At 61.4% G+C, this 114,395-nt stretch carries 101 protein-coding genes, 1 tRNA gene, 1 pseudogene and 1 riboswitch (2 of these 104 running past the window's edge); of the genes and pseudogenes, 39 read left to right on the forward strand and 64 right to left on the reverse strand.

The genetic code is table 11. The features are described 5' to 3' along the window. Window positions 1-424, forward strand: partial view of an NAD(P)/FAD-dependent oxidoreductase gene (locus GGD53_RS06290; protein WP_184454587.1) — the 3' end only. It extends 773 nt beyond the left edge of the window; only the last 424 of its 1,197 coding nucleotides appear in the window; its start codon lies off the left edge, out of view; the stop codon is at window positions 422-424. Between the two features lie 48 nt (window positions 425-472). Here GGD53_RS06290 and GGD53_RS06295 read toward each other — a convergent pair whose 3' ends face one another. The 6 genes from GGD53_RS06295 to metA all read right to left on the reverse strand — a co-directional run bounded on the left by GGD53_RS06295 (window position 473) and on the right by metA (window position 6,471). Next, window positions 473-1,201 carry a sugar isomerase domain-containing protein gene (locus tag GGD53_RS06295; RefSeq protein ID WP_184454589.1) on the reverse strand — a complete coding sequence of 243 codons (729 nt, stop codon included), beginning with the start codon at window positions 1,199-1,201 and terminating at the stop codon, window positions 473-475. A gap of 17 nt (window positions 1,202-1,218) precedes the next feature. Further along, window positions 1,219-2,370 (reverse strand): N-acetylglucosamine-6-phosphate deacetylase, encoded by a 1,152-nt coding sequence (gene nagA, locus GGD53_RS06300; protein WP_184454591.1) that lies wholly within the window; start codon window positions 2,368-2,370, stop codon window positions 1,219-1,221. Next, complete coding sequence (locus GGD53_RS06305) at window positions 2,370-3,401, reverse strand: SIS domain-containing protein (protein ID WP_184454593.1); 1,032 nt, start codon at window positions 3,399-3,401, stop codon at window positions 2,370-2,372. The genes nagA and GGD53_RS06305 overlap by 1 nt, the downstream gene beginning before the upstream one ends. Continuing rightward, window positions 3,394-4,170, reverse strand: a complete 777-nt coding sequence (locus tag GGD53_RS06310) for a GntR family transcriptional regulator (RefSeq protein ID WP_184454846.1) — start codon at window positions 4,168-4,170, stop codon at window positions 3,394-3,396. Before GGD53_RS06310 ends, GGD53_RS06305 begins: the two co-directional genes overlap by 8 nt. Window positions 4,171-4,405: 235 nt before the next feature. Further along, window positions 4,406-5,428 carry an aldose epimerase family protein gene (locus GGD53_RS06315; RefSeq protein WP_184454595.1) on the reverse strand — a complete coding sequence of 341 codons (1,023 nt, stop codon included), beginning with the start codon at window positions 5,426-5,428 and terminating at the stop codon, window positions 4,406-4,408. Between the two features lie 119 nt (window positions 5,429-5,547). Continuing rightward, window positions 5,548-6,471, reverse strand: a complete 924-nt coding sequence (gene metA, locus GGD53_RS06320; protein WP_020922563.1) for a homoserine O-acetyltransferase MetA — start codon at window positions 6,469-6,471, stop codon at window positions 5,548-5,550. A 49-nt stretch (window positions 6,472-6,520) separates the two neighbouring features. Next, a riboswitch (SAM riboswitch) is annotated at window positions 6,521-6,598 on the reverse strand. Between the two features lie 153 nt (window positions 6,599-6,751). Here metA and GGD53_RS06325 point away from each other — a divergent pair. Next, window positions 6,752-8,611 (forward strand): ABC transporter ATP-binding protein/permease, encoded by a 1,860-nt coding sequence (locus GGD53_RS06325; protein ID WP_184454597.1) that lies wholly within the window; start codon window positions 6,752-6,754, stop codon window positions 8,609-8,611. 55 nt (window positions 8,612-8,666) lie between these two features. Here GGD53_RS06325 and GGD53_RS06330 read toward each other — a convergent pair whose 3' ends face one another. From GGD53_RS06330 to GGD53_RS06340, 3 genes are read right to left on the reverse strand one after another with little or no spacing between them, the layout of a single operon-like run. Then, window positions 8,667-10,487 carry an ABC-F family ATP-binding cassette domain-containing protein gene (locus GGD53_RS06330; protein WP_184454599.1) on the reverse strand — a complete coding sequence of 607 codons (1,821 nt, stop codon included), beginning with the start codon at window positions 10,485-10,487 and terminating at the stop codon, window positions 8,667-8,669. Window positions 10,488-10,490: 3 nt separating this feature from the next. Next, window positions 10,491-11,147: a thiamine diphosphokinase gene (locus GGD53_RS06335; protein ID WP_184454601.1), complete on the reverse strand. Its 657-nt coding sequence runs from the start codon at window positions 11,145-11,147 to the stop codon at window positions 10,491-10,493. Between the two features lie 58 nt (window positions 11,148-11,205). Beyond that, entirely contained in the window at window positions 11,206-11,733 is a 528-nt protein-coding gene (locus GGD53_RS06340; RefSeq protein WP_184454603.1) for a MarR family winged helix-turn-helix transcriptional regulator, read from the reverse strand. A gap of 114 nt (window positions 11,734-11,847) precedes the next feature. Between GGD53_RS06340 and GGD53_RS06345 the strand changes: the two genes are divergently transcribed. Together GGD53_RS06345 and GGD53_RS06350 are read left to right on the forward strand one after the other, a co-directional pair. Then, a complete protein-coding gene (locus tag GGD53_RS06345; protein ID WP_184454605.1) occupies window positions 11,848-13,386 on the forward strand; it encodes an MDR family MFS transporter in 1,539 nt (512 codons plus the stop codon). Between the two features lie 386 nt (window positions 13,387-13,772). Further along, window positions 13,773-15,317: a M48 family metalloprotease gene (locus GGD53_RS06350; protein WP_184454607.1), complete on the forward strand. Its 1,545-nt coding sequence runs from the start codon at window positions 13,773-13,775 to the stop codon at window positions 15,315-15,317. A 52-nt stretch (window positions 15,318-15,369) separates the two neighbouring features. On the opposite strand, the gene GGD53_RS06355 is transcribed toward GGD53_RS06350, so the two are convergent. The 5 genes from GGD53_RS06355 to GGD53_RS06375 all read right to left on the reverse strand — a co-directional run bounded on the left by GGD53_RS06355 (window position 15,370) and on the right by GGD53_RS06375 (window position 21,696). After that, the gene (locus tag GGD53_RS06355; protein WP_011427212.1) at window positions 15,370-16,233 is read right to left on the reverse strand and encodes an RNA polymerase factor sigma-32; all 864 of its coding nucleotides are present in this window, start codon (window positions 16,231-16,233) and stop codon (window positions 15,370-15,372) included. A gap of 375 nt (window positions 16,234-16,608) precedes the next feature. Beyond that, the gene (locus tag GGD53_RS06360) at window positions 16,609-17,181 is read right to left on the reverse strand and encodes a CarD family transcriptional regulator (protein ID WP_184454609.1); all 573 of its coding nucleotides are present in this window, start codon (window positions 17,179-17,181) and stop codon (window positions 16,609-16,611) included. Window positions 17,182-17,574: 393 nt separating this feature from the next. Beyond that, window positions 17,575-17,913 (reverse strand): ferredoxin FdxA, encoded by a 339-nt coding sequence (fdxA, locus tag GGD53_RS06365; RefSeq protein ID WP_011427210.1) that lies wholly within the window; start codon window positions 17,911-17,913, stop codon window positions 17,575-17,577. Between the two features lie 193 nt (window positions 17,914-18,106). Then, window positions 18,107-18,511, reverse strand: a complete 405-nt coding sequence (locus tag GGD53_RS06370) for an RNA-binding S4 domain-containing protein (RefSeq protein WP_184454611.1) — start codon at window positions 18,509-18,511, stop codon at window positions 18,107-18,109. 2 nt (window positions 18,512-18,513) lie between these two features. After that, window positions 18,514-21,696 carry a helicase-related protein gene (locus GGD53_RS06375; protein ID WP_184454613.1) on the reverse strand — a complete coding sequence of 1,061 codons (3,183 nt, stop codon included), beginning with the start codon at window positions 21,694-21,696 and terminating at the stop codon, window positions 18,514-18,516. 798 nt (window positions 21,697-22,494) lie between these two features. Between GGD53_RS06375 and GGD53_RS06380 the strand changes: the two genes are divergently transcribed. Beyond that, window positions 22,495-22,650, forward strand: coding sequence for a DUF3309 family protein (locus tag GGD53_RS06380; RefSeq protein WP_003543790.1), 156 nt, complete (start codon window positions 22,495-22,497; stop codon window positions 22,648-22,650). 26 nt (window positions 22,651-22,676) lie between these two features. Next, window positions 22,677-22,937: a YMGG-like glycine zipper-containing protein gene (locus tag GGD53_RS06385; RefSeq protein WP_003543792.1), complete on the forward strand. Its 261-nt coding sequence runs from the start codon at window positions 22,677-22,679 to the stop codon at window positions 22,935-22,937. 416 nt (window positions 22,938-23,353) lie between these two features. Here the strand turns inward: GGD53_RS06385 and GGD53_RS06390 are convergent, their stop codons facing one another. Continuing rightward, window positions 23,354-24,079 carry a beta-ketoacyl-ACP reductase gene (locus GGD53_RS06390; protein ID WP_184454615.1) on the reverse strand — a complete coding sequence of 242 codons (726 nt, stop codon included), beginning with the start codon at window positions 24,077-24,079 and terminating at the stop codon, window positions 23,354-23,356. Window positions 24,080-24,148: 69 nt separating this feature from the next. Further along, the gene (locus GGD53_RS06395; protein ID WP_184454617.1) at window positions 24,149-25,330 is read right to left on the reverse strand and encodes an acetyl-CoA C-acetyltransferase; all 1,182 of its coding nucleotides are present in this window, start codon (window positions 25,328-25,330) and stop codon (window positions 24,149-24,151) included. Between the two features lie 238 nt (window positions 25,331-25,568). Here GGD53_RS06395 and phaR point away from each other — a divergent pair, with 238 nt between their 5' ends. Next, window positions 25,569-26,144 (forward strand): polyhydroxyalkanoate synthesis repressor PhaR, encoded by a 576-nt coding sequence (phaR, locus tag GGD53_RS06400; protein ID WP_064805627.1) that lies wholly within the window; start codon window positions 25,569-25,571, stop codon window positions 26,142-26,144. Here the strand turns inward: phaR and GGD53_RS06405 are convergent. From GGD53_RS06405 to mtgA, 5 genes are all read right to left on the reverse strand, one after another. Beyond that, window positions 26,139-26,546 carry a hypothetical protein gene (locus GGD53_RS06405; protein ID WP_184454619.1) on the reverse strand — a complete coding sequence of 136 codons (408 nt, stop codon included), beginning with the start codon at window positions 26,544-26,546 and terminating at the stop codon, window positions 26,139-26,141. The genes phaR and GGD53_RS06405 overlap by 6 nt on opposite strands. Window positions 26,547-26,688: 142 nt before the next feature. Further along, window positions 26,689-26,874, reverse strand: a complete 186-nt coding sequence (gene rpmF / locus GGD53_RS06410; protein WP_003543812.1) for a 50S ribosomal protein L32 — start codon at window positions 26,872-26,874, stop codon at window positions 26,689-26,691. Window positions 26,875-27,030: 156 nt separating this feature from the next. Further along, a complete protein-coding gene (locus GGD53_RS06415; RefSeq protein ID WP_184454621.1) occupies window positions 27,031-27,678 on the reverse strand; it encodes a glutathione S-transferase family protein in 648 nt (215 codons plus the stop codon). Between the two features lie 13 nt (window positions 27,679-27,691). Continuing rightward, window positions 27,692-28,414 (reverse strand): DUF1868 domain-containing protein, encoded by a 723-nt coding sequence (locus GGD53_RS06420; RefSeq protein ID WP_184454623.1) that lies wholly within the window; start codon window positions 28,412-28,414, stop codon window positions 27,692-27,694. A 95-nt stretch (window positions 28,415-28,509) separates the two neighbouring features. Next, window positions 28,510-29,247: a monofunctional biosynthetic peptidoglycan transglycosylase gene (gene mtgA, locus GGD53_RS06425; protein ID WP_184454625.1), complete on the reverse strand. Its 738-nt coding sequence runs from the start codon at window positions 29,245-29,247 to the stop codon at window positions 28,510-28,512. A 134-nt stretch (window positions 29,248-29,381) separates the two neighbouring features. On the opposite strand from mtgA, the gene GGD53_RS06430 reads away from it, so the two are divergent. Then, window positions 29,382-30,296, forward strand: a complete 915-nt coding sequence (locus tag GGD53_RS06430; protein WP_184454627.1) for a polyprenyl synthetase family protein — start codon at window positions 29,382-29,384, stop codon at window positions 30,294-30,296. 9 nt (window positions 30,297-30,305) lie between these two features. On the opposite strand, the gene hisC is transcribed toward GGD53_RS06430, so the two are convergent. The 4 genes from hisC to GGD53_RS06450 form a co-directional block, all read right to left on the reverse strand. Beyond that, entirely contained in the window at window positions 30,306-31,367 is a 1,062-nt protein-coding gene (gene hisC, locus GGD53_RS06435) for a histidinol-phosphate transaminase (RefSeq protein ID WP_184454630.1), read from the reverse strand. A 16-nt stretch (window positions 31,368-31,383) separates the two neighbouring features. Further along, window positions 31,384-32,634, reverse strand: a complete 1,251-nt coding sequence (gene ispG / locus GGD53_RS06440; protein ID WP_184454632.1) for a flavodoxin-dependent (E)-4-hydroxy-3-methylbut-2-enyl-diphosphate synthase — start codon at window positions 32,632-32,634, stop codon at window positions 31,384-31,386. A 96-nt stretch (window positions 32,635-32,730) separates the two neighbouring features. After that, window positions 32,731-33,924 (reverse strand): MFS transporter, encoded by a 1,194-nt coding sequence (locus GGD53_RS06445; RefSeq protein ID WP_184454634.1) that lies wholly within the window; start codon window positions 33,922-33,924, stop codon window positions 32,731-32,733. Window positions 33,925-34,004: 80 nt separating this feature from the next. After that, on the reverse strand, window positions 34,005-34,781 hold the full coding sequence (locus GGD53_RS06450) for a DeoR/GlpR family DNA-binding transcription regulator (protein ID WP_184454636.1): 777 nt from the start codon (window positions 34,779-34,781) through the stop codon (window positions 34,005-34,007). A gap of 325 nt (window positions 34,782-35,106) precedes the next feature. Here GGD53_RS06450 and GGD53_RS06455 point away from each other — a divergent pair, with 325 nt between their 5' ends. The 3 genes from GGD53_RS06455 to GGD53_RS06465 all read left to right on the forward strand — a co-directional run bounded on the left by GGD53_RS06455 (window position 35,107) and on the right by GGD53_RS06465 (window position 37,535). Continuing rightward, window positions 35,107-35,880, forward strand: coding sequence for an amino acid ABC transporter substrate-binding protein (locus GGD53_RS06455; protein WP_184454638.1), 774 nt, complete (start codon window positions 35,107-35,109; stop codon window positions 35,878-35,880). A gap of 216 nt (window positions 35,881-36,096) precedes the next feature. Continuing rightward, entirely contained in the window at window positions 36,097-36,777 is a 681-nt protein-coding gene (locus GGD53_RS06460) for an amino acid ABC transporter permease (protein ID WP_064805609.1), read from the forward strand. Beyond that, window positions 36,774-37,535 (forward strand): amino acid ABC transporter ATP-binding protein, encoded by a 762-nt coding sequence (locus GGD53_RS06465; protein WP_184454640.1) that lies wholly within the window; start codon window positions 36,774-36,776, stop codon window positions 37,533-37,535. Before GGD53_RS06460 ends, GGD53_RS06465 begins: the two co-directional genes overlap by 4 nt. A 57-nt stretch (window positions 37,536-37,592) precedes the next feature. Here GGD53_RS06465 and GGD53_RS06470 read toward each other — a convergent pair whose 3' ends face one another. From GGD53_RS06470 to GGD53_RS06480, 3 genes are all read right to left on the reverse strand, one after another. Next, window positions 37,593-38,165, reverse strand: coding sequence for an NADPH-dependent FMN reductase (locus GGD53_RS06470; RefSeq protein WP_184454642.1), 573 nt, complete (start codon window positions 38,163-38,165; stop codon window positions 37,593-37,595). 189 nt (window positions 38,166-38,354) lie between these two features. Continuing rightward, window positions 38,355-41,819: a pyruvate carboxylase gene (gene pyc, locus GGD53_RS06475; protein ID WP_184454644.1), complete on the reverse strand. Its 3,465-nt coding sequence runs from the start codon at window positions 41,817-41,819 to the stop codon at window positions 38,355-38,357. A 173-nt stretch (window positions 41,820-41,992) separates the two neighbouring features. Further along, the gene (locus tag GGD53_RS06480) at window positions 41,993-42,748 is read right to left on the reverse strand and encodes a helix-turn-helix transcriptional regulator (RefSeq protein ID WP_184454646.1); all 756 of its coding nucleotides are present in this window, start codon (window positions 42,746-42,748) and stop codon (window positions 41,993-41,995) included. 384 nt (window positions 42,749-43,132) lie between these two features. Here GGD53_RS06480 and GGD53_RS06485 point away from each other — a divergent pair, with 384 nt between their 5' ends. Both GGD53_RS06485 and GGD53_RS06490 read left to right on the forward strand, forming a co-directional pair. Beyond that, window positions 43,133-44,896: a glucan ABC transporter ATP-binding protein/ permease gene (locus GGD53_RS06485; protein ID WP_184454648.1), complete on the forward strand. Its 1,764-nt coding sequence runs from the start codon at window positions 43,133-43,135 to the stop codon at window positions 44,894-44,896. Window positions 44,897-45,339: 443 nt separating this feature from the next. Beyond that, the gene (locus GGD53_RS06490; protein ID WP_184454650.1) at window positions 45,340-45,693 is read left to right on the forward strand and encodes a VOC family protein; all 354 of its coding nucleotides are present in this window, start codon (window positions 45,340-45,342) and stop codon (window positions 45,691-45,693) included. Window positions 45,694-45,814: 121 nt separating this feature from the next. Here GGD53_RS06490 and GGD53_RS06495 read toward each other — a convergent pair whose 3' ends face one another. The 13 genes from GGD53_RS06495 to GGD53_RS06555 form a co-directional block, all read right to left on the reverse strand. Then, a complete protein-coding gene (locus GGD53_RS06495; RefSeq protein WP_184454652.1) occupies window positions 45,815-47,053 on the reverse strand; it encodes an OpgC family protein in 1,239 nt (412 codons plus the stop codon). Window positions 47,054-47,154: 101 nt separating this feature from the next. Further along, window positions 47,155-55,674, reverse strand: coding sequence for a GH36-type glycosyl hydrolase domain-containing protein (locus GGD53_RS06500; protein ID WP_184454654.1), 8,520 nt, complete (start codon window positions 55,672-55,674; stop codon window positions 47,155-47,157). Between the two features lie 451 nt (window positions 55,675-56,125). Beyond that, on the reverse strand, window positions 56,126-56,290 hold the full coding sequence (locus tag GGD53_RS06505) for a hypothetical protein (protein WP_020922541.1): 165 nt from the start codon (window positions 56,288-56,290) through the stop codon (window positions 56,126-56,128). 124 nt (window positions 56,291-56,414) lie between these two features. Continuing rightward, on the reverse strand, window positions 56,415-56,606 hold the full coding sequence (locus tag GGD53_RS06510; protein WP_184454656.1) for a hypothetical protein: 192 nt from the start codon (window positions 56,604-56,606) through the stop codon (window positions 56,415-56,417). Window positions 56,607-56,768: 162 nt separating this feature from the next. After that, window positions 56,769-57,518, reverse strand: coding sequence for an ABC transporter ATP-binding protein (locus GGD53_RS06515; protein ID WP_184454658.1), 750 nt, complete (start codon window positions 57,516-57,518; stop codon window positions 56,769-56,771). Then, window positions 57,515-58,348, reverse strand: a complete 834-nt coding sequence (locus tag GGD53_RS06520; protein ID WP_184454660.1) for an ABC transporter ATP-binding protein — start codon at window positions 58,346-58,348, stop codon at window positions 57,515-57,517. Before GGD53_RS06520 ends, GGD53_RS06515 begins: the two co-directional genes overlap by 4 nt. Next, window positions 58,345-59,280, reverse strand: coding sequence for an ABC transporter permease (locus GGD53_RS06525; protein WP_184454662.1), 936 nt, complete (start codon window positions 59,278-59,280; stop codon window positions 58,345-58,347). The genes GGD53_RS06520 and GGD53_RS06525 overlap by 4 nt, the downstream gene beginning before the upstream one ends. Then, window positions 59,277-60,344: an ABC transporter permease subunit gene (locus tag GGD53_RS06530; protein ID WP_184454664.1), complete on the reverse strand. Its 1,068-nt coding sequence runs from the start codon at window positions 60,342-60,344 to the stop codon at window positions 59,277-59,279. Before GGD53_RS06530 ends, GGD53_RS06525 begins: the two co-directional genes overlap by 4 nt. A gap of 18 nt (window positions 60,345-60,362) precedes the next feature. Next, entirely contained in the window at window positions 60,363-62,006 is a 1,644-nt protein-coding gene (locus GGD53_RS06535; protein WP_184454666.1) for an ABC transporter substrate-binding protein, read from the reverse strand. 100 nt (window positions 62,007-62,106) lie between these two features. Beyond that, window positions 62,107-63,165, reverse strand: a complete 1,059-nt coding sequence (locus tag GGD53_RS06540) for a dipeptidase (protein ID WP_184454668.1) — start codon at window positions 63,163-63,165, stop codon at window positions 62,107-62,109. 166 nt (window positions 63,166-63,331) lie between these two features. Further along, window positions 63,332-64,357 carry an ABC transporter permease gene (locus GGD53_RS06545; RefSeq protein ID WP_184454670.1) on the reverse strand — a complete coding sequence of 342 codons (1,026 nt, stop codon included), beginning with the start codon at window positions 64,355-64,357 and terminating at the stop codon, window positions 63,332-63,334. Between the two features lie 34 nt (window positions 64,358-64,391). Then, on the reverse strand, window positions 64,392-65,933 hold the full coding sequence (locus tag GGD53_RS06550; protein WP_184454672.1) for a sugar ABC transporter ATP-binding protein: 1,542 nt from the start codon (window positions 65,931-65,933) through the stop codon (window positions 64,392-64,394). Window positions 65,934-66,001: 68 nt separating this feature from the next. Then, window positions 66,002-66,931, reverse strand: a complete 930-nt coding sequence (locus GGD53_RS06555) for a sugar ABC transporter substrate-binding protein (RefSeq protein ID WP_184454674.1) — start codon at window positions 66,929-66,931, stop codon at window positions 66,002-66,004. Between the two features lie 367 nt (window positions 66,932-67,298). On the opposite strand from GGD53_RS06555, the gene GGD53_RS06560 reads away from it, so the two are divergent. Beyond that, on the forward strand, window positions 67,299-67,796 hold the full coding sequence (locus GGD53_RS06560) for a DUF1993 domain-containing protein (protein ID WP_184454676.1): 498 nt from the start codon (window positions 67,299-67,301) through the stop codon (window positions 67,794-67,796). A 61-nt stretch (window positions 67,797-67,857) separates the two neighbouring features. On the opposite strand, the gene GGD53_RS06565 is transcribed toward GGD53_RS06560, so the two are convergent. Both GGD53_RS06565 and galE read right to left on the reverse strand, forming a co-directional pair. After that, window positions 67,858-69,420, reverse strand: coding sequence for an alkaline phosphatase family protein (locus tag GGD53_RS06565; RefSeq protein WP_184454679.1), 1,563 nt, complete (start codon window positions 69,418-69,420; stop codon window positions 67,858-67,860). Next, window positions 69,398-70,381: a UDP-glucose 4-epimerase GalE gene (galE, locus tag GGD53_RS06570; RefSeq protein ID WP_184454681.1), complete on the reverse strand. Its 984-nt coding sequence runs from the start codon at window positions 70,379-70,381 to the stop codon at window positions 69,398-69,400. Before galE ends, GGD53_RS06565 begins: the two co-directional genes overlap by 23 nt. 244 nt (window positions 70,382-70,625) lie before the next feature. On the opposite strand from galE, the gene GGD53_RS06575 reads away from it, so the two are divergent. Next, window positions 70,626-71,270, forward strand: a complete 645-nt coding sequence (locus GGD53_RS06575) for a ThuA domain-containing protein (protein ID WP_184454684.1) — start codon at window positions 70,626-70,628, stop codon at window positions 71,268-71,270. Window positions 71,271-71,332: 62 nt separating this feature from the next. Here GGD53_RS06575 and GGD53_RS06580 read toward each other — a convergent pair whose 3' ends face one another. The 3 genes from GGD53_RS06580 to GGD53_RS06590 form a co-directional block, all read right to left on the reverse strand. Further along, window positions 71,333-71,587, reverse strand: coding sequence for a DUF2934 domain-containing protein (locus GGD53_RS06580; protein WP_184454686.1), 255 nt, complete (start codon window positions 71,585-71,587; stop codon window positions 71,333-71,335). A 222-nt stretch (window positions 71,588-71,809) separates the two neighbouring features. Continuing rightward, window positions 71,810-73,222 carry an RtcB family protein gene (locus tag GGD53_RS06585; RefSeq protein ID WP_184454847.1) on the reverse strand — a complete coding sequence of 471 codons (1,413 nt, stop codon included), beginning with the start codon at window positions 73,220-73,222 and terminating at the stop codon, window positions 71,810-71,812. A 769-nt stretch (window positions 73,223-73,991) separates the two neighbouring features. Further along, the gene (locus tag GGD53_RS06590; protein WP_184454688.1) at window positions 73,992-75,545 is read right to left on the reverse strand and encodes a TROVE domain-containing protein; all 1,554 of its coding nucleotides are present in this window, start codon (window positions 75,543-75,545) and stop codon (window positions 73,992-73,994) included. 211 nt (window positions 75,546-75,756) lie between these two features. Here GGD53_RS06590 and rtcR point away from each other — a divergent pair, with 211 nt between their 5' ends. The 3 genes and pseudogenes from rtcR (at window position 75,757) to GGD53_RS06605 (ending at window position 79,465) form a co-directional block, all read left to right on the forward strand. After that, the gene (rtcR, locus tag GGD53_RS06595; protein WP_184454848.1) at window positions 75,757-77,364 is read left to right on the forward strand and encodes an RNA repair transcriptional activator RtcR; all 1,608 of its coding nucleotides are present in this window, start codon (window positions 75,757-75,759) and stop codon (window positions 77,362-77,364) included. 85 nt (window positions 77,365-77,449) lie between these two features. Then, window positions 77,450-78,886, forward strand: coding sequence for a DUF6880 family protein (locus tag GGD53_RS06600; RefSeq protein ID WP_184454690.1), 1,437 nt, complete (start codon window positions 77,450-77,452; stop codon window positions 78,884-78,886). 37 nt (window positions 78,887-78,923) lie between these two features. Continuing rightward, window positions 78,924-79,465 (forward strand): annotated as a pseudogene (locus tag GGD53_RS06605) (thioredoxin). 52 nt (window positions 79,466-79,517) lie between these two features. Here GGD53_RS06605 and GGD53_RS06610 read toward each other — a convergent pair. Further along, a tRNA-Gly gene (locus GGD53_RS06610) sits at window positions 79,518-79,592 on the reverse strand. Between the two features lie 260 nt (window positions 79,593-79,852). On the opposite strand from GGD53_RS06610, the gene GGD53_RS06615 reads away from it, so the two are divergent. The 4 genes from GGD53_RS06615 to GGD53_RS06630 all read left to right on the forward strand — a co-directional run bounded on the left by GGD53_RS06615 (window position 79,853) and on the right by GGD53_RS06630 (window position 82,352). Beyond that, window positions 79,853-80,362 (forward strand): prolyl-tRNA synthetase associated domain-containing protein, encoded by a 510-nt coding sequence (locus tag GGD53_RS06615; RefSeq protein WP_184454692.1) that lies wholly within the window; start codon window positions 79,853-79,855, stop codon window positions 80,360-80,362. Window positions 80,363-80,418: 56 nt separating this feature from the next. After that, window positions 80,419-81,393, forward strand: coding sequence for a thioredoxin (trxA, locus tag GGD53_RS06620; protein ID WP_184454694.1), 975 nt, complete (start codon window positions 80,419-80,421; stop codon window positions 81,391-81,393). A 74-nt stretch (window positions 81,394-81,467) separates the two neighbouring features. Then, a complete protein-coding gene (locus tag GGD53_RS06625) occupies window positions 81,468-82,154 on the forward strand; it encodes an LON peptidase substrate-binding domain-containing protein (RefSeq protein ID WP_176536246.1) in 687 nt (228 codons plus the stop codon). A gap of 9 nt (window positions 82,155-82,163) precedes the next feature. Beyond that, complete coding sequence (locus GGD53_RS06630; protein WP_003567459.1) at window positions 82,164-82,352, forward strand: Trm112 family protein; 189 nt, start codon at window positions 82,164-82,166, stop codon at window positions 82,350-82,352. Window positions 82,353-82,367: 15 nt separating this feature from the next. Here the strand turns inward: GGD53_RS06630 and GGD53_RS06635 are convergent, their stop codons facing one another. Then, complete coding sequence (locus tag GGD53_RS06635; RefSeq protein WP_184454696.1) at window positions 82,368-83,582, reverse strand: ubiquinone biosynthesis hydroxylase; 1,215 nt, start codon at window positions 83,580-83,582, stop codon at window positions 82,368-82,370. An 84-nt stretch (window positions 83,583-83,666) separates the two neighbouring features. Here GGD53_RS06635 and tesB point away from each other — a divergent pair, with 84 nt between their 5' ends. The 7 genes from tesB (at window position 83,667) to GGD53_RS06670 (ending at window position 92,023) form a co-directional block, all read left to right on the forward strand. Continuing rightward, window positions 83,667-84,551 (forward strand): acyl-CoA thioesterase II, encoded by an 885-nt coding sequence (tesB, locus tag GGD53_RS06640; protein WP_184454698.1) that lies wholly within the window; start codon window positions 83,667-83,669, stop codon window positions 84,549-84,551. A 210-nt stretch (window positions 84,552-84,761) separates the two neighbouring features. Further along, entirely contained in the window at window positions 84,762-85,112 is a 351-nt protein-coding gene (locus GGD53_RS06645) for a P-II family nitrogen regulator (protein ID WP_003543684.1), read from the forward strand. A gap of 25 nt (window positions 85,113-85,137) precedes the next feature. After that, window positions 85,138-86,571 (forward strand): ammonium transporter, encoded by a 1,434-nt coding sequence (locus GGD53_RS06650; RefSeq protein ID WP_184454700.1) that lies wholly within the window; start codon window positions 85,138-85,140, stop codon window positions 86,569-86,571. Window positions 86,572-86,854: 283 nt separating this feature from the next. Then, window positions 86,855-89,527: a DNA translocase FtsK gene (locus GGD53_RS06655; protein ID WP_184454702.1), complete on the forward strand. Its 2,673-nt coding sequence runs from the start codon at window positions 86,855-86,857 to the stop codon at window positions 89,525-89,527. A gap of 139 nt (window positions 89,528-89,666) precedes the next feature. Continuing rightward, window positions 89,667-90,335 (forward strand): outer membrane lipoprotein carrier protein LolA, encoded by a 669-nt coding sequence (locus GGD53_RS06660; RefSeq protein WP_064805551.1) that lies wholly within the window; start codon window positions 89,667-89,669, stop codon window positions 90,333-90,335. Window positions 90,336-90,434: 99 nt separating this feature from the next. After that, window positions 90,435-91,238, forward strand: coding sequence for an exodeoxyribonuclease III (locus tag GGD53_RS06665; protein WP_184454704.1), 804 nt, complete (start codon window positions 90,435-90,437; stop codon window positions 91,236-91,238). Beyond that, complete coding sequence (locus tag GGD53_RS06670; protein WP_184454706.1) at window positions 91,238-92,023, forward strand: ATP-grasp domain-containing protein; 786 nt, start codon at window positions 91,238-91,240, stop codon at window positions 92,021-92,023. Before GGD53_RS06665 ends, GGD53_RS06670 begins: the two co-directional genes overlap by 1 nt. A 50-nt stretch (window positions 92,024-92,073) precedes the next feature. Here GGD53_RS06670 and GGD53_RS06675 read toward each other — a convergent pair whose 3' ends face one another. Together GGD53_RS06675 and GGD53_RS06680 are read right to left on the reverse strand one after the other, a co-directional pair. Continuing rightward, window positions 92,074-92,529 (reverse strand): cyclic nucleotide-binding domain-containing protein, encoded by a 456-nt coding sequence (locus tag GGD53_RS06675; protein WP_184454708.1) that lies wholly within the window; start codon window positions 92,527-92,529, stop codon window positions 92,074-92,076. Window positions 92,530-92,660: 131 nt separating this feature from the next. Beyond that, window positions 92,661-93,344 carry a response regulator transcription factor gene (locus GGD53_RS06680; protein ID WP_011427159.1) on the reverse strand — a complete coding sequence of 228 codons (684 nt, stop codon included), beginning with the start codon at window positions 93,342-93,344 and terminating at the stop codon, window positions 92,661-92,663. A 168-nt stretch (window positions 93,345-93,512) separates the two neighbouring features. On the opposite strand from GGD53_RS06680, the gene GGD53_RS06685 reads away from it, so the two are divergent. Then, window positions 93,513-94,034 carry a L,D-transpeptidase family protein gene (locus GGD53_RS06685; protein ID WP_184454709.1) on the forward strand — a complete coding sequence of 174 codons (522 nt, stop codon included), beginning with the start codon at window positions 93,513-93,515 and terminating at the stop codon, window positions 94,032-94,034. A 131-nt stretch (window positions 94,035-94,165) separates the two neighbouring features. After that, complete coding sequence (locus GGD53_RS06690; RefSeq protein WP_184454710.1) at window positions 94,166-94,996, forward strand: aldo/keto reductase; 831 nt, start codon at window positions 94,166-94,168, stop codon at window positions 94,994-94,996. A 108-nt stretch (window positions 94,997-95,104) separates the two neighbouring features. Here the strand turns inward: GGD53_RS06690 and leuC are convergent, their stop codons facing one another. Continuing rightward, window positions 95,105-96,514, reverse strand: coding sequence for a 3-isopropylmalate dehydratase large subunit (leuC, locus tag GGD53_RS06695; RefSeq protein ID WP_184454711.1), 1,410 nt, complete (start codon window positions 96,512-96,514; stop codon window positions 95,105-95,107). Here leuC and GGD53_RS06700 point away from each other — a divergent pair. After that, window positions 96,513-96,728, forward strand: coding sequence for a hypothetical protein (locus tag GGD53_RS06700; protein WP_184454712.1), 216 nt, complete (start codon window positions 96,513-96,515; stop codon window positions 96,726-96,728). The two genes, leuC and GGD53_RS06700, sit on opposite strands and share 2 nt — an antisense overlap. Window positions 96,729-96,788: 60 nt before the next feature. On the opposite strand, the gene GGD53_RS06705 is transcribed toward GGD53_RS06700, so the two are convergent. The 8 genes from GGD53_RS06705 to ffh form a co-directional block, all read right to left on the reverse strand. Next, window positions 96,789-97,607 carry an amino acid ABC transporter permease gene (locus GGD53_RS06705; protein WP_184454713.1) on the reverse strand — a complete coding sequence of 273 codons (819 nt, stop codon included), beginning with the start codon at window positions 97,605-97,607 and terminating at the stop codon, window positions 96,789-96,791. A gap of 18 nt (window positions 97,608-97,625) precedes the next feature. After that, a complete protein-coding gene (locus GGD53_RS06710; RefSeq protein WP_184454714.1) occupies window positions 97,626-98,423 on the reverse strand; it encodes a basic amino acid ABC transporter substrate-binding protein in 798 nt (265 codons plus the stop codon). Window positions 98,424-98,561: 138 nt separating this feature from the next. Then, the gene (gene rplS / locus GGD53_RS06715) at window positions 98,562-99,104 is read right to left on the reverse strand and encodes a 50S ribosomal protein L19 (protein ID WP_064805537.1); all 543 of its coding nucleotides are present in this window, start codon (window positions 99,102-99,104) and stop codon (window positions 98,562-98,564) included. A 211-nt stretch (window positions 99,105-99,315) separates the two neighbouring features. Beyond that, window positions 99,316-100,017 carry a tRNA (guanosine(37)-N1)-methyltransferase TrmD gene (gene trmD, locus GGD53_RS06720; RefSeq protein ID WP_184454716.1) on the reverse strand — a complete coding sequence of 234 codons (702 nt, stop codon included), beginning with the start codon at window positions 100,015-100,017 and terminating at the stop codon, window positions 99,316-99,318. Next, window positions 100,017-100,583, reverse strand: coding sequence for a ribosome maturation factor RimM (gene rimM / locus GGD53_RS06725; RefSeq protein WP_184454719.1), 567 nt, complete (start codon window positions 100,581-100,583; stop codon window positions 100,017-100,019). Before rimM ends, trmD begins: the two co-directional genes overlap by 1 nt. A 115-nt stretch (window positions 100,584-100,698) precedes the next feature. Continuing rightward, window positions 100,699-101,070, reverse strand: coding sequence for a 30S ribosomal protein S16 (gene rpsP, locus GGD53_RS06730; protein ID WP_064696593.1), 372 nt, complete (start codon window positions 101,068-101,070; stop codon window positions 100,699-100,701). Window positions 101,071-101,118: 48 nt separating this feature from the next. Next, window positions 101,119-101,439, reverse strand: coding sequence for a chorismate mutase (locus GGD53_RS06735; protein ID WP_184454721.1), 321 nt, complete (start codon window positions 101,437-101,439; stop codon window positions 101,119-101,121). Window positions 101,440-101,455: 16 nt separating this feature from the next. Next, window positions 101,456-103,033: a signal recognition particle protein gene (ffh, locus tag GGD53_RS06740; RefSeq protein WP_184454723.1), complete on the reverse strand. Its 1,578-nt coding sequence runs from the start codon at window positions 103,031-103,033 to the stop codon at window positions 101,456-101,458. Window positions 103,034-103,457: 424 nt separating this feature from the next. Between ffh and GGD53_RS06745 the strand changes: the two genes are divergently transcribed. The 6 genes from GGD53_RS06745 to GGD53_RS06770 all read left to right on the forward strand — a co-directional run bounded on the left by GGD53_RS06745 (window position 103,458) and on the right by GGD53_RS06770 (window position 108,846). Further along, window positions 103,458-103,682 carry a hypothetical protein gene (locus tag GGD53_RS06745; protein WP_184454725.1) on the forward strand — a complete coding sequence of 75 codons (225 nt, stop codon included), beginning with the start codon at window positions 103,458-103,460 and terminating at the stop codon, window positions 103,680-103,682. A 110-nt stretch (window positions 103,683-103,792) separates the two neighbouring features. Beyond that, on the forward strand, window positions 103,793-104,698 hold the full coding sequence (gene dapF / locus GGD53_RS06750) for a diaminopimelate epimerase (RefSeq protein ID WP_184454727.1): 906 nt from the start codon (window positions 103,793-103,795) through the stop codon (window positions 104,696-104,698). Continuing rightward, a complete protein-coding gene (gene mtaB / locus GGD53_RS06755) occupies window positions 104,695-105,966 on the forward strand; it encodes a tRNA (N(6)-L-threonylcarbamoyladenosine(37)-C(2))-methylthiotransferase MtaB (protein ID WP_184454729.1) in 1,272 nt (423 codons plus the stop codon). The genes dapF and mtaB overlap by 4 nt, the downstream gene beginning before the upstream one ends. A gap of 16 nt (window positions 105,967-105,982) precedes the next feature. After that, a complete protein-coding gene (gene ftsY / locus GGD53_RS06760; protein WP_184454731.1) occupies window positions 105,983-107,539 on the forward strand; it encodes a signal recognition particle-docking protein FtsY in 1,557 nt (518 codons plus the stop codon). 78 nt (window positions 107,540-107,617) lie between these two features. Then, window positions 107,618-108,262 carry a septation protein A gene (locus GGD53_RS06765; protein WP_184454733.1) on the forward strand — a complete coding sequence of 215 codons (645 nt, stop codon included), beginning with the start codon at window positions 107,618-107,620 and terminating at the stop codon, window positions 108,260-108,262. Next, entirely contained in the window at window positions 108,259-108,846 is a 588-nt protein-coding gene (locus tag GGD53_RS06770; RefSeq protein ID WP_184454735.1) for a DUF2585 domain-containing protein, read from the forward strand. Before GGD53_RS06765 ends, GGD53_RS06770 begins: the two co-directional genes overlap by 4 nt. 176 nt (window positions 108,847-109,022) lie before the next feature. On the opposite strand, the gene GGD53_RS06775 is transcribed toward GGD53_RS06770, so the two are convergent. From GGD53_RS06775 to ccmA, 5 genes are all read right to left on the reverse strand, one after another. Further along, on the reverse strand, window positions 109,023-109,631 hold the full coding sequence (locus tag GGD53_RS06775) for a DsbE family thiol:disulfide interchange protein (RefSeq protein ID WP_184454737.1): 609 nt from the start codon (window positions 109,629-109,631) through the stop codon (window positions 109,023-109,025). After that, window positions 109,628-109,795, reverse strand: a complete 168-nt coding sequence (gene ccmD, locus GGD53_RS06780) for a heme exporter protein CcmD (RefSeq protein ID WP_168302256.1) — start codon at window positions 109,793-109,795, stop codon at window positions 109,628-109,630. Before ccmD ends, GGD53_RS06775 begins: the two co-directional genes overlap by 4 nt. 3 nt (window positions 109,796-109,798) lie before the next feature. Next, window positions 109,799-110,560, reverse strand: coding sequence for a heme ABC transporter permease (locus GGD53_RS06785; protein ID WP_184454739.1), 762 nt, complete (start codon window positions 110,558-110,560; stop codon window positions 109,799-109,801). A gap of 47 nt (window positions 110,561-110,607) precedes the next feature. After that, window positions 110,608-111,267, reverse strand: coding sequence for a heme exporter protein CcmB (ccmB, locus tag GGD53_RS06790; RefSeq protein ID WP_184454741.1), 660 nt, complete (start codon window positions 111,265-111,267; stop codon window positions 110,608-110,610). Window positions 111,268-111,508: 241 nt separating this feature from the next. Next, entirely contained in the window at window positions 111,509-112,153 is a 645-nt protein-coding gene (gene ccmA / locus GGD53_RS06795) for a heme ABC exporter ATP-binding protein CcmA (RefSeq protein WP_184454743.1), read from the reverse strand. 261 nt (window positions 112,154-112,414) lie between these two features. Between ccmA and acnA the strand changes: the two genes are divergently transcribed. Beyond that, window positions 112,415-114,395, forward strand: the 5' portion of a protein-coding gene (gene acnA / locus GGD53_RS06800; protein WP_184454744.1) for an aconitate hydratase AcnA. Its footprint extends 710 nt past the window's final position; only the first 1,981 of its 2,691 coding nucleotides appear in the window; its start codon is at window positions 112,415-112,417; its stop codon lies off the right edge, out of view.

Below are 114,395 nucleotides of genomic sequence, written 5' to 3' on the forward strand. Positions count from 1 at the left end.
CGGCCTGGCTCTGCAGCTCGGAGAGCGGGTCCCTCTGGATACCGAGCGCGGTTATCACCTCGAGTTCGATATGGAAGCACAGCCGGTGGAGCGACCGGTGTGCCCGACGCATCATGGATTTTACTTTTGTCCGATGCGTGGCCGCCTGCGCGTGGCCGGCACCGTTGAACTCGGAGGCCTCGCCGCGCCTTCGAACCCACGGCGCCTCGAAGTGCTATTGGCAAACGCCCGCAGGATTTTCCCGACGCTTGGTGAACCAAGCCGGAGCTGGATGGGCTTTCGCCCTTCTATGCCCGATTCCGTTCCCGTCATCCGGCCTTCAAGAGGAGGAAGGGACGTCGTGTTTGCTTTTGGACACGGGCATATCGGCTTGACGCTGGCACCGCGGACGGCCCGCATGGTCAGCTTAATTCTCGCAGCTTGATCTCCTCACGAATTGTGCCTGCGACATCAGCAGGCTTTATCCGCTATCTCACAGATGCGGGTTGCGCGGCCGGTATTTCTTGACGAGCTTCTGGTTGATCTCGGCTGCACCCGGCATGTTGGCGCTGAGATAAACCGACGCATTGCCGGATTTCGAAAGCTCCGAGGCGACTTCGGCAAAGATCGCGTTGATGATGGTCACCCCGACCGCCGTCGAGACCGGCCCGACCCGAAGCCCTGTGCCCTCGAGATCGACAACGGCGTCACCCGGCGGCAGTCCGTTGTCGAGCACCACGTCGGCGACGTCGGCGAGCCGGCGGCGGCCATTGGCGATAGCCGAGGAATAGGCGATCGAGGTGATGGCGATCACCTTTGCGCCGATGTCGCGGGCATAGTCGGCGGCTTCGATCGGCGCGGCGTTCACCCCCGAATTGGAGGCGATGATGATGACGTCGCCCGGCTGCATGCCGTAACGCTCCAGCATCGGCCGCACCAGGCCTTGCGTGCGTTCATAGACCGAACTGATGACCGCACCCTCATGCAGCATGGCCGAGCCGACGAGTACGGGCACGGTGAAGGCAAGCCCGCCGGCACGATAGTGCACCTCTTCCGCCAGCATATGCGAATGGCCGGTGCCGAAGACATAGACACGTTTGTCGCCGCGGGCCGCATCGAGGATGACCGCCGCAGCCTGCGCCATCGGCCCGGCAAGCGTCTGCTTCAGCTCTTCCAGCCGGCTGATAAGGTTGGTAAAATAGGCATCGGTAATGTCGGTCACCCTACTTCTCCTTGAATTCAGGCCGCTTCGCCGGCAAGCCAGGTGGCGGAGACGGTGAGCGTATCGGTGAGGTGCACGAGATCGGCACGCGCGCCCGGTGAAAGATGGCCGCGATCGGCAAGTCTCAGGAAACGGGCGGGATAGAGGGTTGCCATGCGCAGCGCCTCGGCGAGCGTCAGGTCGAGATAGGCGACGCCGTAGCGGATCGTCGAGATCATGTCGACATCGGAGCCGGCGAGCGTTCCGTCGGAAAGCACCAGCTTCGAGCAGAAGCCGCCCCTTTCGCGCCGGACGGTGCGGCCGTTCAGCGTGAACGAGTCCTGCTGCGAGCCGACAAGCGACATCGCGTCGGTGACGAAGAACAACTTGCCTTCGCCGCGCTTGGCGCGCAGCGCCGTGCGCAGCGCCTTCGGATCGACGTGATGGCCGTCGGCAATGATGCCGCACCAGGTTGCGGGATGATCGATGGCTGCGCCGACGAGGCCGGGAGCACGGTGTCCCATCTGGCTCATGGCGTTGAAGAGATGCGTGACCCCACGCGCTCCGGCATCGAAACGTTCCTCCGCCGCCTCGCTCGAACAATCGGAATGGCCGATGCTGACGGTAACGCCGGCTTCCGCAAGCTCGCGCACCTGGGCGACCGTCACCTGCTCGGCCGCGATGGTGACGAGCAGCGTGCCGATCGACTCACGTGCCCGGATGAAGGCCTTGACGTCACGGTCCTCCACTGGCCGCATCAGTTCGGCCAGATGCGCGCCCTTGCGGGCCGGCGCCAGATGCGGGCCTTCGAGATGCAGGCCGGCGACGCCGCGGTTCTCTTTTACAGCCTCCTTCGCCGCCTCGATGGCGGCATCGGTCGCCTCCGATGTATCGGTGATCAAGGTCGGCAGCAGCGATGTCGTGCCGTAGGGCCGATGCCCGTCGGCGATGATATCCATCGACGCTGGGGAGGGCTCGTCGTTCAGCATCCGGCCGCCGCCGCCATTGACCTGCGCATCGATGAAGCCGGCCGACAGCACGCCGCCTTCAAGGGTTACCGTCTCGCCATCGGGCAGGTCGTTTCCCGCGACGATCGTTTCGACGCGGCCTTCGGCAAGGACGAGTGCCTTGTCGTCATGGAAGCGCTCGCCGTCGAAAATGCGGGCGCCGACGAAGATCTTGCGTCCCATCAGACCGTCTCCGTCACCTTGAGCAGGTTGGCCGGCCGGTCGGGGTCGAAGCCCTTGCGGCGCGTCACCGATTCGATCAGCCGGTAATAGACGAGCAGCGATACAAGCGGATCGACAAGACCGTTGCCCGTCGTCGGCACGCGCAGATTGATGCCGGAGAGCGGCTGCGTGGAGAAACCGACAGTGGTGGCGCCGAGCTTCTGCAGCCGCTCCAGCGCCTGACCGTTATTGGCGAAGGCCGCATCGTCAGGCGCAAAGGCGACGATCGGAAAGCCCGGCTGCACCAGGCGCATCGGGCCATGCATCAGTTCCGCCAGTGAAAAGGCCTCGGCGTGCAGGCCGGAGGTTTCCTTGGCCTTCAGCGCCGCTTCGAGCGCGATCGCGAAGGCCGGGCCGCGGCCGGCCGTATAGAGCGAGGTCGCATGGAACAGCACCTCCTCGGCCGCCGCCGTGTCGATCCCGGCGGTCGCCGAAAGCGCCTCCGGCAGTTTTTCCAGTGCTGCATGCAGGTCGGACGCGCCGCCGATCGCAGCCGTCACGCCGGAAAGCGCGGCGACGGAGGCGATGAAGGATTTCGTTGCCGCCACACTCTTTTCCGCGCCGGCGTTGAGGCCGAGGACGATATCGGCCTGTTTGGCAAGCGGGCTATCGGTGACATTGACGACGGCGATCGTCGTCGCGCCGCCCTTCTTCGCCGCTTCCTGCAAGGCGACGATATCCGGGCTCGCGCCCGACTGCGAGACGGTGAAATGCACGCCGCCCTTCAGGTGCAGGGCCGCACCATAGACGGAAGCGATCGATGGGCCGACCGAGGCGACCGGGACGCCGCAGGTGATCTCGAACAGATATTTGAAGAAGGTGGCAGCATGGTCCGAGGAGCCGCGCGCGGCCGTCGTCACCACGCTCGGGCGAGCGGATGAAAACAGCCGGGCAATCTCGCCAAAGACCGGCTTTTCGTTGTCGAGAAGCGTGGCCACCACTTCGGGTGATTGGCCGGCTTCCTGCAGCATCAGCGACTGGTTCTCACTCATGGTCATCTCCAATTCTCAATTCGGCAACGAAATCGTAGGCATCGCCGCGATAATGCGAGCGGGTGTATTCGACGACGCGCTGGTCTTCCAGGCGCGAGACACGTTCGATCAGAAGCGCCGGCGCGCCTGCCTTGACGTTCAGCATCGCGGCATAGGACGCATCGAGCGTGACGGCGGTCAGCCGCTGCAGCGCACGCACCGGCCGATGGCCATTCGCCGCCAGCGCATCGTAGAGCGATCCCTCGCCGCCGGCGTTCTCCCCCAAAAACTTGACCGGCACGACGGCGCGCTCGATCGCCAGCGGCAGGCCATCGGCGAGGCGCAGCCGGTCGAGCCTCAGCACCGGTTCGTCGCCGCCGAGGCCGAGCAGGAAGGATTCCTCCGGCGACGGCGTGTTGACCTCCCGCGACAAGATGCGTGCGGCCGGCAGACGTCCGCGCGAGCGCATGTCGGCGGAGAAGGAGGAAAGCCGCCACAGCGATTGCTCCATGCGCTCCACCTTGCCCGATACAAAAGTACCGCTTCCGTGGCGCGATTCCAGTGCACCCGTCGCCATGAGGTCGCGATAGGCAGTGCGCACGGTGACGCGGCCGAGCTTGAGAGCCTCGGCAAGATCGCGCTCGCCCGGCAGCGCCGTGCCGGCCTTCAGCAAGCCCTCCTGAATGAGGCTGGTCAGCGCCTGCGCCAGCCGCTTGTAGAGCGGTCCGGCCAGCGCTTCGTCGCGCAGGCCGCGCCTATTGAGTTCAGCTACTAGACTGGTTCTATCCATGGACACACAATAGAACCTATATAGAACCAATCAGCAAGCATGAATCGCAAGGCGCAGAAGAAAAAACCCTCTCCGGCAATCCGAAGAGGGTTCATAGCGATCAAATTTGACAGCCGTGCGTCTCAGAGCATGTCGCGCAAAAGTGTGCGGCGGTTTTGCGATAACGACATGCGTAAAAGCAAAAACCTAAAACGCGAGGAGCGAATCTGAAAGATCGCGACGCGCTTTAGAACGCTCAGCTCTTGGTGAAGATATAATCCGTTTCCTGGCGCAGCACCTCGCCCGGACGCAGGACTGCATTCGGGAAGCCCTCGTGATTGATGGCATCCGGCCAGACCTGCGTTTCCAGGCAGAAGCCGGCGAACGGGCCGTATTTGCGCCCGCCGAGGCCGGGAGCGCCTGTATTGAGCTTGAAGCCGGCATAGAACTGCACGCCCGGCTCGGTGCTGCGTACTTCGAGCGACACGCCGGAATAGAGGCTGCGGGCGAGCGCCACGGTCCGTTTGGCGGTGCGCTCGCGAGACAGGCAGAAATTGTGGTCGTACAATACCTGTTCACTGCCGACGAAACGCTTCATCGGAGCCATTTCGCGGAAATCGAATTCGGTGCCGGCAACGGGGCGGATTTCGCCGGTCGGCACCTGCTTCTCGTCGGTCGGCAAATAGTGATCGGCGGCGATCATGATGTCGTGGCCCAGCGCATCTTCGCGGCCGTCGAGATTGAAATAGGCGTGCTGGCAGACATTGGCGAGCGTCGGCTGATCGCTTGTTGATTCGTAGGTGATCGACAGTTCACCATTGCCGTGCACCCGGAACGTCGCCTGGATGGTGCAATTGCCCGGATAGCCGGCGCGGCCGTCGGGATCGACGATCTTCATCACCAGGCGGTCGACCTCATGCTCGACGATCGTCCAGTTGCGCTTGGCGATGTTGTCGCTGCCGCCATGTAGATGTGTGACGCCGTTTTCGTTCGGCTCGAGCTGATAGTCCTTGCCATCGAGCGTGAACCTGCCGCCGCCGACGCGGTTGGCGCAGCGGCCAGGCGTCGCGCCGAAATAGGCCGAATAGAGGGGATAGCTGTTGAAATCCTCGAAGCCGAGCTGCAGCGGCGCCTCATGGCCTGCAAGGCGCAGATCCTGTATGACGGCGCCCCAGGTGATGATCCTGGCCGTCAGCCCGCCACCCTTGATGACGACGCGATAGACGGTCTCGCCCGCCTTCGTCTGACCGAAAACTTCCCGCTCCAACTTATCCGACATTATCGACCGTCCATTCCTTTGCGCGTCCGATAAAGACACGCGGCGCTATAGGGTTTCGGACGGGAACCTGCCCGCATTTCTTCCAAACCGCAACCGGGCAGGTCAGAAAGAAATGCCGTTCAGAGATCCATGCCGATCTCTTCGACGTCATAGGGCGTCGTCTGATAAATCTCGTTGATCCAGTTGCCGAACAAGAGATGCGCGTGGCTGCGCCAGCGGTTCTGCGGGGCAAGCGTTGGATCATTATGCGGGAAGTAATTGTGCGGCATCTTGATCGGCACGCCGGCATCCACATCGCGGAAATACTCATCCGAAAGCGAGGTGGAATCATATTCGACGTGGTTGAACATGTAGAGCCGCCGGCCCCTCTTCTCGTGCACGAGGCATACGCCCATCTCGCTGGACTCCATCAGGATTTCCAGGCTTGCGGATTTCTCGATATCTTCGCGGCGCACCTCGGTCCACCGCGACACCGGGACCTCGAAATTGTCGGAAAAGCCGTTTAGATAGATGGAGGAAGGCTTCAGGTTCCGGTGCCGGTAGACGCCGAAGGCCTTTTCCTTCAGCTCATATTTCGGAACGCCGTGGAAGTGATAGATCGCCGCCATCGCGCCCCAGCAGACGTTCATCGTCGAATGGACGTTGGTCTCCGTCCAATTGAAGATCTCCTGCATCTCTGCCCAATAGGTAACGTCCTCATAGGGGAGAAGCTCGATCGGCGCCCCGGTAATGATGAAGCCGTCGAACTTGCGCTGCTTCACCTCTTCCCAGGTCTGATAGAAGGCAAGCAGGTGATCTTCGGATGTGTTCTTAGCCTTGTGGCCGCCGATGCGGATGAGTGACAGCTCCACCTGCAGCGGCGAAGCGCCGACGAGACGGGCCATCTGCAGTTCGGTCTTGATCTTGTTGGGCATCAGGTTGAGCAGCCCGATCTGCAACGGTCTTATATCCTGACGGATCGCCATCGTCTCGGTCATCACCCGCACACCTTCCTGAACCAGGGTTTCGAAAGCGGGCAGCGTATCGGGGATCTTGATGGGCATTTGCGGTCAACTCGATCAAAAATAAAAAACCGGCGGCGAAAAAATCGCTACCGGTCCGCACGCGGCCCTTTAGCGAATTTTTTAACGTGGCTGCAAGCCGGCCGGCCAAATCACCACGGAGTGCCTTAATTAGTCCCAGTTGAGCCGCGAATCAACTACGAATGCATGCAGGAGCGGTGGGTCAAGAATCATCACAGTTTAATGACTGATAAAATCTGTTGATAGACCGGTAACGCCACCATGTTAATAATGACAGTATGGGCGGTGTTGGAAAAGCATGATGGCAGATAAGATCGAGGGGAGGCCGGGCACCAGGAGGCAGGATAAGGTTGGTTACGACTTCAGCCTGACATATCGCCTCGGAGTAATGTTCTCGGCATTCTGGAATTCTGAAGTGCGTGGCAAGGTGCTGTTTCTGGCGACCGTGCTGATCCTTGTCATCCTGGTGACGGCCTATGGCCAGGTCATCCTCAACGAGTGGAACGCCCCCTTCTACGATTCGCTCGAGCGCCGCGATCTCGGCGAATTCTTCCACCAGCTCGAAATCTTCGCAATGATTGCCGGCACGCTGCTGCTGCTCAACGTGCTGCAGGCCTGGCTGAACCAGATGACGGCGCTCTATATGCGCGAGGGCCTGTCGCGCGATCTCGTTGACCAGTGGTTGAAGCGCAAGCGGGCGCTGCGGCTCGCCTCGAGCGGCCTGATCGGCGTCAATCCGGACCAGCGCCTGCACGAGGATTCCCGCAACCTCGCCGAAAGCACCACCGGACTCGTGCTCGGCCTCTTACAGTCGACCATTCTTCTGGTGAGCTTCATCGGCGTGCTCTGGGAGCTGTCGAGCGGCTTCGTCTTTCACATCAGCGGCCACAGCTTCTCCATACCGGGCTATATGGTCTGGGCGGCGATTTTCTATGCCGCTTCTGCCTCGGTGCTGAGCCAGGTCGTCGGCCGCAAGCTGGTCAAGCTCAATGCCGACCGGTTCTCGAAAGAGGCCGAGCTTCGTTTCACCCTGATGCATGCCAACGAGAACATGCCGGCGATCACCGTCGCCCGCGGCGAGGAGAACGAGCGCCGGCGCATCAATACCGACATCAGCTCGGTACTGAGGGTCGTCAAGCGGCTCGCCATGGCCAATACCAATCTCACCTGGGTTTCGGCCGGCTACGGCTGGCTGGTGATCGTCATTCCGATTATCGTTGCCGCACCCGCCTATTTTTCCGGCGGCCTCACCCTCGGTCAGCTGATGATGTCGGTCGGCGCCTTCAACCAGGTCAATACGGCGTTGCGCTGGTATGTCGCCAATTTCGGCCCGATCGCCGAATGGCGTGCCACGCTGATGCGCGTCACCGACTTCCGCCAGGCGCTGCTCGACATGGACGAGGACTTTGGCCTGAAGGGCAGCATCGCATACGAAAACACCGCCCCCGACCGGCTGACGCTGAAGGATGTGGTGATCAATGCCAAGATCGGCGAAGACATCGAGGAATGCGGCGGTTTTCGCCTGCGTGAAACCGATATCGTGATCAAGGCCGGCGAAAAAATCATGATCAACGGCGATCATAGCGTCAACCGCAAGCTGCTGTTTCAGGCCTTGGCCGGGCTCTGGCCGTGCGGCAGCGGCACGATGGGTCTGCCGCCGATCGACGACATGCTGTTCGTTCCGCAGATCGCCTATATTCCGGGCGGCACGCTGCGCGAGGCGCTTGCCTTCCCCGAAAGCCCCGATGCCTACGAGCAGGCTGCCGTCGAGGCGGCCCTTGAAAAGGCCGGCCTGCACTCTCTGATCGCAAGGCTCGATACCCGCGCCCGCTGGGACAAGCTGCTCGACGGCGATCAACAGAAGGCGATCGGCTTCGCCCGCCTGCTGCTGGTGCGCCCGCGCTGGATCATCTTCGACGAAGTGCTCGAGGGCATGGAGCCGGAATGGCAGGAAACGATGTGTAGCGTGCTGACTTCGATGCCCGAAACCGGCATGATCTATATCGGCCGCTCTGAAACCTATCTGGAGGCGCTGCAGCCGCGGGTGCTGCATCTGCAGGCTCTGCCTTCGAGATCCGAAGAGCCGCAGCAGCAGGTCGCCCAGACCACCGGCGCCAGCGCCAGTGCGGGCGCAGCCGCCGTTCCCGCGCCGGCGCTTTAAGACGTCCCCTCATCGGCAGGGCCCTGCGTGACGCGAGCGGCTGAGTGCGAGAGTCTCAGCCTTCCAGCTCTTCCCGCAGCATTTCGAGCTCCAGCCATTCCTCTTCCATCTTGGTAAGGCTGACTCGCAGCTTTTCCATCTCGCTTGCAAGCCGGTTGAAGGCAGCGGGGTCGCGCGTGAAGAGATTGGGATCGGCCATGACAAGTTCGCGCTTGGCGATCTCGGCCTCGGCCTTGGCCATTTCCTTCGGCAGATTGTCAAGCGCGAATTTCTGCTTGAAGGAAAGCTTGCTCTTCGAGGCTGCGCCGGAAGCTGTTGTCTCCTGCGCCTTCGGCTTCTCCGCCGCTTTCTCGGCCTTTCTGCGCTCTTCGAGCGCGCCCCTGCGCTGCGCCAACATGTCCGTGTAGCCGCCGGCATATTCGATCCATCGGCCGTCGGGCGCATCCGGCACGGCGGGCGCGATCGTCGAGGTTACGGTGCGGTCGAGGAAGTCGCGATCGTGGCTGACGAGGATGACGGTGCCGGGAAAGCCGGCGACGATTTCCTGCAAGAGGTCGAGCGTCTCGATATCGAGATCGTTTGTGGGTTCGTCGAGAATCAGGAGGTTTGCCGGGCGCGAGAGGATGCGCGCCAGCATCAGCCGGGCGCGCTCGCCGCCGGAGAGGCTCCTGATCGGCGTGCGCGCCTGTTCCGGCTGGAACAGGAATTCCTTCATGTAGCCGGTGACATGGCGCTGCTCGCCGTTGACGAGCAGGTTTTCGCCGCGCCCGTCGGTCAGGTAGTTTGCAAGCGTATCCTCGGGATCGAGGTCCTCGCGCTTCTGGTCGAGGGTGGCGATCTCCAGGTTGGTGCCGAGCTTTATTGTGCCGCTATCCGGGGAAAGCTGGCCGGTCAGCATTTTCAGGAGCGTCGTCTTGCCGGCGCCGTTCGGCCCGACGAGACCGATGCAATCGCCGCGATGTACACGGATCGAGAACGGCGTGACGATGGCCCGGTCGCCGAAGCTCTTGGTGATCTTCTCGGCCTCGATCACCAACTTGCCGGATTCCTGCGCGTCCGAAACCGTCGCCTGCACCGTGCCCTGCGGCCCCTTGTGGCCGCGATATTGCGAACGCATCGTCTGCAGCTCGCCGAGGCGGCGCATGTTGCGTTTGCGCCGGGCCGTGACGCCGTAGCGCAGCCAGTGCTCCTCGCGCTCGATTGCCTTGCCGAGCTTGTGCTGCTCGAGCTCTTCCGCCTCCAGCACCTGATCGCGCCAGGCCTCGAAATGGGCGAATCCCCTGTCGAGCCGGCGCGAGGCGCCGCGGTCGAGCCAGACGGTCGCGGTCGAAACCTTCTCCAGGAAACGACGGTCGTGCGAAATCAGCACCAGGGCACTGCGGGTCTTCTGCAGTTCGCCTTCCAGCCATTCGATGGTCGGCAGGTCCAAATGGTTGGTCGGCTCGTCGAGCAGGAGAATATCGGGCTCCGGCGCCAGCACCCGGGCAAGGGCGGCCCGGCGCGATTCGCCGCCGGAAAGGGTGCTCGGATCTTCCTCGCCGGTCAGGCCGAGATGGGACAGAAGATAGGTCACGCGATAGGGGTCGTCGCCCGGTCCCAGCCCGGCCTCGGCATAGGCCTGAACGGTGCTGAAACCGGCAAAGTCCGGCGCCTGTTCGAGATAGCGCACCGTCGAGGACGGATGGCGGAAGACCTCGCCGGACTGCGCCTCGACCAGGCCGGCGGCGATCTTCAGGAGCGTCGATTTTCCCGAGCCGTTGCGGCCGACGAGGCAGATCTTGTCGCCGGGCTCGACCTGCAGCGCTGCACCCGCCAGCAGCGGTGCGCCGCCGAAGCTCAGGAAGATATCGTCGAGTTTCAAAATGGGAGGGGCCAAATATCAGACTCCGGAAAGATCATAGGGGCGGGCAAGCACGATCGCCCGGCCGCTCTCGAGCGAAAAGCGAACCTTGCCTTCCGCGACATTTGAAATGGTGCGCGATGAGCCGAAAGGCAGGTGGAAATCCGTGAGCGGATAACGCGCATTCTCGATCGAAAGTCCGGTCAGCGGACCAAATCCGGGCACGGAAAACAGGCTGCCTTTAGGAAGATCGAGCTCGATCGTGCCGGGAACCAGCGGCACTGCCTCTTCCTTGCCGGAGGTCAGCAGTACGTCGAAACCCTTTTCCGCCAGGCCGACAGCCGACAGCAGATGCTGAAGCGCATGGTCGGATCGTTCGCCGCCGAGCGCGCCGGCGAGGATCAGCCGCTGCGCACCACGCGCGATCGCTTCCGACACGGCAATCTCGCCGTCCGTTGCCGCCTTCGCTGCGGGATAGGGCTGCTTCGGCACATCGAGAAAACCCGCTTCGAGATCGGGGGGGGTCGAATCGAAATCGCCGACCCAGAGCTCAGGCATGACCCCAAGCACCATCGCATGCCGCATGCCGCCATCGGCCGCGATGAAACGGCTGCCGCCGATCGCGTGGCGCAGGCGTTCCGTCAGGCTGAGTTCGCCGCCGAGCAGAATGGTGAAAGTGGATTGGCTCATGGGCATTGCCCTTAGCGCAAACGCGGGGGCGAGGGGAAGGGGCCCCGACGGACGGCGCTTCGCCTCAACCGGGCGTGTCCTTGTCGCGCGACAGAAAGATCGCCTCGTAGCCACCGATGAAACGTTCGAACAGCGTCGCGAAACGCTCTATGTCCTCGCGTGGCCAATCGCAGACGATCTCGGAGATAATTGCTATTTTCTGCGCATGGATTTCGGCAAGCAGTGCCTGGCCAGCCTCGGTGATGACGACGACAATCCGCCGCGCATCGGCCTGCGAGGCCTCGCGCCGCAACACATTGCGTCCGACCATCTCGGCCACCACCCGGCTAGCGCGCGACGGGTCGATGCGCAGCATCTCCGCGATCAAGCCGACGGTAACCTCGCCGGGCGACTCAGCCCGCCGCACGGCGTCCAGTACGTCGAGATGGGAAAGCTCAAGGCCCGGTGCGGCGCTTTGGATTGCCAGCCTACCGATCAATCGTCGCCCGGTCATCAGGCGCATGCGCGCCATGCTCCTGCCGATGCGAGGCAGGTTCTCATCGTCCGGCTCGGCCCGACTGTTGGACAGGATCTTCGTCAGCGTCTCATTCATGACGGAACCATAGCAGAGCGGCGGTCAAAATTGAATATGCCGGGGTCACTCATGTGCCGTTGACAATTACATGCTGATAGCACATAAAATGGATCGAACCCGGAAATATGCCCCATGGACATGCAACCCGCGCCTGCGCCGCTCGTGACGGACCGTCGTCGCCGGCTTATTCTCTTTTTCTTTCTGATGACCGCCATGTTCATGGCGACGCTTGATAATCAAATCGTCTCCACGGCGCTGCCGACCATCGTCGGCGAGTTCGGCCATCTCGAACGTTTCGGCTGGATCGGCTCGGCCTACCTGCTGGCGCTCAGCGCCGTCATGCCGCTCTATGGCAAGCTCGGCGACCTCTTCGGCCGCAAATATGTGATGATGACCGCGATCGCCATCTTCACCATCGGCTCCGCGGTCTGCGGCTTCGCCGTCTCGATGAACACGCTGATCGCCGCCCGTGTGCTGCAGGGCCTCGGCGGTGGTGGCATCATGGTATCGATCTTTGCCGTCAACGCCGATCTCTTCGAGCCGCGCGAGCGGGCGCGCTATCAAAGCTATTCGAGCCTCGTGCTGATGGCTTCAGGCGCGATCGGCCCTGTGCTCGGGGGCACGATGAGCGATCTCTTCGGCTGGCGCTCGATCTTCCTCGTCAACGTGCCGATCGGTTTCATCGTGCTCACCGGCCTTGCCTTCATGCTGCCCTACCGCAAGCCGCATCGACGCCCGAAGATCGACTATGCCGGCGCGCTGCTGATCGCGCTGACGACGACGAGCATCGTGCTTGCCACAGACAGCAGCGAATTGTTCGGCTCGTTGATCTCACCACAGAGTATCGGGATCGTCGCCTTCGGCGCCGTCTGCGCCGTCACCTGGGTTTTCGTCGAGCGCCGCGCGCCGGAGCCGATCGTTCCGCTGCAGCTCTTCCGCAATTCGACCTTCAGCCTCCTGCTGCTAATATCGGTGATGGGTGGCGCCATCGCCATCGGCATGGTCAACTATCTCGCTCTCTTCCTGCAGACGACGACCGGCCTTTCGCCATCGGCCGCCGGTCTTCTGTTCATTCTGCTGACCGGTGGTCTCGTCTGCGGATCGCTATCGGCCGGGCGTATCATCTCGATGACCGGCCGCTACAAACCCTTCGCCATCGCAAGCCTCACCTGCAGCGCCATTGCCTTCGCGCTGATGTCGCAGGTCCATGCGGGAACGCCGATCGCCTTCATCGGCGCGATCATGATGCTGCATGGCATCGGCATCGGTCTTGCGCAGCAGGTCCCCATCATCGGCGTGCAGAATGCCGCCCCCGCCCGCGACGTCGGCGCTGCGACCGGCTCGGTGACGCTCTCGCGCATGGGCGGCGCCTCGATCGCCATTTCGATCTATGGCGCGATCATCGCCTCCGGGCTCGGCAAGGTCGGCGCTCCCATTCCCGGTGTTGTCGATATCGAACAGCTGACGCCGAAGATGATGGCTGCCCTTCCCGAAGCGAGCCGCCAGGCCGTCGCAGATGTCTATGCCGCCGCCTTCTCGCCCCTTTTCATGACTTCCTGCGCCATTGCCCTGATCGGCCTTGCTGCCGCAATGACGCTGAAGCCCGTGCAGCTGCCGCGCAGCGGGGAAATGAAGCGACCGCAATCGGCGGCGGCGGAAGCGGCGGAATAGCGGGCGGCATAACGGGAATATTCACCAGCAAACGTTCCATTATCGCGTAAATAAATTAAAAGTTGCGATTTTCTCGCGGGGCTGCCGTTTTCCAGCCTGTTGCTTCAATCAAACCGTTCTTTTTCCGTGCCGCCGACAAATCTATGCCTGCTGACGGAACTTTCGCCATAATTTCATCCGAGCGAAGGGAACCTCGATGCCTGAGGCTTGCTAAAATGCAACGGCGCCATAATTAAACAGAGTCTCGCTATGCAACCGATGCGTAAATCAGTTACAGCAACGACGTGTATCGGCCTAGCATGCGGCGCGAGATCAGGGGTGCGCACCTGTTGAGTTCCCCTTGCCAAGGCCGGTCCCTATCTGCGGCAAACCGGCAAAACAGCGACATGATGCGGAGAACCAGACTGGACAGCTTGACGACGTGGAAATCGCCCGCGCTTTCCAGTGATGCCATCTCTGCGGCGCGTCGCTTCACCCGTCGCCTCGTGCTGCTTTCAGCTGTCGCAATGGTGCTGAACGGGTGTCAGTCGCTGATCGAACAATCCTACCAGCCGAGCATCTCGCCGTCCTCCAATCCCCAGATCGTCGACGAGGTGCAGAAGAACGATCCGCGCGCGGCGATGGGCGCCCGTGAGCATCCGCGTATCGTGGCAAGCTACGGCGGCGAATATAAGGATGCCAGGACCGAGCGCCTCGTCGCCCGTATTGCCGGCGCGCTGACGGCGGTGTCGGAAAATCCGAGCCAGTCCTACCGCATCACCATCCTGAATTCGCCTGCGATCAACGCATTTGCGCTGCCGGGCGGGTATCTCTACGTCACCCGCGGCCTGCTCGCCCTTGCTAACGATGCCTCGGAAGTCGCCGCTGTGCTGTCGCACGAAATGGGCCACGTGACAGCGAATCACGGTATCGAGCGGCAGAAGCGCGAAGAAGCTGAAGTCATCGCCAGCCGCGTCGTCGCCGAGGTCCTCTCGAGCGACATCGCCGGCAAGCAGGCGCTTGCCCGGGGCAAGCTCAGGCTTGCCGCCTTCTCCCGCCAGCAGGAGCTGCAGGCCGATGTCATCGGCGTGCGCATGCTCGGCGAAGCCGGTTACGACCCCTATGCCGCCGCCCGCTTCCTCGATTCCATGGCGGCCTACAGCCGCTTCATGTCGGTCGACCCCGAAGCCGACCAGAGCCTCGACTTCCTCTCGAGCCATCCGAACTCCGCCCAGCGCATCGAGCTTGCCCGCACCCATGCGCGCGCCTTCGGCCAGGAGGGGACGGTCGGCGACAAGGGCCGCGATTATTATCTCGACGGCATTGACGGCCTGCTCTATGGCGACAGCCCGGAAGAAGGTTACGTACGCGGCCAGACTTTCCTGCATGGCGGCCTCGGCATCCGCTTCGACGTGCCGGTGGACTTCAAGATCGACAATAAGGTCGAAGCCGTGATGGCCACCGGTCCCAACGACATCGCCGTCCGCTTCGATGGCGTCGCCGACAACCAGAACCAGAGCCTCACAAACTACATCTCGAGCGGCTGGGTGACCGGTCTCGACCCATCGACCATTCAGCAGATCACCGTCAATGGCATGGAAGCAGCCACCGCGCGCGCAAGTGCCGACCGCTGGGATTTCGATGTCACCGTCATCCGCAACAATGCGCAGATCTTCCGTTTCCTGACCGCCGTGCCGAAAGGCAGCGACGCCCTCGAACCGACGGCCAATGTTCTGCGCGCCAGTTTCCGGCGCATGACGCCGGCTGAAGCTGCCTCGCTGAAGCCGCTGCGCATTCGTGTCGTCACCGTGCGGCCCGGCGAGAACATCTCGACGCTTGCCGCCCGGATGATGGGTACCGACCGCAAGCTCGATCTCTTCAAGCTCATCAATGCCCTGCCGACGGGTGCGGCCGTTTCCCCTGGCGATCGCGTCAAAATCATCGCCGAATAAAAAAAGCCCGGCTTGCGCCGGGCCAGTCGGTGCTGCTGGAGGGTAAAGAAGTTCAAGCGTAGGCCGCCATATGGGGGTCGGCGCTGACCAGTGCGCTGCGAAGCTTTTCCATCGCCCGGCTTTCGATCTGGCGCACGCGCTCCTTGGAAATGCCGAGATCGGCGCCAAGTTCTTCGAGCGTCGCGCCGTCTTCCGCCAGGCGCCGGGCGCTGATGATCTTCATCTCGCGTTCGTTGAGATGTTTCAGCGCCGAGGCGAGCCAGACGCGGCGGCGTTCGCCGTCGATCATATTGGAAACCTGCTCGTCCGGCAGCGGATCGTCGCTGACGAGAAAATCCATCTTCTCCGCGCTCTCGGCATCGCCGGAGACGGAAGGCGCCTGCAGCGAAGCGTCGTTGCCGGAAAGCCTGGCATCCATGGTCTGCACATCAGCGAGGCTGACGCCGAGGGCCGCCGCGATTTCCTGATGAATGGATTGCAGCGTCAGTTGCGTATCGCCCCTGGCGAGCTTGGCGCGCAGGCGGCGCAGATTGAAGAACAGCGCCTTCTGCGCCGAACTGGTGCCGCCGCGCACGATCGACCAGTTGCGCAGGATATAATCCTGGATCGACGCCCTGATCCACCAGCTGGCATAGGTCGAAAAACGCACGTCACGTTCTGGTTCGAAACGCGCGGCGGCTTCCAGCAGGCCGACATAGCCCTCTTGCACGAGGTCGCTCATCGGCAGACCGAAATTGCGGAATTTGCCGGCCATGGAGATAACCAGGCGCATATGCGCCATGGCGATTTGGTTGCGCGCACCGCGATCGTCGTGATCTTTCCAGCGGGTGGCGAGATCGTGCTCTTCCTGGCGGGCGAGATAGGGGGCGGCCATCGCGATTTTGATCATGCGCCGATCTGCAGACATGTTCTTCATTTCGATCTCCCGAAACAGGCCTTCGCCCTCAAAATGAACAATAAAACTCACCTTCCGGAACATCGCTGTCCGGACTGAATGGGGTTCCGAATGCAAAAGGGCCTCACCCTAGACTTTTCAGGGAAAGGCCCTATTTCTCATCATGTGCCGCTAAGACGGCTGGGTCGGACCTGTTTCTTCACGTTGCCGGACGGGCAATATTGAAAAGGCATGAGCCGCTCCTCACCGAATATTGACGGAATAGCAGTTCGCCCGACGAGCCAGCGCCCGACGGCAGTCCGCAATTACGTGTAGTAAACGCGTCAGTCGGGAAAAAGTTCCAATAAAAAACCCGGCGCGAAGGCCGGGTTTTTAGTTGGGAGAGACAGGCTTGCCTTAAGCGGCTTCGTCCTGCGAATCGTCTTCTTCGATCGCCTTGCCGCGCTTCGGACCCTTGTTGAGGTTGCTCTCGACGAGGCGGACGGCTTCGGTTTCCGACATCTTGTTGACGGCGGCAATTTCACGCGCCATGCGATCGAGCGCTGCTTCGTAGAGCTGGCGCTCGGAATAGGACTGCTCGGGCTGGTTTTCTGCACGATAGAGATCACGCACGACTTCAGCGATGGAAATCAGATCGCCGGAATTGATCTTGGCATCATATTCCTGGGCGCGGCGGGACCACATGGTGCGCTTGACGCGCGCCTTGCCCTGCACAACCTTCAACGCACGATCGACGAAATCCGTTTCCGAAAGCTTGCGCATTCCGATGCTCATCGCCTTGGCGACCGGAACCTTCAGGCGCATCTTGTCCTTTTCGAAATCGATAACGAAAAGTTCAAGCTTCATGCCGGCAACTTCTTGCTCTTCGATAGCGGTGATGGTACCGACGCCATGAGCGGGGTAGACGATCGATTCACCGGTCTTGAAGCCGTGACGTGCTGTAGAAGGTTTTTTCTGCTGAGTCGTCATTCTATTCAAAAACTCCCTGTTACGCTTCCGGCGGCGGCCGGAGCCGGGTCAGTCAGGCCCGGTTGAGACGGTTGCATCCGTCGGGTGACTTCACTCTGGTCCCATCAGGCAAAAGCAAGGACTTCTTGCGCGCGATCTGGGGGACCCGGCGCTCAAAGCGTTGATATGTCACGGAAACCGCGTACGGATTGGTTTTGCTTTCGTGATGGTTTTGGGCATGCGTCATGCCACAAATGGAACAGTAGGCGAAACCTATCACAAAAATATGAGGAAATCAATAATTTGCTTCGTCTGAGTCATGCGGGCAACACAGATCACCCATATGCCAGACGCAGATTTAAAACGTTTCACCGCATGGCCGCTCAAATGCGGCGGCCGAATCGCGCAACCGTCTTAGTCGCCGGAACCGGGTTTTTCGGAGAAGTATTTCTCGAATTTTCCGGTCTGGCCATCCATTTCCTTGGCCTCCGGCAACGGGTCTTTCTTGACCGTGATATTCGGCCAGATGCTGGCATACTCGGTATTGATCTTCAGCCATTTGTCGAGGCCCGGCTCGGTATCCGGCTTGATCGCCTCGGCGGGACATTCCGGTTCGCAGACGCCGCAATCGATGCATTCGTCGGGATGGATGACGAGAAAATTCTCGCCTTCATAAAAGCAGTCGACGGGGCAGACTTCCACGCAATCGGTGTATTTGCACTTGATGCAATTGTCGGTCACGACATAGGTCATGAAGAACTCCAGGATTTCATGCGGATGGGGCCGGGCAACCTGGAACGTCGCGCCTATCCCCTTGCCGGGCGAAAAGCGTGGACAGGCTTGGCAGGCAAGCACGCTTCCGGCAAGTTGTCAGTGACCTATCGGCTTTAGCGCCGGATTTCAAGGATAAACGATCTGCAAAAGCCGCCACCACAGACAGAGTTTTCTAATCCTCGTCCGACATCAGCCTGTCGATTGCACGTCTTTCCTTCTTGGTCGGACGGCCGGTACCGGTCGCACGGGTCGCTTGCTCAAACGGCGTGAGACGTTTTGTCTCATCCGGCGGTGGGGATTGGTCGTCGTAGAGCAGGCGAGCCTCCTCATAGGGACCCCGCCGCTCCCCGGCGAGACGCACGACGAGGATGACGTCGCGCCGCTCCAGCGTCAGTTCGACACGGTCGCCCGGCTTGACCATCTGGCTCGGGTGACTGCAGCGCTCGCCGTTGATGCGCACGTGCCCCGACTGGACATGGCTCTGGGCCAGCGAGCGCGACTTCACCATGCGCGTGAAGAACAGCCACCTGTCGATGCGCTGGCGCGAACCGCTTGCCGGCTGTGTCTCCCCGCCCATGATTACTTCTTCATCTGTTCCTTGAGAGCTGCGAGCTTGGCGAAGGGCGAATCCGGATCGATCGGCTTCTCCTTGCGCGGCGGCTTAGCCTCGAAGCGCAGCGGCTGGGCGCCGCGATTGTTGTTGCGGTCGTTGCGGTCATTGCGATCGTTACGCTCGCCGCGGTCCTTCCGGTCGCCACGATCCTGACGATCACCGCGCGGCTGGTCCTTGCGCTCGCCCCTTGCCTGCTGCGGCCTGCCGCCGTCGCGGCCGCCACCGTCCTTGCCGCGGCCGTGGCGGTTGTCGCGCCCGTCGCCGCCACGGTTGCCCTCGCCGCCTTCACCACCGTTCGGACGGCGATTGCGCTCGCCGCGCTCCTGGTTCTGGCCGCCCCGGCGTTCGCCATGGCCGCCGCGTGCCTGGCGATGATTGTCATTGCGGCCGCCGAGACGCCACAAAAGAACCGGCTTCGGTTCCGCCGGCTCGCCAGCTTCCCCGGAAGCGGCAGCCTCTGCTGTAGCGGTTGCCTCAGTCACTTCGGCCGCAGCGTTGCCGTCGTTCGCTTCTGTCGCGGGGACATCGGCCGCCGTCGAAGCCGGCTCGGCTGCGGATGGCTCGGAAGCAGCCTCTTCGCTCGCTCCGTCGGCATCATCGTGATCGGCTTTTTCCGCCGCTTCTTCCGCGGATGCTTCCGCGGAGGCGGCAGGGGCTGAAGCTGCGTCTTGCGCCGCAAGATGGGCCGACGCCTCTTCCGCCTTCACGGCATCGGCGCGATAGCCGAGGCCCTTGAGGATCTCTTCCATGTCCTCGAGCGTCGCCCCAAGAATCGACAGCATCGCCGTCGTCGTCGTGAAACGGCGACCGTCATAGGCGCCTTCCGGACGATTGCTCTGACCGGGCTTCCATTGCAGCAGCGGACGAATGATATCGGCGAGCCGCTCCAGAATGTCGATGCGCACGGCGCGCTTGCCGAGGAAACGGAAGCCGGCGAGCTTGTAGAACATCCGCTCGAAGCTCGGATCGGTGACGACCGAGGTGCGCCCGGCGGCAAGCACGGGAATGAGATCGCCGTAGCCCGGCTTGTCGAGACCGTCGTTCTTCAACGCCCAGAGCAGCGTGATCAGTTCGGCCGGTGCCGGCTTCAGAAGGGCCGGAACAAAGATATGATAGGCACCGAAACGCACGCCGTAGCGGCGCATGGAGGCGCGAGCCTCCTGATCCAGCGACTTCACCTCCTCGGTGACGTCACGGCGGAAGAGCACGCCGAGATTTTCGACCAGCTGGAAGGCAAGGCCCTTGGCAAGACCCTGCAGGTCTTCGGCGCGCGACAGATCGTCCAGCGGCTTCAATACCGTGCTGATGTGATGATTGACGAAACGTTCGATACGGGCGGCGACGTGATCGCGGGCGTTGCCCGTCAACTGCTCGTCGGCAAGCAGGATCACACGCGGACGCATGACGTGGTCGCTGCCCGAAAGCCGCGCCACCGGATCGCCGAGCCAACGGATCAAGCCATCCGAACCGATCGCCAGATCGCTGTTGCCCGCGGCATGCAGCCGGGCCGCACGGGCCTCGAACTCGAGCGCGAGCGCCTTCTGCGACGCAGCCTGAACCGCCTTGGCATCCGGTCCATCCGTTCCCGCCACCGGGGTGAAACGGAATCCGCTCAACTGCCCTACATGATGTCCTTCAACGAAGACATCGCCATTCACACTGATTTCAGCTTCCAGCATCGCATTCTCTCTCAGGCGCTTCATGAGCACAGATGTCCTGCGATCAACAAAGCGTTTCGTCAACCTTTCATGTAACGCATCGGACAATCGATCTTCGATTTCCCGCGTCTTTTCCTGCCAATGTGTCGGATCGGCAAGCCAGCCGGGCCGATTCGAAACGTAGGTCCAGGTCCTTATCTGCGCGATTCGCGCCGAAAGCGTGTCAATTTCCCCATCAGTTCGATCCGAGCGATGAACCTGCTCCGCAAGAAACTGCTCGTTCACCGTGCCATAGCGCACGAGATCGGAAAAGAGGGTCGAAATAAGATCGGCATGTTGGGCCGGAGTGATACGCCGGTAGTCGGGCAGGGCGCAAGCCTCCCAGAGTTTTTCGACGCGGGCCGGCCTGTCGGCGAGGTCCATTACCTCGGGGTAGCGCGAAAGCTGCTCGAGCGCCTGCTGGTCGACCGCCGGCAGCGTCCGCGTCAGGCCGGGCACGCGCGGCCCGGCCTCCAGGCTGGCTCGCAGCGACTGAATCGAGGAGAAGTCCATCTCCGTCGTGCGCCACTGCAGAACCTTGACGTTGTCGAATTCATGTCCCTCGATGCGCTGCACCAGTTCCTCGTCGAAGGGCGAGACCTGTCCGGTGACGCCGAAGGTGCCGTCCCGCACGTGCCGGCCGGCGCGGCCGGCGATCTGGCCGAGTTCGGCCGGATTGAGGTTGCGGAATTGGTAGCCGTCGAATTTCCGGTCCTGGGCGAAGGCGACGTGATCGACATCGAGGTTGAGGCCCATGCCGATCGCATCGGTCGCCACCAGATATTCGACGTCGCCCGCCTGATAGAGCGCGACCTGTGCATTGCGGGTGCGGGGGCTGAGCGCCCCCAGCACGACCGCCGCGCCGCCGCGCTGCCGGCGGATGAGCTCGGCGATGGCATAGACCTCATCGGCGGAAAAGGCGACGATCGCGGAACGCTGCGGCAGCCGGGTGATCTTCTTCTGCCCGGCGTAAAGGAGGTGCGAAAGCCGCGGCCGCTCGACGATCGTAATCCCGGGCAGGATGTGCTGCAGGATCGGCCGCATCGTCCCTGCACCCAGCAGCAGCGTTTCATCACGGCCGCGAAGGTGCAGGATGCGGTCGGTGAAGATATGGCCACGCTCGAGATCGCCGGCGAGCTGCACCTCGTCGATCGCGACAAAGGAGGCTTTGGTCTCCCGCGGCATCGCCTCGACCGTGCAGACGGAAAAACGCGCATTGGGCGGCGAAATCTTTTCTTCGCCGGTGACCAGCGCCACGTTCTGCAAACCGACCTTCTCCACCACCCGCGTATAGACCTCGCGGGCCAGGAGCCTAAGCGGCAGGCCGATCACGCCGGTCCCGTGTGCGACCATGCGCTCGATGGCATAATGGGTCTTACCGGTATTGGTTGGTCCAAGCACCGCGGTCACACCGCGCCCGCTCAGAATCATCGGCTGCGAAGTCAGAGTCATGGTCCATGCAAGTGAGGCAGGCGCGCCCCGGGAAAAGTTTTGCCATCTCGATAGAGGCACAGAACACATGGACAGCTGCCGCCGCAAACGCAAGGGCAGATTTCAAAATGCGCCGGGGATTGCGACCTTTGCGAGTCGTCCGGAAGGTCCGCATCTCCGATTTGGAACAGCGTGAGAACGAATCAGAGACGAATCGCTGACTCCCGCTGATTCAGCTTTTGTTCACGGCTAAGTATTGATTTTGAATCACTTTTTCCTACTAAATGCTGAATCGCGGGACTCTCTCCTGTTCGCAATTTTGTCGCGCTGCCGGCGGTCAGTCATGCGCTTTTTGCTAAGTGAAAAATCCGCCGAAATTAACCCTTCGATCAAATCCGGAACGAATCGGCGACGAATCGCCGACTGCGCTGTTTTCCCCTTTCGTTCACGGCCAAATCTGGTGGCGTCGTGATGTTCCGCCGCTAGATGCGGGGCAGGCGGAAAGGTCTCGTCACGTCGGTGTTAATATTCCGGCGAGCAAATTCACACAGCCTTAAGCCTGGCAGGCTTGCGCCACTGGGCCGATCAAAAACGGAACGAATCACCGACGAATCGGAGACATCGAGACCTTCCCGCTTTGTTCACCGCAACATATTGTATTTAAATGCCTTTTTAACCATACAGGCGATTTGTGAGGGGTGACGGATCGCAAACCATGAATCGCCTTGCGTCCTAATTTACGCGCCCAACCGGGAACAAAAATCGCCAATGCGTGTTTCTTGTCCATCCAGATTGCGGATGAAATGAAGGAAAAACACCATGCTTGGCACGATACTTCTCGTTATCCTCATTCTGCTCTTGATCGGAGCTCTGCCAAACTGGGGTTATAGCCGTGGCTGGGGCTATGGACCTTCTGGCGGTTTGGGGCTAGTTCTCGTCATTATCATTATCCTTGTACTAATGGGCCGCATCTAAAGCCCGACAACCTGGGGAGTTACGACATGATGAAGAAGATTGTTCTTATCGGCGCGCTCGTGGGCGCTCTCGCATCCTGCACGGCGACCGAGCAGGGCACGGCGATCGGCGCCGGCACCGGCGCGGTCATCGGTGGTGCCGTCACCAACAGCTGGGGTGGTGCCGCCGTCGGCGCCGTTGCCGGCGGTCTGACCGGCGCTCTCATCGGCCAGTCGGTCGAACGCCGCGGCTACTGCGTCTATCGCGACCGTTACGGCCGCCGCTACGAGGCCCGTTGCCGCTACTGACCGTCAAACGCATATCGGACTTCCCAACGGGCGCTTCGGCGCCCGTTTTCTTTGCCGGCGGGTGTCAACGTGACGTTGACGATTGGTCGTGAAAGTCAAATCTACCGGCGCCCACTTGCTGGGCGCATGTTTCCTTCGTGAGCGCAGGGCTGGCACCATGGCCCGAGGCACTGAAAGGAATATTCGCATGGACCAGATTGACCTGAATTCCACCGTCGCTATTCTCGTCGCCGCGGCTTTCCCTGACATCCGCGGTCTCAGCTCTTCGTAGCGGCGATCGCTCGCGGCAGCGAGTGCCGGTCAAGATTCGGGTTCAGCGGGATCGGAACACCGGCAACCGCTTCTGACCTCCCGAACAAAAAGCAAAGGCGCGTCCTGCAACGCGCCTTTGCAAATCGACAAACGTTCGTCCTGTCTTAAACGAAGAACTGCCCGCCATTGGCCGTCAGCGTCGAACCGGTGATGAAGCCGGCATCGTCGGAGACGAGGAAGGTGACGCAGCGCGCGATTTCTTCCGGTTCGCCGAGACGGCCGACCGGGATCTGCGGAATGATGCGTTCATTCAGCACTTTCTCCGGCACGGCAAGCACCATTTCCGTCCCGATATAACCGGGGCAGATGGCATTGACGGTGATGTTTTTCGCCGCGCCTTCCTGGGCAAGCGCCTTGGTAAAGCCGAGATCGCCCGCCTTGGCCGCGGAATAGTTTGCCTGGCCCATCTGGCCTTTCTGGCCGTTGATCGACGAGATGTTGACAATGCGGCCGAAGCTGCGGTCGCGCATGCCTGTCCAGACCTGATGCGTCATGTTGAACAGGCCGGTGAGGTTGGTGTTGATCACCTCGTGCCACTGTTGCGGCGTCATCTTGTGGAACATCGCGTCGCGGGTGATGCCGGCATTGTTGACGAGGATTTCGACCGGTCCGATCTCTCGTTCGACCTTGGTGATCCCTTCACCGCAGGCAGCGTAGTCCGAAACATCCCATTTGAATACCGCAACGCCGGTGACGTCGTGGAAGGCATGAGCCTTCTCGTCATTACCGGCATAAGTGGCCGCAACCCTGTAGCCGGCATTTTTCAGCGCCATGGATATCGCTGCGCCGATGCCGCGTGTACCTCCGGTGACCAGAGCCACTCTGCTCATGTTCCGCTCCCCCTCTGTGTTTTCGCCCGCTCGTGGCGGCATTTCAATCAATGACGGATCGTATGCTATTTAAAGCGCTTCAAAGCACATGGCGACGCCCATGCCGCCGCCGATGCAAAGCGTTGCGAGGCCCTTCTTCGCGCCGCGGCGCTTCATCTCGAACAGCAGCGTGTTGAGAATGCGCGCGCCGGAGGCGCCGATCGGATGGCCGATCGCAATCGCCCCGCCATTGACGTTGACGATCGACGGATCCCAGCCGAGATCCTTGCTGACGGCGCAAGCCTGAGCCGCGAAGGCCTCGTTGGCCTCGACGAGATCGAGATCGTTCACAGACCATCCGGCCTTTTCCAGCGCCTTGCGCGACGCCGGGATCGGGCCGGTGCCCATGATTGATGGATCGACGCCGGCCGTTGCCCAGGAAACGATGCGGGCAAGCGGCTGAATGCCGCGCCGGGCCGCTTCCGCCTCGCTCATCAGCACGGCGGCGGCAGCGCCGTCGTTGAGACCGGAGGCATTGGCGGCGGTGACAGTGTCATCCTTGTCGAAGGCGGGACGGAGCTTGCCCATCGCCTCGAGGGTCGCGCCGTGGCGGATATATTCGTCGGCATCGACGGTCACGTCGCCCTTACGTGTCTGGATAATGTAGGGAATGATCTCGTCGGTGAAGCGGCCGGCCTTCTGCGCGGCTTCAGCCTTGTTCTGGGAGGCGACGGCGAACTGATCCTGCTCGTCGCGCGACAGCTGCCACTGCCGCGCAATATTCTCGGCGGTGATGCCCATATGGTAGCCGTGGAAGGCATCGGTCAGGCCGTCCTTGATCATCGTGTCGACCATCTTCATGTCGCCCATCTTCACACCGCCGCGCAAATGCGCGGCATGCGGCGCCATCGACATGGATTCCTGGCCGCCGGCAACGATGATCCTGGCGTCGCCGGTGGCAATCTGCTGCATGCCGAGCGCGACTGCGCGCAGGCCCGAGCCGCAGAGCTGGTTGACGCCCCAGGCCGTCGTTTCCTTCGGAAGGCCGGCCTTGATCGCCGCCTGACGGGCCGGGTTCTGGCCTTCGCCCGCGGCCAGCACCTGGCCGAGGATCACCTCATCCACCTCGCCGGCGTCGACACCGGCTCGCGCGAGCGCGCCCTTAATGACGGCCGCGCCGAGTTCATGTGCGGGGACCGTTGCAAAAGCGCCGTTGAACGAGCCGACGGCTGTCCGACCTGCGCTGGCGATGACGACGGATGAATTGCTCATGGGGAGGCTCCTCGTTTTTCGTCCCACTTACATAAGGGGAAACTGGCAAAGCTTTGAGCACAAGTCAAACGCGAAGACCGGCCGCCGGCATTTTTCGCCGGCGGCCCGCAAAGCCAATTCGTATGATCTGTTAAAGGTTTGCCGCAACGCACAAAGAGATTGTCACCAGCCTTCTTTTGCGTTTACAGTCTGAAGTGGAGGAACATCCAAAAATCAGACGGGGGTTCAGGAGGCTGATATGGCGAAGAACGAGGGTCAGATAGTCATCAAGAAATACGCCAATCGCCGCCTATACAATACAGGCACCAGCACCTACGTGACGCTGGAAGATCTGGCGGAGATGGTGAAGAAGGGCGAAGATTTTACCGTCCAGGACGCAAAAAGCGGGGATGACATCACCCATTCGGTGCTGACCCAGATCATCTTCGAGCAAGAATCGAAGACCGGCAACACACTGCTTCCGATCTCCTTCCTGCGCCAGCTGATCACCTATTACGGTGACCAGATGCAGATGGTCGTGCCGAGCTTCCTCGAACATTCGATGCGCGCCTTCAGCGAGCAGCAGTCCCAGATGCGCGAACAGGTAAACCGTGCCTTCGGCGAAACGCCGCTCGGCAAGAACCTGCAATTGCCGATGCAGATGGTCGAGGACCAGGTTCGCCGCAATACCGAGCTGTTTCAGCAGGCAATGCAGATGTTCTCGCCTTTCATGACACCGCCGGCGGCCAAGGAGAGCCGCAAGGCCGAGGCCAAGGATATCGACGAGCTGAAGGAGCAGCTCCGCGCTCTCCAGAACAAACTCGACAACCTATAGGCCGATAGAGACATCCCGCCCGGCGCTTCGGATCGAAACGGCAAAACCGCCGATCACATCGATCAGAGCGATCGTCATCAAAATGAAGAACACTTGCGTCGCAGCGTCCTGGACGAGCAGAAACTCGACCAGGAAAGCGATGAAGACCAGCATCGACAATATGTGGTTGAGCAGGTTGCCCGGCCCGGTTCGGGTTGCTTTCAGGATTTCGAAGAACAACACGACAAGGGCGACGACGATGAAGAGATCGCCGAGCGCCATGCTCCAGATCGCGCCCGAGAGCATCGATAGCACGATGATGTCATGTTGTAAGGCGGCGATGCCGCCGCCGCCCATCAGGCCGAGCATCGCCAGATTGTAAAGAACAAACGGAATAATCATCAGCGGCATTGCGGTTACCATCGGCAATCTCCTTGCGCAGGAAGAATACTGCCGCAAACCGCTGTCCTACTGCAAGTCGTTGCAAATATTATCTTGCCGAAATGCAAAAGGCCGGCATGAAGCCGGCCTTGAAACTTGCGATCGGATGATCCAGATCTGAAAATTATGCGCTTTCCTTCGGCGTCAGAACCTGGCGGCCGCGATACATGCCGGTCTTCAGATCGATATGGTGCGGGCGGCGCAGTTCGCCGGAATTCTTGTCTTCGACGTAGGTCGGAGCCTTCAGCGCGTCAGCCGAACGGCGCATGCCGCGCTTGGACGGGCTCGTTTTTCTCTTCGGTACAGCCATTTTTCTTACTCCACTTGCGGGCAAAACATTCCCACGGCCAGACTGGCGGCCGAAACGGACATGTCGCGATTTCGGAAATTTTGCGCGCTTATACATGCAAGGGGCGGCCTTGACCAGTCCCCATGCATATTTTTTGCGAAGCCGATGATTCGAGCCTCAGACCTCGTCTTCCGCCACGATCCAGGGCTCGGCACGGGCCGCTTCTTCCCATTTCCGCCAGGCCGAATGCGACTTCATCGTCTCCATATAGATGAGTGTATCTTCCCGGCTGACGAGATCATAGACGTCGAACCGGTTGACCACAGGCGCAAACATCGCATCCGCGCCACTGAAGCGCCCAAAGAGAAACGGTCCGCCGGATTTCTGAAGGAGGTCTCGCCAGATCGTCTCGATACGGCCGACATCGGCGTCGACGCCGTCAGGCAATGCGATCCCGCCTCTCGGCCGACGAATATTCATCGGGCAGGCATTGCGCAGGGCTCGGAAGCCTGAAAGCATTTCCATCGAAACAGAACGGGCGAGCGCCCGTTCGGCACGGTCGCGCGGCCAAAGGCCGGCGTCCGGATAAAGCTCGGCGGCATATTCGATGATCGCCAGAGATTCCCAGATCTTCAAACCACCATGCTGCAGGACCGGAACCCTGCCGCTCGGCGATATCGCCTTGATGTTGGGATTGCCGCCCGCATCGTCGAAGGGGATCAGGACTTCCTCGAAATCGACGCCGGCGCCCGTCAGCGCCATCCACGGCCGGAACGACCAGGAAGAATAATTCTTGTTGGCGATGTAGAGCGTCGGTCTGTCCATAGGCCTCTCCCGTTCAGGCATCGAAATCGAAGATCAACAGTTCGTGGAAGTGGTTCATGTCCTCGAACACGCAGAACGCCGGCGGCGCAAGCTCGAAAACAGGGGCCCTGCGGCGGATATCCTCGGCCACCTCGTCGAGCATTGCCTGCCATCGCGGCAAGGCTTCATCCTCCAGCCGCTCGATCACATAGGCGAAGGTGATGTGGAACTTGTAATCCATATGGTTGGGCTGGCGATAGCCGAGAAGATCGGCAAGCGCGTTGCGCCAGGCGCGCATGACCTTGCGGTCCTTCTCCGTCGCTCCGTCGACAAGCAGGCCCGACGGCCGGGCTTCGACGACGGCGACTTTGAAGGGCTCCGCCATCGAGAAACCTTCGAACCGCGCCGCCATGAGTTCGGTCATATCGTCGATCGGCGTCTCGAGAGGGAGGTCTATAGGCCAGCAGTCCTGCCGGCGCCTGGTCTCGATGACGCCCTCGAAAAGCGTCATGTGAAGGCTCGAGATCGGCGTGAAGAGAAATTGCGGCGCCTCGGGCATCGCCAGATATTTCTCACGCGCCTCTATCAGCGCCGTCAGCGTTCTTGAACCCTTCTCGGGGTGGCAGACGATGGTGTTGCCGGCTTCGGGCAGGAAGCCGCCGATCTTGCCATAGCGGCTGCCGAGATGGGAGGGCGGGTTCGAATTGTGTGTCTTCGAGTACAGCAGAAGCTCGGGAGAAAAGGTCGGGGCGGTCATGGGCGACTCGGGGGCTCTGGTGGATTGCATTCGCCCATATGGCAGAACCAAGAATGTCAGATGACGGCCACCGCTTCTAATGACAAGTTATGATCTCACTCATAGATGCACTTGATGTAGTCGCCCGAACCCTGCGCGCGTCTCTCGATGACACCGGCTAGCCGGCGAAGGCCTCGTCCGGGCTTGCCTGCTTTGCGGTCGATCGGGTTCGGCAGCGAAACGGCAAGCAGCGATGCCTGGCGCCGCGTCAGCTTCGAGGCAGGTACCTTGAAATGATGCTGGGCGGCGGCCTCGATGCCGTAAATGCCGGGACCCCATTCGGCGATATTGAGATAGATTTCCATCAGCCGCCGTTTCGACAGGACGAAATCCGTGGTGACGGCGAGCGGAAGCTCCATCGCCTTGCGCACGAAGGAGCGGCTGTTCCAGAGAAAGAGGTTCTTGGCCGTCTGCATCGGGATCGTGCTGCCGCCGCGTGTCGCCTGACCTTTCAGCGTGTCCTCGACCAGCATGCGCATCTCCGCCCAGTCGACGCCGCCATGGAAACAATATTGCCCGTCTTCGGACATCATCACCGATTGCACCAGGACCGGAGAGATCTCGTCAAGCGACACCCATCGGCGGTCATAGCCGCGCAGCAGCACCAGATCGCGCAGCATCAGCGTCGAGACGGGATGGATGAAGGGCAGCAGGTAGAGGAAGATCAGCGCGTAAGGAAGGATCAGCACGGCCAGCAAGCCAAGAACGATACGCTTCAGCACAGGCCGATCTTCGAACCATCGCCGACGGGCCGGCATGTCGGCGATATCCTCTCTCTCCGTCGCTATATCCAATGTCCCCAGCCCATTTTGCTCCCTTTCGTTCTCATAACGCCTGTGAGCCGCTTATGCCAGAGCACAAGGGAAATCTTGCGGCAGTCATCGACAATTCCGTTGCAAGCCCCGATGCCCCATGCCAAACAGCGCCCATGGACGCGAACCGGGACACTTTCGAGACGAGGCTTAGCAACAACGCGCGAGAAATCGAGGCGCTGCTCGATACATTGCTTTCACCGAGCCCTCTTTCCGATGAAATCGTCAGGCCCGACACCCTGCGCAGCGCCATGCATTATGCCGTGCTGAACGGCGGCAAGCGATTGCGCCCATTCCTTGTTGCCGAAAGTGCGGCCCTTCTCGGCGGCGATGTGCAAGCGGCCCTTCGGGTCGGCGCCGCACTCGAATGCGTTCACTGCTATTCCCTCGTGCATGACGACCTGCCGGCGATGGACGATGACGATCTGCGCCGCGGCAAACCGACAGTGCACATCAAGTTCGACGAAGCCACCGCAATCCTCGCCGGCGACAGCCTGCTGACCTACGCCTTCGACATCGTTGCCGCGCCGGAAACGGCCCTTCCCGATACGAGCAAAGCGGCGCTGGTGCTTGCCCTCGCCCGGGCAGCCGGTCTTGGCGGCATGGCCGGGGGCCAGGCGCTCGATCTTGCCGCGGAAAAGCAGGCTCCCGACGAAGCCGGCATCATCCGCCTACAGGCGATGAAAACCGGCGCGCTGATCCGCTTCGCCTGCGAGGCTGGCGCCATTATCGCGGCAAGCCCGCCCGAAGATCGCCGTCGCCTGCGCGCCTTCGGCGAAAAGATCGGCCTCGCCTTCCAGCTGGCCGATGATATTCTCGACCTGACTTCGGATACTGAGACCATGGGCAAGGCGACGGGCAAGGACGCAGGCCGTGGCAAGGGCACGCTCGTGGCGCTCCACGGCATGGAATGGGCCGAGGCCGAGCTTCGTCGGCATGTGCACGATGCCGAAGATCTGCTTGCTCCCTACGGTGCTCGCGCCTTTGTTCTCACCGCCGCGGCGCATTTCATCGCCGACCGTAAGAGCTAAACTGTCGGATCAAGCCGCCAATATTTCCTTGAGAGCGGCAACCAGCCGCGCGCATTCTGCGTCGGTGCCGATGCTGATGCGCAGGAACTCCGAAATGCGCGGCTCGGCGAAGCGCCTGATGAGAACATCGCGCTCCCGCAAAGCGGCTTGAAGGGCTACGCCCGGCCGGCTTGCGTGCCTCACAAAAATGAAATTCGCCTGCGACGGCAGCACCTCGAAATCCAGCGCCTCAAGCTCCCGGACGAGGTTTTCCCGGCTGGTGATGATTTTCCGCCGGCATGTCTCGAACCACGCCTCGTCTTTGATCGCCGCCGTCGCGCCGACCTGTGCCAGGCGATCGAGCGGATAGGAATTGAAACTGTCCTTGACCCGCACCAGCGCCTCGATCAGATCCCGGTGCCCCAGGGCGAAGCCGACGCGTAGACCTGCGAACGAACGAGATTTCGACAAGGTTTGGATGACCAGCAGGTTGGGATAGCGAGAAATGAGCGGCACGGCGCTTTCCCCGCCGAAATCGACATAAGCCTCGTCGATCACGACGACCGCATCCGGATGGGCGGCAAGAAGCGCCTCGATCCCGGCCAGCGGCAGGCCGATACCTGTCGGTGCATTCGGATTGGGGATGATGATCGCGCCGCATGGTCTGTCGTAATCCGACAGCCGCATCCGGAACTGATCGTCGAGAGGTATCTCGATAGTCTCGACACCATATAGCAGGCTATAGGTCGGATAGAAGCTGTAGGTCACATCGGGATAGAGAAGCGGCAGATCGTGGTTCAGCAGCGCCTGGAACGTATGGGCGAGAACCTCATCGGAGCCGTTGCCGACGAATACTTGTTCGGCCGTCAGCCCGAAACGGGCGGCGATCGCCTCGCGCAACTCGGTGGCGGCGGGATCGGGATAGAGCCGCAGACGATCGTCCGTCGCTTGCCTGATCGCCTCGATCGCCTTTGGGGACGGCCCGTAGGGATTCTCATTGGTGTTGAGCTTGACCAGGCCGGGAATGCGCGGCTGCTCGCCCGCGATGTAGGGCCGAAGCTTGCTAACGATATCAGACCAATACCGGCTCATTCGAACGCGCGGGCCTTCATTCCGCCGCCGTCCGCTGGCCGAAGCGCTGCTCGATATAATCGATGACAAGTGCCTCGAAATCGGCGGCGATGTTGGGGCCGCGCAGCGTCAGCGCTTTCTTGCCGTCGATGAAAACGGGAGCGGCTGGCGTCTCACCGGTGCCGGGAAGCGAAATGCCGATATCGGCATGTTTGCTTTCGCCAGGCCCGTTGACGATGCAGCCCATGACGGCGACGTTCAGCGCCTCGACGCCTGGATATTTCTCACGCCAGACCGGCATGTTCTTGCGAATGTCGTTCTGGATGTTCTGCGCCAGCTCCTGGAACACCGTCGAGGTCGTGCGTCCGCAGCCGGGACAGGCGGCAACCACCGGTACGAACTGCCGGAAGCCCATGACCTGCAGAATTTCCTGCGCCACCTGGACTTCGCGGGTGCGGTCGCCGTTCGGCTCGGGCGTCAGTGAGACGCGGATCGTATCGCCGATGCCGTGCTGCAGCACGAAGCCCATGGCAGCCGACGAGGCAACGATGCCCTTGCTGCCCATGCCGGCTTCGGTCAGGCCGAGATGCAGCGCATGGTTCGAACGCTCGGCGAGCATCGAATTGACGGCGATCAGGTCCTGCACCTGGCTGACCTTGGCCGACAGGATGATGCGGTTGCGCGGCAAGCCGATTTCCTCGGCAAGGGCGGCCGAAAGCAGCGCCGACTGCACGATCGCCTCGCGCGTCACCTGCCTGGCCGACTGCGGCGAGCCGGCCTCGGCATTCTGATCCATCAGCGCCGTCAACAGGTCCTGATCGAGCGAGCCCCAGTTGACGCCGATGCGCACCGGCTTGTCGTAGCGGATCGCCATCTCGATGATCTCGGCGAACTGCTTGTCCTTCTTGTCCTTGAAGCCGACATTGCCGGGATTGATGCGGTATTTCGCCAGCGCCTCGGCACAGGCAGGATGATCGGCAAGCAGCTTGTGGCCGATATAGTGGAAGTCGCCGATCAGCGGCACGTCCATGCCGAGCCGCAGCAGCCGCTCGCGGATCTTCGGCACGGCAGCCGCACTCTCGTCGCGATCGACGGTGATGCGCACCAGTTCCGAGCCCGCCCGGTGAAGGGCCGCGACCTGCGCAACGGTCGAATCGATATCGGCCGTGTCGGTATTCGTCATCGATTGCACGACGATCGGCGCGCCGCCGCCAACGATGACGCCGCCGACGTCGACGGCGACGGAAGCGCGGCGCGGTTTCGGATCAAAATCGGCGGCTGACAACATGCAGAGTTCTTGCACCCCTAAAAACAGTGCCTTTCAGGTGGATCAAGCCCGGCTGCTTGTCAACCGCCTCCCATATCACTTTTGTTCCGGGGCGGCTCAGTGGCCGCCTCCGGAGACCCCGTCGGCATAATGGGCCAGCTTGGAGAACATGAGAACGAACAGCAGCAGCACCGGCAGCGCCATAAAGACGACGGCAAAGCCGATATGCTCGGCAACGAAGCCGATCACCGACGGCGCGACCAGCATGCCGGAATAGCCCATCGTCGTGACGACCGAGATGCCGATGCCGGGTTTGAGGCCGGGAATATTGCCTGCAGCCGAGAAAGCGATCGGCACCATGTTTGATATGCCGATGCCGCAAAGGGCAAAGCCCAGAATGGCGATCTCTGCGTCCGGCGCGAGGCTCGCCAGCAACATGCCGACAATGGCAAACAGCGTGCAGATGCGCAGTGTCTTGACGCCTCCGAGGCGGTCGCGCACCAGATCGCCGGCAAAGCGCATGGTCGCCATGGTCGCCGAAAAGGCTGCGAAACCGAGACCTGAAAGCGCCACCGACGCATCCATGTCCTGCCGGAGATAGAGCGCGCCCCAATCCAGAACCGCGCCTTCCGGCACCATGGAGAACAGCGCCATCAAGCCGAGCAGCCACGGCAGCGGCACCATCGGCAGCCTCGTCTTCTCTTTTTTGGCGTCGGGATGGGGCGGATCCGCAAGGATCATCGGCCATGCCAGAGCGAGGAAGATCGCCGCCAGCACGGTCGCGAGCTGGGCATGGCCGAGAACGCCGAGTTTGGCGATCACGATGCCGCCGAGGCCCGAGCCGATCAAGCCGCCGAGGCTCCAGAAGGCATGACAGGACGACATGATGGCGCGGCGCATGGATTTTTCGACAGACACCGCATTGGCGTTCATCGCCACATCCATGGCGCCGATGAAGCCGCCGAACAGGAAGAGCGAGATTGCCGCGGTAATCACATTCGGCGCGAGCGTCAGAGCCAGGAGCAGCGGCAGCACGCAGACGGCGGTTGCCCGAACAACGACCCGTGAGCCATGCCTGGCAATCTGCGCACCCGCGATCGGCATCATGACCAGCGAGCCGACGCCGAACACGATGATCATCAGCCCGAGCTCGAACTTGCTCAGCCCGAGCCGCTCGGCAAAATCCGGGATCTTCGGCGCCCAGCAGCCGACGACAAAGCCGTTCATGAGAAAGAGCAGGGAAACCGCCGCCCTGCTTCTGGTGATGAAGCCGCTGCGGACCCCCGACGGCGCATTCACATGACTGTCCATTTTCGGTCTTTCCTCGCTCTCGGGCTTTCCTCGCTCTCGGGCTTGGGAGCACCCGTTTTTCTAAACTCCGCGACGGCGGCTCAGTTCGTTTTTTCGGCGATGACGGTGCGGCAGCCGCGCTCGCGATAACCCGCAAGAATGGCGGGATCGACGTCGTGCTCGACGACCAGGCACTCGCAATGCGCAACCGGAAGGATGCTGTGGGGCGCAGCCGTGCCGAATTTCTCCGAGGTCACCGCCGCCATAACCCTTTTGCTTCTCGATGCTGCAAACCGCTTGAACTCCGCATCCTCGAAACCGAAGGTCGTGATGCCGGCCTCGAGATCGATGCCGCAGGCGCCGAGAATGCAGAGATCGGGCGAAATCTGTTCCATATCCCGCAAGGCCTTGGCGCCGAGGGCGCCGCCTGTCTGCCGGTCCACCATGCCGCCGATCAGGATGACGTTGACGGCGGGTTTGTCGATGAGCGCTGCGGCGATCACCGGCGCATTCGTCGCAGCCGTCAGTTCGAGTTCGGCAGGCAGGGCATTGGCAATCGCCAGATTGGTGCTGCCGGCATCGAAAAACACGCAGGAACCGGCAGCGATCTGCTTTGCCGCAGCCCGCGCCACGGCCTGCTTGCGGTCGGCAGCAAATCCCGTGCGCTGCGTCAGGCTTCCATGCGCCGGCGACACCGGCAATGCGCCGCCATAGACCCGCTCGCAGAGGCCTGCCGCCGCCATCTCGCGCAGGTCGCGCCGCACCGTATCCTCGGAGACGCCGAATTCGAGCGCAAGCTCCGCCGCCAGCACCCGGCCATTCAGCCGCAGCCGCTCGGAAATAACGCCTTGACGCTCTCGCAACAGAAAATCCTGCATGTTCCTACCGGATCAAATGGCTGAACTGATGTAAACGTGTATAAACGCTTACGATCGTGCAGACAATATGCACGGTTACACATTTTCTGACGCAGTGACACAAAGCTGCATGATCACAGCGCACGGGCTTCGATCGGTCGATGAGCAAAAGACCGCAACGCGACCGCGGCGACGCCAATTCCGTGGAATTCGTGCGTGGAGTTGACCGATTGAGAAAAATATTTGCAGTTGCTGCTTTTATTCGCAGTTTTCTACGCTTCCGGCGCCCTAGTTTTCTGCAAAGTATCGCTCATCCGATCGCAACCTTCCAAGGATGGATAGAACAATGAACTGGTTGAAAACCGTTGCCGCCGCTGCCCTTATTCAGGCCGCAGCCCTCCTGCCCGCCCATGCCGGCGAAAACCTCGCCGCCATCAAATCGGCCGGCATCTTCAAGATCGGCACCGAGGGCACCTATGCGCCCTTCACCTATCATGACGAAAGCGGCAAGCTCGTCGGCTTCGACGTGGAGATCGGCGAAGCCATCGCCGCCAAGCTCGGCGTCCAGGCAGAATTCGTCGAAGGCAAGTGGGACGGCCTGATCGCCGGCCTCGACGCCAAGCGCTACGACACTGTCATCAACCAGGTCGGCATCACCGAAGCTCGCAAGCAGAAATACGATTTCTCCGAACCCTATATCGCCTCCAAGGCCGTGCTCATCGTTCGCGAGGGCGACGACAGCATCAAGACCTTCGCCGACCTGAAGGGCAAGAAATCAGCCCAATCGCTAACCAGCAACTTCGGCAAGATTGCCACCGAATCCGGCGCCGAGCTCGTCGGCACCGATGGTTTCGACCAGTCGATCCAGCTCGTGCTGACCAAGCGCGCTGATGCGACGATCAACGACAGCCTGTCCTTCCTCGATTTCAAGAAGCACAAGCCGGATGCGCCGGTAAAGATCGCCGCCGAGCAGGAGAATGCCGATTATTCCGGCATCATCATCCGTAAGAACGAGCCGGAGCTTCTCGCCGAAATCAACAAGGCGCTTGCCGATATCAAGGCCGACGGCACTTACAAGAAGATCGCCGACAAATATTTCGGCCAGGACGTTTCGAAGTAAGCACCACTTGAAAAGAAGTCCCCTCCCCAACCCCTCCCCACAAGGGGGAGGGGCTTTAGTGGCGCACCGCCTCATTTCAAAATAACGTCCCGACTTGCAGCTCCGTCGCTGTTTAATGCAGCGCGGGAGGCGGATTAAGCCCCTCCCCCTTGTGGGGAGGGGTTGGGGAGGGGTATTCCGAGATATCACCACTCAATCCATGAGAGGGAATGTCCCTTGGCGCACTGGCTCCAACTGATGGCGGAATCGCTTCCCTCGCTCCTCTGGGCGGGATTGATCTTCACCATTCCGCTGACGCTGCTCTCCTTCACCTTCGGTCTGATCCTCGGCCTGATCACGGCGATCGCCCGTCTTTTCGGTCCGGCGCCCGTCGCGGCGATTGCCCGGTTTTATGTCTGGGTTATTCGCGGCACGCCACTGCTCGTTCAGCTCTTCGTGATCTTTTACGGCCTGCCGAGCATCGGCATCCTGCTCGACGCCTTTCCTGCCGCGCTGATCGGCTTCACCCTGAATATCGGCGCCTACAGCTCCGAAATCATCCGCGCGGTCATCTCCTCCGTGCCGAAGGGCCAGTGGGAAGCAGCCTATTCGATCGGCATGAGCTGGCGTCAGGCGATGAGCCGGACGATCCTGCCGCAGGCAGGCCGCGTCGCCGTGCCGCCTCTGTCGAACACCTTCATCTCGCTGGTCAAGGATACCTCGCTTGCCGCCGCCATCACCGTGCCGGAGCTCTTCCAGGCGGCGCAACGCATCGTCGCCACCACCTACGAGCCGCTGATCCTTTATATCGAGGCGGCGCTGATCTATCTCGTCCTCAGCTCCGTCCTCTCGCAGCTGCAGGTGCGGCTGGAACGTCGTTTCGCGCGTTATGGCGGCATGCTGGAGGCAAACGCATGATCGAGCTTTCCAACATCGAGAAGCGCTTCGGCGATGCCGTCATTCTGAAGGATATCAGCATCCGCATTCCCGAGGGCAGCGTCACCGCGCTCGTCGGGCCGTCCGGCGGTGGCAAGAGCACGCTACTGCGCTGCATCAACCTGCTCGAGATCCCAACTTCGGGCGCGATCCGCCTCGGCGAGGAAGAGCTTTCCTTCGCGCCCGGCAAACGCTTAGGCTGGCAGGCGATCCAGAAAATCCGCCGTCAGACCGGCATGGTCTTCCAGAATTTCCAGCTCTTTCCGCATCAGACCGCGATCGAAAACGTTATGGAAGGTCTGGTCACGGTGCTGAAGTGGCCGAAGGAGAAAGCGCGCGAACACGCCATGGAACTGCTGACCAAGGTCGGCATGGCGCACAAGACCGATGCCTGGCCCTCGACCTTATCGGGTGGTCAGCAGCAACGCGTGGCAATCGCCCGAGCACTCGCGCCGTCGCCGCGGGTGCTTCTCTGCGACGAGCCGACCTCGGCGCTCGATCCGGAACTCTCGGCGGAAGTGGTCGATGTGCTGGGTCAGCTTGCCCGCGAAGGCACGACGATGGTCATGGCCACCCATGATCTCCGGCTCGCCTCGAAAATCGCCAATGACGTCGTCTTCCTGGAGGCTGGAAGCGTGGTGGAAACGGGCAGCGCGAAAGCCATTTTCAGCGCGCCCAAGCGCGAACGCACCAAGCGCTTCATCTCAACGATCAACGCCGCCCATACTTACGATATCTGAAACGTCTCACGTGAATCGTGATTCACGTGAGACGCTTTGCTTCTCGGCGAACTGCCCTCAGGCTGAGGTGACGACAGAACGCGCTGCCTTCAACGCGTTGCCCCACCAGATGAGCTGATCGAGCTGGTTCTTGGCCGCCTCGTTGAGGTGCGGGTAATCGCCAAGGCTCTTGCCTTCCTTGAGCACGCTCAGATATTCGTTGAAAGCGATGTGCACGCCCGTTTTCACCGAGGCGGCGCCCATTTCCACGAAGATCAGCCTCAGATGCTCGACGGCGCGCGCACCGCCGACGCCGCCGTAACCGACGAAGGCGACCGGCTTGTGGATGAACTCGCCGAGATCGATAGCGTTCTTCAGAACCGCCGTCGGCGCATGATTGTACTCGGCGACGGTGAATATGTAGCCGTCAAATTCGCGCAGCTTCTTCTTCCAGTGCTCGGCGGTGTCGCTTTCCGCCGTGGTGGCGCGCTCTTCGCCAAAGAAATGCATGGGATAGTCGAGAAGATCGAGAACCTCGACTTCCAGATCGGAGCGCTGGCCGGCGAGCCCGGCAATCCATTTTGCCGGATGTTCGGCAAAACGGCCAATACGAGTGCTGCCGACAATGACGGCGATCTTCAATTTGCTCATGAAATCGTTTCCTGATTGATCTTGGGAGGGGCAGGCAGGCAAGTCTACGAAAAAGCCTCCCCGCCGGGCAAGGCGAGGAGGCCATTCGCTTTTCGAAAAAGCCGGTCTTTTAACAGCCTGGCTCTACACAATCGGGTGATCAGCCCGACCTGGCAAGGACGGGCGGACGAAACCTTTCGTGCCGTTCGCTCATCCGCCGTAAACCACCAGCAGGTCCTTCGCATCGATCTGGTCGCCGGCCTTGACCAGCACTTCGGCAATGGTGCCGTCCTTTTCCGCATGGATCGCAGTTTCCATCTTCATGGCCTCGATCGAGACGAGCACGTCACCGGCGCTGACGACCTGGCCTGAAGAGGCGAAGACGCGGCTGATGACGCCGGGCATCGGCGCGCCGACCTGGGCGGCGTTGCCGACCTCGGCCTTGCGGCGCACGGCTGCCCCGGTCGCCCCATGGGCTCGATCGGGCACCTTGATGCGGCGCGGCTGGCCGTTGAGCTCGAAGAAGACGGTGACCATGCCCTGGCTGTCGGTCGCGCTCATCGCCTGGTTGACGATGACGAGCGTCTTGCCCTTTTCGATATCGGCAAACAGCTCCTCGCCGTCTGCCAGCCCATAGAAATAGGCGGGCGTCGGCAGCACCGAAACCGGGCCGTAGGTATCGGAGGCAAGCGCAAAGTCGGTGAAGACCTTCGGATACATCAGATAGGAAGCGAATTCGAAGTCGCTGACCTCACGCTCCAGCTTCTTCTCGATGACCTTGCGTTCCGCATCGAGATCGGCTTCCTTCAGCAGTGAGCCCGGACGCACCGTATAGGGTTTTTCGCCCTTCAATGCCTTCTTCTGCAGCGCTTCCGGCCATCCCGACGGTGGCTGGCCGAGATCGCCCTTCAGCATCGACACCACCGATTCCGGGAAGGAGACTTCGCGGTCGGGGCTGACGACATCGGCGACCGTCAGGTCCTGGGAGACCATCATCAGCGCCATGTCGCCAACGACCTTGGAGGATGGCGTCACCTTGACGATGTCGCCGAACATCTGGTTGGCGTCGGCATAGGCCTGCGCCACCTGATGCCAGCGGGTTTCCAACCCCAGCGAGCGGGCCTGCTCCTTGAGGTTGGTGAACTGGCCGCCCGGCATTTCATGCAGATAGACCTCCGATGCCGGCCCCTTGAGATCGCTTTCGAAGGCGGCATACTGGTTGCGCACCGCTTCCCAATAGAAGGAAATGCGGCGGATCCATTCCGGATCCAGGCCGGGATCGCGCTCGGAGCCGGAGAGCGCCTCGACGATCGAGCCGAGACAGGGCTGCGAGGTATTGCCGGACAGCGCATCCATCGCCGCATCGACGGCATCGACGCCGGCTTCGACCGCGGCAAGAACGGTCGCCGCCGCGATGCCCGATGTATCATGCGTGTGGAAGTGGATCGGCAGGCCGGTCGCTTCGCGCAACGTCTTGAACAGAACCTTCGCCGCCGCAGGCTTCAGGAGACCCGCCATGTCTTTCAGCGCAATGATATGGGCGCCGGCCTTTTCGAGCTCGACGGCAAGATCGGTATAGTACTTCAAGTCGTACTTCGGCCGCGCCGAGTTCAGGATGTCGCCGGTATAGCAGATCGCCGCCTCGCAGAGCTTGTTCTCCTCGGCAATGGCATCCATCGATACCCGCATGTTCTCGACCCAGTTCAGGCAGTCGAAGACGCGGAAGAGATCGATGCCGCCCTTGGCAGCCTGGCGGACGAAGTATTTGACGACATTGTCGGGATAGTTGGTGTAGCCCACACCATTGGCGCCGCGGAGCAGCATCTGCAGGAGCAGGTTCGGCGCCCCCTCGCGGATCAGCGCCAGGCGCTCCCACGGGTCTTCCGTGAGGAATCGCATCGAGACGTCGAAGGTGGCGCCGCCCCAGCATTCGAGCGAGAGCAGGTTCGGCAGCGCGTGCGCATAGGTGCCTGCAATGCGGGCGATGTCATAGGTGCGCATGCGGGTGGCGAGCAGCGACTGGTGGCCGTCGCGCATCGTCGTGTCGGTCAGAAGCACCCGCTTCTCGTTGCGCATCCATTCGCCGAATTTCTTCGGGCCAAGCGTGTCGAGAAGCTGCTTCGTGCCATCCTTCACGCCGTTGCCATTGGCATAGGGCACCACCGGTCTGGCGGCATTTTCCAGCGGCTTCGGCCTGTCCTTGGCCTCGGGATGTCCGTTGACGGTGACGTCGGCGAGATAGGTCAGGAGTTTCGTCGCGCGGTCCTGGCGTTTGACCTGCTGGAAGAGCTCCGGCGTCGTGTCGATGAAGCGGGTCGTATAGCTGTTGTCGCGGAATTTCGGGTGGCCGATGATCGCTTCGAGGAAGGTCAGATTGGTGGCCACACCTCGGATACGGAATTCGCGCAGCGCCCGGTCCATGCGGGAAATGGCTTCCAGCGGGTTCGGCGCCCAGGCCGTGACCTTGACGAGCAGCGGATCGTAATAGCGGGTGATGATGGCGCCGGAATAAGAGGTGCCGCCGTCGAGGCGGATGCCGAAGCCGGAGGCCGAGCGATAGGCGGTGATGCGGCCGTAATCCGGAATGAAATTATGTTCCGGATCTTCCGTCGTCACGCGGCACTGCAGGGCGTGACCGTTGAGACGGATGTCTTCCTGCTTCGGCACGCCCGATTGCGGCGTGCCGATCGCAAAGCCGTCGAGGATGTGGATCTGCGCCTTGACGATATCGATGCCGGTGACGACTTCGGTCACCGTGTGCTCGACCTGGATGCGCGGATTAACTTCGATGAAGTAGAATTTGCCGGTATCGGCATCCATCAGATATTCGACGGTGCCGGCGCCGATATAGTTCGTCGCCTCTGCGATCTTCAGCGAATAGCCGGCAAGCTCCTGGCGCTGCGCTTCCGAAAGATAGGGTGCCGGCGCGCGCTCGACGACCTTCTGATTGCGGCGCTGAACGGAACAGTCGCGCTCGAAGAGATGCACGACATTGCCGTGGGTGTCGCCGAGGATCTGGCTTTCGACGTGGCGGGCGCGCTCGACGAGCTTTTCGAGATAGACTTCATCCTTGCCGAAGGCGGCCATCGCCTCGCGCTTGGCTTCGGTCACCTCCTTGGCGAGATCGGCCTCGGAACGAATGACGCGCATGCCGCGCCCGCCGCCGCCCCAGGAGGCCTTCAGCATAACGGGATAACCGATCTCGGCCGCCATTCTGGCGACTTCCTTCATGTCGTCCGGCAGCGGCTCGGTTGCCGGCACGACCGGCACGCCGACCGAGATCGCCAGGTTGCGCGCCGCGACCTTGTTGCCGAGCTGGCGCATCGTATCGGCCTTCGGACCGATGAAGATGATGCCGGCCTTGTTGCAGGCATCGACGAATTCCGGGCTTTCCGACAAGAGGCCGTAGCCCGGATGGATCGCGTCGGCACCGGAAAGCTTGGCGACGCGGATCACCTCGTCGATCGAAAGATAGCTTTCGATCGGCCCGAGATCACGCGCCAGATGCGGACCGCGTCCGACCTGATAGCTCTCGTCCGCCTTGAAGCGGTGCAGCGCCAGCTTGTCCTCCTCCGCCCAGATCGCCACCGTTTTTATTCCAAGCTCGTTGGCCGCGCGGAAGACGCGAATGGCTATTTCGGAGCGGTTGGCAACGAGTATCTTGGATATGGGCAAAACGGTCTCCTCCGTCGTTCAGACGCGGGCATGCTGCACCCGCGAAGAAAATTCTTAACTTCTTGTCACGGGAAGTTCAATTTCTCTTGCGACTGCGAAATGCACTTTCTCGCCATGCCAGGACATGTCGGCCGGCGGTATGCAGCGATTTCCACCGAGATGGATAGAAAAGCCTAGCTTATCAGACCGTGGCGGAAGGCAAGCGCCACTGCCTGCTGCCTGTTCTTTGCCTTCAGCTTGCCCTGCAGACCGTTCATGTACCAGTCGACGGTATGGTTTGAGATCTTCAACATTTTGCTGATCTCCATCGACGTCATGCCTTCGGCAAGATAGTGGAGGATTTCCATCTCGCGCCGCGTCAGCGGCGTCTCAGTCGGCAGCATCGTTTCCAGCGCCTCAGCCTCGCCTTTCAGGTCAAGCAATCGCCAGAAGGTCTTGCGCGCCACGGCCTCGAGCAGCGCGATTTCCACCGGCGACAAATCGATCGGCTTGCCGCCGAGGCTGAGGCTGCCGAGAATGCCGTTGCGCCCATGAATCGGAAAGAGATAGCCGTCCTCCAATCCGTGGCCGAAGGCATCGACCATCATCTGCTCCATGCGGCGCTGATGCGCGTCACCGTCGAAGGCTGCCATGCTCTCCCGCCAGCGGAAGGGCCGTTGCGCATGCGCGAGATAACGCACCATCGGATCGATCCGGACATATTTTTTTGCGGCATATATCTGTAGCCATTGTTCCGGCCAGCGGCCGGCAAGCGGCGCGGCGCGCAGTTCGATCTTCTGCTGCGCCGGGTTTTGCTGCAAATGTCGCAGCAGACCGTAATACTCGAAACCGGAACCGTGGAGGACCTGCTCGAGCTCGGTGACGACGGCGTCCGGATTTGGGCACTCTTCCAGAATGACAAGCAATTGAATTAAAGAATTAATATTCACAAATAGCGCCCTTTGTCCGGACCTGATGCCCGCATCCAGGCCGTTGGCGGCTGTTCAGATTGGTCGCGTAACGGTCTTCTTCAAAAAATGCAGTCTCTAATTTAATGCTGCGCTAAACATCGATTAAAATGCAAGCGCAAATTGTCGCGAGATATAATCATGGTGGAATTCCGGCGCCAGACCCCGCGCCGAAAAATCTGAGGAGCCCGAGAACGCCTCCGTTCTATCCTATTGAGGCGGCTTCAAATTCGTCGCAGCTGTGATCGTGCAATCAAGTTAACCACCCGGCGGGTTGAATTCCGAATACTCCGTTAATCGCCGGTTCAGGTAGCCTTTTATAGCATCCCATCATTCCCGTTTTCGCAGATGCACAAGAGGTTAGACGTGTCGCTATTCAAGGTCTATGCAAGAGCTCTGCGCTATCTTGGCGCTTACAAGCTCCGCGTATCCCTGGTCGTTATCGCCAACATTGTTCTGGCGACCATCACCATTGCGGAACCGATCCTGTTCGGTCGCATCATCGATGCGATATCGGGCAAGGGTGAAGTCAAGCCCATCCTCTTCATGTGGGCTGGTTTCGCCGTGTTCAATACCGTCGCCTTCGTTCTGGTCTCCCGCGAGGCCGACCGGCTTGCCCATGGCCGGCGGGCGACGTTGCTGACGGAAGCCTTCGGCCGGATCATTTCCATGCCGCTTGCCTGGCACCATCAGCGCGGCACCTCCAACGCGCTGCATACGCTGCTGCGTGCCTGCGAGACGCTGTTCGGCCTCTGGCTTGAGTTCATGCGCAATCACCTGTCGACGGTCATTGCGCTGTCCCTGCTGGTGCCGACGGCAATGTCGATGGACTTGCGCCTCTCCGCGGTGCTGATCGTGCTTGGCATCGCCTATTGGCTGATCGGCCGCGTGGTCATGAGCCGCACCAAGGATGGCCAGGCTTCGGTCGAAAACCACTACCATACCGTCTTCTCGCATGTCAGCGATTCGATCAGCAACGTCTCCGTTCTGCATAGCTACAACCGCATCGAAGCGGAAACCAAGGCGTTGAAATCCTTCGCCAACCGGCTGCTGGAAGCGCAGTATCCGGTGCTCGACTGGTGGGCGCTCGCCAGCGCGCTGAACCGCATGGCCTCGACCATCGCGATGATGGTGGTTCTGATCATCGGCACGATGCTCGTCCAGTCCGGCGAGCTGCGCATCGGTGACGTCATTGCCTTCATCGGCTTTGCCAACCTGCTGATCGCCCGTCTCGACCTGATGCGCCAATTCGCGACGCAGATCTTCGAGGCCCGCTCCAAGCTAGAGGACTTCTACACGCTCGAAGACTCGGTGCGCGACCGTGAAGAGCCGGCCGGCAATAGCGAGATCAAGAACGTCAAGGGTGCGGTCGAATTCCGCGACGTCTCCTTCGGCTTCGGCAACAGCTCGCAGGGCCTGCACAATGTCTCCTTCTCGGTGAAGGCAGGCCAGACGGTCGCCATCGTCGGCCCGACCGGCGCCGGCAAGACGACGCTGGTCAACCTGCTGCAGCGCGTCTACGACCCGCAGGGCGGCCAGATTCTCGTCGACGGCACCGATATCACCAAGGTGACCCGGAAGTCGCTGCGTCGCCATATCGCGACCGTCTTCCAGGATGCGGGCCTGCTGAATCGCTCGATCAGCGACAATATCCGCCTCGGCCGCGAAGGTGCGAGCGAGGAAGACATGCGCCGTGCGGCCGAAGCCGCCGCCGCCGCCGACTTCATCGAGACCCGTGAGGATCGTTACGATACCCATGTCGGCGAACGCGGCAACAAGCTCTCCGGCGGTGAACGTCAGCGCATCGCGATTGCCCGCGCCATCCTCAAGGATGCGCCGATCCTGGTGCTCGATGAAGCGACCTCGGCGCTCGACGTCGAAACCGAAGCCCGCGTCAAGGCCGCGATCGACAATCTGCGGCAGAACCGCACCACCTTCATCATCGCCCACCGTCTCTCGACGGTCCGCGAAGCGGACATGGTGCTCTTCCTTGACGACGGCCGTGTCGCCGAACAGGGCAGCTTCGATGAGCTCAGCCACAGCAACGGCCGTTTCGCCGCGCTGCTGCGCGCCAGCGGCATCCTGACGGACGAAGAAGTCCGCAAGGCCCACACCACCGAAGCCGCCTGAGCGCTTCAGGTTACAGGATAAAGCCGGAAGGAGCGATCCTTCCGGCCTTTTTGTTTGGTGACGATTAAGGGCGTTGCATTGAACTCGGTTCATACGCCACGCTTGAAGACTTTGCTTCCTCCCAGAGCCGCTGCGGGCGACCATGCGTCGGCCACATGCCGTGTGGCACCCCCCTCTGCCCTGCCGGGCATCTCCCCCACAGGTCGGGAGATCGGCTGGTCGCAACGGTTTCGCCAAACAACAGTGCTTGCCAATCAGTAGAATCCTAGAAAGGGAACGAGCAATCGCCTCTTGCTGATCTCCACCCTTGTTGTGGGGGAGATGCCCGGCAGGGCAGAGGGGGGTGCCGCACGGCACAGCCTCTCCGCTGAGATCAAGACAGATTGATCCCCCTACCGTTCTTCCCTAACCTCCTGCTGTCCCCAAGCACAGGAGAAAAACCCATGAAGGTCCTGCGTATTGTCGCCAACATCGAGGCGCCGGACATTACTCCGGCCAAACGCTTCTATGAGGATATTCTGGGGCTTGATCTGATGATGGATCTCGGCTGGATCGTCACGTTCGGCGCGAATACTTCCATGAAGGTTCAGCTCAGTGTCGCCAGCCAAGGCGGCTCCGGGACTCCGGTGCCCGATCTCTCCATCGAGGTGGATGATCTCGATGCTGCTTTCGAGGCGATGACGGCCGCCGGCGTTCCGATCGAATACGGTCCGGCCGACGAGCCCTGGGGCGTCAGGCGCTTCTACGTGCGCGATCCTTTCGACCGGCTGGTGAATATTCTCGTTCATAAAAGTTGAGCCGGCGGCATTACAGCGGGCCGATGTGCGGGCTCATAGTGTTAGAGCGTCCGTTGTGCGTCCGAAAGGACGCACAACGCTCTCAGCCCGTCGCTCTTCAATCAGATCAGACCAGGGATTCCTATTTCCGATTGGTCCGGCGATAGGTATTCGCCGCTCCGCCGACTCGCACAGGCACAGGGACGGCGGCAATCTCCGTCACGAGCTTGTGCTTGATCTTGCCCAGCTGGCGCTTGTGCTCGAGGTAGTAGGCATAGGCGAATTGCGTCGCGATGCCCACGATCACGAAGAGCGGACCGACCAGCGGATCCTTGTTGGTGATATAGAGCACGACCTGGCCGATCATGGCGAGGATCGTGCCGGCAACGAAAATGTTCAGCGAATGCCGGCCGAGGATCGTCAGCGGGTGTTCGGCGGGGCGCCGCAGGATGCGCGAGAACGCCGGGATACTGATGATGAGATAGGTCAGCGCCAGCACATGCAGCAGCCGCGGCAGCGACAGGAAGGTCTTGTCGAAACCGGTGATGACGGTGGGCAGGCCGAGCGCCGCCAGCGAATTGCCGAAAATCCACAGATGGCCGGTTACCCAGACGAAGGACAGCAGGACATAGAAGGCGGCAGCCGCAAGCAGCAGCGGATGCCGCGGGATCGTGCCGCCGCGCTTGATATGCAGGATCGAAACAATTCCAATCGAAAACAGGAACTGCCAGGAGAGCGGATTGAGGAACCAGTAGCCCTCTATCAGCAAATTGTGCGGGGCCACCTCGTAAATGCCGGCCAGCAGCCAGACCGTGCCGGAAACGGCGAGCGCCAGAAGCGGGCTTCGCTCGTTGAGGAGCAGGATGATCGGCACCATCAGCAACAATGCGCCATACATCGGCAGGATATTGTTGTAGCCGATCTGGTGACCGAGCAGCAGCAGCGCCGGAATGCCTTCCTTCAGGTTCATCAGAACCGCCAGGATGTTGATCTCAACCAGCAGCCCCGGCCGGTGAAACAGCCAAGCACCACAGATGAAAAGCGCCAGCGTCATGAAGGTGGTGATCATATGCGCAAGGTAAAGCGTGAAGGCGCGCCGCGCCGCCTTGATCGCCGTCTTGATGCGGCCGCCCGGCTTGAAGCGGGAACCATAGGCGAGGCCGACGGCGATGCCGGAGATCAGGACGAAGGCCTCGGCGGCATCGGAAAAGCCGAAATTCTTCGTCGTCACATATTCGAAGATCTGTCCGGGAACATGATTGATGAAAATCATGATCAGGGCCAGGCCACGCAGCACGTCAAGCCTTGTGTCGCGCCCCGTCGCAGCAGCGGATGAGGAACTGCGCTCGGTGCCGATGGCTTCGGTCAGCGTGCTTGCCATATGGGTTTCTCCTGTTATCCGATTTTGCAAACGCGACGGCGGCCAAAAGGGTTCCTTTTGGCCGCCGCGAATCGCCGTGTTCTTCAGCGTGGAGAACGCTGTTATCCGAGCGGATATCCCTCTTCGGGATCGGTGACTTCGCTGCCGTTGATCGACAGAGTGTAGCCGCTGGCATTGGACGCTTTTGAGACCGAAATGCGGTATTTGACGCCGCCCCGCTCCACCTCCGCCGCAAAACCGTCCCATTCCGACGGGAGCGACGGACGCACATGGAGCCGGCCATCCTTCAACCGGATACCGAGAATGCCCTCGACGGCGGCCCGGTAGAGCCAGCCGGCCGATCCGGTATACCAGGTCCAGCCGCCGCGCGACGTATAAGGCTCATGCCCATAGACGTCGGCTGCCACGACATAGGGTTCGACCCGGTATTGTTCGGCCGAAGCCTTGTCGAGCGCATGCGTGATCGGATTGAGGATCTGGAAGCAGCGCAGCGCGTCGTCGCCACGCTTCAGCTCTGCGAGCGCCATCACCACCCAGGTCGCGGCATGGGTATATTGGCCGCCGTTTTCACGCACGCCCGGGGGATAGGCCTTGATGTAACCGGGATCTCTGGCGGAATTGACGAAAGGCGGCGTGAACAGCCGAATGATGCGCGCCTCCTCATCGACCAGTTGGTCGAGTACGGCATCCATCGCCTTTCCGGCACGGGCTGGGTCGCCCTCGCCGGACAGAACGCTCCAGGATTGCGCGATGGAGTCGATCCGGCATTCCGGGCTTTCCTTGGAGCCGAGCAACGCACCGTCATCGAATGTGCCGCGGCGATAGTAGCTGCCGTCCCACGCCGCAATTTCGAGCGCCTTCTTCAATTCGGCGAGATGGGCCGACCAGCGCTCCACCCGGGCCGTATCGCCGCGCTCTTCTGCATAGGGAATGAAGGCGCGCAATGCACCCGCCAGGAACCAGCCGAGCCAGACGCTGGTGCCGCGCCCGCCGATGCCGACGCGGTTCATGCCGTCGTTCCAGTCACCGCCGAGGAATAGCGGCAGACCGTTCGCGCCCTTGCGGGCGACGGCGAGATCGAGCGCCAGGGCCGCATGTTCATAGACACTCGCCTTGTCCTCCGAAATCTCCGGCTTGTAGAACGAGTCGTGCTGACCTTCGAGAAGAGCGGGGCCTTCCAGGAAGGCAAGCTCCTCGTCGAGTACGCTCTTGTCGCCGGTGACGCTGCAATAATGCTGGATCGCGTAGCTCAGCCAGACGACGTCATCCGAAATCAAGGTGCGAACGCCCGCACCCGTTCCCGGCAGCCACCAATGCTGAACGTCGCCTTCGCGGAACTGCCGTGAGGCGGCATTCAGAATCTGCCGCCGGGCGATCGAGGGTTCGTGCATCAGGAAGGCCAGCGTATCCTGCAACTGGTCGCGGAAACCGAAGGCGCCGCTTGCCTGGTAGAAGGCGGTGCGGGCCATGATGCGGCAGCCGAGGCTCTGATAAGGCAGCCAGGTGTTGACGAGATTGTTCATCCCGCGATCCGGCGTCGAGATCTGCAGCCTGCCGGTGAAATCCCGCCAGAAGGCGCGGTTTGCCTCGACCGCATCGTCGAACGAAGACTTGCGGATCTCGGCGATCAAGGCGCGCGCTTCTTCTTCCGTCAGGGTATCGCCGAGGAAGAAGGTGACGTCGCGCTCTTCGCCGGCCCCGAGTTCGATGTCGATCGCCAGAGCCGCGGCCGGATCGCCATCGAGATCGGTGACGCCCGAAAGCGGGGCTGCGGAGGTGACGGCCTGAGGCATCTGGATCGTGCCAGCCTTGCCGATAAATTCGCGCCGGCTAGCCGAGAAGCTTGAAAGCGTCTCGCTCGCCGCGAAGAAGGCGGTTCGGTTGGAAAAATCGATGCTGTAGGGATTGGTGGCAAAGAGCGCCCCCGTCTCCCCGTCATGGCTCGACAGGATGAAGGGTGCGGTGCGTCCGGGATTGCTGCCGAGAACCCATTCGACGTAGCCATAGAGACGCAGCTTGCGGCCGGTCGAACCGGTGTTGCGCAGGCGCAGGCGCTGCAGTTTCACCGGCTTCTCGCGGTCGATCGTTTGTGTCAGCTCGAGCGCAATTTCGTGCTGAACGGTGGAGAAGACCGAATAGCCGAGCCCGTGGCGGGCTTCGAAGCGGATATCCGGCCGGCGCGAAAGCGCTGCGAACGGCGTCATGACGGCGCCGCTTTCGAGATCGGCGAGATAGAAGGCCTCGCCCGACCGGTTGACCACCGCATCGTTCGACCAGGACGTCAGCTGATAATCGCGCGAATTGACGCTCCAGGTGAAACCTGCGCCTTCGGCCGACACGTGGAAGCCAAACCTGTCGTTGGAGATGACGTTGATCCAAGGCTGCGGCGTCGCATGACCTCCGGGCAAGCGAACGACATATTCGCGGCCGTCGCGGGCAAAGCCGCCGATACCGTTCCAGAAGTCGAGATCGCCTTCTTCCTCGATGAGGACAGCGGGCACGACGGGCGGCGGCACCGGCGCGACACGCTTGACCGGGACCTTGTTGCGCTCGGCCCGTTCCATCTCCTGCAGCTCCTCCTTGGAGGGGGCGAACAGTGCCACGGCGCGGTTGATCTGGTCGACCACCTTGCCGTTCTTCGCATGCAGGGTGACGCGGGAAGCCGCGATCAGTGCCTTGTAAGTTTCCTCCTCCATCAGGTCCTTGCGAACCGCGAAAATATGCTGGCGCAAGCCGTCGGCCTGACCCATGCGGCGTACGTTCTCGCACATGGCGTCGAGTGCGTGTTGCATGTCCTGCGCATAGGAAGAGGCGCGTTCGTTCATGATGACGAGATCGGCGGTGACGCCGCGCGAGCGCAGATATTCCTGCGCCAGCAATGCCTCGCGGGCGATATCGAGATCCATGTCGTCGTTGACGCGCAGCGTGAAGAGCGGGAAATCGCCGGAGATCGCCAGCGGCCAGAGCGCCGATTGCGATTGCAGGCCGGCCTCGACCGTCGCCTCATCCTTGCGCAGCTGCATGTCGGGATAGACGAGGTAGCGCCCGAGATGCTGGAAGGCGGCCGCCTGCTGCGAGGTGACGCCGACATGGCGCATCTGCACTTGCGTGCGCGTCCAGGCCTGGACGAGCTCATGGTTGAAGGCGTCGGGGTGACGGTAGCGATTGACCGCCTTGTCGACCTCGTCGCGGCTTGGCGCGGCGATCGTCCAGAAGAACACGCTGACCTTCTTGCCGGCCGGCACCCGCACCGTGCGGCGCAGCGACATTACGGGATCGAGCGTGAAGCCGTCGCTGCCGGAAAGTGTCGCGCCCGGATCGAAGGCCGCCGCATCGGCAAGGCTGCGGCCGCGGCCGATGAACTTGCGCCGATCGGTTTCGAATTCGGTGTGCCGGGTGTCGCCGGCATTGTCGACGATCAGATGCGCGATGCTGATGTTCGGCTCGTTCGGGTCACGCTTGTTGCGTTCGGCACGGATGACGTCGCCACGCTTGCCGATCTCGGTCTTGACGAACATGCGGGCGAATGCCGGATGCGCATTGTCGGTATCGTCAGAGGTAATCACCGGTTCGAGATAGGACGTGACTTCGATGAAACGATCTTCCGTGCCCATGTTGAGCAGGGTGACACGGCGGGCTTCGGCATCGTGCTCTGTGGCGATGATGCACTCCACCTCGCTCGTCAGATCGCCGACCGTCTTGATGAACTGCGCCTTCTCGTCGGCGAATTCGACTTTGATCTTTTCGCCCTCGACACCCTTCGGCTCCGCTGTCGCCGACCACCATTCGTTGGTGGCGGTATCACGCAGGAAGATGAAGGTGCCCCAGCGGTCTTCGGTCGGATCGGCCTTCCAGCGGGAAACGGAAAGACCGTTCCAGCGGGAATAACCGGCGCCCGTCGCCGTCAGCATCATGGAATAATGGCCGTTCGACAGGAACACGAGCTCGCGGTCGCGCGAAAGGGGATCGCTGATCTTCCTGATTTCCGGCCGCATGAGATCCTCCTGGATGCTGGCCGGCGTATCGGATTCATGCTTGCCGCTCATGACGGGAATGTCGCGCGGCGCCTTTTCCTGCAGCAGAAGCTCCGCCGCCTCGATCACCGGATCGGAGTGGAAGAGTTCGCGCAGATGGCCGTTGAAGGCGACGTTGGCGACGGCCGCGATCGACATGCCGTGATGGTGGGCATAATAATTGTAGACCACCGCACATTTCTTGCCTTCCGGCACGCGCGTCGGGGTGAAATCGACCGCGTCGTGGAAGCCGAACTTGCCGAGCGCGCCGACCTTGCGCAGTCTCTGCAGGTTTTCGAGTGCGCCCGGCGGGTCGTACTGGCTGGCCAGCAGCGAAGCATAGGGGGCGATGACGGCATTGTGGCCGAGGCCGCGCTTGAGACCGAGCGTCGGCACGCCGAAATTCGTGTACTGGTAATTGAGATTATGGTCGCGGGCATTGAAGGCCGCTTCCGAAATGCCCCACGGGATACCGAGCTTGCGGGCATAATTCATCTGCTCGACGACGACCAGATTGTTTGTCTGGTTCAGAATACCCCCGCCACGCTCCTGCATGACGAGCGGCGGCATCAGATATTCGAACATCGAGCCGGACCAGGAGACCAGCGCGCCGCGTGATCCCACCGGCACGACCTGGCGGCCGAGACGATACCAGTGTTCCGTCGGCAGATCTCCCTTGGCGATGCCGAAGAGACTGGTCAGGCGGCATTCCGAGGCAAGAAGGTCATAGCAGGCCTGGTCGAGCTCGCCGCTTTCGACGCGGTAGCCGATCGACAGCAGGCGCCGTTCCGGCCGGAACAGGAAGCCGAAATCCATCGAAAAGGCGAGATCGCGGGCCTTGTCGCGCAATGCCACCAGGCGCGGCCGGAGCGCGTCGACCTTGGAAAGATCGAAGGTGCTGTCTGATATATGCGCCTCGCAGACCTTCACCAGGGATGCCGCCCATTGGGTGACTTCCTCGCTCTGCTTCGACTTGACCTCGTGGTCGAGATTGGCGGCGAGCTTCTCGATGTCGCGTGCGAGAACGGCAAGGTTGATGATGCGGATCGAGGCGAATTCGTGTTCGCGCTTGACGGCGGCAAGCGCATTCTGGAAGCCGACGATGCGCTCTTCCAGGCGCCGGCGCAGCGGGCGCACGGTCTTGCGGTCGTCGGGCAGGTCCGCCAGCACTTCGCCGAGGATGCCGGCCGTGTCGCCGACACCGTCGAGATTGCCCTGCATGTGGGCCGACGGGGCCTCGGCCCAGTTGCGGCAGGCCGAAGAAATCGCGATCAGATGGCCGGCGAGATTGCCGCTGTCGACGGCCGAGACGTAACGCGGCCCGAGCGTCTGCAGCGTATCGGTGTGATACCAGTTGAACAGATGGCCGCGGAATTTCTCCATTTTGTCGATCGTCGCGATCGTCTGCTCCAGCCGTTCGAGCGTCTCCTCAAAGGAGAACCAGCCGAAATGCCGGCCGGAAACGACGGAGAGCAGGTAGACGCCGATATTGGTCGGCGAGGTGCGCGCCGCCACGATGACGTGCGGCGTTTCCTGGATATTGTCCGGCGGCAGATAATTCTGCTCGGGGGTGGTGAAGGTCTCGAAATAACGCCAGGTGCGCCGGGCGATCTTGCGCAGCTCGCTCGACACGGAATCGGCGACCTCGAGCCGGTCCTCGGTCTCGGCCGACTGGCTGACATACCAGGCGACGACAGGCGAGAGGATCCATAAGAGCGCGAAGGGGATGCCGACGAGGAAGGCGTTGCCGCCGGGAAGGGCTGCGAAACCGAGCGCCAGCAGCGCCAGTACCGGCGCATGCCACATCTGCTTGTAATAAGAGGCGAGGGTGCCTTGCCCGCCGGCCTGGACGCTGGCGGCGGTCCGCCACTGCAGCATCAGCTTGCGGCTGACGAGCAGCCGGTAGAGCGAACGGCCGATCGCATCCGCCATCATAGCCACCGAATCGGCGATGAAGACGATTCGCAATGCGACCTGCGCATTGGCGGCGGTGATATCCGACCAGACCGTATAGAGATGGGCGCGGGCGACGATATCGCTGGTGCGCGGGATGATGCCGTTGATGAGCGATAGCGTCGGCGCCACGAACAGGCAGAAGATCAAGAGAATCTGCCAGACGATCGCGCCGAGCGGACCCATGAAATACCAGCCGAGAACGGAGGCGAAGAACCAGGCGATCGGCGTCAGCGAACGGCGCAGATTGTCGAACATCTTCCAGCGGCCAAGCGCGGTCACGCCGTATTTCGGATTGAACATATAGGGCAGGAGCTGCCAGTCGCCGCGCGCCCAGCGATGCTGGCGCGAGGTCTCCACCTCGTAGCGGATCGGGAAATCCTCGACCAATTCGAGATCGGTGACGAGCGCACAGCGCGCCATCGAGCCTTCGAGAAGGTCGTGGCTGAGCACCGAGTTCTCCTCGATGCGGCCCTTCAGCGAGGCTTCGAAAGCATCGACATGATAGAGACCCTTGCCGGTGAACGTGCCTTCGCCGGCCAGATCCTGATAGACGTCGGATACGGTGAAGACATAGGGGTCGAGACCGCGATTGATCGAGAAGACGCGTTGGAAGACCGAGGCATCCTTGCCCGTTGTCAGCGACGGCGTGACACGCGGCTGCAGCACGCCGTAGCCGCTTTCGACGCGTCCGGTCTTCGGATTAATGACCGGGCGATTGATCGGATGGTAGAGCTTGCCGACGAGCTTGGTGACGGCATCGCGCATCAGGCGTGTGTCGGCATCGAGCGTCATCACATATTGCACATTGGCCGGAACGGTGTTGGCGCCGGGCAGATAGGTCGTGTCGCGGTCGCCGCGCAGCAGCATGTTCAGCTCGTGCAGCTTGCCGCGCTTGCGCTCCCAGCCCATCCATACGCCTTCCGAGGGGTTATAGAGGCGGCGGCGATGCAGCAGGTAGAAACGGGTTTTGCCGTCATAGGCATAGCGGGCGGAAAGATTGGCGATCTCGCGTCTTGCATAATCGAGAACCTCGAGATCGGCAGGCGTTTCCTCGGCATCGCTGTCGGGCCAATCGCTGAGCATCGCGAAATAGATCTCTCCACGCGGATTGGCGAGATAATGAACTTCGAGATTGCGCACCTGATCGTCGACGCTGTCGCGGTTCGAGATCAGGCAGGGCACGACGAGCAGCGTGCGCGCATCCTCCGGAATGCCTTCCTTGAACTCGTAGCCGACGAGGCGGGCAGGCGTCACGAAGAAGGACAGCAGGGTATTAAAGAGACCCGTTGCGCCCTCCGAGGCCGGCAATGAGAACATGATCAGCAAGATTGCGATTTCGATGGCGCCCATTCCGGCACTTGCCATGAACCTGCCGACGATCGCCATGGCGATGATCGTCAGCAGCATGACGGGCAGCGCGATCGACAGCCAGTTGAACCGGCGCACGGCGCGCACGAAGTGCTGGGTGATCGTCGGGCGATAATTCGCCCGCGCCTCGAGCTTCGGCCGTTGCGCGCCGGACAGGAAGCCGCCGACATTCGGCTCATGCTGCTGCGGCTCGTCGGACGCCTTGGCGGCGTCGGTCATGTCGAGCGCCAGCTGGGCGATTTGCATTTCGGTCAGCGGCGAGCGCTTGGCCAGTTTCTCGATCTGCTTGCGGTATTTGTTGCGCGAGCCGGAATCGAGGATGCCGTAATCCGAATGTTCCCAGAGCAGCTTGTCGACATGGCTGACCTGCTCGACCCAGACCGACCATTCGGTATCGTCGATCTCGCGCAGGCTGCGGATGATGTTGCCCATCGTCACGTTGCCGGAAGACAGACGGCTGTGTTCGGCGGTCGTCGCCTCTTCGGTATTGCGACCGAGCTCTTCCAGGCGTTCATCGAGCCAGGTGATTGCCAGGCTCGACGTCTGTGAGCCGTCACGCAGGCGATAGAGGAACTGCGTCGAGAAGGTATTGTCTTCGGCAAGCGGTTCCAGCGTCTTCAGATAGGCGGCAGCTTTGGCCGGATCGGTCAGGCGTACCAATTCGTCGGCCGCCTCATTGGCGCGGCGGCGCAGGCGGCGGCTGGTTTCGACACGGCTCGAAATGCGGCGAAGGTTTTCCACCAGCACATAGCGCACCAGCGAGGGCAGAGCCCAGAGTTCACCGATCCTCAGCGTCTCGCTGGTCTGGAAGCCGTCGACCAGCGCCGTCAGGCTTTCCTGCGAGATCGTGCTGTGGGTATGGGCAACGTAGAGCCAGGCAAGCACCAGCGTGCGCGGAATGTCGACGCCGCCGACGCGCATGGTCGGCAATTCGCGGTAGAAGCGGCGGGGAAAGTCGCGACGAACCTCCTGGATCGCCTCTTCGACGATGTAGTGATTATCCAGCAGCCATTCCGCCGCCGGCGTGATCGTCTCTCCGGCCTCGACGTCGGTTGCCGTGGTGCGGTAGACGCGCAGGATTTCCTTCTCGTTTTCCTTGTGGCGCGCGAAGAAATCAAAGGCGGCGAAAGCCGGCAGCTTGTCGACGCCGTTGACGGCGACGGCTTCGCCCATCGCCTTGATGTCCTCGATGGAAAGATAGGTCGAGCGGATCGAATCATTGTGATCGATCTGCTTCGTATCGGAGTCGCGTGGAAGGCTCGGAGAAAGATTGGCAATAGACATGGGTTCGGTTCTGGATCCAAACAAAGTTATGGCTGTTTTGCTCAGCCTTTTGCACTGCTTATCATGACTGCTACATGAACGGGGCCCGATTCTTTGAAGATCGATGAGGCCGGGGTGAATGACGTCTGGGCCAAGCGATGTAACCGGGCGTAGCCTTGGTCCAGCGCGAAGGTCGATCAATACCCTCTCCGCAAAACCATGGCGAAAAGTTGGACACTCTCGCGATAATTCAAGTCAAAAGTCGTGGGCCGAACGAGCCGGCGCGCTTGCGGCGCAAGGCAGAGCGCCGAGCATGTCGCCACTGGCGGCCCGGCAGGAGCTTTTCGATAAGAGGAAGGTTCGCCAGATCATCGTCTGGCCGCGCTTTGATCGGGCTTGCCCAAGCGCGGAAACGCGCCGCATGGATGGGCGCAAGCAGCCCCGGCACGTGCCGAGGCCTATCATCTGCCGACTATCCGAGGACGCCGCAGACCATTGCCACCACGAACAGGAATGCCGCGGTGAAGATCGTCCCATGGAGCACCGTCTGAAGCCTGTGGCGCGTCGCGTGCGGCTTCTTGGTGGCTACCGAACCATAGTGGTTCACGTGAGTATGCGAAATACCCAGCTCTGCCATGTGTCGCCTCCGTTGTTCTCGTGCGGCCGGTTGTGCGGCTCGCTGTTATATTTCTTATTCTCTATCAGGTAGGTAGAGATAAATTTCCGTCCAGAGTGAGCGGAAGAGAAAATTCAACCGCTCTTTAGCAGAGCGTGCGCCATGCCCAGATCAAGGAGCGCTCGATGGCGTTCTCGTTCTGCTGCAGATCGGAGGTCTCGGTCCCGATCAGGCGCCGGTCCTGTTCCGCCGGTATGGAGACCGTGATCTGTTCCTTGCGATCGGCTCTCACGGGAGGATCGAGATAGCCCATGGTCATCCCACCGAGAAAGAACATGCCTCGACCTCCATCGATCACGAAAGCTAACAATCGTTAACAGGATCATGACAGAAGCGGGGCGGCTGTCAATAGTCTAGTCGAATGGTCGTCTTTTAAGGGAGCATTATCCTTAACGCCGCCACCAGCCTTTTCTTTTCAATGGCTTGAAATGATTGCCTTTCAGGCTTTGACGAAACCCTTGCTCGCGATCATCAAATTTTTCGTGTAATCCTCCTGGATCGCGCCCCGCGCCAGCTCTTCCGAGCTCAATCGTTCGACGACGGCGCCGTTGCGCATCACCGCGAGCCTTTCGCACATATGGGTGATGACGCCGAGGTCATGGCTGACCATGACGAAGGTGAGCTTGCGGTCGCGGCGGATCTGTTCGAGCAGGTTCAGCACCTCCGCCTGCACCGAGGCGTCGAGCGCCGATGTCGGCTCGTCGAGCAGCAGGATCGACGGTTGCACGATCAGCGCCCTGGCGATCGCCACACGCTGTCGCTGACCGCCGGAAAGCTGATGCGGATAGCGGAAACGGAAACCATTGCCGAGGCCGACTTCGTCGAGCGCGCGGGCAATGCGCTTGTCGCTGTCGGTAACGGCGTGGATCGCAAGCGGTTCGAGCAGCAGCCGGTCGATCGTCTGGCGCGGATGCAGCGAGCCGTAGGGATCCTGGAAGACCATCTGCACGCGCCGATAGAAGGCCTTGCTGCGCTTTGAACCTTTCAGCTCTTCGCCGTCGATGCGGATCGCGCCGCCGCTGATCGGCGCAAGTCCGGCAACGGCGCGCAGCAAGGTCGATTTTCCCGACCCGGATTCACCGACGAGACCGAAGGATTCACCGCGCTCGACGCTGATGCCGACATCCTTCAGCGCATGAAAATCATCGTAGACGACACTGAGATTGTCGACATGGAGGGCTGCGCTCATGCCGCCCACTCCGGCTTGCGGTCGAGCACCGGCAGCGGATGGCGATTCGCGCCGATCTCCGGCATGCAGTTCAATAGTCCCCTGGTATAGGGATGCTGCGCATGTTTGAGATCGGCGGCCGCGAGCTCTTCGACGATCTTGCCGGCATACATGACGATGACCCGGTCGCAGAAGGAAGAGACCAGTCTCAGATCATGGGAGACGAAGATCAGCCCCATGCCACGCTCGGAGACCAGCCTGTCCATGATCCGCAGCACATCGAGCTGCACCGTCACGTCGAGCGCCGAAGTGGGCTCGTCGGCAATCAGCAGTTCAGGCCCGGCAATCAGCATCATCGCGATCATGGCGCGCTGTCCCATGCCGCCCGAAACCTCGTGCGGGTGCAGGTCGAAGACGCGTTGGGGGTCGCGGATCTGAACCGCTTCCAGCATGGCGAGCGCCCGTTCGCGCGCCTCCGCCTTGCCGATCTTCTCATGGGTGCGCAGCGTTTCGCAGATCTGCCGTCCGATCGTCATGACGGGGTCGAGCGAATATTTCGGATCCTGCAGGATCATGGCGATGCGCTTGCCGCGCAACCTGCGCCTTTCGCCGGCGGACGCCTTGAGGAGATCGATGCCGCTGAAATCGAGCCTGTCGGCCGTGACGATCCCGTGTTTCGGCGTCAGCCCCATGATCGCCCGGCCGGTCTGCGACTTGCCGGAGCCGGATTCGCCGACGATGCCGAGCCTTTCCCTGCCGAGCGTGAAGGAGACGCTGCGCACTGCCTCGATCAGACCGGTGCGGGTGGGATAACTGACCTTGAGCCTGTCGACCGTCAGAAGCGCCGTCATTGGCCGCTCTCCTTCGGATCGAGCGCGTCGCGCAGGCCGTCGCCCAGGAGGTTGAAGCCGAGGCTGACGATCAGGATGGCGATGCCGGGCATGGCCGCGACCCACCACTGATCGAGGATGAAGCGCCGGCCGGAGGCGATCATCGCGCCCCATTCCGGCAGCGGCGGCTGTGCGCCGAGACCCAGAAAGCCGAGGCCGGCCGCCGTCAGGATGATGCCGGCCATATCGAGCGTCACGCGCACGATCAGCGAGGAAATGCAGAGCGGCATGACATGGCGCACGATGATGCGAAACGGTGAGGCGCCCATCAGCTTTACCGCCGAGATATAGTCGGAACGCCGGACCGTCAGCGTCTCGGCGCGAGCGATACGCGCATAGGGCGGCCAGGAGGTGATGGCGATGGCGATGACCGCGTTCTGGATGCCGGGGCCGAGAGCGGCGACGAAGGCGAGCGCCAATACCAGCTTCGGAAAGGCAAGAAAGATATCGGTGATGCGCATCAGCGTCGCATCCACCCAGCCTCCGGCATAACCCGAGACGGTGCCGACGATCAGCCCGATCGGCGCGGAGATGATGGCGACGAGCGCGACGACGAACAGAGTCAATCGCGACCCGTAGATCAGCCGTGAATAGATGTCGCGGCCCTGATCGTCCGTGCCGAGCAGGTAGCCGGCCGTTCCCGGCGGCAGCAGGCGGGCATTGCGGAGATCGCCGACGACGGGGTTGTGTGTGGCGAGGAGATCCGCGAAAGCGGCGACGAGGAGCAGGGCGATGATGATCAGCAGGCCGACGACGGCGAGCCTGTTGGCCGTGAACTGCCGCCAGGTGACGTAAGCGCGACCGAGACGGGCCTGCCTGCGCGATTGCGGCCGGTCGGAAAGCAGCCATTCGCGGCGGCTCATCGCAGGAGAGGGGCTGGCAGGAGCCGTCATCGATTTCGCGTCCTCGGATCGAGTGTCCGGTAGAGAAGATCGGACAGAAGGTTGATGCCGATGAAGATCGTCCCGATGACGATCGTGCCGCCGAGCACGGCGTTCATATCGGCGTTCTGCAGCGAATTAGTGATGTAGAGCCCGATGCCCGGCCAGGAAAAGACGGTCTCGGTCAGCACCGATCCTTCGAGCAGCCCGGCATAGGAAAGCGCGATGACGGTGACGAGCGGCACGGCGGCATTGCGCAGCGCATGGCCCCAGATCACCCGTGTTTCCGAAAGCCCCTTGGCGCGCGCAGCGACGATATATTCCTGCGAAAGCTCGTTCAGCATGAAGCTGCGGGTCATGCGACTGATATAGGCGAGCGAGAAATAGCCGAGCAGCGAAGCGGGCAGAATGATGTGGCGGAAGACGTCATAGAAGACATCCCATTGCCCCTGCCAGGCGCTATCCAGAAGATAGAAGCCGGTGATCGGCGTGAAGGTATATTCGAAGACGATGTCGATGCGGCCGGGGAAGGCCACCCAGCGCAGCTGCGCATAGAAGATGACGAGCGAAATCAGCGCCAGCCAGAAAATCGGCACGGAGTAGCCGACGAGGCCGATGACGCGCACGACCTGGTCGGCGATGCTGCCGCGACGCACGGCAGCGATAACCCCGAGCGGCACGCCGACGCAGGCGCCGATCAGCGTTCCCAACGTCGCGAGCTCGATCGTCGCCGGCATGACCCGGCGGATATCGACCATGACAGGATTGGTCGTCAGCACCGAATTGCCGAAATCACCGGACAGGACGCCTTTGATATAGATGTAGAACTGCTGATAGAGCGGCAGGTTGAAACCCATCTCCTGGCGCACCCGCTCGACGACATGGGTCGGGGCGCGGTCGCCGAGGATGGCGAGCACGGGATCGATCGGCACGACACGGCCGATGAAGAAGGTGACGGCCAGCAGGCCAAGATAGGTGGTGACGGCGGCGAACAGGAACCGCCCCAAAGCCTTGGCGAAGGCGCTGGCACGGCCCTTGCGGGGCCGCGCCTCCTGCCTGGTTTCGATGGTGCTCACGCCCCTAATCCTGCCGGATTATTCCTTGGCGATCGGGCCGACGAAGTTGGTATCGAAGCTCGGACCCAGTTTGAACTCCTTCAGATTCTTCCGATAACCGGCGACCTCGGTTTGCTGGAAGATGATGACAAAGGGGCTGTTGGCGAGGAACTTCTTCTGGATATCCTCGTACATCGCCGCGCGCTTGGCGTTGTCACGTTCGAGAAGCGCAGCCTTGGTTTGCTTGTCGAGTTCCGGCGCTTCCCAGGTGTTGCGCCAGGCGAGTGTCTTCACCGTGCCCGCATCCGAATTGTCAGGATTACTTGTGAAGGTATCGGCATTGGAGTTCGGATCGAAGTAATCCGAGCCCCAGTTACCAATATAGATGTCGTGGGTGCGAGCGCGATATTTGGTCAGCGTCTGCTTGCCGTCACCCGGAATGATTTCCAGCTTGACGCCGGCCTGCGCCAGCGTCTGCTGCATGGATTCGGCAATACCGGTGACCGGCTGTGTGTTGCGCACGTCCATCGTCACCGAAAAGCCGTCAGGAACTCCGGCCTTGGCAAGTAGTTCCTTGGCCTTTGCGACATCGAGCTTGTACGGGTTTTCGTCGAGCGCGCCGAGCTGGCCCTTCGGCAGGAAAGTCTGGTGGATCTCGCCGATCCCCTTGATCAAGGTTGCGCCGATCGCATCGTAGTCGACCAGATATTTGAAAGCCTCCTGAACTTCGGGCTTCTTCAGGTTCTCGTTCTTGTTGTTCAGGCTGACATAGTAGATCGTGCCCTTTGGCGCGCTGGTCGTCGCCAGATCGGCATTCTTGGAAACGGCGTCGATATCACCCGGCTCGAGATTGCGGGCGATGTCGATATCGCCGGCTTCGAGCGCCAGCCGCTGCGCCGAACTTTCCTTCATATAGCGGTAGATCACGCGGCTGAGCTTGGCCTTGTCGCCGTAATAATTATCGTTGCGCTCCAGCACGACGACTTCGTTGGCCCGCCATTCGCGCAGCTTGAAAGCGCCGGAGCCGGCATAGCCGGTTTTCAACCATTCGTTGCCGAAATCATTGTCGTATTTGTGCTCGGCATCCGGCGTCACCGCCTTCACATGTTCCATCACCAGCTTCTTGTCGACGACGGAAGCGACGGTCGCCGTCAGGCAGTTGAGCACGAAGCTCGGCGCATAGGCCTTGTCCACGGTGAAGACGAAGGTATTGGCGTCGGCCGCCTTGGCCTTTTCGGTGACATTGTCGCCGGTCAGGCCGAACTGAGTGAGGATGAAGGCCGGGCTTTTGTCGAGCTTGACGGCGCGTTCGAACGACCAGGCGACGTCTTCTGCGGTGATCGGATTGCCGGAGGCGAATTTCAGGCCGGGTTTCAGCTTGAAAGTATAGGTGAGACCGTCATCCGAAACGCTCCAGCTCTCGGCAAGATCACCCTTCACCTTGGACGTGTCGGCGAGATCGAGACGAACGAGCAGGCTGTAGCTGTTGCTGGTAATCTCCGCGGTCGAAAGCTCGAAAGCCTCGCCTGGATCCATGGTGATGATGTCGTCGATGGCAAAGCCTTCGACCAGCGTGTCCTTAGGCGTCTCGGCATAGGCGGCGGGTGCTGTCATCATCAGGAGCGAAAGGGCGGCTCCTGCAGAAAGCCGGCGGAAATTGCGGCTGAGCTTGGCGATCATCATGGTCTGTTCCCCTGTTCTTGATTGATTACGAAGCGTTTTGCGTGTCATATTCCATTAAAACTATTGTCCGTTTTCAGAGCGTCCAGGGGCGCGCGACACTTTAGGCGCGATCCTCCCGCCATGCTTGCGCCAGAATACGAAGCCAATTTTCACGGGCAAGTTTCGTCAGGTCGGCCTCACCATATCCAACCTCCCGGAGAGCGGCAATCAGCTTCTGATTGCCGGCCGCATCGCCGATTTCCTCAGGAATGGTTGCACCGTCGAAGTCTGATCCGAGCGCCACGCAGTCGATGCCGATGCGGTTCACCAGATAGTCGATGTGGCGGATCATGTCGGCAAGCGGCGTATCGCTGTCCGAACGGCCGTCGGCGCGCAACATGGCGGTGGCATAATTGATGCCGACGAGCCCGCGGCTTTCTCGGATCGCGTCGAGCTGCCTGTCCGTCAGGTTGCGCGCGACCGGCGTCAGCGCATGCGCATTGGAATGGCTGGCGACCAGCGGCTGGTCCGTCGTCTTCGCTACATCCCAGAAGCCTTTTTCGGTGATATGGGCAAGATCGATGAGGATACCGAGGCGATTGCACTCCCTCACCAGCTCGAAACCAGCGTCGGTGAGGCCGGGCGCCGTATCCGGTGACATCGGGAAGGCGAAGGGAACGCCGTGACCGAAGACGTTGTGCCGGCTCCAGACCGGGCCAAGCGATCGCAGTCCCGCTGCATAGAATACTTCGAGAGCCGAAAGATCGGGGCCGATCGCTTCGCAGCCTTCAATATGCATGACGGCGGCAAAGATGCCGTCCTCTATGGCGCCGCGGATGTCCTTCACCGTCCGGCAGAGCCGCCAGGCGCCTGCCTGATCGAGCCGCAGCGCGATCGCCGCCATTTCGGTGGCGATGGTGAGGGACGGCAGCGGATCGAGAGGGGCCGCCATCGGTGTGATGTAGCGGCCATCGGCATCCGGATCGGCGAAGACAAGATCGCCCGAAGGAATGTAGATGGCGCAGAGACCGCCGGAAAGACCGCCCTCTTTCGCCCGGCGCGCATCGATATGGCCGGTCGTCGTGCCGTCTGCGAATTCCGCGATCGGGTCGCTGCCGTCTTTTGAATGTGTCCAGAGTCGAAGGAGAACGTCGTTGTGGCCGTCAAATACGAATTGCATCTGTCTTCCTGCGCTGCCCGAGGCGGGCGTATGACCTGGCAGAATAGAAAAGCTGGCGGGATTCGCCATCCTTTTTTTAAAAAATCTGTCGTCGTCTCCAAGAGCTTCGCCGAAATGGAAACGGGGGCCGAAGCCCCCGCAAATGATCGGTTCGCACTGCCTGAGATCAGTGCTTGCGCCTTTTCTTCTGCCTGTAGACGTCGATGACGACGGCCGCGACGATGATGAAGCCTTTGACGATCTCCTGGTAATAGGCGTCGATCCTGAGGAAGGTGAAGCCCGAGGTCATGACGCCGAGAATGATGGTGCCGATGACTGTGCCGGTGATGCGCCCGACGCCGCCAGTGAGCGAGGTGCCGCCGATGACGGTCGCGGCGATCGCGTCCAACTCATATCCGACGCCCATGCTTGCCTGCGCGGTTTCCGCACGCGCCGCCGTGACGATACCGGCGAGACCAGCAAGCAATCCAGCGATCACATAGACTTTGACGAGGTGCGCTTCGATGTGGATACCGGAAACGCGGGCGGCCTGGGGGTTCGCGCCGATGGCGTAGGTGAACTTTCCATAGCGGGTGTAGCGCAGCGCGATATGGAAGATCAGTGCAACGACGAGGAAGACGACAACCGGCCACGCCTTCGTTCCAATGAAATGAAACTGCTCGGTGATGCCGGAAACCGGCTGTCCCTTCGTATACCACTTGGCAACACCTCTGGCGGAAACGAACATGCCAAGCGTTGCAATGAACGGCGGGATCTTCGTATAGGCGATGAGCGCGCCGTTCGCGAGACCCGCCGCCGCTCCGATCAGCAGACCGATCACGATGGGCACGAGCGCCGGAAGATCGGTCAGCGAAGGGAAGACGGCCCGCCCCCAGGTGGAGGACTGAGCGAAACTGGTTGCGATCATCGCCGTCATGCCGACGACGGAGCCCGATGATAGATCGATGCCGCCTGTTATGATGACCTGCGTAACGCCAACGGCGATAATGCCGATGACGGAGACCTGCAGGATCATGATTGTCAGGCGCTGCGAATTCATCAGGAAGCTTTGGCCGATGAACATCCAGCCGAGCGCTTCATAGATGAGCGCGATGCCGACAAGCACCAGGAAGATGCTGAGTTCCGGCGGCATACGCCGCCGTCTCTGCCGGGTTGCGAGCGGGGCCGTACCCTCTGCTGCCTTGGTACTCATATCAAACCTCCCTTAGGCGATCGCAAGCTGCGCATTACCGCGCAGCCAGCTCCATCACCTTGATCTGCGTTGCTTCATCGCGATTGAGGAAACCGGTCACCAGGCCCTCATGCATGACCATGATGCGGTCGCTCATGCCGAGAACCTCGGGCATTTCGGATGAGATCATGATGACTGCCACGCCGTTTCGCGCCATTTCCGTGACCAGCCGATGGATTTCCGCCTTGGCGCCGACATCGATGCCGCGTGTCGGTTCATCGAGGATCAGGATCTTCGGATGGGTGAGCAGCCAGCGCCCGATCAGCACTTTCTGCTGATTGCCACCCGAAAGGTTTTCCACCCGCTCGTAAAGATTGGGGGTTTTCACGCGCAGCCTTTTCGCCATGTCTTCGCAGGTCGCCTCGAGCGCTCCCTGCTGCACGAAACCACCCTTGACAAATTTGTCCTGCAGGACGGCGATCTGCATGTTTTCCAGGATATCCAGGATCAATAGGCAGCCGGTGTCTTTGCGATCCTCCGTCAGGAATGCCATCTGGTGACGGATGGCCTCGGTCGGCGAGGAAATCGTCACCGGCTTGCCGAACAGTTCGATCGTGCCGGAGCTTGCCGGCGTCACGCCGAACAGCGTTTCGGCGACATTCGACCGTCCGGAGCCGACGAGGCCCGCCACACCGAGAATCTCGCCGGCTCTGACCTCGAAGGAAACATTGCGGAAGACGCCCTTGAGACAGAGGTCTTTGACGGAGAGCACGACCTCGCCGATGGGCACCTCTTCCTTCGGAAACATCTGAGTGATCTCGCGCCCGACCATCATGCGGATGATGTCGTCGCGGGTGACGTCGGTCGAGGCATGCGTGCCGATATATCGGCCATCGCGGAAGACGGAAAACTCGTCGGCGATCTCGAAGAGCTCGTTCATCTTGTGGGTGATGTAGACGATGCCGATGCCCTCAGACCTGAGATCGCGGATGATGCGGAAAAGATGCTCGACCTCGCGCTCCGTCAGGGCCGAAGTGGGCTCGTCCATGATGAGGACATCGGAATTATAGGAAACCGCCTTGGCGATCTCGACCATCTGCCGGTTGGCGACCGAGAGGTGACGGACTTCGATATCGGGATCGATATCAATATTGAGCCGGGCAAACAGCTCCTCGGTCATGCTATGCATCATGCCATGGTCAATGAAACCGAAGCGGTTCTTCGGTTCGCGGCGGATCCAGATATTTTCAGCGACCGTCATGAACGGCATCAGGTTCAGCTCCTGATGGATCATGGCGATACCGTTCTCCAGCGCATCGAGCGGAGATTTCAGCTGGATCTCGACCCCTTTGAGGCGAATATCGCCTTTATCGGGCGTATAGATGCCGGCGAGAATCTTCATCAATGTCGATTTGCCGGCGCCATTTTCGCCCATCAGCGCATGCACGGAGGCGCGCTTCAGCCGGAACTGCACGTCATCGAGGGCGACGACACCGGGAAACTCCTTGCGAACGCCCTCGGCGCTCAGCAGATATTCCGCATTCGGAACTGCGCCGCTCGCACGCACGGCGGCCATGGTTGTCGGGCTGACGGCCATATCATCTCCTCCAAATACGGACAGGCGGAAAGGATGCGGGCAGAGCCCGCATCCTGTTGGCACTCGTCTCAGTTCTTGGTGACGAAGTCCTTGACGTTTTCAGGCGTGACGAGCTGGAAGGGAATGTACACCTTCTTCTCGGTCTTTTCGCCCTTGGCGATCTTGAGCGCCGTGTCGAGTGCGCCCTTGCCCTGGCCGGCAGCGTCCTGGAAGACGGTGACGTCGAGGTCGCCTGCCTGCATGGCGGCAAGCGCGTCCTGGGTGGCGTCGACGCCGCCGATGACGACCTTCTTCATATCCTTGCCGGCTGCCTTCAGTGCCTGGATGGCGCCGATCGCCATTTCGTCGTTGTTGGAGATCACCGCGTCGAACTCGATGCCGCTGGAGAGCCAGTTGGTCATCAGGTCGGCGCCCTGGGTGCGGTCCCAGTTGGCCGTCTGCTCTTCGACAATTTCAAGGCCCTTGCACTCGTCGGTCTTGACGACGTCGTGGACGTCCTGGGTGCGCATGCGGGCAGCCTGGTTGGAAAGCTCGCCCATGATGACGACGGCCTTGCCCTTGCCACCGAGAATGCGGCAGATTTCCTTGGTTTCCAGCGTGCCGGATTCCTGCTCGTTGGAAGCGACGAAGGCCTGCTTTTCCGGAAGCGTGTCGACGTTGACCGGCTGGCGGTTGACGTAAACCAGCGGAATGCCGGCATCGGCGGCAAGCTTGGACATTGCCGTGGTCGCGTCGGTATCGACAGGGTTGACGATGATTGCATCGACCTTGGAGGCGATGAAATTCTGGATCTGGCTCTGCTGCTTGGAAACGTCGTTCTGCGCGTCTTCGACCTGCAGCGTGACGCCGCTCAGCGTTTTGGCATAATCGGTCATGCCGTTGCGCAGAACGGTCAGGAAGTTGTCGTCGAACTTCGCCATCGACACGCCAACCGTTTCCGCGTGGGCGGCCGTCGACATGACGAGCGCCATCGCAGTGCCCAGGATAAACTTTTTCATTTTTACTTCCTCCACAAAGCGGTGCCCGGCTGCACCCTCCTCACGCCGGAGCTCCAGGCATCTGCCCTGAAGCCGCAATTGCTGCGCCACCTCTCCCGCGGCGTTCCGAAAACGGAACAAACAAACCGTAAAATTTGTTATGCGGAATATTCATTCCATTTTCTGGGAACGACGTCAAGCCTCTCTTTAGCGGCACTCGGGATATTGATGGGGCAATGCATGGGAATTGCGCGCGGCACACGCGTTCGGCGGCATTGCGCACGAAGTGGGCAGCCTCCATCTATGGGAAGGTCGAAGACAGGCTCACCGCCGCAGGCCCTTCGACATCCGCCGCGGCCGCCCATTGAAGATTTTGGAGACAGGACTGATGTCCATTTCGATCTATCGCCTTACCGTTCCGATGTTCCAGCGCGGCCTCGCCAGCCTGAAGACCTATCTCGACAAGGCTGAAGCCTATGCGAAGGAAAAGAATATCGATCCCGCCATACTCGTCTCCGCCTGGCTTGCGCCCGACATGCTGCCACTCGCCGGTCAGTATCAGCGGGCCAGCGACAGCGCCAAGTTCACGCTCGCTCGTCTGACCGCAACCGACGCGCCGAAGTTCGAGGATAACGAGACGACGATCGAGCAGTTGCGCGAGCGCCTGGCAAAGACCGAAGCCTATCTCGCCACCTTTTCGGCGCAAGCGCTGGAGGGCGCGGAAAGCCGCCAGATCACTCTGCCGGGCAAGAGCGGCATCGTGCTGCAGGGTGACGAATATATCACCACCTTCGCCCTGCCGAACTTCTACTTTCACGTCGCTACCGCCCACGCCATCCTGCGCAACCAGGGCGCACCGATCGGCAAGCGCGATTATCTCGGTTGATTCAAGGCAATTCCAGCAAAAGCGCACAGCGGGTCTTGCTGGAATTGCGTACGGAAATGCTCTACCGGGGTCGGAGCGTTACCGGCCCCTTTTCCGTCAGTTCGGTATAGGCAAGCGTCTGGTCGAGATGCCGGGCTCTCAGCGAGAGCAACTTCTCGGCATATTCAAGCCGGATCGCCGCATAGGCCGGATCAGCCGCGACGTCGTCGAGTTCCATCGGATCATTGCCGAGATTGAAGAGCAGCGGCGGCAGTGCGGTAAAATGCACATATTTGAACCGACCGTCGCGGATCACCGCGAGATTGCATTGGTTCGACCTCAGCCCGAAATGCCGCTCCGCCTCACCGTTGGCAATGTCGCGAAAATCGAATTCCCAGAATATCGCGTCGCGCCAGCCTTCCGCGCGCTCGCCCCGGATGAACCCCATCAGCGACCGGCCGTCGAGCCCGTTCTTTGCCTCGATGCCGAGCCTTGCGCACAGGGTGGGAAAAATATCCGCAGCGCTGGTGAAATCGTCAACGATCCTGCCGGCCGCAGCATTCGCCGGATCGCGGATTATCAGCGGGATATGGTAGCTGCCATCGAAGAAGCCACCCTTGCCGAGCGTCCAGTGATCTCCCGCCATCTCGGCGTGGTCCGAGGTGAAGACGACGAGCGTATTCTCCCAAGACCCTGCATCCTTCAGCGCCTGCCAGATCCGGCCGAGCTGCGCATCGACCTCTGAGATCATCCCGTAATAAATCGCCCGGATCGCCGCGAAATTCTCACTGCTCCAGGCGCTGAGCGGCCCTTGCGCCCCGTGAATGAAGCTGCCCTTGTCGGTGAGCGACATGGCATAGGCGAGATAGGAATGAGCCTCCTGTTCCGCTTCGCGATTTTCCGCACGCGCAAAGGCCGGCCCGTCACCCGGCTTGTACATCCGGTTGAACGGCGCCGGCACGGAAAATGGCGGGTGCGGACGCAAGAAAGAAACATGCGCAAACCACGGTCGGTCCTGTTCTCCCATCCAGCGAATGAACTCGCCGGCCAGGAAGGCGGTCTGGGTCTCATCGCTGGAATAGGCTGGCGCCGCATCGGAAATTACGCCGGCTTGCGCACCGACGGGGATATGGATGTCGCGGCTGACGGCATTTGCATGGCCACGTGACCTGAGCCATGAGAGCCATTGCCGCTCATGCTCGGGCAGGAGCTGGCGAGCGGTAAAACCCGGCAACACGCCTTCATAGGTCGTCAGATGCGGGTCGGCCGCATCCATGCCGCGCGGATCGGGCGCCGTGTCGGTATAGCCGAACAGCGTCGGGTCGTATCCCGCCCGCCGGGCCGCCAGCGCCAGATTGTCGAAGCGCGCGTCGAGCGGCGAACCATTGCGGCAGACGCGGTGGTTCATCTGATAAAGGCCGGTATAGAGCGTGGCCCGGGCCGGCGAGCAGGGGGCCGCCCCGGCATAATGCTGCCGGAAGAGCGTGCCTTCGCGTGCCAGCGCATCGATGTGAGGTGTTTTCACACAAGCATGACCGACCGCCGATAGGCAGCCGCCACGCCATTGGTCCGCAGTGATCAGCAGAATATTGGGCCGGCGGAGCTTCTCAATGCGTTTCGGCTCAATGCTGGTTGGATTTTGCATGCCAGTTCCAGGCGGAACTTATGATCTCGGACAGATCATACTGCGGCACCCAGCCGAGCACGTCGCGCGCCTTGTCGTTGTTGGCGACCAGCGTATGCGAATCCCCTTCGCGCCGGCCGATATATTCGACCGGAAAGGGGCGGTTCGACACGTCCTCGATCGCCCCGAGCAATTCCCTGACCGTCGTGCCCGTGCCGGTGCCGAGGTTGAGCGCGACGGAATCGCCGCCCTTCAGCAGATATTCGACGGCGCGCACATGCGCGTCGGCAAGATCCAGCACATGGATGTAGTCACGCACGCAGGTGCCGTCGCGCGTCTCGTAGTCGCTGCCGAACACCTTGAAACCCTGGCGACGGCCGAGTGCGGCGTCGATCGCCAAGGGAATCGCATGCGTTTCCGGCTGGTGCCATTCGCCGATCCGGCCTTCGAAATCGGCGCCGGCCGCATTGAAATAACGCAGCACCACCGAGCGCAGGTCCTTGTACTGGTCGTAATCGGCAAGCGCCTGTTCGACGATATATTTCGTCCGGCCGTAGGGATTGATCGGCACTTGCCGGTGCGTCTCGTCGAGCGGCACGCTCTGCGGCAGGCCATAGGTGGCGCAGGTGGAGGAGAAGACGAAGGCATTGATGCCGGCCGCTTGCGCTGCCGAAAGCAGCGTCAAAGTGCCGATGACATTGTTTTCATAGAAGGAAACCGGATCCTTGACCGACTCGCCGACCTCGATCAGCGCCGCAAAGTGTAGGATGGCCGCCGGCTTGTGTTTGGCCAGCACCTCGTCCAGCCGGGCACGATCGCGAATGTCGCCCTCTTCCGCCGGCCCCCATTTGACGAACTCGCGATGGCCGTTTGAAAAATTATCGAAGACGACAGGCCTATAGCCCTTGTTCGCCAGGTCGAGGCACGTATGCGAGCCGATATAACCGGCGCCGCCGACCACAAGAACCGTTTCACCTGCCATGCACCACCCTTAATCATCAGTGAGAGATGGAAGAAACCTAGACGAGATACACGTCAATAAAAAGAAGGAACTGCGATCGGCACGAGCGGACAATACGTCAAATGCCGAAACCGGCGGTTTGCGATTGGCCGAAACGGCGAAATCGATCAATTATTCGCGTGATTTGCATGACCGCCCGATTTAAGCGGCTTGTATCATCGGGTGATGATCAACGATCCACAGCAATCAGTCAGGGAGACCGGGAATGAGGAAGGCATTGATCGTCTGGGGCGGCTGGCAGGGCCACGAGCCGGAACAATGCGCCCATATCGTCGCCGATCTCCTGCGCGAGGACGATTTTGCGGTGGAGGTGACCGGCGATCTCGGCATATTCGGGTCTCCGACCCTGGCGAAGGCAGATCTGCTGGTGCCCATCATCACCGGCGAAACGCTGGAAAAGCCCCATGCCAGCGCCCTGGTCGAGGCCGTGCGCGGAGGTCTCGGACTCGCCGGCCATCACGGCGCGCTCGCCACCTCCTTCAAGGAAAGCGCGCCTTTCCGCTACGTCTGCGGCGTCACCTGGGTCGCCCATCCCGGCAACATCATCGATTTCCGTGTCGCCGTCACTCGCCAGGACGATCCTGTCATGGAGGGCATTCCCGACTTCGACTACCGTTCGGAGCAATATTATCTGCATTATGATCCGACAGTCGAAATCCTGGCGACCACCACCTTCACCGGCGCCTACGATCCGGCGGCGCGCAACGTGGTGATGCCCGTCGTCTTCAAACGCCATTTCGGCGCCGGCCGCATCTTCTATTCCGCTCTCGGCCATGTCGCTGCCGAGTTCGACCACCCCTACATGCCGCTCATCCTGCGGCGCGGCCTCGGCTGGGCCGCCCGCCAATAGTATCAGGACGACACATTGCCGCCTCCGGCGGTGTGAGTGCTTCAATCTGACAGGAAAATGTTTTAACGCGCCGCTTTCAGCTGCAGATCGTGCTCGACGGCGGGGGCCGCTCCGTCATAGACCCGCATCAGCCGCCCGGCCGCCTTCAGCTTCTCGATAAGGTCGTTTCCGTCGGGCGAGGCTTTCGTCAGTTCCAGCTGCTCGAATTCCTTGAGCGCCTGCATCCAATGGCTTTCCCCGCGGCCTTCCGGCCTGCCTTCCGATTCCCACAGCGAATAAGCGCGCTGGCTGACCCAGGCGTCCTTATTGTGACTCATAACAAAACCCCAGCCGAAAATTTGGACGCAAATATCGAGTGCCGACAAGGTGCCAGACCTGGCTTTAGGAGTGGTTACGAGGCAGCGTTATTTTTTAGATAATGCGAAGAGATGCGGATACTTAGGCCTTGATAAAGTAATATAAATCGGCGGCGGAATGGCATGCACCTACTGCTGCGGCCCTTGCCGATATGGCAAAGGCCGCAGCATTGCCGCAGGCAATCAACGGCGTTCCCGTTTACGACGCCAGGGTGCATCCTTCTGCCAGTCACCGGCCATGATGCTTCCATAGGGAATGACCTCGTCAACCACCTCGGCCAGACCGTAATGCTCGATCTGCGCACGCACATTGGCGGCAGACTTGTAGGCGCTCGGCAGTTCCGAGGCGTCGGCAAAGCCCGAGAAGAAGCGAACGTCCAGGCCCGCGGTCTCCTTTTCCAGGATCGCCGCCAGGTTGTTCGGGCTCAAGCCGCGGGCATCGGCGCCATATTCTTCCGCCAGGCGCCGCATATGGGCGCTGCGCGAAAAGTTACGGCCGGCGCCATGCGGCGAGAAGCCGAGGCCATGGGGGGCGTTGGAGCCGCGGACGATCAGGATCGGTTCCGCCATGTTGAGCGGAATGATCGTCAGATCGGTCGCATCCTCAGCCCATTTGTCGAAGGCGGGCGTCGCTCCCTTGCCGTGATAGAAGAGGCCGTCCGATTTCCGGAAAACGAAATTGTGCTCGTTCCAGAAACGATCGGCCACTTTTGCCGAGAGCGCCTCTGCTGCCATGTCATGCACGACATAGTGGTTTTCCCTCGTCCACTGCCTGATAGTCTGCAGAGCCGACCAGTAGAGCTCGCCCTCTTCGGTGTCGGCGGGGATCCAGGCATTGTCCCGCAGCGTTTCCGGCGAGATCTGCTCGCGGAAGCGGTTCGCCGTCTTCATGCCCTTGTCGTAGAGCCGGGCACCCGGCGCACGCGACCCGTGATGGGTGACGAGTGCGGTCTCACCGGTCGATTTCATCGTGCCGACATAGGCGAAGTGATTGCCGTCGCCCTGGGTGCCGAAATGTTCGATGCCGGCACTGAGCGCCCCGTCCCGCAGGAACGGGTTCTGCTGGAAGGCCGACAGCGTCGCTTCGGAAGGCTTGATCTGCGCGCCGCGCGGACGGCCCCCGGGACCGAAATGCGTCACCGCATGCACGGCGTCCAGAAGTGATTTCGGATCGACATCCGGGAAGATCGAGATCGCCATGGAGCAGCAGATATCCGCCGAGTGCATGCCCGGATGGATCGCCTCCGATGCCACGACGCCACCAACCGGAATGGTGCCGATCGGCCCGGCCGGGCAAGCATCGGGCATGATCGCTGCAGCCCGGACGACCGGCGTGCGTGCAAGCGCCCGCATCGTGGCGTTGACCTTCTCGACATTGTCCTGCTCGAAGGTGTTCTCGGCGCGGATATTGGAATAGATCTCGATATCGTTATTCGCCCTCAAGGCGAGCGTCGGCGCCGGCTGAAAAGCCCTTGCCGCTTCGAGCGCCTCTGCGGCCGAACCGCCTTGGCTCAAAACCCTGTTGGCCGCATCGAGGGCCGGGCGAAACCACTTGCCCTGGCTCATGCCTGCATCGATCAGATCCTGTCCGCTCATTATCTCGGTCATCTTCTTTTCTGCGTCTGCAGTCCTTCTTCTTCGTTACGTTTGATGCTCGCCTGGGCGACGATTTTCCCGGAGACCTTACCGCACGCATTCCATCACCGATGGCGCGATGCGGCCCTGTAGTCCGACCGGGGGCATTCGCCCAAGTTTCTTGCATCCCGGTGACAACAGGTTGGCGGGATGATTGCTGAGCTACACGTCCCTTGCGGGAGATGGGATAATTTGAACATCCGACCTCTCCGCCGGAGATCGGCGGAGTGCTCTTTCCTGTAGTCCTGCCGGCATTCACCAGGCATTACTTGCAGCGGCGACAAAGGTGGACGAACCTGTGTGGCCCCGCTCGTGCCAGAGAGCGCCGCCAAGGACAGGAGTCGAACCTGTCGGGCCACCTCAGGGTGGAGGCTGTAGTTCCGTCCGGCATTCGCCGCTGCAGTTTCGGTCATGGCGACAAGTCTTGAGGAAACATCTTGCGCATCCTCCTCCCTTTCGGGATTTGGGCGACAAGGCGGGCCTTGAACCCGCGCCCTTTCGGGTTACCGATGTAGTTTCCCCGGCATTCGCCATGTGGTTTGTATGTCATTCGATTGGTCCGTGACGACGAGATATGGTGGAACACCCGCTCTATCCGCTGAGCTACGGGTCCTTATTTTTGGGGGGACCCGACGGGATTCGAACCCGCGACCTGGAGAGTGACAGTCTGTAGTTCCATCCGGCATTCGTCACGGTGCCTCGCGCCGTTCACTGGCGGCGCGAGGCAATTTCAAAGATCGGTCGCCTCGATTCTGCGAACCCATTCGCCCGGACCGGACTTGCCGGCCGCGAAGCTGGCAATGGCTCCGTAGACGGCATCCGAGAAGCCGCCGATGTTCAGCACGTCCTCGGCCCTGGCTGGCGTCTGGACGTAAGGCTGGATGTCGAGGCAGACCAGCTTTGCAGCCGGGTTCAGCCTCTTGATCCGCGCCCATTCGACCATCATCTCGGTCGCCTGGCCGTGCCCCTGCGCATCCATCCAGGACTGGTTGTCCGAGACGAAGACCACGAGGTCGACCGCCGCCTTCTCCTTTGCCAGCAGCCGCAGCGGCGCAGAGCAGTTCGTTCCGCCGCCGCCGACCGCCGCAAGCTTCGCCGCATTGGTCATCACGCTGTCACGCCCATTCAGGCGGACGTTTACGACGTCCTGTTCGAACGGGATGATACGCGCATGCCGGTTACGTCGAAGGAACGACGCAGCCATGAGTGCTGCGATATCGATGCAGCGGACGGCTGATGTCGCGCCCTTCCGGTAACCGGTAACGGGGGACGACATGGAGCCGGAAACATCCGGGCAGACCACGACATTGCCGCCGATGGTCGGCACGCTGGAGATTGCCACCTCCATCGCATCCTGCAGAGCATCCGCAACGACAGCCGGAACCGACCGGTTCGCCATATGCCACGCCACCATCAACTGGTAGGGGAAGACACGCGCCTTCCGCACCGCTTCCGGATCGGCGATCCGTGCAGCAAGCCGTTCGGCCATGCCATCCAGCTCGAACACCCCGTTTCGGGCAAAGGTGTTGAGGTTCTGGCGCACCATCTGCCACGAGCCCTTCAAGGCGATTTCCGACCACTGCTCCTTGCTCAAACCAAGCGAGGTCAACATCTGGAACGGCACGGGCGGCAGCGGCAAGCTGCTATCGCGCTTGAACGCTTCGAACGCCTTTGCCTCCGCCGGCAATGCGGCGATATCATACGGCTTGCCAATCGCCCAGGCGTAGAGCGCCTGACGTTTCGCATCCCGCGGCTTCGGATGCACCATCCGGATCACATCCGGCAGCGACGGATCATTGCCGACCATCGCCTGCAGGAACTGTTCCGTCGTCACCCGGTCGAACCAGGCCTGGACCATCTTCTTCGGCCGCGATCCGAGCGATTTCCGGCCGGTCACACCCGACCGCATGACCTGCACGAAGCCGCGCAACATCTTGCCGCTCTTTACCACACGCGGAAAAGCTCGCGCAAAGGCATCGCTTTCGAGGCCCGAAAGCATCGCCAGCAGCATGACCGGCATGTCCTTTATATGGCCCTTGTCCGCCGCGTAGACCGCGAGCTTTGCCAGGAATTCCGGCTCGACCTCCGCGCCAAGGCGCATCACGGCATCGAGCTGTTCCCCGGCATCCGCATAGAAGGTGTCGCTGAATGTTCCGGTGACGGCATATTGCGCCAGGGCCTCACGCGGCGAGAGAGCATAGGCTGCTGCGCCTTCGTGGTTGGTCGTCGTCGTGCCGGCGAGCAGCTTTCCAAAATAGGATTTGAAAATTGCCTTGTTCACCATGGCAGCACCTCTTTGATTTGGTTCTGCCTCATACAATTCAAGTGGCGTGCCAGTTTCTAAGAACTGCGGCAAGCCTCCGCAAATCCGTTCATAAATCTTTGATTTTTAATAGCAAAAATTATCAGAGAATTTCTGCCCTGCAAAATTGCCAAGTTCGAGAAACCGGAATAGTCTATCTCATAATATATGTCTTTATAATTTTGGATAAATGATGAAGCGCCGTGTCGCCATCAGCATTCTTGGAACGACTCTCGACGTGGGCCGGCGTGAAGACCGATGGACGCGCTGGCGGCCGAATGTCGGCCTTTGCCAACAGACCGGTCTTTTCATCGATCGGCTGGAACTGATCCACGACAACCATTCCGACTGGCTGGCCAAGACTGTGATCAGGGATATCGAGACGATTTCGCCCGCGACGGAGGTTCGCCAGCGCATCATCAATCTGCGGGATCCCTGGGACTTTTCCGAAGTCTATACGAGCCTCAGGGATTTTGCCCGCGACTACAGTTTCGATCCCGAGGCCGAAGACTATCTCGTCAACATCACCACCGGCACTCACGTCGCCCAGATCTGCTGGTTCCTCCTGACCGAAGCGCGCATCATCCCCGGCAGGTTGCTGCAACTCTCTCCGCCGCGCGAGCGCGAGCCGGGACAGGATTTCGCGGGAACCCATCGCATCATCGATCTTGATCTCTCGCGCTATGACGAAATCGCCAAGCGCTTCGCATCCGAACAGGCTGATGCCGCCTCGTTTCTGAAATCCGGTATTTCGACGCGAAACCCCGCCTTCAACCGAATGATCGATGAGATCGAGCGCGTTGTGATCCGTTCTACCGCACCCGTCTTGCTGACCGGCCCGACCGGCGCGGGAAAATCCCAGCTTGCCAAGCGCATCTACGAACTCAAGAGGGTCGAGCGAAAGGTCAGCGGCCCCTTCGTCGAGGTCAACTGCGCAACGCTGCGTGGGGATCACGCCATGTCGGCGCTTTTCGGCCATGTCAAAGGCGCCTTCACCGGCGCCGCAGGCGAACGGCCCGGCCTGCTGAAGTCGGCGGACAAGGGCGTGCTCTTTCTCGATGAGATCGGGGAACTCGGCCTCGATGAACAGGCCATGTGCCTGCGGGCGATCGAGGAGAAGCGCTTCCTGCCGGTCGGCGCGGACCGCGAAGTTTCCGCCGACTTCCAGCTTCTGGCGGGCACCAATCGCGATCTCGGTGACGCCGTCCATCATGGTCAATTCCGCGAAGATCTCTTTGCCCGGCTCAATCTATGGACTTTCCAGCTGCCGGCGTTGCGCGAGCGCAAGGAGGATATCGAGCCCAATCTCGATTTCGAGCTTCGACGGTTCCTTGAACGTGAAGGGCAGAACGTGACGTTCAACAAAGAGGCGCGAAGCCGCTATCTCGCGTTTGCGACCGGCTCGGAGGCTGTCTGGAGCGCGAACTTCCGCGACTTGTCCGCCTCCGTCACGCGCATGGCAACGCTCGCGCCTCAAGGCCGAATCACCGTCGAGGTGGTCGACGATGAGATTCGACGCCTCAAGGCCGCCTGGCGCGGCTCGTCGGGACGCCAATCCTCCGACGACATCCTCCTCGACCTGCTCGGCGAGGACGCCACTGCCCGCCTCGATCGTTTCGACGCCGTTCAACTCGCCGCCGTTCTTCGCACCTGCCGCGAGCATGCCAGCGCCAGCGCGGCCGGCCGGGCACTGTTTGCAAACTCGCGCCTGGAAAAGAAGAGCAGCAACGACGCCGATCGCCTTGCCAAATATCTCGCGCGCTTTGACCTGAAATTCGAAGACGTACGGAAACCGCACTAGGATTATCCCAACGCCTTCCCGCTCGGCACCTTGGACGGATGTGAACGCTGAGATACTATCGGGCTGGAAACGATAGCGACGGTCCATGGCAGCAAAGACGACTCTCAACGCAAAGAATCTGGAGGCCCTCGGTGCGCAGCGGCTCGCCGAATTGCTGATCGAAATCAGCACCGGCAGCGCCGCCCACAAACGACGGCTTCGAATGGAGCTTGCCGGTAACCACGGCGGGGCGGAAGTGGCTCGTGAGGTGCGGAAACGTCTCGCCAGCATCGCGCGAGCCCGCACCGTCATCGAATGGCATAAGGTGAAGACTGTTAACGCCGACCTCGAAACGCAGCGGTCCGCGATCGTCACCGTCGTGGCTGCCGACGATCCGAAGGAAGCGTTCGATCTCATCTGGCAATTCCTTGCTGTCGCCGACACGATATTCGCGCGATCCAACAGCGACGACAGAGCGTTCATCGAGACGTTCCATCAGGCATGCGCCGATGCCGGCGTCATCGCCAGCTCCGCTCATATCGGTATCGACGTCCTTGCCGACAGGATCTTCACCGCGCTGCAGGATAACGACTACGGCCAATATGATCCGCTGATCGACGAAATGGTTCCGGCGCTGGGCAAGGACGGCCTGGAACGTTTGAAGAGCCTCCTGGTGCAATGGTCTAACGAACCGGAGGAGAAGCCTGCCGACGCCGACCGGGAGATTTTCGGCTGGGGCGGCAACGGGCCGATCTACAAGGACGAGATCTACGCCAATCATCGGCAACGGAGGGCACGCATCGCCCTGCAGGAAATTGCCGATGCCCAGAATGATGTCGATGCTTTCATCGCCCAGCAGCCGGAAGAGACATTAAGGGCGCCTATGGTCGCAGCCGAGATTGCCGACCGTTTGCTTTTAGCTGGACGCGCCGGGGAAGCATTGGAGATTTTGGACGCCGCCGATCACAGGGGGTGGTTCGAACTGCCTTTTGAATGGCAGTATGCCCGCGTCGAAGCACTCAACGCGCTGGGACGAGGGGAGGAAGCGCAGGCCTATCAATGGCAAAGCTTCGAGCAGTCGCTGAATGGCGACCACCTTCGCGCTTTCCTGCGAAGGCTCGCCGACTTCGACGATATCGAGGCCGAGGAGAAGGCATTCGCCTTTGCACACTGTTTTCCGGAGGTTCATCGAGCCCTTGCCTTTTTCCTCACCTGGCCCGCGCCTGCCGAGGCAGCAAAACTCATATCCAGGCGCCAGGCCGAACTGGACGGCGACCTCTACGAGCTGATGACGCCGGCCGCCGAGATGCTGCAGGAGAAATACCCGCTCGCAGCAACCGTGGTGCTGCGGTCGATGATCGGCTTCGCCCTCGATGAAGGCCGATCCAGCCGCTACAAGCACGCCGCGCGCCATCTTGCGGAATGCGCGTCGCTCGCGCCTCATATCGACGATTTCGGCAGCGCCCGACCTCATGACACCTACGTCGCCGAATTGAAGCGTCAACATGGAAAGAAGCATGGTTTCTGGAGCTTGATCCGTTAAATTGCATACCCAATTCACGAACGGAAAGGACATCGTCATGACCGATACTTCGTGGCACGCAGATCCCCTGAGCTGGGGCAATGGCCCACGCATCTTCGAAGCCTTCCTATTCGGCCAAGGCATTCAATAAGCTGGACACCCTTCTCGATCAGGCCGGCGAAAACAGGATCACGGTGAAGATCCGCCTGCAGTCGCAGCCTTGGCATATGTATTCCGGCGTGATCGTCCGCTGCATTATCGCAGCCTCGACCCTGGAAGCGGCAAGGAGAGGCGAAGAAGGTGATCGCCGCCGTCGCCGCGCATCGGGAGGAATTCGAATTCGATCGTCACGCCGGTGGCCCGAACATGGACGTCACGCCAAATCAGATCATCGAGCGTCTGGAGGGCTATAGCAGCGTGAAGCTGAAGGACGCCTTCGCAATCCCGGATCTCGACCGGGAGATCAAATGGCAGTGCAGATATGCCAGGCAAAACGGCGTCCATGTCTCGCCGACCTTCATGATCAACGGGCTGGTGCAGGCGGACGTGAGCAGCGGCGATGAGGTCGATACCTGGGTGAAGAAGGTACTGAGCCAATGACACCAGCTATGCTGGCGTCGGAAAACCATAAGCGCTGTTATTTCGGAGAAACTGGAGCGGGCGAAGGGATTCGAACCCTCGACCCCAACCTTGGCAAGGTTGTGCTCTACCCCTGAGCTACACCCGCTCAATCCGCATCGGTCCGGGGTAGTCGTTGGACCGTGGGCGCCGCCTCGTGGCGACGGGCGCTATATGGCCTAACGGATTTTCAAATGCAACAGGGAAATGACGGAGAAGCGAAGAAAAATTTCGGTGTCCGGCGAGGCAGAGCGGAAAGGGCGCAAAACTGGGGGCAGAGCGTCGGTTGTGAAGATTGCCAAACATTGTGGACGGACTTAAATCAGGACGCCCTCGACTTTTCCTTATCTCCGTTCGATGGATTACCCGATGTCCGATAATACCCCCAAGACAAGAGAAGAATTGTTCGCCTTCCTCGACGGGCTCGGCATCGCCCATAAGACAGTGGATCATGCGCCTGTTTTCACCGTGGCCGAATCAGTTGCGTTGCGCGACGCGATCCCCGGCGGCCACACGAAGAATCTTTTCATCAAGGACAAGAAGGACAGGTATTTCCTGCTGACGGTGGAGGAGAATGCCGAGGTCGACCTCAAGCAGGTTCACACCATTATTGGCGGGTCCGGCCGGGTCTCCTTCGGCAGAGCGGAGAAGCTGATGGAGTATCTCGGTGTCATTCCGGGAGCGGTCACTGCCTTCGGCGCGATCAACGACATCGGCGGAAACGTCACTTTCGTGCTCGATGCCGATCTGATGGCCGAGGAAATCGTCAACTGCCATCCGCTCTCCAACGATGCGACGACATCGATTGCGAGCGGCGACCTCATCCGTTTCATGGAAGCGACCGGACATAAGCCGCTTGTCTTGAAAGTGACGTCCTGACATACGATTTTAGCGCTACAATGATGCCGGCAGGATCGGCGCGGCGGGAGATACCAATGAGCGGCAGCAACAACCCCTATAACGGTTCCTTCGGAAATCAGATGTCGGCAACGGCAAGCTTCGGCGCTCAGCCGGAAGCGGCGGCTGCGGCCGGCAGCTACATCAGCGACACGACGACTGCGAATTTCGGCAAGGACGTCATCGAGGCGTCGCGCAAACAGCCGGTGCTGGTGGATTTCTGGGCGCCTTGGTGCGGTCCCTGCAAGCAGCTGACGCCGGTGCTGGAGAAAGTGGTCAATGAAGCCAAGGGCCGCGTTCGTCTGGTCAAGATGAACATCGACGACCATCCCTCGATTGCCGGCCAACTCGGCATCCAGTCGATTCCTGCCGTCATTGCCTTCGTCAATGGCCGTCCGGCAGACGGCTTCATGGGCGCGGTGCCGGAAAGTCAGATCACTCAGTTCATCGACCGTATCGCCGGGCCTGCCGGTGCCGATGAGGCGGCCGAAATCGAAGCCGTGCTGACGGAGGCGGCGGAGCTGCTCGCTGCCGGCAACATCAACGAGGCGGCGCAGCTTTACGGCGCCGTCATGCAGGCCGATCCCGAGAATGCCAAGGCGCTTGCCGGAATGGCCGAATGCATGATCGCCGCAAACCAGCATCAGCGGGCGCGCGAAACGCTGACTGATCTGCCGGAGGAGCTGGCGAAGGACGCCGGCATCCAGGCGGTGCTGAAGAAGCTCGACCAGATCGAGGAGGCGCGCAAGCTTGGCGATCCCGTTGCGCTCGAGCGTGAACTGGCTGCCAATCCCGATAATCACGAGGCGCGGCTGAAGCTCGCCAAGATCCTCAATGTCGAAGGCCGGCGCGAGGAAGCCGCCGAACATCTGCTTCTCATCATGCGCAAGGATCGCGCCTTCGACGATGACGGCGCTCGCCGGCAACTGCTGCAGTTTTTCGAGGTCTGGGGGTTCAAGGATCCGGCGACGGTTGCCGCGCGGCGCAAGCTTTCGGCGATGCTGTTCTCTTAAGATGAACATCCGCCCTTGCGTTTTCGGGCGGGGGCACCACATTCTCGTCAGGACGGGCGTGCCCGTCCACCAGAATGCGGGACGGTTTCATGCAAGTCGGTAATGCCAGATACCTGAAGCCGGGCGATCTGCCCGATGCGATCGCCGTCTTCCCCCTGACCGGGGCCCTCCTCCTGCCCGCCGGTCAGCTTCCCCTCAACATCTTCGAGCCGCGTTATCTGGCGATGCTGGATGCAGCCCTTGCCGGAAACCGGCTGATCGGCATGGTCCAGCCGGCACTCGGCGAACATGAGGACAAGGGCGGCGAGCACAATCTTGCCGCCGTCGGCTGCCTCGGTCGTATCACCTCCTTTGCCGAGACCGGCGACGGGCGCTATATCGTGTCGCTGACCGGTGTCTGCCGCTTCCGGCTGCTGGAGGAGAAGGTGACCAGCGATCCTTTCCGCACCTTCCGCATCGCGCCCTTCATTGCCGATCTCTCGGCCGAGAACGAGGAGGAGGCGGTCGACCGTACGGCGCTGCTGACCGCTTTTAAGGCCTATCTCGATGCCAATAAGCTGGAGGCCGACTGGGAGAGCGTCGAGCGGGCCAGCAACCTGACGCTCGTCAATTCACTTGCCATGATGTCGCCGTTCGGGCCGGCTGAAAAACAGGCGCTCCTGGAGGCGCCGGACCTGAAGACGCGGGCCGAGACGCTGATCGCCATTACCGAAATCGTGCTGGCGCGGGTCTTCGGTGACTCCGATACGGTTCTGCAGTAAACTGCGGTCATGGACGAAAAACTGAGCCGCGTCGATCCGAAACTGCTGGAACTCCTGGTCTGTCCGCTCTCTAAGGGCCGGCTTTCCTATGATCGCGAACACAATGAGCTCGTCTCGGAAAAGGCGCAGCTTGCCTATCCGATCCGCGACGGCATTCCGATCATGCTGGTGTCAGAGGCCCGCCGCCTCGACGAATAGCCTCTCCGACTTCGGCTAAATCGTCTGGCCGGCCAGCAGCCGCGGATTATCCTTTGCCGCTGTTCCGGCCGCCTGGCTGATGAAGAAGGATTTGAGGCGCGGCAGCCGGTCGACGATGCCGAGACCGACATCGCGGGCGATACGGATCGGCATTGCGTCGTTAGAAAAAAGCCGGTTCAGCACGTCGGTCGTCACGCCCATGCGGAAGGTGTCGAAGCGCCGCCAAGTCTGGTAGCGCTCGAGGATGTTGATCGAGCCGATATCGAGACCGAGGCGGTCGGCCTCGACGATCGTTTCGGCGAGCGCCGCCACGTCCTTGAAGCCGAGATTGAGGCCCTGTCCCGAGATTGGATGGATGCCGTGGGCGGCGTCGCCGGCCAGCGCCAGACGCGGCGCGACGAAGGCGCGGGCAAGCGTCAGGCCGAGCGGAAACGCGCGTTTGTCGCCGATGACCTTCAGCGCCCCGAGCTTGTGGCCGAAGCGGCGTTCCAGCTCCTCCTCGAAGATCAGATCGTCGGCGGTGACCAGCCGGTCGGCATCATGCGTGCGTTCCGTCCAGACGAGCGAGGAGCGGTTGTTCCGGAGCGGCAGGATGGCGAAGGGGCCGGCCGGCAAAAAATGCTCCTCGGCGCAGCCCTCGTGCGGCCGCTCATGTTCGACGGTCGCGACAATGCCGGACTGGCCGTAGTCCCAGGTGACCGTCCTGATGCCGGCGAGATCGCGCAGCTTCGAGCGCACGCCGTCGCAGGCAACCACCAGCCGGCAGTCCAGCGTGCTGCCGTCCGAAAGCGTGACGGTCGCATGGCTGTCCTGCGTCTTGAGCTCCGTCGCGCCAAGTCCGTGGCGTATGTCGATGCCGAGCCGTTCGCAGGCGCCGCGAAGTGCTGCCACCATGGCGACATTCGGAACCATGTGGGCAAAGGGCCGGCCTTCGGCCACTTCGCCGTCGAAGGTGAGGAAAACCGGGCGAACCGGATCGGAGGTCCGGGAATCCGTCACGATCATCTTGGTGATCGGCTGCGTTTCCGGCTCGATTTCGTTCCAGATGCCGAAGATTTCAAGCATCTTTGCCGCCGCCGCGATGACGGCGGAAGCGCGCGTATCGTTTTTCCAGGCATGCTCGGGCGCGGCCTCGACGACCGTGACGTTCAGATGGGGCGCTGCCTGCTTGACCGCGACGGCCACGGAAAGGCCGACATAACCCCCGCCCACAACCAGCATATCCAGCATCACGCCGCTCCCGTACCTTGTGCCTCAGATGTGATCTATATAGATCATCGCAACTTCACTTCCTACCGCTGGGAGGCATACAAAATGACGCGCGAGACGACCGAACCTTCGGCGATGGAGAGGCTCCTTGCGACGCTCGATCTGGAGCCGATCGAGGTCGATATCTTCCGCGGCCGCAGTCCGCAGGCCGGCTGGCAGCGGGTCTTCGGCGGCCAGGTCATCGGCCAGGCGCTGATGGCGGCGCAGCGCACCATCGGGGCCGAGCGCTTCGTGCATTCGCTGCACGCTTATTTCATGCGCCCCGGCGATCCCTCGGTGCCGATCATCTACCAGGTGGAGCGCATCCGCGACGGATCGAGCTTCAACACCCGGCGCGTCGTCGCGATCCAGCACGGCAAGGCGATCTTCGCGCTGTCGGCTTCTTTCCAGGTGGAGGAAGCGGGCTTCGACCACCAGATCGCCATGCCCGACGTGGCAATGCCCGAAGAGTTGCTCGGCGAACAGCAGATCAAGGAGCAATATCTCGCGCACGCGCCGGAAGCGATCCGGAAGTACTGGGAGCGCGAGCGGCCGATCGAGATCCGCCCCGTCTCGCTGACCCATTATTTTTCCGACAGGAAGCTCGACCCGCGGCAGGACGTCTGGGTGCGCGCCACCGGGCCGGTTCCCGACGACCGGCTCTATCAGGCGGCGGTGCTTGCCTATCTCTCAGACATGACGCTGCTCGATACGTCGCTTTATGCCCACGGAACGTCCATCTTCGACCAGAGCCTGCAGGTGGCAAGTCTCGATCACTCCATGTGGTTTCACCGGCCGTGCAAGCTCGACGACTGGCTGCTCTATACGCAGGACAGCCCCTCGGCTTCGGGCGCCAGGGGATTGACTCGCGGGAGCCTGTTCACGCGAATGGGTGTGTTGATCGCATCCGTCGCGCAAGAAGGATTGATTCGGAAAAAGGCAAATGAATAAATAACAGGCATATTTGCAAATTTGCGCATTATTTGTGCGCTTATTGGTCGGTCAATTGCCTGTTTATTGGCACTCCTAATTATAACATTTATTTTTCAATAAGTTAACTTCGGCTTCGAATCTGGCACGTCCTTTGAATGTATATCGCCGGTCGCTGTTCAGGAACGTCAGCGGCAAGGAGAGTCGGCTCCGCGCCGAGGATAACGAAGGATGGGAAACCAGATGAAAATTGTGATGGCTATTATCAAGCCGTTCAAACTCGATGAGGTCCGCGAAGCCCTTACGGCGATCGGCATTCAGGGCCTGACCGTAACCGAAGTGAAGGGCTACGGGCGCCAGAAGGGACATACCGAAATTTATCGCGGCACCGAATATGCGGTCAGCTTCCTGCCGAAGCTCAAGATCGAAATCGCCGTCGCATCGGAACTGGTCGACAGGGCGGTTGAAGCCATCGCGGCGTCGGCCAAGACCGGCCAGATCGGTGACGGCAAGATTTTCGTCTATTCGATCGATCATGCCGTGCGTATCCGTACGGGCGAAACCGATTCAGAAGCGCTGTAAGCGGCGGTCCAAGGAGCTTTTTTCAATGTCGACTTCGAAGTTTTCTTCCCCCTTTGCGCTGATCGGCGTAGCAACGGCTGCGCTTCTGGCGCCGGTTGTCGCTTTCGCTCAGGAGGCTGCGCCGGCCGCCGCCACCACCGCTGCTGCCGCTCCTGCCTTCACCATGGATAAGGGTGACAATGCCTGGATGCTTATCTCCTCGGCACTCGTCCTGCTGATGACCATCCCCGGCCTTGCGCTGTTCTACGGCGGCCTCGTGCGCGCCAAGAACATGCTCTCCGTGCTGATGCAGGTGTTCATGATCACCGCCGTCGTGGCGCTGCTCTGGGTCACCTACGGCTATTCGCTCGCCTTCACCGACGGCGGCTCGCTGAACAGCTTCGTCGGCGGCTTCTCCAAGGCGTTCCTTGCCGGCGTCAACACATCGTCGCTCGCCGAAACCTTCTCGAAGGGCGTCGCCATTCCGGAATACACCTTCATCGTCTTCCAGATGACCTTCGCCTGCATCACGCCCGGCCTGATCGTCGGCGCCTTCGCCGAACGCGTCAAGTTCTCGGCCGTCATGCTCTTTGTCGTGCTGTGGGTCACCTTCATCTACTTCCCGATGGCGCACATGGTCTGGTTCTGGGGTGGTCCGAGCTCTTACACCTCGCCGGCCGGTCTGATCTTCTCCTATGGCGCAATCGACTTCGCCGGCGGCACGGTCGTTCACATCAATGCCGGTATTGCTGGTCTCGTCGGTGCGATCATGCTCGGCAAGCGCACGGGCTATAAGAAGGAAATCATGGCTCCGCATTCGATGACGCTGACCATGGTCGGCGCCTCGCTGCTGTGGGTCGGCTGGTTCGGCTTCAATGCCGGCTCCAACCTCGAAGCCAATGGCTATGCCTCGCTTGCCTTCATCAACACGTTCGTCGCGACGGCAGCTGCCGCCGTCTCCTGGTGCATTGTCGAAAGCCTCGCCCGCGGCAAGGCCTCGATGCTTGGCGGTGCTTCCGGTGCGGTTGCCGGTCTGGTCGCCATCACCCCGGCTGCAGGTTTTGCCGGCCCGATGGGCTCGATCGTTCTCGGTCTGATCGTCTCGCCGGTTTGCTACTTCTTCGTCGATGTCGTGAAGAACAAGTTCAACTACGACGACAGCCTCGACGTCTTCGGCGTCCACTGCGTCGGCGGCATCCTCGGCGCCCTCGGCACCGGTATCCTCGTCAACCCGGCGCTCGGCGGTGCAGGCATCGTCGATTATTCGACGGCCGATTTCGCTGCCTCCTATGCCGGCACGGCAACCCAGGTGCTGGCCCAGGCCAAGGGCGTGCTGACGACGCTGCTGTGGTCGGGCATCGGCTCGGCGATCCTCTACAAGATCGTGGACGTCGTCATCGGCCTGCGCGTCAGCGTCGAAGCTGAGCGCGAAGGTCTCGACCTTTCGACCCACGGCGAAGCTGCCTACCACTCTTCCTGATCACAGGGGATTGCGGCGCCCGGCAGAAGGGCGCCGCTTCACGGCCCGTCGCGGCCTATCTCGAGCTTGTCCGGGCTAGACCCGGAAATGCTCTAACCATAGACCGCATTTGGCCCGGACCTTTCAAGGTTCGGGCCTTTTTCATTTCCATGTCGGGAATGCATGTCCAGGCACGCATGGTTAACATCGCTTTAACCCGGCTCTGATTAGGTAGAGCGGACGCATTTGGCATGGCGAAGCTTCGGTGATTCGCATGCCCTCAGGCATTGGACGGGTTAGACACATGGCAAGAAGCACGTCGCCGGCAATGGATGGCCGTCCGGATCGGTTCTCCTTCTCGGCATTCATGCTGCGGCAGATCCAGGCACTCATCGGCTTTGCGATCTTTCTGCTGCTGGCTTTCTGCGTTGCGGCGCTGGCGACGTGGAACGTCGCCGATCCGAGCTATTCCTACGCCACCGCCAACCTGCCGACGAATATTCTCGGCTACAGCGGTGCTGCCTTTGCCGATATCGTCATGCAGTTCCTGGGGCTTGCCAGCGTCGTGGCGATGCTGCCGATCGTCGCCTGGGCGCTGACGATGATCTCCGGCCGTCGCTTCGACCGCATCCCCGCCCGCCTCGGCGCCTGGCTTGTCGGCTCGGTGCTTTCCTCCGCCGTCATCGGCTGTTTTCCGCCGCCGCTCACCTGGCCGATCCCGAACGGTATCGGCGGCGTCATCGGCGATATGATCCTGCGCTTTCCCGCGCTCTTCGTCGGCGCTTATCCCACCGGCACCTTCGCCATGGTCGTCGGCTGCATCTTTGCCGTGCCGACCGCCTGGATGATGCTCTTCGCATCAGGCCTTGTCGGCCGCAGTGAGGCCGAGGACGAAATCGAGGACGATTACGTCGAGACAACAAGCAAGGCGCGGGTGGTCGGAGACGAGGATGAGGAAGAGGACGAATCGCGCTGGGTTGCGTTCAGCGGCGCCATGACGCATGCCTGGTTCATGAGCCAGGGCCGGTTGCGCCGGCTGTTCGGCATGGGACCGCGCAAGCGGCGCCAGGGCGATTTCGAATCGCCCTATGATTTCAACGACGATGAATTCGGCACGCTGAACGAACCGGTCCGCGCCAAAGCGCCGGTCGTCCGCGGCGAGCGCCTGGAACCATCGATGGAGCCGCGTTCGACTTCGCCCCGCCGCCTCGTCGCCGCGCCGTCGCTTTCCATCGACGATGAGGATGAGGACGACGGTCCGCCCTTCGATACCGACATGCCGCCGCGTCCGGCCGACATTTTGCCCGACGACGATGACGACGACTGGATGATCCGTGCGCCGGCAAAAGCCGCCGCCAAACCGGAACCTCGCGTCGTCCCGGCGATCACGCGTCCGAAGCCCGGCGCCCGTGTCGAGCGGGAAGCGCAGGGCTCGTTCATTCGCGCCGAAGGTTTCCAGCTTCCATCGATGCATTTGCTCGCCGAGCCCAGGAACGTGGTGCGCGATTCGACACTGTCGGCCGATGCGCTGGAGCAGAATGCCCGCATGCTCGAGGGTGTGCTGGAGGATTTCGGCGTCAAAGGCGAAATCATTCACGTCCGTCCAGGTCCCGTCGTCACGCTGTACGAACTGGAGCCGGCGCCCGGCATCAAATCGTCACGCGTCATCGGTCTTGCCGACGATATCGCCCGTTCGATGAGCGCCATTGCCGCCCGCGTCGCCGTCGTGCCGGGCCGCAATGCGATCGGTATCGAATTGCCGAACCAGACGCGCGAGACCGTCTATCTCCGCGAATTGATCGCGTCGCGGGATTTCGACGGCAGCAAGGCCAAGCTCGCCATGGCGCTCGGCAAGACGATCGGCGGCGAAGCCGTCATCGCCGACCTCGCCAAGATGCCGCACCTGCTCGTCGCCGGCACCACCGGTTCGGGCAAATCGGTCGCCATCAACACCATGATCCTGTCGCTGCTCTACCGCATGACGCCGGAACAGTGCAGGCTGATCATGATCGACCCGAAGATGCTCGAGCTCTCCGTCTATGACGGCATTCCGCATCTGCTTTCGCCTGTCGTCACCGATCCGAAGAAGGCCGTCGTCGCGCTCAAATGGACTGTGCGCGAGATGGAAGAGCGCTACAAGAAGATGTCGAAGATCGGCGTGCGCAATATCGACGGCTTCAATACGCGCGTCGAACAGGCGCTCTCGAAGGGCGAGGTGATCTCGCGCACGGTGCAGACCGGCTTCGACCGCCATACCGGCGAAGCCATGTACGAGACCGAGGAATTCGACCTCAAGCCGATGCCCTATATCGTCGTCATCATCGACGAGATGGCCGACCTGATGATGGTCGCCGGCAAGGACATCGAAGGCGCGGTCCAACGCCTGGCGCAGATGGCGCGTGCGGCCGGCATCCACGTGATTATGGCGACCCAGCGTCCGTCGGTCGACGTCATCACCGGCACGATCAAGGCGAATTTCCCGACCCGCATTTCCTTCCAGGTCACCTCGAAGATCGACAGCCGCACCATTCTCGGGGAACAGGGCGCCGAACAGCTGCTCGGCATGGGCGACATGCTCTACATGGCGGGCGGCGGGCGCATTCAGCGCGTCCACGGGCCGTTCGTTTCGGATGTCGAGGTGGAAGAGATCGTCTCCTACCTGAAGACGCAGGGCTCGCCGCAATATCTCGATGCGATCACCGCCGATGACGACGAGGACGGCGATTATGGCGGCGGCGGTCCGGCCGGCACGTCGAACCTTTCGGATTCGGAAGATCCCTATGATCAGGCCGTCGCCATCGTGCTGCGCGACGGCAAGGCTTCGACTTCTTACGTCCAACGCCGGCTTGGTATCGGCTATAATAGAGCCGCCTCGCTGATCGAGCGCATGGAGAAGGAAGGCATCATCGGGCCGGCCAACCATGCCGGCAAACGAGAAATCCTCGTTCCGACCGAGGGCGATATCCTCGACCGCTGAGACAAGCGCCATATATTTCTGATGTGGCCGCTTTGGCGGAAACGCGGTGGCATCAACGCCGTTGCTTTTCGCGCGCCGATCGCAACGCCTTGAAGACGCCGCCTTTCGGCGGCATGCAGATCGCATTAAGGAGATTTAGATGCGTAACTCCGATTCCTTCCTCTCCGGCCTGGCGATGACGCGCCGCGATCTTCTCGGCGCTTTCGCCGTCGCTGCTATGGCGAGCGCCGTTCCTCTCAGCGCCATCGCGCAGGCGGCCGCGCCCGCCTCCGGCACGGCGCAGGCAATCGCCGATCATTTCTCCGGCGTCACGACGATGCAGGGCGAATTCGTCCAGTTCGGTCCACGCGGCGAACAGACCGGCGGCAAGTTCTTCATCCAGCGTCCCGGCAAGCTGCGTTTCAACTACGACGATCCGTCGCCGATGCGGGTGATCGCCGACGGCAAGAATGTCGCCATCGGCAATATGAAGCTCAAGACCTGGGATCTCTATCCGCTCTCGAAGACTCCGCTCAGCCTGCTCCTGGCGCAGCATATCGACCTTTCGGCCGGCATGGTGAAGGGCGTGAAGGAGGAGTCGGACCTGACGACGATCGCGCTCGGTAACAATACGGTGTTCGGAAACTCGACGATCACCATGATGTTCGATCCGAAGACCTATGATCTGCGCCAGTGGACGATCACCGACAACCAGGGCAAGGATACGTCGGTGATGATCTTCAACGTCAAGACAGGCGTGCAGTTCGACGACCGCGTCTTCCGTGTGCCTTACGAGAGCATTCCGGGTACGGCAGCTTCACGCGACTGAGGGTTTTCGGTTGATCGCCTGAAGCTTTGCGCGCTGCCGGTTTCCTCCTGCCCGCCTTTGTTCTAAAGCCCTTTCATGAAAGTGTGAAAGGGCTTGGGCATGGGTTTTTCGATTACGACCTGGAACATCAATTCGGTGCGGCTGCGCATGCCGATCGTCGAGCAGCTCGTGCTCAAACAGAGGCCTGACATTCTCTGCCTGCAGGAGACCAAGGTGCCGAACGAGCTCTTCCCTGCAGCACCTTTGCGGGCGTTGGGCTACGATCACATCATCATCCATGGCCAGAAGGGGTATCACGGGGTCGCAATCGCCTCGCGAATTCCGCTGACGGAGGATCACCGGCAGGATTATTGCGGCGTTGGCGATGCCCGTCACATATCGGCGGTGTTCGAGCGCGGCAATCGCCGTGTGCGGCTGCACAATTTCTACGTCCCGGCCGGCGGCGACGAGCCGGATCGCACGATCAATCCGAAATTCGGCCACAAGCTCGATTTCATCGAGGAGATGAAGCTCTTGAAAGCCAATGGCGAGGCCAACACCTCCGCCATCCTGGTCGGCGACCTCAACATCGCACCGCTGGAGCACGATGTCTGGTCGCACAAGCAACTGCTGAAAATCGTCAGCCATACGCCCGTAGAAACCGACGGGCTGCTCGAGGTGATGAAGCGCGGCGCCTGGCTCGATCTCATGCGCCAGCACGTTCCGGCAAGCGAGAAGCTTTATACCTGGTGGAGCTACCGCGCCAAAGACTGGGAGGCGGCCGATCGTGGCCGCCGCCTCGACCACATCTGGTCGTCATCGGATCTCGGGCCGCATCTCCAGCGGATCGAAATCCTGAAGGAGGCGCGCGGCTGGGACCGGCCGTCGGACCACGTGCCGGTAACGGCGCATTTCGACTTCTGATGCAGTGGCTTCTTCAGCGGTTCGAAGACACCCAGAAGCTGGCCGAGGCGCTCGACCGGCTGGGTATCTCGTACACATGGCACAAGGTCGTCCCGTTCGTCGGCGAGCTCATCCCCGAGCCGGTCGTTCCCGATCCCGGCTCCGTGGTGATGTTCGGCTCCTATTCATTGTGGAATAACGCCGAGGCGAACGGCTACTGGCCGGGCGTATTCAAGCTGCGTCCTTTCGTCCAGGAACAGGTTTGGCATCCCTACCTTCTCAACGGAGCCGACGCGCTGTTCCTGACGCTCCGAGACATCCCCACGCATCTGGCCGATGATGGGAGGGAATGGTTCCTGCGCCCCGTCGACGACAGCAAGGAAGAGCCCGGCAACGTGAAATCGACGGGCGAGATCATCCGGATGGCGGAGCGGGTGCTTGCGCTTGACGAGGAGGAAATCCCGGCAGGATCGCTTCGCCACGACACGCTGCTGATGCTCACCACGCCTGTCCGCATCCTGCGCGAATGGCGTCTCTGGGCCGTCGATGATCGGATCGTCACCTATTCGCTCTACAAAGATGGATCGCGTGTCATCCACCGCTACGAGATCGATGACGATGTGCTGGAGTTCGGGCAGCGCATGGTGGACATCAACCCCGGCTACTCGCCGGCCTATGTCATCGACGTCTGCCGTACCGAAGAGGGATTGAAGCTGCTCGAGACGAACTGCATCAATGCCGCCGGGTTCTACGCGTCAGATCTCGTGAAGCTTGCGGCGGCGATCGACGGCCTCGGCTGCGGGTGAGCTTGCGCTCCTGGGCTGCGCTCCATCATTGCCCTGCGCTCTGACAAGATTCAGCTGAATCGATGGAACTGGCTTGCCGCCTTGGCCGCAAGTTCGGCGAGATTGTCGCGAATGCGGTTTTCGATCAGACGGGCCGCATCGGGATATTCCTCGAGCAGCCGATGGAAGAGGGCGCGGGTGATGCGGATGATGCTCGTGTCCTCGCGCGCGATCGCGGTGAACTTGCGCTCCACCAGGGTGACCAGCGCCAGCTCCGAAATCAGTGTTCCCGGTCCGGCGACCGCCTCCGCCCGCTGCATGCCGTCACTGCTCGTCGTGCTGAGTTCCAGCCTGCCGCTCAAGACGACATAGGCGCTCTCGGCCGGCGATCCTTGGCGGAACAGCATCTGGCCGGCGGCGATCATCCGCCGGTCGGCGCCGAAGGCGATCAGCCGCAGCTGGTCCTCGCTCATGTCCTTGAACAGCGGAAGCTGGGAAAGCAGATGAATGTCGTCGGTCAGAGCCATGCCGGCTTTACGCCTTAGAACAATTCCAGCAAAGGTGCCTGGCGGTTTTGCCAGGCAAAGCGTGAAATGCTTTTGCCAGAAACTACGTGAAAACAAAGAGATAGAGCATCCCTTGAGAAAACGGAAATGCTCTAGGGTATGATCTTGTAGCCGCCGTTTTCCGTCACCAGAATTTCGGCATTGGAGGGATCGCGCTCGATCTTCTGGCGCAGCCGGTACACATGGGTTTCCAGCGTGTGCGTGGTTACACCGGAATTGTAGCCCCAGACCTCTTCAAGAAGCACGTCACGGGTGACGACCTTCTGTTCGGCGCGGTAGAGATAGCGGATGATCGCCGCTTCCTTTTCCGTCAGGCGGATCTTCTGGCCGTTGTCGGTGGTGAGCAGTTTCTGGCTTGGCTTGAAGAGGTAAGGACCGACGGTAAAGGTCGCGTCTTCGCTCTGCTCGTGCTGGCGCAATTGCACGCGAATGCGCGCCAGCAGCACAGCGAAGCGGAAGGGCTTGGTGACATAATCGTTGGCGCCTGCTTCAAGGCCGAGGATCGTGTCCGAATCGGTATCGTGACCGGTGAGCATGATGATCGGCGCCTTGAAGCCGCCCTTGCGCAGGAGCTTCACCGCTTCGCGGCCGTCCATGTCGGGCAGGCCGACATCCATGATCAAGAGGTCGACCGGCGTCGAACGGGCGGTCGCAACACCTTTGCCGGCGTTGGCTTCCTGCAGAACCGTGAATTCCTCATAAAGCGACAATTGCTCCGTCAGGGTCTGACGAAGATCCTCGTCGTCATCCACCAGAAGAATGGTGCGTGCGGTCATGCCGTTGCGTCCTCAAAGTTAAGTCCCCTAGTCCTACGCCAAATTGCAGCTTTGGCAAGGATCGGCCGGCGGTGCTGTTGCCGCGCAGCTTTTCATATGATTTCAATCAAGGCCTCAAGCAATGCAAGACATGCGAGAAAAATGGAAAAAGCAAGGCGGAGCCGGGGCATGCGGTCATCGACGATCATGGTGCGCCCCGCGCCAGGGAAGAAGAGCCGCGCCATCGTCCGATTCGGCGCAATCACCATCCCTGCCGCGATCGGCCGTTCGGGCCGGACCATCCTCAAACGCGAGGGTGACGGCGCCACGCCGATCGCCGCGATGCGGCTGATTTCCGGCTTCCGGCGTGGTGAACGGAACGGTCAGCTCATCACCTCGCTTCCCATTCGCCGCATCCGCGCAGACATGCTCTGGTGCGACCAGCCCGGCAACGCCAACTACAATCGCCTCGTGCGGGCGCCATTCGGCGCAAGTCATGAGGAGATGCGGCGTAGCGACGGCCTCTACGATATCTGCCTTGTCATGGACTGGAACATTTCCTCGCGGGTGCGCAACCGCGGTTCGGCGATCTTCTTCCATCTCATCAGGCCTGGCTACGAGCCGACGGCCGGCTGCGTAGCCGTAAGCCTGCGTGACATGCGCCGCCTTCTGCCCCACCTTCGAAAGGGAACGATTGTCCGGGTCCTCTGATTGTCTTCAGGATGCCGCCACCTATATGGTTCCGGTGACCGGACGCTCCGGCTGAAATGCGTTCCGGGACGTCCGCAGGTGCGGGCGCAATCCATGCCTCGTCCAATTCTTCAAACTCCCGGAGATATATTGTGACCGCTCAACCCATCATCACTTTCCATGACGGACATTCCATTCCCCAGGTCGGTCTCGGCGTCTGGCAGACGCCGCAGGAGATTGCCGCGCCGACGGTACGCACTGCCATTGCCGGCGGCTATCGGCATATCGACACGGCTTCGGGTTACGACAATGAAGAGGGTGTCGGCGAAGGCATCCGCTCGTCTGGCCTCGACCGAAAGGATATCTTCGTCACCACCAAACTCAGGAATACCGACCAGGGCTACGACAATGCGTTGCGCGCCTTCGACGGCAGCCTGAAGAAGCTCGGCTGCGACTATGTCGACCTCTATCTCATTCACTGGCCGTCGCCCCATCGCGGCCTCTACGCCGAGACCTGGAAAGCGTTCGTGCGCATCCGCGAAGAGGGCCGCGCCCGCTCGATCGGCGTGTCGAACTTCTATCCCGAACATCTCGAGCGCATCATCGGCGAGACCGGCGTCGTTCCGGTGATCAACCAGATCGAACTGCATCCCGACTTTCAGCAGAAGGCGGCGCAGGAGGTTCACAAGAAACTGAATATCGCCACCGAATCGTGGAGTCCGCTCGGTCAGGGCAAATTCATCTCGAACAAGGTCATCGGCGAGATTGCCAAGAAACATCGGAAGACACCGGCCCAGGTGATCATCCGCTGGCATATCGATACCGGCCTCGTCGTCATCCCGAAGTCGGTCACGCCGTCGCGCATCGAGGAGAACTTCCAGGTGTTCGACTTCAAGCTGGATGCCGACGACATGGCGGAGATTGCCAAGCTCGACAATGCTGGCGCCCGCATGGGTCCGGATCCGATGACGGCGGCTTTCTGATCGCCGGTTGCGCGAACACCGCCGATCGGCTGTCGGCGCCGCAATGTAAAAGCCGCCCGATGCGCGGAGACGCATCGGGCGGCTTTGTCTTTCATTCCGTCGGACGGATCAGTTCCACTCGCGGATATCGACGAAGTGCCCGGCAATTGCGGCGGCGGCGGCCATGGCCGGCGAGACGAGATGCGTGCGGCCCTTGAAGCCCTGACGGCCTTCGAAATTTCGGTTCGAGGTCGAGGCGCAACGCTCGCCCGGCTTAAGGCGGTCGTCGTTCATGGCAAGGCACATGGAGCAACCCGGCTCGCGCCAGTCAAACCCGGCGGCCTTGAAGATTTTGTCGAGGCCTTCGGCTTCCGCTTGTTCCTTGACGAGGCCGGAGCCGGGGACGATCATCGCGTTGACGGTTGCGGCGACGGTCTTGCCCTCGACGACCTTGGCAGCGGCGCGAAGGTCTTCGATGCGACCGTTGGTGCATGAGCCGATGAAGACGCGATCGACAGCGATGTCGGTCATCTTCGTGCCCGGCTTCAGGCCCATGTAGTCAAGCGCACGCCACTTGGAGGCACGCTTCGTTTCGTCATGGATCTCATCCGGATTGGGTACGATGCCCTGGACCGAGACGACGTCCTCAGGCGAGGAGCCCCAGGAGACGATCGGCGGCAGTTCGGCGGCGTTCAGTTTGACGACGCGGTCGAAATAAGCGCCTTCGTCTGATTTCAGCGTCTTCCAGTAGGCGATCGCCTGTTCCAGCGCTTCGCCCTTCGGCGCGCGCGGCTTGCCCTTGATATATTCGAAGGTGGTTTCGTCAGGGGCGATGAGGCCGGCGCGGGCGCCGCCTTCGATCGACATGTTGCAGATCGTCATGCGGCCTTCCATCGACAGCGCTCGGATCACTTCGCCGGCATATTCGATGACGTAGCCGGTGCCGCCTGCGGTGCCGATCTCGCCGATGATCGCCAGAACGATATCCTTGGCGGTGACGCCTGCCGGCAGCTGGCCGTCGACCTGCACCAGCATGTTCTTGGCCTTTTTCTGGATCAGCGTCTGGGTGGCGAGAACGTGCTCGACTTCAGACGTGCCGATGCCGTGGGCGAGAGAGCCGAAGGCGCCATGGGTGGAGGTGTGGCTGTCGCCGCAGACGATCGTCATGCCCGGCAGGGTGAAGCCCTGTTCCGGCCCGATGATGTGAACGATGCCCTGGCGCTTATCGTTTTCCGAATAATATTCGACGTTGAACTCGGCGGCATTCTTGGCGAGCTGCTCGACCTGAATGCGGCTTTCCTCGTTCTTGATGCCGAGATGGCGATCGGCCGAGGTCGGAACGTTGTGGTCGACGACGGCGAGCGTCTTTTCCGGGGCGCGGACCTTGCGGCCGGACATGCGCAGGCCTTCGAAAGCCTGCGGCGAGGTGACTTCATGGACCAAGTGGCGGTCGATGTAGAGAAGACAGGTGCCGTCTGCCTGCTCGTCGACCAGGTGGTCGTCCCAGATCTTGTCGTAGAGGGTACGCGGTGCGCTCATGGCGGTAAGTCCGTTTTTGGAAGCTTTGGAAAATCGGAAAAAAGCGGATCAGGCTCCGCCGGCCGTCATTCGATCAACGAAGTCGGCTGTTGAGCGCACCGGAGACGCATGCGAAGAACCGCGCCGGCAGGCGATAATGATCCTGCAGCACGAAAATATGCGCGCCAATGCAACTGAACTTGGATTCCATAGCGCTGGATATAACGATTTTTGATCGAAACGGCAATTCGAATCGTGAGGCGCGTCCTTTCTGCATCCGAATGGACGCAGGTGCTTAGCGTCGCGGCATCTGCTTCATCTTCTTCTCGATCCGCCGCAGCGCCAGCGACAGGCCGATCGTCAGGATCAGATAGATATAGGTGACGATCGAATAGGTCTCGAAAAAGCGGAAGGAGCCGGAGGCATAGACCTTGCCCATCTGCGTGATGTCGGCGACACCGAGGACGGAGACGAGGGATGAATCCTTCACCATCGAGACGAAATCGTTGGAGAGCGGCGGGAGGATGACCCGGATCGCCTGCGGGAAGACGACGAGCCGGAAGCGGCGGTAGCGCGACAGGCCGAGCGACTTGGCCGCCTCGATCTGGCCGATATCGACGGACTGGAAACCGGCGCGGAAGATTTCCGCGATGAAGGAGGAGTAGCCGATCATCAGCGCGAAGATCGCACGCCACATCAGCGACAGGTCGCGCACCAGGATCGGTTCCGTAACACCTGATTTCACCAGGGGTGTGATCATGAAGTTATAGGCCATGACGAAACCGGGCGCACCGACGAAGGCGACGTAAAAGAGCAGCACCAGCATCGGGATGCCGCGGATGATCTCGATGTAGAAGCGGGCGATCTGGCGCAGCGCGACACTGTCCGCCAGGCCGAGCAGCGCGATGCCGAGGCCAAGCACCGTTGCCAGGGCAAAGGCGACGAGCGTCACGAACACGGTGACGCCGACGCCATTCACCACGGTGCGGAAGACCTGGGTGTAAATGTCGTTGGTGATGATGACGACGGCGAGAACGATGCCGATCAGGATAAGGACGGCCAGCCACCACGGGCGGTCGTCCTTCTCCTGTCGCGGGGATGGTTGTGGCGCCATCTGCGATCGCTCGAGGGATTATTCGCCCATCTTGTAGTCGAGGAACCACTTCTTGTTCAGCGCATCGAAGGTGCCGTCGGCCTTCAGCGCTGCGATAGCCGCATTGACGGGAGCGACGAGATCGGAACCCTTCGGGAAGATGAAGCCGAAATCCTCGGTGCCGAGGGGGTCACCGACCACCTTCAGGGCGCCGTTCGAGGAATCGACATAGCCCTTGGCAGCGACGCTGTCGGTGAGGACGAGGTCGACGTCGCCCGTCTTCAAGGCCTGCACGGTTGCACCGAAGGTTTCGAAAAGCTTGATGCGCGGGTTCTGTTCGTTGCCGTCGAGGATTTCATAGACGGCGGTGTAGAAAGGCGAGGTGCCGGGCTGAGCGCCGATCAGGCCGTCCTTGAATTCACCGAAGGACTTTGCGTCGGTGAAGCGCTTCTCATCGCCGCGTACCAGCATGAATTGCTGCGAGCGCATATAGGGATCGGAGAAGTCGACCTTCTGCTTGCGGTCGTCCTTGATGGTGATGCCGGTCATGCCGATGTTGTACTGGCCATCGGAAACCGCCTGGATCATCGCGTCCCAGCTGGTGTTCTGATATTCGATCTTGAAATTCAGCCGCTTGGCGATCTCGTTCATCGCATCATATTCCCAGCCGATCGCCTTGCCGGATTTCGGATCGACGAACTGCAGCGGCGGATAGGCGTTCTCGGTGACGACGACGACGCTCTTGCCGCCAAGGTCCGGCAGTTCGGCGGCCGATGCGGCTATAGGTGCAAGCACAAGCGCGGCGAAGCTTGCGAGAACGGTGCGACGAAACAGCATAGAACGGCTCCAAAATTGAACGGCAAAAATTGTCACGGATGACCCGCCTAAGGCAAGGCCGTCATCTGCACGGGCACGCAAAAAATAGAAAAGGCGATCCGAAGACCGCCTTTCCAGAAACAGAATTTTGCGCAGATCTTATTCTGCGGCCTTCTCGGCTTCGGCTGCAGCAGCTGCTTCGGCAGCGGCCTTGGCTTCCGCAGCTTCTGCTGCTGCCTTTTCGGCGGCGAGCGCCTGGGCGGCTGCAACCTTCTCGGCTTCGATACGGGCCTTTTCCTCGGCGACGGCAGCGCGCTCGGCGTCGTTGAGCTTGCGGGCGCGAACGCCGGTGTCTTCAACGATACGAGCCGACTTGCCGCGACGGTCGCGGAGGTAATAGAGCTTGGCGCGACGGACCTTACCGCGGCGAACGACGTCGACGCTTTCGATCATCGGCGAGTAGACCGGGAATACGCGCTCGACGCCTTCGCCGTAGGAGATCTTGCGAACCGTGAAGTTTTCCTGCAGGCCGCCGCCGGAGCGGGCGATGCAGACGCCTTCATAGGCCTGAACGCGGGTACGGTTGCCTTCCGTAACCTTCACGTTGACGCGGACGGTGTCGCCCGGGGAGAACTCGGGGAGGGTGCGCTTGGCTTCGATCTTGGCGGCCTGTTCGGCCTCAAGCTGCTGGATGATGTTCATCGTCTTAACCTTTGGTTCTTCTGAAACGGCCAGAGCGCTCGACACTGATCCTTTGGGTTAGCCTCAGGATTTTGCCCTTGCGGGCGGGAGCGGATTCGCCATTCTTTGTTTGCTGGCAGACGGGGCTAACCCCATTTCCGCGTGCGCCAATACACGAAAGGCCGGGGCTTGTCATCCCTCGCACGACATTTTTGTGAAAAGGCCGGCGAAATCAGCCGTTTTTCTCGGTTTTAACGCTATCGAGCAAGTCCGGCCGCCGTTCCCGCGTCAGTCGCACCGCTTCCTGGTGGCGCCATTTCTCGATGGCCCCGTGGTTGCCGGACGTCAAGACGGAGGGAATTTCCCGGCCTTCCCACTCTTGGGGGCGGGTATAATGGGGATGTTCCAGCAACCCGCCCTCGAAGCTTTCGTGCAGGCCGGAAAGATCGTTGCCCATGACGCCGGGCAGGATTCGGATGATCGCATCGAGCAGGATCAGCGCCGCCGGCTCGCCGCCGGACAGCACGTAATCGCCGATCGAGACTTCTTCCAGTCCGCGCGCCCCGATCACCCGCTGGTCGACACCCTCGAAGCGGCCGCAGACGATGATGACGCCGTCACCCGCCGCAAGCTCGCGCACGCGCTGCTGCGTCAGCGGCCGGCCGCGCGGGCTCATCAGCAGGCGCGGCCGGGGATCATTCTCACCGCCGCTGTCGATCGCGCGAGCAAGAACGTCAGCCTTCAGCACCATGCCGGCGCCGCCGCCGGCCGGCGTGTCGTCGACGGTGCGGTGTCTGTCGGTGGCGAAATCGCGAATCTGCACCAGATCCAGCGACCATTGCCCACGCTCCATCGCCTTGCCGGCGAGCGAGAAGCCAAGATGCCCCGGAAACATTTCCGGATAAAGTGTCAGTACGCGCGCCCGGAAAGCCATTACTTCTTCTTTTTCGGCTTGTCCGCGGTGAACTGCGAAAGCTCGGGGTCGTCGACCAGTCCCGCCGCCAGCGGATCGATCAGCAGCGTACCGGCTTCGAGATCGATTTCCAGCACAGAGGCTTCCGAGAATGGAATGAGAACCGGGCGTTTGCCCGGGCCCTTGAGCTCCAGGAGATCGCCGGCGCCGAAATCGAAAACGCCGGTGACCGTTCCGTAGCTGACGCCCTTGTCATCAAGCGCTTCGAGCCCTTCGAGATCGGCATAGTAGAATTCGTCGTCCTCGAGCTCCTCGTCCGGCAGGTTGTCTCGCTCGATATAGAGTTCAAGTCCGTTCAGCGCTTCGGCGGCGTTGCGGTCGTTAATGCCGCGGAAACGGACAACGACGACGTTCTTCATCTCGCGGATTTCGAGGATTTCGAAGCTGCGTCCGTCCATGCTGTGCAGAAGGCCATAATCGCCGAGCGCGGTCGGATCGGCCGTGTAGGCCTTGGCGCGCACCTCGCCCCTGAGGCCCTGTGCGCCGCCGATCGTAGCCATCAAAACCGGGTTTTCAAGCTTTGTCATGGGTTCCTTCATGTGAAGCCGAAAGACAGGTTTCTCATAAACGAAGTGCGGGCGATTGGAAACGAAAACGGGCGGCATGTCGCCATGCCGCCCGCTCGAAAAGGGGATGTCCGGATTATTCCGCGGCGTCAGCAGCAGCAGCTGCGGCGTCGGCGATCTTCTGGGCCTTTTCTGCGGCGCGTTCCTGAGCGCGCTTGCCGGGCTTTGCCTTGACCGGGTTGTTCTTGGCTTCGCGCTTGGCAACGCCGGCTTCGTCGAGGAAGCGCAGAACGCGATCAGTCGGCTGGGCACCGTTGTCGAGCCAATGCTTGATACGCTCGGCATTCAGCTGAACGCGCTTCTCGTCATCCTTGGCGAGCATCGGGTTCCAGGAACCGAGGTTTTCGAGGAAGCGGCCGTCACGCGGGCTGCGCGCATCGGCGAGCACGACGTGGTAATACGGACGCTTCTTGGAGCCACCGCGGGCGAGACGAATTTTCAGTGCCATGTTCTTTACTCCTTAGGCTGTTCTTGACCGCTTCGTAGGGCGGTAGGGTTATCGGGCTGCGGCGCTCTGTTCAGCGTGGTCCGCAGCGATCTGCTCATGATGCCGGATGACTTCCTTGATGACGAAGTTCAGGAACTTCTCGGCGAAATCCGGGTCCAGATTGGCGGCTTTCGCCAGCTGGCGAAGGCGTTCGATCTGGTATTCCTCGCGTGCCGGATCGGCCGGCGGCAAATTGTATTTGGCCTTCAGCACGCCGACTTCTTTGGTGCAGCGGAAGCGTTCGGCCAGCATGTGCACGAGAGCGGCATCGATATTGTCGATCGACTGACGATAGCTCGCGAGCTGGTCTTTGACGTTTGGATCAATCATGGGGCAAGCGATCCTTTCACTTCTTCTTCGGCAAGCCGGGCAAGCCCGGGAAACCACCGCCAAGGCCCGGCAGCTTGGCGCCGCCGAGGCCCGGCAAACCACCCGGCAGACCGCCGAGACCGGGCATACCCCCGCCCGGTTTTCCAAGCCCCGCCGCTTCGGCCTGCTTCTGCAAGGCCTCGAGCTGTCGGGGATCGATATTCGAGAGATCGGGCATGCCGCCCATGCCGCCGCCGCCAAGCCCCATCTTGCCCGCAAGGCCGCCCATCATCTGCTTCATCAGGCCGCCTTTGCCCTTGCCGCCCATCATCTTCATCATATCAGCCATCTGGCGGTGCATCTTCAGAAGCTTGTTGATGTCGGCGGCATCGGTGCCGGAGCCCGCGGCGATGCGCTTCTTGCGCGAATGCTTGAGCAACTCGGGATTGGCGCGTTCGGCCTTGGTCATCGACTGGATGATGGCGATCTGGCGGCCGAAAAGCTTGTCGTTGAGACCGGCGGCGGCCATCTTGTCCTTCATGCCGGCCATGCCGGGCATCATACCCATGATGCCGCCCATGCCGCCCATCTTCTGCATCTGGCGCAGCTGATCGGCGAGGTCGTCGAGGTCGAACTTGCCCTTGGCCATCTTGGCGGCCATGGCGGCCGCCTTCTCCGCGTCGATGTTTTCAGCCGCGCGCTCGACGAGCGAAACGATGTCGCCCATACCGAGGATGCGGTCGGCGATGCGGCGGGGATGGAACTCCTCGAGCTCGCTCATCTTTTCGCCGACGCCGATCAGCTTGATCGGCTTGCCGGTGACGGCGCGCATCGAAAGCGCTGCACCGCCACGGCCGTCGCCGTCCATGCGGGTCAGCACGAGGCCGGTGATGCCGACGCGTTCGTCGAAGTTACGGGCGAGGTTGACGGCATCCTGACCGGTGAGACTGTCGGCGACCAGGAGGATCTCATGCGGGTTCGACTTCTTCTTGATATCGGCCATCTCGACCATCAAGGGCTCGTCGATATGGGTGCGGCCGGCGGTGTCGAGAATGACGACGTCATGGCCGCCGAGTCTCGCCGCCTGCACGGCGCGGGCGGCGATATCGGTCGGCGACTGACCTGCGATAACAGGCAGCGTGTCGATACTGGCCTGGGCGCCGAGCTGGCGAAGCTGCTCCTGGGCTGCCGGGCGGCGCGTGTCGAGCGACGCCATCAGCACCTTTTTCTTCTCGCGCGTCGCCAGACGATTGGCGATCTTGGCGGTCGTCGTCGTCTTGCCCGAGCCCTGCAGGCCGACCATCATGACAACGACGGGGGCGGCCGCATGCAGGTCGATGCCAACACCTTCGCCGCCCAGCATCTCGATCAGTTCGTCATGGACGATCTTGACGACCATCTGGCCGGGCTTGATCGACTTCAGGATCTCGGCGCCGACAGCCTTCTCACGCACGCGGTCGGTGAAGGAGCGCACGACTTCGAGCGCGACGTCTGCCTCCAGCAGCGCACGGCGAACCTCGCGCAGCGCTGCAGAAACATCGGCTTCCGAAAGCGCGCCACGGCCTGTCAGTCCATTCAGAATGGATCCAAGACGGTCCTGGAGGTTTTCAAACATCGGCTCTTCCTTGATACGTTTCGGGCGGGTTGATCTGCCCGGAAACGTCGTGCTTTTCCTTGACGAAAACAAGACGCAAAGCCAAAAAGCACCCGAGGGCGCATCGCGCTGTCGGGTGTTGACCTCCGGGATCTCGAAGTCCCGGTCGGCGGCTCGGAGTCATCTGGCTCGTCGCGGATTGGGCGCGATAAACAGGAAAGCGGCGGGAAAGTCAAGGCGAATGCGGGCAGATGACCGCATGGTTGCGGACAGATGACCGCGTGGCGGGCTTTTCGGATGCCGCATATTGTGGCTGCGAGCGGTTAAAATCGCAGCGGGCAGTCCAAATTCGCCATTTGGGCCAGTTGCAAAATGTTCTGCTTGTGATTCTACTTTCTACTTAAGTGCGTCCTGTAAAATGATTCGTGAATATCCTTGATGCCGGATGATCCGGCGGAGATATCGAATGATCAATGCTGATATTGAAAGTTGGGCGCTGGCACGGGCCCATCATATTGTTCTCAACGAAGGCCTTAGTCTTGCAAAAGCGGCACAGGATCTGGATCGCAAACGATCCCGCTCGCTGGTCTACGAGCTGAGGAAGGTCATCACCGCCGCTATCGTCGAGGCGCATGCGGCGTCCTTCGAGGCCGGCGGCGGGCAGCGGTAGAAGACGGAGGGTCCGGCCTCAGTCGGCTGCAAGGCCTGCATGGCACTCACCCACTGGTAATTCCCTCGCGTTTCCGCCATATACAGCGGAAAGACGGACGGAATGATATCATGAGCGCAACGGTCGAATTCGCGAGGATGAACGGGCTTGGCAACAAGATCCTGGTCGTCGACATGCGCGGACGGCCGGACAGGGTGACGCCCGCGGCGGCGGTCGCGCTCAATGCCGATCCGCAGACCGAGTTCGACCAGATCATGGCGATCCATGATCCGAAGGCCGAAGCCACCGACGCCTTCATCGATATTCTGAATTCCGACGGCTCGAAGGCGCAGGCTTGCGGCAACGGCACGCGCTGCGTCGTGCAGGCGCTTGCCGCCGAGACCGGTCGGAAGGCCTTCACCTTCCAGACCGTCGCCGGGATCCTCAACGCCGTCGAGCATGAAGACGGGACGATCTCCGTTGATATGGGAAAGCCGGTCTTCGATTGGGACAGGATTCCGCTGGCGGAGGAATTTCACGACACCAGCCGTATCGAGCTGCAGATCGGCCCGATCGACAATCCGGTGTTGCATTCGCCTTCCGCCATGTCGATGGGCAATCCGCATGCGATCTTCTGGGTGGACAAGGACGTGATGTCCTATGATCTTGCCCGCTTCGGGCCGCTGCTCGAAAACCATCCGATGTTTCCCGAGCGTGCCAATATCACCCTGGCGCAGGTGACGTCGCCGACATCCTTGACGACGCGCACCTGGGAGCGCGGCGCCGGGTTGACGCTCGCCTGTGGCTCGGCCGCCTGTTCCGCCGCCGTCAGCGCGGCGCGCACCGGCCGCACCGGTCGCAGGGTGACGATCAATGTGGCAAGCGCCAAGCCGCCGGCGACACTCTCCATCGAATGGCGCGAGCGTGACGATCACGTCATCATGACGGGACCGGCGGAATGGGAATGGTCGGGCCGGGTCGATCCTTCGACCGGCCTCTGGTCGCGCGATGGTACCCGAGAGGTCGAGGCGCAGTGAGCGGCATCGAGGTCATTACCTTCGGCTGCCGCCTCAACACATATGAATCCGAAGTGATGAAGGCGCAGGCCGAGAAGGCCGGGCTCAACAACGCCATCCTGGTGAACACCTGCGCCGTGACCGGCGAGGCCGTGCGCCAGGCCCGCCAGGCGATCCGTCGGGCGCGGCGCGACAATCCGCATGCCCGCATCATCGTCACCGGCTGTGCCGCGCAGACGGAAAAACAGACCTTCGCCGCCATGTCGGAGGTCGATGCGGTGCTCGGCAACGAAGAGAAGCTTTCTAGCGCCTCTTATCGCAGCCTGCCGGATTTCGGCGTTTCGGCCGAGGAGAAGCTCCGCGTCAACGACATCATGAGCGTGAAGGCGACGGCGCCGCAGATGGTCAGGCATATCGACGGCCATGTGCGCGCCTTCATCCAGGTTCAGAACGGCTGCGATCACCGCTGCACCTTCTGCATCATCCCCTATGGCCGCGGCAATTCCCGCTCGGTGCCGATGGGCGCGGTCGTCGACCAGGCCCGCAGGCTCGCCGACAGCGGTTATCGGGAGATCGTGCTGACCGGTGTCGACGCCACCAGCTATGGCGACGATTTGCCGGGCGCACCGACGCTCGGGCTTTTGGCAAAGACGCTCTTGAAGCAGCTTCCGGATATCCGCCGGCTCAGGCTTTCCTCGATCGACAGCATCGAGGCCGACGCCCATCTGATGGACCTCATCGCCGACGAGCCGCGCTTCATGCCGCATCTGCATCTGTCGCTGCAGCATGGCGACGACATGATCCTGAAGCGGATGAAACGGCGGCATTCGCGCGCCGATGCGCTGCGTTTCATCGAGGACGCGCGCCGTCTTCGCCCCGAAATGAGCTTCGGCGCCGATATGATCGCCGGTTTCCCGACGGAAACGGAAGAGATGTTCGCCAATGCCTTGCGGCTGGCCGAAGAGGCCGGCATCGCGCATCTGCATGTTTTCCCCTACAGCCCGCGTCACGGCACGCCCGCCGCCCGCATGCCGCAGCTCGACCGGTCGCTGGTCAAGGATCGCGCCGCACGGCTGCGCGCCACTGGACATAGGCTGCATCAATCCCATCTCGATGGCATGGTCGGAACCCGGCAGTGGCTGCTTGTCGAAAACAACGGCCTTGCGCATACGGAAAACTTCACGCTGGTGGCAGCCGCCGGGCTTCGTCCCGGCGAACTTGTGCCGGCCACGATCACCGGCCACAATGGCAAGCATCTCGACATGCAATTGACGGCCGCAGCGGCCTGACTTTCACGGAATCCCCATGGCGCTCAGTTTCATCAAAAAGGTCTTCACTTTCGGCAAGCCGGCTGAAGAACCCGTGCCCGAGGCTGTGGAACGGGAGCTCGAGCCGCGTTCGCGCGGCGAAGACCTGCCGATCGCGGAAGATCCGGTTCTTGCCGAGGAGATGGAGACGGCCGGCGGACCGGCTGCGGATGTCGTGCAGGATGCCGAGGAAGAGCGTGACGACGCCGAGCCCGCGATCCTGCCGGCTCCGGACCAGCTGAGCGATATGGGCGTCGTACCATTGTCGCTGCTGGAGGCCGAGGCGGAAGCGGAGGAAGATACCCCCCCTACCCTGCCGGGCGTCCCCCCCACAGGTGGGGGGACTAGGAGTGCGGAAACCGATCGCCAGACAATCGATGGCGAAGATCGCCCTGCTGCCGCCTTGCCGGATTCGGTAGATGCGACGCAAGACATCGCCGCGAGTTTCCCCCCACCTGTGGGGGGGATGCCCGGCAGGGTAGGGGGGGAGGCCGCGGACCTCGACATTTCGGTCGAAACGCCCCTGCCGTCACCGGCGTCAATGGAATCGGCGCCGGCTGTTGAGCCGATTCTCCCCAAAGGCTTCGCCACCGGCCCGAAAGTCGCCGAACCCGAACCCATTGCCCCGCAGCCGAAACTCAGCTGGTTCCAGCGCCTGCGCAACGGTCTCGCGCGTACCTCCTCGCAGCTGACCGGCCAGATCGCCGCGCTCTTCACCAAGCGCAAGCTCGACGACGAGACGCTGCAGGATCTCGAAGATCTGCTGATCCAAGCCGATCTCGGCGTCGAGACGGCGCTGCGCGTCACCGATACGCTCGCTTCCGAGCGCTACGGCAAGGATGTGACCGGCGAGGATGTCAGCCGGATTATGGCGTCTGAAATCGCCAAGGTGCTGAAGCCGGTCGCCAAGCCGCTGCAGCTCGACCTCTCGCACAAGCCGCACGTCATTCTCGTCGTCGGCGTCAACGGCACCGGCAAGACGACGACGATCGGCAAGCTGGCGGCGAAGCTCTCCGGCGCCGGTCTGAAGGTGATGCTGGCCGCCGGCGACACGTTCCGCGCAGCGGCGATCGAGCAGCTGAAGATCTGGGCTGAGCGGACCAATTCCGAATTCATCGGCACCAAGCTCGGCGCCGATGCCGCCGGTCTTGCCTATGACGCCTTCGAACAGGCCAAGGCAAAAAAATGCGATGTGCTGATCGTCGATACCGCCGGCCGGCTGCAGAACAAGGCCGAGCTGATGGCCGAACTCGAGAAGATCGTGCGTGTGCTCGGCAAGCTCGATCCCGATGCGCCGCACACCGTGCTGCAGACGCTCGACGCCACAACGGGACAGAATGCGCTGAGCCAGGTCGAGATCTTCCGCAACGTCGCCGGTGTCAACGGGCTGATCATGACCAAGCTCGACGGCACGGCGCGGGGCGGCATTCTCGTCGCGATCTCCGCCAAGCACAAGCTGCCGGTCTATTTCATCGGCATCGGCGAGAGTGTGGACGATCTGGAGCCCTTTGAGGCTGAGGATTTCGCCCACGCCATTGCCGGGCTTGGGCAATGATGCCACAGATATGCCGCCGAAAGCCTGCAAGGGACGGCCGGGAAACAGGTTTTCAGCAATAGCAGGTTCGAAGAACGCATGACCACCGAAAGCGATATCACCCCGTCCGCGGCCGACCGCCATCATCCGATGCTGAAACTGGCGTTGGAACTCGGGCCGCTGATGATCTTCTTCTTTGCCAATCTGCGTGGCCAATGGCTGGTGGAAAGATTTCCCGCCCTTTCCGAACTGGGCGGGCCGCTGTTCGTCGCAACCGGGCTTTTCATGGCGGCGACGGTGATTTCGCTCGTGGTTTCGAAGATCGTGCTCGGCCATCTGCCGATCATGCCCTTCGTGTCGGGCATCGTCGTCGTCATCTTCGGCTCTCTGTCGATCTGGCTGCAGAACGAGACCTTCATCAAGATGAAGCCGACCATCGTCAACACGCTCTTCGGGGTGGCGCTGCTCGGCGGGCTCGCTTTCGGAAGGTCGCTGCTCGGCTATGTCTTCAATGCCGCCTTCCAGCTTGATGCCCAGGGTTGGCGCAAGCTTACCATCCGCTGGGGCGTCTTCTTCCTCTTCCTCGCCGTCCTGAACGAAGTCGTCTGGCGCAATTTTTCCGACGATACCTGGGTCGCGTTTAAGGTCTGGGGCACGATGCCGATCACCATCATCTTCACGCTGGCGCAGATGCCGCTGGTGCTCAAACACAGCATCAACCTGGAAACGGATGGCGAGAAGTGAGCGCTGCAGACGCTGAATATCGGGTCAGGCACCAGAGCTTCTGGTTCGTCGCGTGCCTTGCCGTCCTGGTCGCCCAGGTCGTCGCCGAGCATCTGATGGGGCGCGTGCCAATCTGCTCCTGCGGCTATGTCAAGCTATGGGAGGGCGGGGTCAATACCAGCGGCAATTCGCAGCATCTGTCGGATTGGTACACGCCATCGCACATCATCCACGGGTTCCTGTTCTACGGACTGAGCTATCTGCTCCTGCGCCGCAAGCCGCTGATGGCGCGTCTGCTCCTGGCGCTCGTCATCGAGTCCGGCTGGGAATTGCTGGAAAACTCCCCTCTCATAATCGACCGCTACCGCACCGCGACGATCGCGCTCGATTATTACGGCGACAGCATCCTGAATTCGGCGATGGACACCGTGTTCATGTGCCTCGGCTTCTTCTTCGCCTGGCGCGCACCGGTGGCGCTGACGGTGGCGATCGCCATCTTCTTCGAGATTTTCACCGGCTATGTGATCCGCGACAACCTGACGCTCAATGTGGTGATGTTGATCTGGCCGGTCGAGGCGATCAAGGTGTGGCAGGGCGGGGTTTAGGGTCAAAGAAGGCCCCTCCCCAACCCCTCCCCACAAGGGGGAGGGGCTTGGATGCCGCGCCCGCGTGTTCCACTTCACCGGTTCATCCGCAGGCAGGCCGCCGTTTGGCGCTATGCAGTGCGCCGGATTAGTCCCTCCCCCTTGTGGGGAGGGGTTGGGGAGGGGTCTTTCTTGGGTTACGAGGCCGGCTTGCCCAGCGCCTTTTCCATCGCCGGATACAGGCCTTCCTTCAGGCTGATGTCGTCGAAGGGGCCGACGCGCTTGTAGAGGATGGTGCCGTCGGGGCCGACCAAATAACTTTCCGGAATGCCGTAAACGCCCCAATCGATCGCCGCCTTGCCGTTTGGATCGATGCCGATCGCCTGATAGGGGTTGCCGAGTTCGCCGAGGAAGCGCAGCGCGTTGTCGTTCTTGTCCTTGTAATTGATGGCGACGATGTTCAGCCGGCCGTCCTTCGCAAGTTCCTTCAGAATAGGGTGTTCGTCGCGGCAGGGGATGCACCAGGAGGCGAAGACGTTGACGAGCGTCAGCTTGCCTTTGACTGCCGCATCGGTCAGCGCCGGCAGGTTGGCGCCGTCGAGCGGAGGAAGGTTCAGCGCCGGCGCCTTGGTGCCGATCAGGGCGGACGGGATTTCGGCGATGTTCTTGCCGTGAAAATCCTGGTCGTAGAGCATCTTCGCGGCCGTCGCGGCAATACCGCCGAACACGATCAGCGGCAGAAGCGCCAGTGCATAGCGGCCAAATCCGCGTGGCTTGGCAGTTTTGGTATCGGGCGTCTCGGTCATTCGCCATCCTTTGGCCGCGCCGAGCGGCGACGGATACCGGCGGCTTCGAGGCTCGCAAGCTCGCGGCGGCGCGCCCGGCCGTCGGCCCAGGTCCACAGGACGACGGCGATCGTCACCAATGCGGCGATGCCATAGGATGCATAGACATAGAAGGCGTGCGTCACGGCCTATTCCTCCCGGCTCGCCATGCGGGCGGCGAGACGGCGCTGGGCGGCGATGCGGCGGCGCCAGATCTCGTTTCTGATCGCCGTGATGTGCAGCGTGAAGAACAGCAGCGTGAAGGCGATCGCCATGACGAAGAGCGGGCGCAGGAATTCCGGATCGATCGCCGGGCCGTCGAGGCGCATCACGCTTGCCGGCTGATGCAGCGTGTTCCACCAGTCGACGGAAAACTTGATGATCGGGATGTTGACGAAGCCGACCAGGATGAGCACGGCGGAGACGCGCGCCGCCCTCGAGGGATCGTCGATGGCGCGGTTCAGCGCAATGAGGCCGAGATACATCAGGAAGAGAATGAAGACGGAGGTGAGCCTGGCATCCCAGACCCACCAGGTGCCCCACATCGGCTTGCCCCAGAGCGAGCCGGTGACGAGCGCCAGCAGCGTAAAGGCGGCGCCGAGCGGGGCTGCGGCCTTGGCGGAGACGTCGGCGAGCGGATGGCGCCACACCAGCGTGCCGATCGCCGAAAAGCTCATGATCGTGTAGCACATCATCGAAAGCCACGCCGCGGGCACGTGGATATACATGATGCGCACGGTCTCGCCCTGCTGGTAATCGCCTTCGGTCGCGAAGCTCAGATAAAGACCGACCGCAAAACAGAGGGTAGTGATGCCGGCCAACCACGGAATGATGCGCGCGGCCAGCGCCAGAAACCGCGTCGGGTTGGCGAGATCGCTGATTTTGCTGATGGCAAGGCTGGTTTGGCTCATGAGCGCTTCCTTACCTTGATCCGGCTTTTCCCGCAATCGAAAGGCATTCAATCCGACGTGTATCGCAGCGCCAGAGCAGCGGCGGCGGGGCCGATGACCGCGAAGAAGAGCGTCAGTGCGATCAATATGAGGAAGGGTGGCAGGAATGGCGCCGGCTCTTCGACCGCGGCATAGGTGGCGCTGACGCCGAAGATCAGCACGGGGATCGTCAGCGGCAGCACGAGGATCGAGACCAGCAGGCCGCCGCGGGGCAGGGCGACGGCGACCGCAGCGCCGACGGCGCCGATGAAGGTGATCGCCGGCGATCCGACGAAGAGCGTGAGCATGGTGGCGCCAATCCCCGTCTCGTCCATGTTCATGAACAGGCCGAGCAGCGGCGAGGCGATGACCAGCGGCAGGCTGGTCGCGGTCCAGTGGGCGAAGCATTTGAGGAGCACCGTGAGCACAAGCGGCGTTTCCTGCATCAGCATCAGATCGAGCGATCCGTCATCGCGCTCCGCCTGGAACAGCCGGTCGAGGCCGAGAAGGTTGGCGAGCAGCGCGCCGATCCAGACGATTGCGGGGCCGATGCGGGAGAGAAGCTTGAGGTCAGGGCCGACGCCGAAGGGGATAACGGCGACGACAGTCAGGAAGAACAACACGCCGATCAGCGCGCCGCCGCCGGCGCGGATCGAGAGTTTGAGGTCGCGGAGGAAGAGTGCGGTCATGCGGGGTACTTTTCGCTGGTCGATAAGGAAAACCCCTCCCCAACCCCTCCCCACAAGGGGGAGGGGCTAAACCGCGGTCTCCCGTGGCGACCGAAAGCAGCTAATGCGGGTGCTGTTGTCGTTTCGCCGATTGCGACAATGCGATTGGTATGGAGCGGTGCGGCACAATAGCCCCTCCCCCTTGTGGGGAGGGGTTGGGGAGGGGTGTTCCCATAACGTCCTTGCAAACAACCGCAAACCATCATCCCCAGACTCCCTGATCCACGCCGGCAAAACCCGTCATCTTCAGTTCCTGCGCATTCTTCAGCCCCAGCGGCTGATGCGTCGCTGCCAGCACGATGCCGCCCTTGGCCAGATGCGCCTCGATCAATCCGGCAAAGAGTCGGTCGGCGCTCGCATCCAGTGCCGCTGTGGGTTCATCGAGGATCCAGACGGGGCGGTGGGCGACGAGCAGCTTGGCGAAGGCGAAGCGGCGCTGCTGGCCGGCGGAGAGATAGCCGAAGGGAAGGTGGGTGATCCCTGAGAGGCCGACGGCTTCGGCGGCGTCTTCGACAGGGAGGCCGGCGGCGCCCGGGCTGCTGAGGAAGGACTGCCAGAATTCCAAATTCTCCGCAACCGTAAGTTCATTCTTCATCGCATTTCGGTGGCCGAGGTAGTGGCTGACCTCGCCGGGATGGCGGCCTTGCGGGCTCTCTTTATCGCGGAAGATGACAGTTCCTTTTTCGGGCTTGAGAAGACCGGCGGCAACGCGCAGCAAAGTGGATTTTCCCGATCCATTTTTGCCGGTCAGGACAAGGGTTTCTCCTGCCGCCAAGTGAAAGGAAATGTTTACGAAAATGAGATCTTCACCGCGCCTTGCAGCCAGATTTTCGGCGGTGAGTTGCATGCGTCTGCTCTTTCTTCGTTGCGGCTTTCGGAAGGCTCAAAAAATGTCTGGTTTTGGCAGTGCTCGGGTATGGCAAGTTTTTAGGAAATTATCTATAAGACCGGCAACCACGCCAGCGGTCGGCGTGAATTTCATCCTTGCGCCGAACTTGGAGCATCTGCTCCACGTGCGGACAGCGGAAATGACCGTACCCGCATCCTGATGTGCATTAAGTGCATAGGCGTTCGCACGACTGTGTTGGCAATCAGAACGGGGTTTCTCGTGTCTAAATCTCTTGACAGTTTCAATTGTCGTTCCACGCTTTCCGTGAACGGGAAGGACTATGTCTATTACAGCCTGCCCAAGGCTGAGGCAAACGGTCTGGCCGGCGTATCGAAGCTTCCCTATTCGATGAAGGTGCTGCTTGAAAATCTGCTGCGCTTCGAAGACGGCCAGTCGGTCACCAAGGAGCACATCCTCGCCGTTGCCGCGTGGCTGAACAACAAGGGCGCTGTCGAAAACGAAATCGCCTATCGCCCGGCGCGCGTGCTGATGCAGGACTTCACCGGCGTTCCCGCCGTCGTCGACCTTGCCGCGATGCGCGACGCGATGGTGTCGCTCGGCGGCGATCCCGAAAAGATCAACCCGCTCGTTCCCGTCGACCTCGTCATCGACCACTCCGTCATCGTCGACGAATTCGGCACGCCGCAGGCTTTCGCCAAGAATGTCGAGCTGGAATATCAGCGCAACGGCGAACGCTACCGCTTCCTGAAGTGGGGCCAGCAGGCCTTCAAGAATTTCCGCGTCGTTCCTCCGGGCACCGGCATCTGTCACCAGGTCAATCTCGAATATCTCGGCCAGACCGTCTGGACCAAGGAAGAAGACGGCGAAACGATCGCTTATCCCGATACCTGTGTCGGCACCGACAGCCACACGACGATGATCAACGGTCTCGGCGTTCTCGGCTGGGGCGTGGGCGGTATCGAGGCTGAAGCGGCCATGCTCGGCCAGCCGGTTTCGATGCTTCTGCCCGAAGTTATCGGTTTCAAGCTGACCGGCAAACTCAAGGAAGGTGTCACCGCGACCGACCTCGTTCTGACCGTCGTGCAGATGCTGCGCAAGAAGGGCGTCGTTTCCAAGTTCGTCGAATTCTTCGGTCCCGGCATGGACAACATGCCGCTCGCCGACCGTGCGACGATCGGCAACATGGGTCCGGAATACGGCGCGACCTGCGGCTTCTTCCCGGTCGACGGCGAAACCATCAACTACCTCACCATGTCCGGCCGCACGCATGACCGGATCGCCCTCGTCGAAGCCTATTCCAAGGCCCAGGGCATGTGGCGCGAAGGCGACGGTTCCGATCTTGTCTTCACCGACACGCTGGAACTCGACCTCGGCGATGTCGTGCCGTCGATGGCAGGCCCCAAGCGTCCGGAAGGCCGCATCGCGCTCGAAAATATCGCTTCCGGCTTCGCCGGCTCGATGGATGCCGACTACAAGAAGCCCGGGCAGCTCAATAACCGCTACGCGGTCGAAGGCACCGATTTCGATCTCGGCCATGGTGACGTCGCGATTGCCGCCATCACCTCCTGCACCAACACCTCCAACCCCTCGGTGCTGATCGCTGCCGGCCTTCTCGCCCGCAACGCCGTCGCCAAGGGCCTGAAGACCAAGCCGTGGGTCAAGACCTCGCTGGCGCCTGGATCGCAGGTCGTCGGCGAATATCTCGCCAAGTCAGGCCTGCAGGCCGATCTCGACGAGCTCGGCTTCAACCTCGTCGGCTTCGGCTGCACCACCTGCATCGGCAATTCCGGCCCGCTGCCGGCGCCGATCTCCAAGACGATCAACGACAAGGGCCTGATCGTATCGGGCGTGCTCTCCGGCAACCGTAACTTCGAGGGCCGTATCTCGCCCGACGTCCAGGCGAACTACCTCGCTTCGCCGCCGCTCGTCGTCGCCTACGCGCTTGCCGGCACGGTGCAGAAGGACCTGACCAAGGAGCCGATCGGCGAAGACCAGAACGGCAAGCCCGTCTACCTCAGGGACATCTGGCCGACCTCGCACGAGGTGCAGGAGTTCATCCAGAAATACGTCACCCGCGAACTCTACGAAACCAAATACGCCGACGTCTTCAAGGGCGACGTCAACTGGCAGGCCGTTCAGGTTCCGCCGGGCCAGACCTATGCCTGGGACGACAATTCGACCTATGTCCAGAACCCGCCCTACTTCGTCGGCATGGGCAAGAAGGGCACCGGCGTCTCCG

The organism is Rhizobium aethiopicum, from assembly GCF_014197535.1.
GTDB classification, from domain to species: Bacteria; Pseudomonadota; Alphaproteobacteria; order Rhizobiales; family Rhizobiaceae; genus Rhizobium; species Rhizobium aethiopicum_A.

What these genes read in the sequence shown, in the direction of transcription:
- GGD53_RS06450 (WP_184454636.1), bottom strand. Translation starts at nt 34,781, where the DNA reads ATGCAGGATTTTCTGTTGCGAGAGCGTCAAGGCGTTATTTCCGAGCGG.
- GGD53_RS06335 (WP_184454601.1), bottom strand. Translation starts at nt 11,147, where the DNA reads ATGCCCATGAGCCAATCCACTTTCACCATTCTGCTCGGCGGCGAACTC.
- GGD53_RS06385 (WP_003543792.1), top strand. Translation starts at nt 22,677, where the DNA reads ATGATGAAGAAGATTGTTCTTATCGGCGCGCTCGTGGGCGCTCTCGCA.
- rplS (WP_064805537.1), bottom strand. Translation starts at nt 99,104, where the DNA reads ATGAACATCATCCAGCAGCTTGAGGCCGAACAGGCCGCCAAGATCGAA.
- GGD53_RS06405 (WP_184454619.1), bottom strand. Translation starts at nt 26,546, where the DNA reads ATGGTAACCGCAATGCCGCTGATGATTATTCCGTTTGTTCTTTACAAT.
- GGD53_RS06565 (WP_184454679.1), bottom strand. Translation starts at nt 69,420, where the DNA reads ATGCAAAATCCAACCAGCATTGAGCCGAAACGCATTGAGAAGCTCCGC.
- GGD53_RS06655 (WP_184454702.1), top strand. Translation starts at nt 86,855, where the DNA reads ATGGCAAGAAGCACGTCGCCGGCAATGGATGGCCGTCCGGATCGGTTC.
- GGD53_RS06575 (WP_184454684.1), top strand. Translation starts at nt 70,626, where the DNA reads ATGAGGAAGGCATTGATCGTCTGGGGCGGCTGGCAGGGCCACGAGCCG.
- GGD53_RS06415 (WP_184454621.1), bottom strand. Translation starts at nt 27,678, where the DNA reads ATGGACAGACCGACGCTCTACATCGCCAACAAGAATTATTCTTCCTGG.
- phaR (WP_064805627.1), top strand. Translation starts at nt 25,569, where the DNA reads ATGGCGAAGAACGAGGGTCAGATAGTCATCAAGAAATACGCCAATCGC.
- GGD53_RS06590 (WP_184454688.1), bottom strand. Translation starts at nt 75,545, where the DNA reads ATGGTGAACAAGGCAATTTTCAAATCCTATTTTGGAAAGCTGCTCGCC.
- GGD53_RS06580 (WP_184454686.1), bottom strand. Translation starts at nt 71,587, where the DNA reads ATGAGTCACAATAAGGACGCCTGGGTCAGCCAGCGCGCTTATTCGCTG.
- galE (WP_184454681.1), bottom strand. Translation starts at nt 70,381, where the DNA reads ATGGCAGGTGAAACGGTTCTTGTGGTCGGCGGCGCCGGTTATATCGGC.
- fdxA (WP_011427210.1), bottom strand. Translation starts at nt 17,913, where the DNA reads ATGACCTATGTCGTGACCGACAATTGCATCAAGTGCAAATACACCGAT.
- trxA (WP_184454694.1), top strand. Translation starts at nt 80,419, where the DNA reads ATGAGCGGCAGCAACAACCCCTATAACGGTTCCTTCGGAAATCAGATG.
- GGD53_RS06555 (WP_184454674.1), bottom strand. Translation starts at nt 66,931, where the DNA reads ATGAAAAAGTTTATCCTGGGCACTGCGATGGCGCTCGTCATGTCGACG.
- GGD53_RS06665 (WP_184454704.1), top strand. Translation starts at nt 90,435, where the DNA reads ATGGGTTTTTCGATTACGACCTGGAACATCAATTCGGTGCGGCTGCGC.
- GGD53_RS06615 (WP_184454692.1), top strand. Translation starts at nt 79,853, where the DNA reads ATGTCCGATAATACCCCCAAGACAAGAGAAGAATTGTTCGCCTTCCTC.
- GGD53_RS06390 (WP_184454615.1), bottom strand. Translation starts at nt 24,079, where the DNA reads ATGAGCAGAGTGGCTCTGGTCACCGGAGGTACACGCGGCATCGGCGCA.
- GGD53_RS06635 (WP_184454696.1), bottom strand. Translation starts at nt 83,582, where the DNA reads ATGCTGGATATGCTGGTTGTGGGCGGGGGTTATGTCGGCCTTTCCGTG.
- GGD53_RS06515 (WP_184454658.1), bottom strand. Translation starts at nt 57,518, where the DNA reads ATGAGCGCAGCCCTCCATGTCGACAATCTCAGTGTCGTCTACGATGAT.
- GGD53_RS06350 (WP_184454607.1), top strand. Translation starts at nt 13,773, where the DNA reads ATGATGCGGAGAACCAGACTGGACAGCTTGACGACGTGGAAATCGCCC.
- GGD53_RS06705 (WP_184454713.1), bottom strand. Translation starts at nt 97,607, where the DNA reads ATGGCGCCACAACCATCCCCGCGACAGGAGAAGGACGACCGCCCGTGG.
- ccmA (WP_184454743.1), bottom strand. Translation starts at nt 112,153, where the DNA reads ATGCAACTCACCGCCGAAAATCTGGCTGCAAGGCGCGGTGAAGATCTC.
- GGD53_RS06470 (WP_184454642.1), bottom strand. Translation starts at nt 38,165, where the DNA reads ATGAGCAAATTGAAGATCGCCGTCATTGTCGGCAGCACTCGTATTGGC.
- GGD53_RS06600 (WP_184454690.1), top strand. Translation starts at nt 77,450, where the DNA reads ATGGCAGCAAAGACGACTCTCAACGCAAAGAATCTGGAGGCCCTCGGT.
- GGD53_RS06325 (WP_184454597.1), top strand. Translation starts at nt 6,752, where the DNA reads ATGGCAGATAAGATCGAGGGGAGGCCGGGCACCAGGAGGCAGGATAAG.
- dapF (WP_184454727.1), top strand. Translation starts at nt 103,793, where the DNA reads ATGAGCGCAACGGTCGAATTCGCGAGGATGAACGGGCTTGGCAACAAG.
- GGD53_RS06520 (WP_184454660.1), bottom strand. Translation starts at nt 58,348, where the DNA reads ATGACGGCGCTTCTGACGGTCGACAGGCTCAAGGTCAGTTATCCCACC.
- GGD53_RS06650 (WP_184454700.1), top strand. Translation starts at nt 85,138, where the DNA reads ATGTCGACTTCGAAGTTTTCTTCCCCCTTTGCGCTGATCGGCGTAGCA.
- GGD53_RS06305 (WP_184454593.1), bottom strand. Translation starts at nt 3,401, where the DNA reads ATGAGTGAGAACCAGTCGCTGATGCTGCAGGAAGCCGGCCAATCACCC.
- GGD53_RS06370 (WP_184454611.1), bottom strand. Translation starts at nt 18,511, where the DNA reads ATGGGCGGGGAGACACAGCCGGCAAGCGGTTCGCGCCAGCGCATCGAC.
- GGD53_RS06340 (WP_184454603.1), bottom strand. Translation starts at nt 11,733, where the DNA reads ATGAATGAGACGCTGACGAAGATCCTGTCCAACAGTCGGGCCGAGCCG.
- rimM (WP_184454719.1), bottom strand. Translation starts at nt 100,583, where the DNA reads ATGACAAAGCTTGAAAACCCGGTTTTGATGGCTACGATCGGCGGCGCA.
- GGD53_RS06765 (WP_184454733.1), top strand. Translation starts at nt 107,618, where the DNA reads ATGACCACCGAAAGCGATATCACCCCGTCCGCGGCCGACCGCCATCAT.
- trmD (WP_184454716.1), bottom strand. Translation starts at nt 100,017, where the DNA reads ATGGCTTTCCGGGCGCGCGTACTGACACTTTATCCGGAAATGTTTCCG.
- GGD53_RS06745 (WP_184454725.1), top strand. Translation starts at nt 103,458, where the DNA reads ATGATCCGGCGGAGATATCGAATGATCAATGCTGATATTGAAAGTTGG.
- GGD53_RS06380 (WP_003543790.1), top strand. Translation starts at nt 22,495, where the DNA reads ATGCTTGGCACGATACTTCTCGTTATCCTCATTCTGCTCTTGATCGGA.
- tesB (WP_184454698.1), top strand. Translation starts at nt 83,667, where the DNA reads ATGACGCGCGAGACGACCGAACCTTCGGCGATGGAGAGGCTCCTTGCG.
- GGD53_RS06585 (WP_184454847.1), bottom strand. Translation starts at nt 73,222, where the DNA reads ATGAGCGGACAGGATCTGATCGATGCAGGCATGAGCCAGGGCAAGTGG.
- GGD53_RS06550 (WP_184454672.1), bottom strand. Translation starts at nt 65,933, where the DNA reads ATGGCCGTCAGCCCGACAACCATGGCCGCCGTGCGTGCGAGCGGCGCA.
- rpmF (WP_003543812.1), bottom strand. Translation starts at nt 26,874, where the DNA reads ATGGCTGTACCGAAGAGAAAAACGAGCCCGTCCAAGCGCGGCATGCGC.
- GGD53_RS06420 (WP_184454623.1), bottom strand. Translation starts at nt 28,414, where the DNA reads ATGACCGCCCCGACCTTTTCTCCCGAGCTTCTGCTGTACTCGAAGACA.
- GGD53_RS06525 (WP_184454662.1), bottom strand. Translation starts at nt 59,280, where the DNA reads ATGACGGCTCCTGCCAGCCCCTCTCCTGCGATGAGCCGCCGCGAATGG.
- GGD53_RS06685 (WP_184454709.1), top strand. Translation starts at nt 93,513, where the DNA reads ATGCGGTCATCGACGATCATGGTGCGCCCCGCGCCAGGGAAGAAGAGC.
- GGD53_RS06660 (WP_064805551.1), top strand. Translation starts at nt 89,667, where the DNA reads ATGCGTAACTCCGATTCCTTCCTCTCCGGCCTGGCGATGACGCGCCGC.
- GGD53_RS06625 (WP_176536246.1), top strand. Translation starts at nt 81,468, where the DNA reads ATGCGGGACGGTTTCATGCAAGTCGGTAATGCCAGATACCTGAAGCCG.
- GGD53_RS06675 (WP_184454708.1), bottom strand. Translation starts at nt 92,529, where the DNA reads ATGGCTCTGACCGACGACATTCATCTGCTTTCCCAGCTTCCGCTGTTC.
- GGD53_RS06540 (WP_184454668.1), bottom strand. Translation starts at nt 63,165, where the DNA reads ATGCAATTCGTATTTGACGGCCACAACGACGTTCTCCTTCGACTCTGG.
- rtcR (WP_184454848.1), top strand. Translation starts at nt 75,757, where the DNA reads ATGAAGCGCCGTGTCGCCATCAGCATTCTTGGAACGACTCTCGACGTG.
- GGD53_RS06735 (WP_184454721.1), bottom strand. Translation starts at nt 101,439, where the DNA reads ATGATTGATCCAAACGTCAAAGACCAGCTCGCGAGCTATCGTCAGTCG.
- GGD53_RS06310 (WP_184454846.1), bottom strand. Translation starts at nt 4,170, where the DNA reads ATGGATAGAACCAGTCTAGTAGCTGAACTCAATAGGCGCGGCCTGCGC.
- GGD53_RS06345 (WP_184454605.1), top strand. Translation starts at nt 11,848, where the DNA reads ATGGACATGCAACCCGCGCCTGCGCCGCTCGTGACGGACCGTCGTCGC.
- GGD53_RS06495 (WP_184454652.1), bottom strand. Translation starts at nt 47,053, where the DNA reads ATGGCAAGCACGCTGACCGAAGCCATCGGCACCGAGCGCAGTTCCTCA.
- GGD53_RS06535 (WP_184454666.1), bottom strand. Translation starts at nt 62,006, where the DNA reads ATGATGATCGCCAAGCTCAGCCGCAATTTCCGCCGGCTTTCTGCAGGA.
- GGD53_RS06545 (WP_184454670.1), bottom strand. Translation starts at nt 64,357, where the DNA reads ATGAGTACCAAGGCAGCAGAGGGTACGGCCCCGCTCGCAACCCGGCAG.
- GGD53_RS06680 (WP_011427159.1), bottom strand. Translation starts at nt 93,344, where the DNA reads ATGACCGCACGCACCATTCTTCTGGTGGATGACGACGAGGATCTTCGT.
- GGD53_RS06315 (WP_184454595.1), bottom strand. Translation starts at nt 5,428, where the DNA reads ATGTCGGATAAGTTGGAGCGGGAAGTTTTCGGTCAGACGAAGGCGGGC.
- GGD53_RS06645 (WP_003543684.1), top strand. Translation starts at nt 84,762, where the DNA reads ATGGGAAACCAGATGAAAATTGTGATGGCTATTATCAAGCCGTTCAAA.
- GGD53_RS06510 (WP_184454656.1), bottom strand. Translation starts at nt 56,606, where the DNA reads ATGTTCTTTCTCGGTGGGATGACCATGGGCTATCTCGATCCTCCCGTG.
- GGD53_RS06505 (WP_020922541.1), bottom strand. Translation starts at nt 56,290, where the DNA reads ATGGCAGAGCTGGGTATTTCGCATACTCACGTGAACCACTATGGTTCG.
- GGD53_RS06490 (WP_184454650.1), top strand. Translation starts at nt 45,340, where the DNA reads ATGAAGGTCCTGCGTATTGTCGCCAACATCGAGGCGCCGGACATTACT.
- ffh (WP_184454723.1), bottom strand. Translation starts at nt 103,033, where the DNA reads ATGTTTGAAAACCTCCAGGACCGTCTTGGATCCATTCTGAATGGACTG.
- GGD53_RS06700 (WP_184454712.1), top strand. Translation starts at nt 96,513, where the DNA reads ATGGCGGTAAGTCCGTTTTTGGAAGCTTTGGAAAATCGGAAAAAAGCG.
- ftsY (WP_184454731.1), top strand. Translation starts at nt 105,983, where the DNA reads ATGGCGCTCAGTTTCATCAAAAAGGTCTTCACTTTCGGCAAGCCGGCT.
- GGD53_RS06395 (WP_184454617.1), bottom strand. Translation starts at nt 25,330, where the DNA reads ATGAGCAATTCATCCGTCGTCATCGCCAGCGCAGGTCGGACAGCCGTC.
- GGD53_RS06785 (WP_184454739.1), bottom strand. Translation starts at nt 110,560, where the DNA reads ATGAGCCAAACCAGCCTTGCCATCAGCAAAATCAGCGATCTCGCCAAC.
- GGD53_RS06455 (WP_184454638.1), top strand. Translation starts at nt 35,107, where the DNA reads ATGAACTGGTTGAAAACCGTTGCCGCCGCTGCCCTTATTCAGGCCGCA.
- GGD53_RS06360 (WP_184454609.1), bottom strand. Translation starts at nt 17,181, where the DNA reads ATGACGACTCAGCAGAAAAAACCTTCTACAGCACGTCACGGCTTCAAG.
- GGD53_RS06500 (WP_184454654.1), bottom strand. Translation starts at nt 55,674, where the DNA reads ATGTCTATTGCCAATCTTTCTCCGAGCCTTCCACGCGACTCCGATACG.
- ispG (WP_184454632.1), bottom strand. Translation starts at nt 32,634, where the DNA reads ATGTTGTCAGCCGCCGATTTTGATCCGAAACCGCGCCGCGCTTCCGTC.
- hisC (WP_184454630.1), bottom strand. Translation starts at nt 31,367, where the DNA reads ATGAGCCGGTATTGGTCTGATATCGTTAGCAAGCTTCGGCCCTACATC.
- leuC (WP_184454711.1), bottom strand. Translation starts at nt 96,514, where the DNA reads ATGAGCGCACCGCGTACCCTCTACGACAAGATCTGGGACGACCACCTG.
- GGD53_RS06670 (WP_184454706.1), top strand. Translation starts at nt 91,238, where the DNA reads ATGCAGTGGCTTCTTCAGCGGTTCGAAGACACCCAGAAGCTGGCCGAG.
- rpsP (WP_064696593.1), bottom strand. Translation starts at nt 101,070, where the DNA reads ATGGCACTGAAAATTCGTCTCGCCCGCGGTGGCTCCAAGAAGCGTCCG.
- metA (WP_020922563.1), bottom strand. Translation starts at nt 6,471, where the DNA reads ATGCCCATCAAGATCCCCGATACGCTGCCCGCTTTCGAAACCCTGGTT.
- GGD53_RS06775 (WP_184454737.1), bottom strand. Translation starts at nt 109,631, where the DNA reads ATGACCGAGACGCCCGATACCAAAACTGCCAAGCCACGCGGATTTGGC.
- nagA (WP_184454591.1), bottom strand. Translation starts at nt 2,370, where the DNA reads ATGGGACGCAAGATCTTCGTCGGCGCCCGCATTTTCGACGGCGAGCGC.
- GGD53_RS06560 (WP_184454676.1), top strand. Translation starts at nt 67,299, where the DNA reads ATGTCCATTTCGATCTATCGCCTTACCGTTCCGATGTTCCAGCGCGGC.
- GGD53_RS06710 (WP_184454714.1), bottom strand. Translation starts at nt 98,423, where the DNA reads ATGCTGTTTCGTCGCACCGTTCTCGCAAGCTTCGCCGCGCTTGTGCTT.
- GGD53_RS06430 (WP_184454627.1), top strand. Translation starts at nt 29,382, where the DNA reads ATGGACGCGAACCGGGACACTTTCGAGACGAGGCTTAGCAACAACGCG.
- GGD53_RS06630 (WP_003567459.1), top strand. Translation starts at nt 82,164, where the DNA reads ATGGACGAAAAACTGAGCCGCGTCGATCCGAAACTGCTGGAACTCCTG.
- GGD53_RS06445 (WP_184454634.1), bottom strand. Translation starts at nt 33,924, where the DNA reads ATGGACAGTCATGTGAATGCGCCGTCGGGGGTCCGCAGCGGCTTCATC.
- GGD53_RS06355 (WP_011427212.1), bottom strand. Translation starts at nt 16,233, where the DNA reads ATGAAGAACATGTCTGCAGATCGGCGCATGATCAAAATCGCGATGGCC.
- GGD53_RS06465 (WP_184454640.1), top strand. Translation starts at nt 36,774, where the DNA reads ATGATCGAGCTTTCCAACATCGAGAAGCGCTTCGGCGATGCCGTCATT.
- GGD53_RS06375 (WP_184454613.1), bottom strand. Translation starts at nt 21,696, where the DNA reads ATGACTCTGACTTCGCAGCCGATGATTCTGAGCGGGCGCGGTGTGACC.
- ccmB (WP_184454741.1), bottom strand. Translation starts at nt 111,267, where the DNA reads ATGACCGCACTCTTCCTCCGCGACCTCAAACTCTCGATCCGCGCCGGC.